This is a genomic window from Dictyobacter alpinus (assembly GCF_003967575.1).
Lineage (GTDB): Bacteria > Chloroflexota > Ktedonobacteria > Ktedonobacterales > Ktedonobacteraceae > Dictyobacter > Dictyobacter alpinus.
The window spans coordinates 2,479,273-2,594,615 of sequence record NZ_BIFT01000002.1 but is presented as its reverse complement, the minus strand read 5'-3'; the positions used below and the strand labels follow the sequence as shown (position 1 = coordinate 2,594,615).

General features: G+C 48.3%; 98 protein-coding genes (2 of these 98 only partly in view). 58 read left to right on the top strand and 40 right to left on the bottom strand.

The window, feature by feature from the left end; translation table 11 throughout:
* A protein-coding gene (locus tag EL633_RS32870; RefSeq protein ID WP_126631433.1) for a VOC family protein crosses the window boundary here: on the top strand, positions 1-86 show its 3' end. Its footprint begins 733 nt before the window's first position; 86 of the gene's 819 nt are visible here — the last part of the coding sequence; its start codon lies off the left edge, out of view; the stop codon is at positions 84-86.
* 18 nt (positions 87-104) lie between these two features.
* Here EL633_RS32870 and EL633_RS32865 read toward each other — a convergent pair whose 3' ends face one another.
* Together EL633_RS32865 and EL633_RS32860 are read right to left on the bottom strand one after the other, a co-directional pair.
* A complete protein-coding gene (locus EL633_RS32865; protein WP_126631432.1) occupies positions 105-680 on the bottom strand; it encodes a hypothetical protein in 576 nt (191 codons plus the stop codon).
* A 308-nt stretch (positions 681-988) separates the two neighbouring features.
* Positions 989-1,951: a nucleotidyltransferase domain-containing protein gene (locus tag EL633_RS32860; protein ID WP_126631431.1), complete on the bottom strand. Its 963-nt coding sequence runs from the start codon at positions 1,949-1,951 to the stop codon at positions 989-991.
* A gap of 210 nt (positions 1,952-2,161) precedes the next feature.
* On the opposite strand from EL633_RS32860, the gene EL633_RS32855 reads away from it, so the two are divergent.
* The gene (locus EL633_RS32855) at positions 2,162-2,683 is read left to right on the top strand and encodes a GNAT family N-acetyltransferase (protein WP_126631430.1); all 522 of its coding nucleotides are present in this window, start codon (positions 2,162-2,164) and stop codon (positions 2,681-2,683) included.
* 101 nt (positions 2,684-2,784) lie between these two features.
* Here the strand turns inward: EL633_RS32855 and EL633_RS32850 are convergent, their stop codons facing one another.
* Positions 2,785-4,281, bottom strand: coding sequence for an MFS transporter (locus tag EL633_RS32850; protein ID WP_126631429.1), 1,497 nt, complete (start codon positions 4,279-4,281; stop codon positions 2,785-2,787).
* Between the two features lie 155 nt (positions 4,282-4,436).
* Between EL633_RS32850 and EL633_RS32845 the strand changes: the two genes are divergently transcribed.
* Positions 4,437-4,640 carry a hypothetical protein gene (locus EL633_RS32845; protein WP_126631428.1) on the top strand — a complete coding sequence of 68 codons (204 nt, stop codon included), beginning with the start codon at positions 4,437-4,439 and terminating at the stop codon, positions 4,638-4,640.
* A 126-nt stretch (positions 4,641-4,766) separates the two neighbouring features.
* Here the strand turns inward: EL633_RS32845 and rho are convergent, their stop codons facing one another.
* A complete protein-coding gene (rho, locus tag EL633_RS32840; RefSeq protein WP_126631427.1) occupies positions 4,767-6,041 on the bottom strand; it encodes a transcription termination factor Rho in 1,275 nt (424 codons plus the stop codon).
* 503 nt (positions 6,042-6,544) lie between these two features.
* On the opposite strand from rho, the gene EL633_RS32835 reads away from it, so the two are divergent.
* The 5 genes from EL633_RS32835 to EL633_RS32815 all read left to right on the top strand — a co-directional run bounded on the left by EL633_RS32835 (position 6,545) and on the right by EL633_RS32815 (position 11,650).
* Positions 6,545-7,966, top strand: coding sequence for a DUF2087 domain-containing protein (locus EL633_RS32835; RefSeq protein WP_126631426.1), 1,422 nt, complete (start codon positions 6,545-6,547; stop codon positions 7,964-7,966).
* 187 nt (positions 7,967-8,153) lie between these two features.
* Complete coding sequence (locus tag EL633_RS32830) at positions 8,154-9,890, top strand: ABC transporter permease family protein (RefSeq protein ID WP_126631425.1); 1,737 nt, start codon at positions 8,154-8,156, stop codon at positions 9,888-9,890.
* Between the two features lie 131 nt (positions 9,891-10,021).
* Positions 10,022-10,375 carry a DUF4288 domain-containing protein gene (locus EL633_RS32825; protein WP_126631424.1) on the top strand — a complete coding sequence of 118 codons (354 nt, stop codon included), beginning with the start codon at positions 10,022-10,024 and terminating at the stop codon, positions 10,373-10,375.
* 125 nt (positions 10,376-10,500) lie between these two features.
* Complete coding sequence (locus EL633_RS32820) at positions 10,501-11,013, top strand: protein-tyrosine phosphatase family protein (protein WP_126631423.1); 513 nt, start codon at positions 10,501-10,503, stop codon at positions 11,011-11,013.
* Between the two features lie 4 nt (positions 11,014-11,017).
* Positions 11,018-11,650 (top strand): P-loop nucleotide/nucleoside kinase family protein, encoded by a 633-nt coding sequence (locus tag EL633_RS32815; protein WP_126631422.1) that lies wholly within the window; start codon positions 11,018-11,020, stop codon positions 11,648-11,650.
* Positions 11,651-11,728: 78 nt separating this feature from the next.
* On the opposite strand, the gene EL633_RS32810 is transcribed toward EL633_RS32815, so the two are convergent.
* Complete coding sequence (locus EL633_RS32810; protein WP_126631421.1) at positions 11,729-12,625, bottom strand: DUF2268 domain-containing putative Zn-dependent protease; 897 nt, start codon at positions 12,623-12,625, stop codon at positions 11,729-11,731.
* A 151-nt stretch (positions 12,626-12,776) separates the two neighbouring features.
* Here EL633_RS32810 and EL633_RS32805 point away from each other — a divergent pair, with 151 nt between their 5' ends.
* Both EL633_RS32805 and EL633_RS32800 read left to right on the top strand, forming a co-directional pair.
* A complete protein-coding gene (locus tag EL633_RS32805) occupies positions 12,777-13,493 on the top strand; it encodes a hypothetical protein (RefSeq protein ID WP_126631420.1) in 717 nt (238 codons plus the stop codon).
* Between the two features lie 170 nt (positions 13,494-13,663).
* Entirely contained in the window at positions 13,664-14,305 is a 642-nt protein-coding gene (locus tag EL633_RS32800; RefSeq protein WP_126631419.1) for a GNAT family N-acetyltransferase, read from the top strand.
* A 14-nt stretch (positions 14,306-14,319) separates the two neighbouring features.
* On the opposite strand, the gene EL633_RS32795 is transcribed toward EL633_RS32800, so the two are convergent.
* The gene (locus EL633_RS32795) at positions 14,320-14,568 is read right to left on the bottom strand and encodes a hypothetical protein (RefSeq protein WP_126631418.1); all 249 of its coding nucleotides are present in this window, start codon (positions 14,566-14,568) and stop codon (positions 14,320-14,322) included.
* Between the two features lie 294 nt (positions 14,569-14,862).
* Between EL633_RS32795 and EL633_RS32790 the strand changes: the two genes are divergently transcribed.
* The 3 genes from EL633_RS32790 (at position 14,863) to EL633_RS32780 (ending at position 20,549) form a co-directional block, all read left to right on the top strand.
* On the top strand, positions 14,863-16,068 hold the full coding sequence (locus tag EL633_RS32790; protein ID WP_126631417.1) for a glycosyltransferase: 1,206 nt from the start codon (positions 14,863-14,865) through the stop codon (positions 16,066-16,068).
* A gap of 421 nt (positions 16,069-16,489) precedes the next feature.
* Entirely contained in the window at positions 16,490-18,817 is a 2,328-nt protein-coding gene (locus tag EL633_RS32785; protein WP_246039310.1) for a S53 family peptidase, read from the top strand.
* Positions 18,818-18,992: 175 nt separating this feature from the next.
* Positions 18,993-20,549: an APC family permease gene (locus tag EL633_RS32780; RefSeq protein ID WP_161982646.1), complete on the top strand. Its 1,557-nt coding sequence runs from the start codon at positions 18,993-18,995 to the stop codon at positions 20,547-20,549.
* A gap of 3 nt (positions 20,550-20,552) precedes the next feature.
* On the opposite strand, the gene EL633_RS32775 is transcribed toward EL633_RS32780, so the two are convergent.
* On the bottom strand, positions 20,553-22,943 hold the full coding sequence (locus EL633_RS32775; RefSeq protein ID WP_246039346.1) for an MBL fold metallo-hydrolase: 2,391 nt from the start codon (positions 22,941-22,943) through the stop codon (positions 20,553-20,555).
* A gap of 549 nt (positions 22,944-23,492) precedes the next feature.
* Between EL633_RS32775 and EL633_RS32770 the strand changes: the two genes are divergently transcribed.
* From EL633_RS32770 to EL633_RS32760, 3 genes are all read left to right on the top strand, one after another.
* Positions 23,493-25,886: a thiamine pyrophosphate-binding protein gene (locus EL633_RS32770; RefSeq protein WP_126631964.1), complete on the top strand. Its 2,394-nt coding sequence runs from the start codon at positions 23,493-23,495 to the stop codon at positions 25,884-25,886.
* A gap of 319 nt (positions 25,887-26,205) precedes the next feature.
* Positions 26,206-27,354 (top strand): YncE family protein, encoded by a 1,149-nt coding sequence (locus tag EL633_RS32765; protein WP_126631414.1) that lies wholly within the window; start codon positions 26,206-26,208, stop codon positions 27,352-27,354.
* Between the two features lie 50 nt (positions 27,355-27,404).
* Positions 27,405-28,505: a WD40/YVTN/BNR-like repeat-containing protein gene (locus EL633_RS32760; RefSeq protein WP_126631413.1), complete on the top strand. Its 1,101-nt coding sequence runs from the start codon at positions 27,405-27,407 to the stop codon at positions 28,503-28,505.
* Between the two features lie 98 nt (positions 28,506-28,603).
* On the opposite strand, the gene EL633_RS32755 is transcribed toward EL633_RS32760, so the two are convergent.
* Positions 28,604-28,849, bottom strand: a complete 246-nt coding sequence (locus tag EL633_RS32755; protein ID WP_126631412.1) for a hypothetical protein — start codon at positions 28,847-28,849, stop codon at positions 28,604-28,606.
* A 113-nt stretch (positions 28,850-28,962) separates the two neighbouring features.
* Positions 28,963-29,418 (bottom strand): SRPBCC family protein, encoded by a 456-nt coding sequence (locus EL633_RS32750; protein ID WP_126631411.1) that lies wholly within the window; start codon positions 29,416-29,418, stop codon positions 28,963-28,965.
* 281 nt (positions 29,419-29,699) lie between these two features.
* Between EL633_RS32750 and EL633_RS32745 the strand changes: the two genes are divergently transcribed.
* Together EL633_RS32745 and EL633_RS32740 are read left to right on the top strand one after the other, a co-directional pair.
* Positions 29,700-31,328, top strand: coding sequence for a peptidoglycan D,D-transpeptidase FtsI family protein (locus EL633_RS32745; protein ID WP_126631410.1), 1,629 nt, complete (start codon positions 29,700-29,702; stop codon positions 31,326-31,328).
* 390 nt (positions 31,329-31,718) lie between these two features.
* Complete coding sequence (locus EL633_RS32740; RefSeq protein WP_126631409.1) at positions 31,719-33,350, top strand: peptidoglycan D,D-transpeptidase FtsI family protein; 1,632 nt, start codon at positions 31,719-31,721, stop codon at positions 33,348-33,350.
* Positions 33,351-33,502: 152 nt separating this feature from the next.
* Here the strand turns inward: EL633_RS32740 and EL633_RS32735 are convergent, their stop codons facing one another.
* Complete coding sequence (locus tag EL633_RS32735) at positions 33,503-34,279, bottom strand: gamma-glutamyl-gamma-aminobutyrate hydrolase family protein (protein ID WP_126631408.1); 777 nt, start codon at positions 34,277-34,279, stop codon at positions 33,503-33,505.
* Between the two features lie 525 nt (positions 34,280-34,804).
* Between EL633_RS32735 and add the strand changes: the two genes are divergently transcribed.
* Entirely contained in the window at positions 34,805-35,851 is a 1,047-nt protein-coding gene (add, locus tag EL633_RS32730) for an adenosine deaminase (RefSeq protein ID WP_126631407.1), read from the top strand.
* Between the two features lie 69 nt (positions 35,852-35,920).
* Here add and EL633_RS32725 read toward each other — a convergent pair whose 3' ends face one another.
* The 8 genes from EL633_RS32725 to EL633_RS32695 form a co-directional block, all read right to left on the bottom strand.
* On the bottom strand, positions 35,921-36,472 hold the full coding sequence (locus tag EL633_RS32725; RefSeq protein ID WP_126631406.1) for a hypothetical protein: 552 nt from the start codon (positions 36,470-36,472) through the stop codon (positions 35,921-35,923).
* A 303-nt stretch (positions 36,473-36,775) separates the two neighbouring features.
* Positions 36,776-36,910, bottom strand: coding sequence for a hypothetical protein (locus EL633_RS37970; RefSeq protein ID WP_281275966.1), 135 nt, complete (start codon positions 36,908-36,910; stop codon positions 36,776-36,778).
* Positions 36,911-37,011: 101 nt separating this feature from the next.
* Entirely contained in the window at positions 37,012-37,338 is a 327-nt protein-coding gene (locus tag EL633_RS32720; RefSeq protein ID WP_126631405.1) for a chaperone modulator CbpM, read from the bottom strand.
* A gap of 22 nt (positions 37,339-37,360) precedes the next feature.
* Positions 37,361-38,362 (bottom strand): DnaJ C-terminal domain-containing protein, encoded by a 1,002-nt coding sequence (locus tag EL633_RS32715; RefSeq protein ID WP_126631404.1) that lies wholly within the window; start codon positions 38,360-38,362, stop codon positions 37,361-37,363.
* A gap of 55 nt (positions 38,363-38,417) precedes the next feature.
* The gene (dnaK, locus tag EL633_RS32710) at positions 38,418-40,310 is read right to left on the bottom strand and encodes a molecular chaperone DnaK (RefSeq protein WP_126631403.1); all 1,893 of its coding nucleotides are present in this window, start codon (positions 40,308-40,310) and stop codon (positions 38,418-38,420) included.
* A 166-nt stretch (positions 40,311-40,476) separates the two neighbouring features.
* Entirely contained in the window at positions 40,477-41,052 is a 576-nt protein-coding gene (locus EL633_RS32705; RefSeq protein ID WP_126631402.1) for a nucleotide exchange factor GrpE, read from the bottom strand.
* A 189-nt stretch (positions 41,053-41,241) separates the two neighbouring features.
* Positions 41,242-42,135, bottom strand: a complete 894-nt coding sequence (locus EL633_RS32700) for a phytanoyl-CoA dioxygenase family protein (protein ID WP_126631963.1) — start codon at positions 42,133-42,135, stop codon at positions 41,242-41,244.
* 164 nt (positions 42,136-42,299) lie between these two features.
* Entirely contained in the window at positions 42,300-46,052 is a 3,753-nt protein-coding gene (locus EL633_RS32695; RefSeq protein WP_126631401.1) for an ATP-binding protein, read from the bottom strand.
* Between the two features lie 243 nt (positions 46,053-46,295).
* On the opposite strand from EL633_RS32695, the gene EL633_RS32690 reads away from it, so the two are divergent.
* On the top strand, positions 46,296-46,565 hold the full coding sequence (locus EL633_RS32690) for a hypothetical protein (RefSeq protein ID WP_126631400.1): 270 nt from the start codon (positions 46,296-46,298) through the stop codon (positions 46,563-46,565).
* 946 nt (positions 46,566-47,511) lie between these two features.
* Here EL633_RS32690 and EL633_RS32685 read toward each other — a convergent pair.
* Positions 47,512-47,877 (bottom strand): plastocyanin/azurin family copper-binding protein, encoded by a 366-nt coding sequence (locus tag EL633_RS32685; protein WP_126631399.1) that lies wholly within the window; start codon positions 47,875-47,877, stop codon positions 47,512-47,514.
* A gap of 215 nt (positions 47,878-48,092) precedes the next feature.
* On the opposite strand from EL633_RS32685, the gene EL633_RS32680 reads away from it, so the two are divergent.
* The 3 genes from EL633_RS32680 to EL633_RS32670 all read left to right on the top strand — a co-directional run bounded on the left by EL633_RS32680 (position 48,093) and on the right by EL633_RS32670 (position 50,699).
* Positions 48,093-48,725, top strand: a complete 633-nt coding sequence (locus tag EL633_RS32680; protein ID WP_126631398.1) for a copper resistance CopC family protein — start codon at positions 48,093-48,095, stop codon at positions 48,723-48,725.
* Between the two features lie 299 nt (positions 48,726-49,024).
* Positions 49,025-50,284 carry a macrolide family glycosyltransferase gene (locus tag EL633_RS32675; protein ID WP_126631397.1) on the top strand — a complete coding sequence of 420 codons (1,260 nt, stop codon included), beginning with the start codon at positions 49,025-49,027 and terminating at the stop codon, positions 50,282-50,284.
* 145 nt (positions 50,285-50,429) lie between these two features.
* Positions 50,430-50,699 carry a ubiquitin carboxyl-terminal hydrolase 14 gene (locus EL633_RS32670; RefSeq protein WP_126631396.1) on the top strand — a complete coding sequence of 90 codons (270 nt, stop codon included), beginning with the start codon at positions 50,430-50,432 and terminating at the stop codon, positions 50,697-50,699.
* Positions 50,700-50,916: 217 nt separating this feature from the next.
* On the opposite strand, the gene EL633_RS32665 is transcribed toward EL633_RS32670, so the two are convergent.
* Entirely contained in the window at positions 50,917-51,204 is a 288-nt protein-coding gene (locus EL633_RS32665; RefSeq protein WP_246039308.1) for a YkgJ family cysteine cluster protein, read from the bottom strand.
* Positions 51,205-51,671: 467 nt separating this feature from the next.
* Between EL633_RS32665 and EL633_RS32660 the strand changes: the two genes are divergently transcribed.
* Positions 51,672-53,828, top strand: coding sequence for a serine/threonine protein kinase (locus EL633_RS32660; protein ID WP_126631395.1), 2,157 nt, complete (start codon positions 51,672-51,674; stop codon positions 53,826-53,828).
* Between the two features lie 13 nt (positions 53,829-53,841).
* Here the strand turns inward: EL633_RS32660 and EL633_RS32655 are convergent, their stop codons facing one another.
* On the bottom strand, positions 53,842-54,705 hold the full coding sequence (locus tag EL633_RS32655; protein WP_126631394.1) for an LLM class F420-dependent oxidoreductase: 864 nt from the start codon (positions 54,703-54,705) through the stop codon (positions 53,842-53,844).
* A gap of 515 nt (positions 54,706-55,220) precedes the next feature.
* Between EL633_RS32655 and EL633_RS32650 the strand changes: the two genes are divergently transcribed.
* The 4 genes from EL633_RS32650 to EL633_RS32635 all read left to right on the top strand — a co-directional run bounded on the left by EL633_RS32650 (position 55,221) and on the right by EL633_RS32635 (position 60,036).
* Positions 55,221-56,204, top strand: a complete 984-nt coding sequence (locus EL633_RS32650; protein ID WP_126631393.1) for a tetratricopeptide repeat protein — start codon at positions 55,221-55,223, stop codon at positions 56,202-56,204.
* Positions 56,205-56,377: 173 nt separating this feature from the next.
* Complete coding sequence (locus tag EL633_RS32645; protein ID WP_161982645.1) at positions 56,378-57,328, top strand: nucleoside hydrolase; 951 nt, start codon at positions 56,378-56,380, stop codon at positions 57,326-57,328.
* Between the two features lie 134 nt (positions 57,329-57,462).
* Positions 57,463-58,905, top strand: coding sequence for a hypothetical protein (locus EL633_RS32640; protein WP_126631391.1), 1,443 nt, complete (start codon positions 57,463-57,465; stop codon positions 58,903-58,905).
* A 156-nt stretch (positions 58,906-59,061) separates the two neighbouring features.
* Positions 59,062-60,036 carry a carbohydrate kinase family protein gene (locus tag EL633_RS32635; protein ID WP_161982644.1) on the top strand — a complete coding sequence of 325 codons (975 nt, stop codon included), beginning with the start codon at positions 59,062-59,064 and terminating at the stop codon, positions 60,034-60,036.
* 55 nt (positions 60,037-60,091) lie between these two features.
* On the opposite strand, the gene EL633_RS32630 is transcribed toward EL633_RS32635, so the two are convergent.
* The 3 genes from EL633_RS32630 to EL633_RS32620 form a co-directional block, all read right to left on the bottom strand.
* Positions 60,092-61,300, bottom strand: a complete 1,209-nt coding sequence (locus EL633_RS32630; RefSeq protein WP_126631389.1) for a threonine synthase — start codon at positions 61,298-61,300, stop codon at positions 60,092-60,094.
* Between the two features lie 35 nt (positions 61,301-61,335).
* Positions 61,336-62,550 (bottom strand): cytochrome P450, encoded by a 1,215-nt coding sequence (locus tag EL633_RS32625; RefSeq protein ID WP_126631388.1) that lies wholly within the window; start codon positions 62,548-62,550, stop codon positions 61,336-61,338.
* Between the two features lie 145 nt (positions 62,551-62,695).
* A complete protein-coding gene (locus EL633_RS32620; protein ID WP_126631387.1) occupies positions 62,696-62,995 on the bottom strand; it encodes a GIY-YIG nuclease family protein in 300 nt (99 codons plus the stop codon).
* A 282-nt stretch (positions 62,996-63,277) separates the two neighbouring features.
* Between EL633_RS32620 and EL633_RS32615 the strand changes: the two genes are divergently transcribed.
* From EL633_RS32615 to EL633_RS32555, 13 genes are all read left to right on the top strand, one after another.
* The gene (locus tag EL633_RS32615; RefSeq protein ID WP_126631386.1) at positions 63,278-64,330 is read left to right on the top strand and encodes a class I SAM-dependent methyltransferase; all 1,053 of its coding nucleotides are present in this window, start codon (positions 63,278-63,280) and stop codon (positions 64,328-64,330) included.
* 1,235 nt (positions 64,331-65,565) lie between these two features.
* A complete protein-coding gene (locus EL633_RS32610) occupies positions 65,566-66,411 on the top strand; it encodes an MBL fold metallo-hydrolase (protein WP_126631385.1) in 846 nt (281 codons plus the stop codon).
* Between the two features lie 265 nt (positions 66,412-66,676).
* Positions 66,677-67,672: a small ribosomal subunit Rsm22 family protein gene (locus EL633_RS32605; RefSeq protein ID WP_126631384.1), complete on the top strand. Its 996-nt coding sequence runs from the start codon at positions 66,677-66,679 to the stop codon at positions 67,670-67,672.
* Positions 67,673-68,045: 373 nt separating this feature from the next.
* Entirely contained in the window at positions 68,046-68,726 is a 681-nt protein-coding gene (locus tag EL633_RS32600) for a dienelactone hydrolase family protein (protein ID WP_126631383.1), read from the top strand.
* Positions 68,727-68,927: 201 nt separating this feature from the next.
* Positions 68,928-69,563, top strand: a complete 636-nt coding sequence (locus EL633_RS32595) for an NADPH-dependent F420 reductase (protein ID WP_126631382.1) — start codon at positions 68,928-68,930, stop codon at positions 69,561-69,563.
* Between the two features lie 262 nt (positions 69,564-69,825).
* Positions 69,826-70,806, top strand: a complete 981-nt coding sequence (locus EL633_RS32590) for a hypothetical protein (protein ID WP_126631381.1) — start codon at positions 69,826-69,828, stop codon at positions 70,804-70,806.
* Positions 70,807-71,254: 448 nt separating this feature from the next.
* A complete protein-coding gene (locus EL633_RS32585; protein ID WP_161982643.1) occupies positions 71,255-72,265 on the top strand; it encodes an SIR2 family protein in 1,011 nt (336 codons plus the stop codon).
* 31 nt (positions 72,266-72,296) lie between these two features.
* Positions 72,297-73,625: an NB-ARC domain-containing protein gene (locus tag EL633_RS32580; RefSeq protein ID WP_126631379.1), complete on the top strand. Its 1,329-nt coding sequence runs from the start codon at positions 72,297-72,299 to the stop codon at positions 73,623-73,625.
* On the top strand, positions 73,618-76,281 hold the full coding sequence (locus EL633_RS32575) for a tetratricopeptide repeat protein (protein WP_126631378.1): 2,664 nt from the start codon (positions 73,618-73,620) through the stop codon (positions 76,279-76,281). The genes EL633_RS32580 and EL633_RS32575 overlap by 8 nt, the downstream gene beginning before the upstream one ends.
* Before the next feature lie 139 nt (positions 76,282-76,420).
* A complete protein-coding gene (locus EL633_RS32570) occupies positions 76,421-77,962 on the top strand; it encodes a radical SAM/SPASM domain-containing protein (protein ID WP_126631377.1) in 1,542 nt (513 codons plus the stop codon).
* A gap of 29 nt (positions 77,963-77,991) precedes the next feature.
* The gene (locus EL633_RS32565) at positions 77,992-79,602 is read left to right on the top strand and encodes a phosphorylase family protein (RefSeq protein WP_126631376.1); all 1,611 of its coding nucleotides are present in this window, start codon (positions 77,992-77,994) and stop codon (positions 79,600-79,602) included.
* A 110-nt stretch (positions 79,603-79,712) separates the two neighbouring features.
* Positions 79,713-83,312, top strand: a complete 3,600-nt coding sequence (locus EL633_RS32560; RefSeq protein ID WP_161982642.1) for a WD40 domain-containing protein — start codon at positions 79,713-79,715, stop codon at positions 83,310-83,312.
* 68 nt (positions 83,313-83,380) lie between these two features.
* On the top strand, positions 83,381-84,094 hold the full coding sequence (locus EL633_RS32555) for an SDR family NAD(P)-dependent oxidoreductase (protein ID WP_126631374.1): 714 nt from the start codon (positions 83,381-83,383) through the stop codon (positions 84,092-84,094).
* 120 nt (positions 84,095-84,214) lie between these two features.
* On the opposite strand, the gene EL633_RS32550 is transcribed toward EL633_RS32555, so the two are convergent.
* Positions 84,215-84,424 (bottom strand): hypothetical protein, encoded by a 210-nt coding sequence (locus EL633_RS32550; RefSeq protein WP_126631373.1) that lies wholly within the window; start codon positions 84,422-84,424, stop codon positions 84,215-84,217.
* 328 nt (positions 84,425-84,752) lie between these two features.
* Between EL633_RS32550 and EL633_RS32545 the strand changes: the two genes are divergently transcribed.
* The gene (locus EL633_RS32545; RefSeq protein WP_126631372.1) at positions 84,753-85,319 is read left to right on the top strand and encodes a DnaJ family domain-containing protein; all 567 of its coding nucleotides are present in this window, start codon (positions 84,753-84,755) and stop codon (positions 85,317-85,319) included.
* Positions 85,320-85,337: 18 nt separating this feature from the next.
* Here EL633_RS32545 and EL633_RS32540 read toward each other — a convergent pair whose 3' ends face one another.
* Positions 85,338-86,360: a phosphotransferase enzyme family protein gene (locus tag EL633_RS32540; RefSeq protein ID WP_161982641.1), complete on the bottom strand. Its 1,023-nt coding sequence runs from the start codon at positions 86,358-86,360 to the stop codon at positions 85,338-85,340.
* Between the two features lie 270 nt (positions 86,361-86,630).
* Between EL633_RS32540 and EL633_RS32535 the strand changes: the two genes are divergently transcribed.
* On the top strand, positions 86,631-87,200 hold the full coding sequence (locus tag EL633_RS32535; protein WP_126631370.1) for a redoxin domain-containing protein: 570 nt from the start codon (positions 86,631-86,633) through the stop codon (positions 87,198-87,200).
* Between the two features lie 215 nt (positions 87,201-87,415).
* Positions 87,416-88,411, top strand: coding sequence for a L,D-transpeptidase family protein (locus tag EL633_RS32530; RefSeq protein ID WP_126631369.1), 996 nt, complete (start codon positions 87,416-87,418; stop codon positions 88,409-88,411).
* A gap of 158 nt (positions 88,412-88,569) precedes the next feature.
* Here the strand turns inward: EL633_RS32530 and EL633_RS32525 are convergent, their stop codons facing one another.
* The 3 genes from EL633_RS32525 to EL633_RS32515 form a co-directional block, all read right to left on the bottom strand.
* On the bottom strand, positions 88,570-89,139 hold the full coding sequence (locus EL633_RS32525) for a phosphotransferase-like protein (RefSeq protein ID WP_126631368.1): 570 nt from the start codon (positions 89,137-89,139) through the stop codon (positions 88,570-88,572).
* Positions 89,140-89,249: 110 nt separating this feature from the next.
* The gene (locus EL633_RS32520) at positions 89,250-91,172 is read right to left on the bottom strand and encodes a glycoside hydrolase family 127 protein (protein ID WP_126631367.1); all 1,923 of its coding nucleotides are present in this window, start codon (positions 91,170-91,172) and stop codon (positions 89,250-89,252) included.
* A gap of 174 nt (positions 91,173-91,346) precedes the next feature.
* On the bottom strand, positions 91,347-92,594 hold the full coding sequence (locus EL633_RS32515; RefSeq protein WP_126631366.1) for a hypothetical protein: 1,248 nt from the start codon (positions 92,592-92,594) through the stop codon (positions 91,347-91,349).
* Between the two features lie 194 nt (positions 92,595-92,788).
* On the opposite strand from EL633_RS32515, the gene EL633_RS32510 reads away from it, so the two are divergent.
* Positions 92,789-93,004, top strand: a complete 216-nt coding sequence (locus tag EL633_RS32510) for a hypothetical protein (RefSeq protein WP_126631365.1) — start codon at positions 92,789-92,791, stop codon at positions 93,002-93,004.
* 142 nt (positions 93,005-93,146) lie between these two features.
* On the opposite strand, the gene EL633_RS32505 is transcribed toward EL633_RS32510, so the two are convergent.
* The gene (locus EL633_RS32505) at positions 93,147-95,057 is read right to left on the bottom strand and encodes a type 1 periplasmic-binding domain-containing protein (protein ID WP_161982640.1); all 1,911 of its coding nucleotides are present in this window, start codon (positions 95,055-95,057) and stop codon (positions 93,147-93,149) included.
* Positions 95,058-95,400: 343 nt separating this feature from the next.
* Between EL633_RS32505 and EL633_RS32500 the strand changes: the two genes are divergently transcribed.
* Complete coding sequence (locus EL633_RS32500) at positions 95,401-95,610, top strand: hypothetical protein (protein ID WP_126631363.1); 210 nt, start codon at positions 95,401-95,403, stop codon at positions 95,608-95,610.
* A 66-nt stretch (positions 95,611-95,676) separates the two neighbouring features.
* Here EL633_RS32500 and EL633_RS32495 read toward each other — a convergent pair whose 3' ends face one another.
* A complete protein-coding gene (locus EL633_RS32495; RefSeq protein ID WP_126631362.1) occupies positions 95,677-96,639 on the bottom strand; it encodes a zinc-dependent alcohol dehydrogenase family protein in 963 nt (320 codons plus the stop codon).
* 204 nt (positions 96,640-96,843) lie between these two features.
* Positions 96,844-97,155 carry a hypothetical protein gene (locus EL633_RS32490; protein ID WP_126631361.1) on the bottom strand — a complete coding sequence of 104 codons (312 nt, stop codon included), beginning with the start codon at positions 97,153-97,155 and terminating at the stop codon, positions 96,844-96,846.
* A gap of 314 nt (positions 97,156-97,469) precedes the next feature.
* Between EL633_RS32490 and EL633_RS32485 the strand changes: the two genes are divergently transcribed.
* The 5 genes from EL633_RS32485 (at position 97,470) to EL633_RS32465 (ending at position 102,494) form a co-directional block, all read left to right on the top strand.
* Complete coding sequence (locus tag EL633_RS32485) at positions 97,470-99,113, top strand: FAD-binding oxidoreductase (RefSeq protein WP_126631360.1); 1,644 nt, start codon at positions 97,470-97,472, stop codon at positions 99,111-99,113.
* Positions 99,114-99,203: 90 nt separating this feature from the next.
* Positions 99,204-100,031, top strand: a complete 828-nt coding sequence (locus EL633_RS32480; RefSeq protein WP_161982639.1) for a MerR family transcriptional regulator — start codon at positions 99,204-99,206, stop codon at positions 100,029-100,031.
* 449 nt (positions 100,032-100,480) lie between these two features.
* Positions 100,481-101,758, top strand: a complete 1,278-nt coding sequence (locus tag EL633_RS32475; RefSeq protein WP_161982638.1) for an MFS transporter — start codon at positions 100,481-100,483, stop codon at positions 101,756-101,758.
* A gap of 107 nt (positions 101,759-101,865) precedes the next feature.
* A complete protein-coding gene (locus tag EL633_RS32470; RefSeq protein WP_126631357.1) occupies positions 101,866-102,273 on the top strand; it encodes a TIGR03667 family PPOX class F420-dependent oxidoreductase in 408 nt (135 codons plus the stop codon).
* 92 nt (positions 102,274-102,365) lie between these two features.
* On the top strand, positions 102,366-102,494 hold the full coding sequence (locus EL633_RS32465; protein WP_126631356.1) for a MerR family DNA-binding transcriptional regulator: 129 nt from the start codon (positions 102,366-102,368) through the stop codon (positions 102,492-102,494).
* 349 nt (positions 102,495-102,843) lie between these two features.
* On the opposite strand, the gene EL633_RS32455 is transcribed toward EL633_RS32465, so the two are convergent.
* The 3 genes from EL633_RS32455 to EL633_RS32445 form a co-directional block, all read right to left on the bottom strand.
* Entirely contained in the window at positions 102,844-103,098 is a 255-nt protein-coding gene (locus tag EL633_RS32455; protein ID WP_126631355.1) for a hypothetical protein, read from the bottom strand.
* 137 nt (positions 103,099-103,235) lie between these two features.
* Entirely contained in the window at positions 103,236-104,525 is a 1,290-nt protein-coding gene (locus tag EL633_RS32450; RefSeq protein ID WP_218027627.1) for a hypothetical protein, read from the bottom strand.
* Positions 104,526-104,713: 188 nt separating this feature from the next.
* Entirely contained in the window at positions 104,714-105,595 is an 882-nt protein-coding gene (locus EL633_RS32445; protein ID WP_126631354.1) for a pentapeptide repeat-containing protein, read from the bottom strand.
* Positions 105,596-105,775: 180 nt separating this feature from the next.
* Between EL633_RS32445 and EL633_RS32440 the strand changes: the two genes are divergently transcribed.
* The 3 genes from EL633_RS32440 to EL633_RS32430 all read left to right on the top strand — a co-directional run bounded on the left by EL633_RS32440 (position 105,776) and on the right by EL633_RS32430 (position 108,021).
* Complete coding sequence (locus tag EL633_RS32440; RefSeq protein WP_126631353.1) at positions 105,776-106,426, top strand: hypothetical protein; 651 nt, start codon at positions 105,776-105,778, stop codon at positions 106,424-106,426.
* Positions 106,427-106,553: 127 nt separating this feature from the next.
* Positions 106,554-107,381 carry an SMP-30/gluconolactonase/LRE family protein gene (locus EL633_RS32435; RefSeq protein ID WP_126631352.1) on the top strand — a complete coding sequence of 276 codons (828 nt, stop codon included), beginning with the start codon at positions 106,554-106,556 and terminating at the stop codon, positions 107,379-107,381.
* A gap of 46 nt (positions 107,382-107,427) precedes the next feature.
* A complete protein-coding gene (locus EL633_RS32430; RefSeq protein ID WP_126631351.1) occupies positions 107,428-108,021 on the top strand; it encodes a dihydrofolate reductase family protein in 594 nt (197 codons plus the stop codon).
* Between the two features lie 64 nt (positions 108,022-108,085).
* On the opposite strand, the gene EL633_RS32425 is transcribed toward EL633_RS32430, so the two are convergent.
* Together EL633_RS32425 and EL633_RS32420 are read right to left on the bottom strand one after the other, a co-directional pair.
* Complete coding sequence (locus EL633_RS32425; RefSeq protein ID WP_126631350.1) at positions 108,086-109,387, bottom strand: L-lactate MFS transporter; 1,302 nt, start codon at positions 109,385-109,387, stop codon at positions 108,086-108,088.
* Positions 109,388-109,619: 232 nt separating this feature from the next.
* Positions 109,620-110,078, bottom strand: a complete 459-nt coding sequence (locus EL633_RS32420; RefSeq protein WP_126631349.1) for a GNAT family N-acetyltransferase — start codon at positions 110,076-110,078, stop codon at positions 109,620-109,622.
* Positions 110,079-110,328: 250 nt separating this feature from the next.
* On the opposite strand from EL633_RS32420, the gene EL633_RS32415 reads away from it, so the two are divergent.
* The gene (locus tag EL633_RS32415) at positions 110,329-110,691 is read left to right on the top strand and encodes an Mth938-like domain-containing protein (protein ID WP_126631348.1); all 363 of its coding nucleotides are present in this window, start codon (positions 110,329-110,331) and stop codon (positions 110,689-110,691) included.
* Between the two features lie 26 nt (positions 110,692-110,717).
* On the opposite strand, the gene EL633_RS32410 is transcribed toward EL633_RS32415, so the two are convergent.
* Together EL633_RS32410 and EL633_RS32405 are read right to left on the bottom strand one after the other, a co-directional pair.
* Complete coding sequence (locus tag EL633_RS32410; protein ID WP_161982637.1) at positions 110,718-111,431, bottom strand: nucleotidyltransferase domain-containing protein; 714 nt, start codon at positions 111,429-111,431, stop codon at positions 110,718-110,720.
* Between the two features lie 30 nt (positions 111,432-111,461).
* Positions 111,462-111,893: a MarR family winged helix-turn-helix transcriptional regulator gene (locus tag EL633_RS32405; RefSeq protein WP_126631346.1), complete on the bottom strand. Its 432-nt coding sequence runs from the start codon at positions 111,891-111,893 to the stop codon at positions 111,462-111,464.
* Between the two features lie 241 nt (positions 111,894-112,134).
* Between EL633_RS32405 and EL633_RS32400 the strand changes: the two genes are divergently transcribed.
* Positions 112,135-112,581, top strand: coding sequence for a cupin domain-containing protein (locus EL633_RS32400; protein ID WP_126631345.1), 447 nt, complete (start codon positions 112,135-112,137; stop codon positions 112,579-112,581).
* 442 nt (positions 112,582-113,023) lie between these two features.
* On the top strand, positions 113,024-113,827 hold the full coding sequence (locus tag EL633_RS32395) for an alpha/beta fold hydrolase (RefSeq protein WP_126631344.1): 804 nt from the start codon (positions 113,024-113,026) through the stop codon (positions 113,825-113,827).
* 130 nt (positions 113,828-113,957) lie between these two features.
* Here EL633_RS32395 and EL633_RS32390 read toward each other — a convergent pair whose 3' ends face one another.
* The gene (locus tag EL633_RS32390) at positions 113,958-114,989 is read right to left on the bottom strand and encodes a hypothetical protein (protein ID WP_126631343.1); all 1,032 of its coding nucleotides are present in this window, start codon (positions 114,987-114,989) and stop codon (positions 113,958-113,960) included.
* Between the two features lie 315 nt (positions 114,990-115,304).
* Between EL633_RS32390 and EL633_RS32385 the strand changes: the two genes are divergently transcribed.
* Positions 115,305-115,343 carry the beginning of a PadR family transcriptional regulator gene (locus EL633_RS32385; RefSeq protein ID WP_126631342.1) on the top strand. Its footprint extends 561 nt past the window's final position, so 39 of the gene's 600 nt are visible here — the first part of the coding sequence; the start codon lies at positions 115,305-115,307; its stop codon lies beyond the right edge, outside the window.

Sequence of the window (115,343 nt, the reverse complement as noted above, 5' to 3'; positions counted from 1 at the left end):
TCGACTTCTACGAAATTAAGCGACCAGGCATGGAACCCGCAACCATCCAGGATCCGGATGGAGTAACGGTAATTATGCTGCCATAGGTGGAACCATGATCATGATCATCTGGTTCGGGCTCGAACATAGTCACGTGGTCGAGGCGAGAAGATTTTTCCAATCAAGGCACCGATCGTGGCAATCAGAGTATTAATACCAATCCAGATAATCATGATCAGCGCATCAATGATAAGAATAGTCGTAATTGGTAGCTGAGGGCCAAGATTGATCTGAATTGATTGGATCGAGATCAATATACCACGTTGCGCTAATTGATCATGTAGCTGTTGCAGTAGTTGTGGGGAAACAATAATGGGTGGATTAAACAAAGAGAAGATATAGACATAGATTCCGAGAAAGAGACCCACAATAAAGCCTGTCCAGACTCCTGCCCCTGAACCAGTATCGACTCGCCCAGATCCAAGTGTGCCAATCAGGCCGGCCAGAAAAGGCGTACCGAAGAGTGCAATGAGGAAGGCCACTGCTGGAATTGCATTATTGGATGGGAAGTTATGAAAATCTGTCCAGAAGCCAATTCCGAAGATGACGAGGCCGGCGATCATAGCCAGGGTCAGGCCGCTGGTTAAAGCGATATTACTTCTACGATGGATGGCTGCAGATTGATAATATGAGTGTTGCATAGAAGTCCCTTTCATAAATGATCTTGTCTATTATGTTTACGTTGAAAGGAAACATATGGGTAGAGAAATATAGCTTGAGTATAGCATATGTTTTTGCTTTGTTGTGTAGGGGTTTCCAGGGCTGACTCCTCGCGCCTGCGGCGCTCGCTTATTATTGTGTGGGGTTGGGCGGCTGCGGCCGCCCAACCCCACACAATAATAAGGGGGAGCTGGCTTTTTATTTTATAGGGAGAGGGCTTCGCTACCCACACAAATAATAAGAGGTGGCTGGCTTTTTGTTTTATGGGGCTGGAGCGCAGAAAAACTACTCAGAGTAGAGATTTTTGTTGTCTCTGCCTGGCTGCCTGCAAGGCTTCTTGTATTTCAATGCCGTTCCAGGGAGCATTTTCTTGCAGCCAGATAGCACGCTCAAGTTGCTTACCTTCCGCTTGCCGGAATTGGGATAGCAGATAGGGGCGATACAGTTGCAGGAAATGGCGCTCAAAATACAGCATACGTTCACAAATAGCACGTAATTTTGCACGCATGGTAGGATCCGCAGGAATAAGATACTGCCATTCGCCGCGGCAGTAGAGATAAATATCTTCTAACAGTGTAGACCACTCATCGCCAATATACTGACGATACAGCCGCTGGCAATCCCGTTTCCGTGCTACATATTGTCCGGCTTGTGAAGCCAACAGAGCGGTTGCCGCCCAGCCAGAGGTACGGATGATATCGCGCGTACAAGGCACTTCAGTACCGTCCGACAACAGTAGTGTGCGCCTGGTATAGCCAAAAAACTCATCGTCCGGATCTGGAAAATTCAATGGAAGCTGGAACGGTATGGGCCGCTGATAAACATTGAGACAGAGCCAGTACGCGGCATGCATGCGATCAGAGGTCCATTCGACCAGCGGCAATAGTGGATAACGCTGACAAATATCCTCCCCATAGATCAAGCGACCTCCAAACTTCATAGCCGGCCACACACCTTCCTGCAAGCTTGTCTCATCAACAAACGTCGGATCAAGCTCAATCTCCTCGGGTAGAGAGAGTTGCTGCCAGAGCTGATCGGCATCTACTGACAAAGAAGAGTCTCCAGCTTGAGTCCGAAAAATAACGACGATATCCACATCACTGGTCTGTACCGCCGTGGCATCCGCATAGCTCCCTTCTACATAATAAGCTGCCACACGGCCAGGAAAAGTATACTCATACAGCTCGACAAAACGCTGCAAGGCAGACTGCACATCTTTATCATGAAAAGCACTGAGAAGATCAATTTTCATAGTATAGTCCATAGGCCTCTCGGTAAATAACAACAATCATCATAAGTAATGATACATTAAAAAATATATTGTATATCAAAATAATAGAGCTAGACATTTGCCAGCGCGTTTGTCACAAACGCGCTGAACACATATAATGAAGAGGTGAAGCGGATAGTGGTGGGACAGGGACGTTTATTTTTAGTGCTAGTGCAAGTTAAGGATAGTGCGATGATTATTTTAGAGACGGAACAGTTGCTTTTCCGGCCATTGACGCTGGACGACCTGGATGATATGACCGCCCTCTACACCGATCCGGAGGTGACTCGCTTTCTGGGCGGCCCTCGCAGTCGAGATGAGGTAAAGCGCGTCTTGAACGGATATATTCGGGAATATCAGATTTATGGACATTCGTTTTTTGCGACGATTCGTAAAAGCGACCAGAGTTTTATTGGCCATTGCGGTCTGCTGAAACAAGAAGTTCAGGGTCAGGAAGAGATTGAGCTGGCCTATGTACTGGCGCGGCCTTACTGGCAGAATAATCTGGCTTTAGAGGGGACTGCCGCACTCAAAGAATATGGTCTGAATCAACTAGGCTTTACGCGCCTGGTCTCTTTGATTCCCCCTGATAATGCCGTTTCTATTCATATCGCTGAACGAATCGGTATGCAATATGAGCGTGACGTGGATCAGTGGGGACAGCACTTCCACCTCTATGCAATCAATAAACCTAAACCAGCTGGAGCGGAATAAAACGACAAGAAGCATGCTGAGACACGGCGATTGCTGGTCTCAGCATGCTTCTTTTTATGGCAAATTTTCAGCGCGAGCATTCCAGATGAGGAGCCGGCAGCTTAAAGCCGCACATCGTCTTCTTCAGGAATGCGTGTAGGAATATTTGTTGCCGACTCGCTAGCCTCTGGTTGAGAAACTAGCACCTCTGGTTGACGTTTCTCACGCACAACAAAGATGGCGAGACACAGTCCAATAGTCACAAAAATCAGGCAGACCCAGATGGCCGAACGAAAACCCAGGGCCAGCGCATCAGCACTCTTACTGCCATGCGCCTGGAGAAAAGCAGTCTGGCCGGTAGCGATAGCGGTAACAACCGCTAATACCAGGCTGGAGCCAACCTGCTCACTGGTATTAAGCAATCCAGAAGCCAGACCTTGTTCTTCGTTGTGTATCCCCGTCGTCGCAGCAATCGTAACCGCAGTAAAGACAAATCCCATGCCAAGCCCAACAACAAGCATTCCTGGCAATAAAGCGCTCACATAGCTACTAGTAGCCGAAAGCACCAGGAAGAGCGCCTCTCCGCAAGCGGTGACACTGATACTGGCGATCAAAATCGGGCGCACCCCAATCCGTGAAACCAGGCTCGATGCGACATTAGAGAGTAAAAACAGAATAAAGGCCATCGGCAAAAAAGCCAGGCCCGTCATGATCGCATCATAATGCAGGACGCGCTGCATAAAGAGCGTCAGAACGAAAATGATTGCCCCGAAAGTACCAGGCAACAGAAAGGCAATGAGATTCGCACCAGTCAATGTGCGCATACGGAAAATATCCAGCCGCACCAGGGGATCCCGCGTATGCGCTTCGATAAACACAAAGGAGACTAGCAAAATCACTCCCAGCGCTAAAAATCCCAGGATCTGCCAGGAGAGCCAGCCGATCTCGTTGCCACGTGCAAGCGCATAGACAAGCAAGACGATGCCTGCGGTCACCGTTACTGCGCCCAATATATCCAGGCTCTTGCGCGACTCTTGCGTCTGGCTGTTAGGAATCAGAAATGGTGTCAGAATACAAGCGAGCAGGCCTACAGGTACATTGACGAACATAACCCAGCGCCAGCCAGGACCGGCAGTAAGCAGGCCGCCCAGGATAGCTCCTGCCGCGAAGGCTGTCGATGCGACCGCCCCCATGACACCCAGCGCCCGGTTACGTTCTGGTCCTTCAGCAAACAGCGAGGTAACCAGCGCCAGAGATGTCGGAGCCACGACCGCTGCGCCCAACCCCTGGATAGCCCGCGCAATAATCAACCATTCGCCTGTTCTGGCCAATCCACCAGCCAGTGAAGCCAGTGAAAAAACCACCAGACTGGCGAGAAAGAGCCGTCGCCGCCCAAATAGATCGGCCGCACGGCCACCCAGCAATAAGAAACCGCCGAAGGTCAACGAATATGCACTCACAATCCACTGTAGATTCTGCGTAGTCATTCCCAGATCGTTCTGCATTGAAGGCAAAGCCACATTGACAATTGAGAAATCCAACACGACCATAAATTGTGCCATACATAACAAAGCTAAGACAAAGCTGCGCTGAGCTATCTTTTTACCCGAATGCAACATACCATTCCTTAAACTACTTGTACGCTATAGACAATGCGAACTTCCATTATAGACGTATACATTCTGAAATTGGTAGCAAAAATGTGTAACGATTTGGTACCAAAGACAGATATATATAATGAGAGACTTTTTAGACAGACAAGGGGAAAATTATCATGCCAGTAAGAAAAAAGACCTTCATTAACAACAACGTAACAAACACCAGAAAGAATATCAATCAGGCAGTACAGGATACGCAGGAAATCGAGCGCCTGACCAACCTGCTACCGATTGATGATGAGAAAGCCACGGCATTATTAAGCATGCTGATGGTTGAAAATCATAAGATTCTACGCCTCTCATTACTCGAAAGCTTTTGAGAAACGCGAGAAACACAGCAGGTCATCAGAGGGTAAACCTGAAAAGTAGAATGATTTTCAGCTATAGAAAAGCCTGGCACGATTATTGTTATAAATCATTGCGGCCAGGCTTTGTTCGTTATATGATCACATACTACGCTTGCTTAACGTTGCTAAAAACTCACGATTATTTTTTGACTTTGCCAGTTGCTGGATAAAAGCTTCCATAGCATCTGCCCCCTGTTGATCAGAGAGTTGGGAAAACATACGGCGCATCGTGACAACAGCCTGATAGGTGGGCTGATCATAGAGCAACTCTTCGCGACGCGTACCTGAAAGGGCGATATCAATGGCAGGAAAGAGGCGGCGCTCAGCCAGTTTACGGCTCAGGACCAGCTCCATATTGCCAGTTCCTTTGAGTTCCTCATAGATCACATCATCCATACGGCTTCCAGTCTCAATCAAAGCGGTCGCAATCACGGTCAGGCTGCCACCCTCTTCGATTTTACGGGCCGCGCCAAAGAAGCGCTTGGGCATCGTCATCGCACTAGGATCCAGGCCGCCTGATAGGCTACGTCCACTGGCCTCAACCGTTAGATTATAGGCTCGCGATAAACGCGTCAGACTATCCAGCAACACCACAACATCTTTGCCCTCTTCAACCAGGCGCTTGGCTCGCTCCAGGACCATCTCGGCCAGATGGGTGTGCGCGTAAGCAGGTTCGTCAAAGGTAGAGCTAATAACCTCGCCATTGATGGCCCGCTTGAGGTCAGTGACCTCTTCTGGACGCTCGCCAATCAAGGTCATCAAAAGATAGACATCCGGATAATTGATGGAAATGGCGTTGGCGATTGCCTTTAGCAGTAGCGTCTTACCGGCTTTAGGAGGAGCCACAATCAGGCCGCGCTGACCGCGTCCCATTGGAGAAACCAGATTCATCAAGCGGCCAGAAATGTTATTGGGATCACTTTCCAGATCAAACATCTCGTGCGGAAAAACAGGGGTAAGGGTATCAAAGCGCGGGCGTGGATGCGTTAATTCAGCACTACGTCCATTCACCTGCTCCACGCGTAGCAAGCCACCATACTGCTCACGATCCTTGGGGGGCCGCACCTGACCGGCCACAAAATCGCCCTGGCGCAAACCAAAGCGGCGAATCTGCGAATGTGAAACATAGATATCCTGAGGGCTGGGGAGGTAGCGCTCCGAACGCAGAAAACCATAACCGTCTTCAACAATATCCAGCACACCAGAACCCGGCACGGCTAACTCCTGGTCCGAGAGGGGGGCCGAAGGTCGCGCAGGTGCTGACGCTGACTGGTTCTTCATCTGATCAAAGGTGCCTGTATTTGCATGCACAAATGATTGAAGCGCATGCCGTCCATCTTCATGCCCTGGCAAGGCACTGCTTGTATTATTCATAGTTGAGTAAGTATCTTTCATAAGGTCAAATGGTAGCGATCCCAGGAGATGGGCCGTACCTTTCTCCTTTCAGTGAAACGTGTCTCTTATAGAGGGAAATGAGGGAGCACTATGGGTACATTTCATATCATTACATGAGAATTCCCACCATGCTAACGAAACACTAATGGAGTAACAAAGAATAGCATCAAAAACAGATCCGCAACATCGACAATGTGTGTTTGAACCCGGTGGATAATGAAGGGATGATGGCTACATTAGTATAAACACTGAGAGGATTGGTCATATTCCCGTTTTCACCACCAGTATATCTGTCAAAGAAACCAGGTGTTCATTGTGTACTTCATATGACCATTGATCGTCAGGATCGACTATTCCATACAGAGAATTTCTCTACTGCTAGACGTAAACAACTCTTGACTTTCAAACTTTTTCTGGCTATAATAATTATGCGTATATGCGCATAATCGCAAATTATATGTGGTATAGAAAAGGATAAAGAAATGGAATTCGAAAATAAGGGACCAACAAGCGAAATAACGATTCAGGTCGTCTTTGATCCTGTCAGTAACGCCCTGAACAGCTTTGCATTACTGAGCGAAAAGGATGTCGAACAGCGCACCGATCTGAGTCCATGGGTAGTACAGACCGCAACCAGTATGACTCCTGAGCAGAGGGAAACGAATCGGTTGGTGTTTGCTGGCTTGCAAGATACGTTGACACCTCAGCGTGACGAACCAAACTTCCCATCTTATCTACATAATTTGCAAGAGCTGAATGCGTATGTGTTACGCAAACGTGTGCTGGAGCCACTACGGCGGCGTTTCTCCCACCAGACCGGGGCCGCGCCACCACACACAAAATACCTGATTACAGATCTGGCAACATATCTGGATACCGTCAGGCAGACGCAAGATGAACTAACATTTGATGCAGAACTGCAAACGCAGGTTCATACACTGTTACAGCATCCAGAAGAGCTGAAGCAAAGCATTGTATCCCATCTGGAATCGATGTGGGGAAGCTACTTCGCTCATGAATGGAGGCGCATCGAGAGACGATTACACTGGCAATCCGATATGTTTGCGAATAGCCTGCGACCTGATGCATCATTAGCGGAAACATTCCAGGAATTTACTGGCCGCCAGCTTGCCAGTGAGATTATACAAAAGATCGGAGACTGTACCCAAATCCTCTTGCTACCATCCTGGCATACAGGACGGCATGTCTCTGTCTGGAAGGCAGCGGACTGGAATGGTGAGGAATGGGGTGGTCAGGAGGTGGCACGAATCTTTTTCAGTGAGCCACCTACATACGATGTAGCGCAGCTGCGTTCAACACCTATCAAGCAAGCTGAACTCCAGGCCCGTCTGGGAGCCCTGGCCGATGAGACACGCCTGAGAATCATCGAGCTACTCACCCGGCATAGCGAGTTACAGTCCCAGGAAATCATTGCGGCCCTGGATCTAAGCCAGTCCAGTATCTCACGCCACCTGAAGCAGCTAGTTTCCATGGGATATCTTTACGAGCGTCGCGGTGAAGGAGCCAACAAAACCTATCGGCTTAGCTCCTACCACTTTGCGCGCACCGCTCAAGCAGTACAGAAACTGGCGCAAGACGATCCAGCAACGCAGACAGAGCAAGAAAGCACAGGTAGTTACAACCAGGGTCTCAAGCGTTTCATGAATCAGGAAGGTCGGCTGACCATGTGGCCGCCATCCAAACAAGGAGACAAGCTACTGATCCTGGAACATCTGGCCAGCTTCTTCCAGACCGGTAAGATGTATAGCGAGAAAGAGGTCAATGATCTCCTGCTCAAGCATACAACCTTCAAAGATCCGGCCGCCCTACGGCGTGGTTTATATGAATACCGCTTTATGAGCCGCAAACCCGATGGTTCGCAATACTGGTTAATTGAAGCCTGATCAAAGAAAACCGTGGTAGGATCTACCACGGTTTTTTATATACTTTTTAGCTGCATTACTTGAAGCGCATTGAGCTCACCATGCGTACACTATATGGATCAAATATTCATAGAAGTTTATTTAACTTCACCTACAATTTTCTGTCACTATTACTTTACTCTATGTTTTTTTTCGCAGGAGAGCTTATATGCAAAATGCTACCAAACGCGTTGATCCAATCTGGCGACACGTCTGGACGAATCGCATCTGGAAATTTTTATGGCTCATCTATACCATCGGCTACCTGATTTTCCTGGTCGTTACCCATGTATGGGAAAAACAAGGACTGTCTAGCATGCTATTGGCAGCCTTTAATCTATTGGTCGCTGTTGGCATTATAGTCAATGAATTCAAACAAGAAGCCTACTGGAAGCGCCTGGGAACACGTCGTAGCGAGGCGCTGCAAGATCCAACCTCCTTTCGCGCTCGCAATCAACCAATAGGACCTGAACTGGCACTACAACTCCCCGTCACCATTCGGCTCCACTTCAACCAAACATTCACCATAGTCGCAACCGGTATGATCCTGACACTATTTGTGGTATCGGCAGGACTGGGCGTGTATCTTGCCAGTGGAAGCCTGACGGACTGGTTTCCGGCATTGATCGTCCTGGCAATATTTATCGGTATGTTGTTGATCGCATTTCTGTTCATATACTTCTTCTGGTTACGCTATCAAACGCAGAGCATTGAACTAAATGAAGAAGGTATCACAACACGCTACCAGAGCCAGAAGCGCAGTATACGCTGGGAGGATGCGCAGATCTTTGCACAATATGAGCAAGGAGGCTTCAATCGAAAAGTCAACGGAACCACCTTTGAACTGGCTAATCAGGAGACAGTAGTACGCTGGTCCCAGCAACGCTTTAATGCCACTTATCTAAAAGTTAATAGCAATCAAGCACGCAATGATGACTTCAACTGGCTGCTCAGTCAAGTCAAAGCCTATGTCGCACAGCGTACCAGGCTGCCACTACTGGACTTCAACGATACTCAGTCAGCCGGTCGGGGGAGTCAGACTGACCAGAATGATCCGCTCGCACCACATTTAAGCTTAAACAAGCAACAACTCTGGACATTTAGCATCGCAGGGATATTTGGCATCGGGCTTATTCTTATGGCTTTGTTCGGAAATACTTTTCCAGGGACACAAAGTGGATTTAAAAGTGCTGGAAATGTTTTAAATGCCATGTGGCTTTTGGGGGGAGGAATGATGGTCCTGGGAATAGGAACGACACTGGTCACATATCGGATCGCCCGACGCTACTGGTTGCGCCAGCAAAAACAACGTGAATTAAGTAAACAAACGCCAGAGCGCTTCCGGGCTAGTATACAGCCACAGCCAGTGAGTACGCCACCGCAGCCCGGAAAATTAGATGTAAAAATCAGCCCACTTTACCTGTTTAGCGTAACCTTTATTAGCCTGCTCGTCATTTCTTTTCTTCTCGTCGAAGTCATCTTTCGCCAGACAGGTCTTTACCTGCTATACATACTTCTCGGCTGCATGCTACTCTCGCTCTTCTCAGCCATCACGACAGTAGCACTATCAGGAAAAAGATATCAGCGCCGCATAGAAGTCTGGCCCAACGGCATCACCTCTCGCATCAGCATCATGGAAAGCCAGATAAACTGGCAAGACGTCACTAGCTTCATCAGATACCGTGGCCTGCGCATCATCCCTGGACAATCAAAAATCCAGATCTACGAACTCACTGGTGACAATACAGTTGTCCGCTGGCAATGGCCACACAACCAACTCCGTTTCCAGAAAACTGATCCAACCATGACACCCAAGGAACATGATCGCTGGATGGAACACCTATCCGGCTACATTGTCGAACGCACAGGTCTACCACTGCTCGACCTCGACGAAGAACAACACTAAGTATCGTTATATACAGACATGCAGGGATCGGCTATAATTGCAATTATAGCCGATCCCTGCATGTCTGACCGCCTGCTTGTATACAGAGAAGTATCTTGATATATTTAATTGAGTTACAAAAAGGATTTGTGATGAATATTGAACAAGGATCTACCGACCAATCCTACTATATAGCGATAGTCCTGTATGAAGCCGCTTCCGATGCTCCAAACTATACTCCATTATATCAAGAGAGCTTTTTACTCTTGCAGGCATCATCACAAGCGGAAGCCAACGAAAAAGCCCTGTTACATGCCAAAAGCGCCACGACAAGTTATCAAAACGAGTATGGTGAAACTATTACCTGGACCTTAAAAACGATCGTAGATGTCAACACCGCACTTACAAATACACTAGAAGATGGTGCCGAACTCTATGCCCGCCACTTCCATAACTATCAAGCTTATGAAGCATTTGAACCTTTACTCTCTAAAGAAGAACTATAAAAGCTCCCCCGACCAACCACTAGTATGATATTTTCCCAAAAAAATGTTAGCTACGTCTAAACTAATGTACAGCGTACATATCAATGCCTGTATAAAATTTATATGACACAGGGGAGGATTACGGAATGCGCGTAACGTTATATTCAATTCAAGATTGCAAACCAGGGCGGATCAGTATTATGGCGCGGCCACGAGGCGGTGATTGGCTGCTTGATGAGGTAAAAGATCTAGCCGAGGCTGGGATTAAGGTTATAGCTTCATTGTTGACTGAAGATGAAATCAACGAGCTGGACCTGAGTGAGGAAGCCAGTTTTTGTGAGCAACAGGGCATTATTTATCGCTCTCTTCCAATTATTGATCGTAGTATTCCTCCATCTAATCAGGCTACCTTTACGTTTATAGAGCAGCTGCATGCACAACTTGTAGACGGCAAACATGTAGTGGTACATTGTCGGCAAGGATTGGGCCGGGCTGTACTGGTGGCCGCTAGCATACTGGTACTCAATGGCTTTCCACCAGAGCAAGCATTCGAGCAATTAAGCCAGATCAGAGGCTATACAGTGCCTGAGACACAAGAGCAACGCGATTGGGTAGTAGCTTTTGCTGCACACCATCAAGGTACACAATGGAAAGGATAACAAGATGCCCAGGGTTTGCCCTCAATGTGGAGAATGGTGTGTTGAGGAACCAATTGATAAAACGATTCCGGCCGTACTTTGTCCTTTTTGTAGCTATGCGGAACCATTTGTGAGCCTGCCGCTATTTATTGTTACAGGAGCTAGCGGGGCCGGTAAAACAGTGCTAAGTCAGCATCTACCAGCATATATGCCGGAATGTGTGACACTAGATACTGATATTCTTTGGGGGGTGATACCGGCAACTGAGGAGAAAAATTATAGCGATTATCAGAACAATTTGTTACTCCTCGCCAAACATATTGCTCAGAATGGACGACCAGTCGTTCTGTGTGGCAGCACCACACCTGAGCGCATCTCTATGTGTCTTCAACGCCAGTATTTCTCAGCCATCCACATCCTGGCCCTGGTCTGCGACGACGAAGTCCTGCTAGAACGATTAAAACAGCGACCAGCCTGGCGGGGCTGTGATAACAAAGACACGCAGAAAAACATGCTTGACTTTAATCGCTGGTTTAAAGATCAAGCCCAACATACAGAGCCACCTATGACCCTCTATGATACCAGTAAAGCAAGCGTCGAACAGACCTTACAAGATACACGTCAATGGATACAGGAAAGATTATCATTAAGCCATTAAAGATAACTACTTAATGATCTGTCCTCTACCATTGGTCCATAGAGAACCCTGGTTTGTTCTCTATGGACCATGAACTATTTACGCAAAAAACTTTGATTCTTCTATAATCTCTTTGTAAGGAACGAATGTGGCCTCTGTGGCAGTTTTGCCGCTGCGTTGCATGCAAGCCTGCACTATCTGATAGCCGATGGTATAACCGGCAGCGTGAGGAAGCCCCAAACCGGGTGCCCCCCACTGCTTCAGGAGCTCGTCACCAAAGATGTAAGCACGAAGCTTATCAAAACCGCTTACATCAAGGGCCTGTCCAATAATGGTTTTGGAGCGTGCGACCTCTTCAGCATTCAGGCTGGTCACCCAGGGACCTGCATATTCATAGCCGTAGAGTTCGGTGGCGAACGATTCAGCTAATCCTTCCAGTACAATATACTGACCAACGGTCGTCTCAGCGGTCCAGGGCTCGTGGGTGAGGCGCACACGATGGTTGAACTCGTGAACGAGTGCCGAAGGGATACGTGGCAGATTGTAGTCGGTCGGCCAGATCGGCAGGATCACATAGCCCGGAGTCTGGCCGCCTGCGTAGCCACGATTCAATTCCATAAAGACACGTTCATGTGGATTGCCCAGCACTAGAATTCCAGTAATATGCTCCTCACTGCATGAGCGACCGGTAGCCTCAAAGGTACGCGCAGCCAGATGCAAGGCCGCATCAGCCTTCTTCCAGGCATCAAACAGTTCCAGACGATCCAGGGCCTGCCCATACTCGGAGAGGTCAGCGTCCAGGTCAACGTCCCACAGAACTTTCATCGCCATTGTCTCATCATTAACCATTTGTGGCGCGAAGCGACTGATAATTGTAGACCAGTGGTCACGCAATGGTTCGATCAGTAATTCGCGATAGAGCGCACGCCGCTCAGGAACAGGTGCGGCAATGATGGAACGCATAGCAGAGAGTGTATCGTAAATCGTAATATCCATCTCATTTTTCCCTTTTACACACTAAAAACTTATGCAACATTGCAAGCTTAAAGCATGACGTAACGTCATATGCAAGGGTTAAAAAATAAATTAATAGGGCATAAGCCTGAAAGGCTACCTGACACGTATACTCTACAGAGGAGGAAGAAGCATGCTACAAGAGCCATACCCCGAAAAACAGGGGCAGCAACAACTTATACAGAATCTAACAACCCTTTCGGCGCGTGAGCAGATCGGGCTGCTACTACGAGCATCCCGTAGCTTATCCCATCGCGATCGGGCCGAGGTGCTCGGTAGAGCAGGACTAAACTTTTTCAAGGATCGCTTTTTTTCTATTTTTGTGCATTTTTTTTTGAAACGTGTAATTACAGGAGCTATCTGGTGGGTCCTGGTTATTGTCGTCCTTGTTCTGCTCTTGATTCTACTGATCGTGGTACAACAGATTAATTCAAATGCTGTGACTCCTGTCATAGTCGCGATTAGTAGCTATCTGGCAGGCATTTTCATCTCCTCAATCTTTGACTTTTTTCAGTCACTCGCCCAGTTTATAGGTAAATCTCGTTCAAAAGCCGAACATGCGCGCTTACTTGATAGTATCAACGCATGCGGATACCCTGAGAAAATGGTGGTCCTGCACACCTTAAGCAGAGCCATCGCCAACAAGCTCCCAGGCGAATCCCTTAGAGCATCAATTATCACCAGTGGCTTGCTACTGGTGGCAGGAATTGTACTTATTGGCGTGCTCATCCTGCTGAGTAATGTCCTCCCTCTGCTCGGTAGCCTGCCCTGGGTCTGGTTACTTGCCGGATGCACATTTGCGATAGGCTTTCTTCTGCCCGGACGCATTCAAAAGCGTTTCCAGTACTAGTGGAAGCTTGCCGGTAACACATTGGTAATAGGCGATAGCATGATTTTGGTTACACATAGAAACATCATGATATACTGTGGCATACCATTACGCTACCGAAAAGCAATCATGAACGCTACTCATACCATTGAACGGCATACCTGGTCAGAAAGAGAGAGCAACAAGTATACATGCATATACGCATCCCTGGTTTACAGATTTATTTACGCGATTGGCAGTTAGCAGATCTAGAACAGTACCGTGCCTGGATGGTGCCTGGACAACGCTGGAAAGAGTTTGAAGGACCTTATTATCCACTTCCTACGGCCGATGTAATCGCAACCAATCTGGCTTACATTCGCAGTCAGATTGAACAGGATACCTTTCCTACGATCCGTTCAGTATTGGTGATCAGTGATAAAACCACAGATAGATTGCTTGGTATCGTTACCTGGAACTGGGAAAGCCAGGAGACGCACTGGCCGTCAGTAGGCATCGTGATCTTTGATCCAGCTTACTGGGAACAGGGACGCGGCTTTGAAGCCCTGGGACTCTGGAGCGAGTATCTCTTTTTTTCGCTGCCAACGATTGCCCGTCTCGATCTGCGTACCTGGTCAGGTAATAAAGGTATGGTCGCGCTCGCTGGCAAACTTGGTTATCTTCAAGAAGCCTGCTTTCGCAAAGCGCGTACCGTTCATGGTGCTTATTATGATAGCCTGGGCTATGGCATCCTGCGCAAAGAATGGGAAGCCCGCTATCCCCAGGGATTTGGGGCCTACTTACAGGAATATAGCAATCAACAAAGCTATACCAATTCAGCCATAACGAGATAATAATCGTGTCAATCCTACATGCGGGGGGGCGAGTTTTTAGGAAACAGCCGCTGGCGTAATGTATGTGTCAACGGGCTGGTCAGGAGCAGAATGAAGAGTAGGATCTCGATTTTTTCCATCATCAAAGCAAAATCACCGGCACAACCAATGATAGGTATGGGTGATTGCTGACACAAGACCAGCAGAAGAATCGCACTGGCAATCAGAGCATGCCAGATCCAGTAGAGAATTTTACGCTGCCAGGGATTTTGTATATTCAGCATGGTAACCTCCCCCTTACACTTGTCCCGTCACTTTTTACTAGTGCCTACCGTTCTAATCATATGTAGATAATTATAGCATAAGCACGAATAAATGTATGATTACAAACCATAAAGTACTTCAAATCAGGCAAAATAAGCCCGGGCGAAACCAATGAATGAGTTTGGTTTAAACTGATAGCCCGTTTTATAATGTCTATGCCATACTCAAGCAAGCCCACATGATAGACATAGTCCTTCTCAAGGAGAACAAAAGCCAGTCTCTTAACAGAAACGAATGGAAAGTGAGCAGACACTATGCGCATAATGATCGTTACCGATCAATATCCTCCTATGGTAGGCGGGGTTCCTAACGTGACCCATGGCCTAGCAGTAGATTTTGTGGCTCGGGGACATCAAGTGTGGGTAGTTGCACCAAGCTATAGCACCCGTGATATTCAACGTCTAGAGGATGGTGTGCATGTGTCTCGCTTTTCCTCATTTGAGTGGCCGACCTATAAAGACCTGCGCATTCCACTGCTACCATTTGCCCCCATCCATAAATTGTTGAGGCAGAGTGATCCAGACATTATCCATGTTCATTCCCCCATCGTTTTAGGAAATATCGCCCAGATTCTTGCTCCTGCCCTACGTAAGCCAGTCATATGCACGAATCATTATCTTCCCAGTAACATGCTAAGCCGCGCCCTGTTAACCGATCCGATACTTGGAAAGACACTAAGCTCAATCACCTACTCATATCTGGTCTACTTCTACAATCGCTGCGACTATGTTACTTCTCCCACGCAGACCGCCTTAAACCTGCTAACCGCGCATGGCCTGCATGTACCATCCGGAGTCATCTCAAATGGTATCGACCTGCGTTACTATGCCCCCGGACCACCTGACCCCGAGGTTGTGCGTCGTCTGGGACTACCCACGGATCGCCCTCTGATTATCCATGTCAATCGTTTAAGTCCTGAGAAACGTATTGATGTTCTATTGGATGCCATGGCTAGCATGCAAACGCCTGCGCACCTGGCACTACTCAGTTCAGGACCGGCCGAAGCCGCCTTACGAGAACAGGTTGAACGACTCCAACTGCAGGATCGTGTGAGTTTCCTGGGTTTTATACGCGATAGTGACCTGTTGCCATTACGGCGTTCGGCACAACTCTTTGTCATACCTTCAGAGGCTGACCTGCAAAGCCTGGCCATGATGGAAGCAATGGCTTGTGGACTCCCGATAGTAGCCGCCAATTCCTATGCACTACCTGAATTGGTCCATCACCATCGCAATGGCTTTCTTTTCCAGCCGGGTAACAGCGCTGAGATGGCTTCCCAGATGGATCTCATTTTACAGGACCCGAACCTGCAAGCGCGTATGGGAGCCGAGAGCCTGCATATAGTTGCCACCCATAATCGCATCAATGTCCTGGATCAATGGGAAGATCTCTATATGCGCCTGGCCAGAGAATTCACCGAACTACACAAACTTCGACATGCATACACGGCCCATTCATAACATCCGGCACACCTGATCCATTCATCCCCTCATAAGTGTGGGGCGCATAACTCAAACAGTCATGTCGCCCACATGCACCATCGTTCAAGCTCCAGTTAAGAAAAACACACAAAAATCAATAATAACAACACAATACATAAATAAACATAACTTTTCGTGTTAAAAAATCTACATGGCTATTATTGAAGTTAAAGATTTCTAAGTCGATGTACAATTAAATTAGGGATAAGCTCGCTATAAAACTGTAGTAATATTTTTATTATAGAAAAGTAGCGAGAATTAAAAAAACGCAATTGTGCTTACAAAGCCAAGGACAATCAAAAGATAATAAAATCATCTTCGCCTACAGGGACGTACCAGGGATGCAAGCGCTACTGCGTTGTCATTTACTTAGAATCCATTGATTCTCCTGGAGGTACCTTTGAAGAACACACAATATCAGAAATGGAGCCTCAACTTCGCGCTAACCGCTACTGTGATCATTCTCGCATTTATGACATCTGGCGTAGTGAGCAGAACAACTCCCTCTTTCGCAACCAGCAAAAGCGCATCTATCAACCACGTTATTCCAGGGCATGTAATTCCAGCATTGAATAATGCTGCGCCTGACTCACAAACCGATCCAAACAATGTACTCCATCTTTCAATTGGCCTCACACTTCGTGATCGCGATGGTCTAGCAACATTATTGGAACGCCAAAACGATCCAAAATCACCATATTATCAAAAATATATGACTCCCCAGCAATTCACCGCGCGCTTCAGTCCCACACAAAGTTCAGTGGATATGGTGACGAACTACCTGCGTAGTAAGGCGCTCACGGTTAATTCGGTTGCTCCTAATCGATTATTCATTGACGCCACGGGTACGGTTAAACAAGTAGAGGATACATTTGCTGTTATAATCAGCAATTATACGTACAATAATCGCCCCGTTTACGCCCCCAGGAACGAGCCGTCCGTACCCGCGGTAATCGCGCCCTTGATCCAGACGATTGGTGGACTATCCAATCTGCCAATTTATCCTCATCATCACGTGAATAAAAATGTCAAACCGCTGATAGGCCCTGGTGGCGGCTTTACACCAAGCGAGCTGCGCACAGCCTATGGCGTGAATCAATTAATCAGCGCAGGTTACTCGGGTAGCGGTCAAACCGTCGCCATTTTTGAATTAGACGGCTATAAGTCATCTGATGTCGATACCTACCTTAGCAATTACAATCTCGGAGCAGGAAAGTACTCAAATGTACTGGTTGATGGGGCCACAAACACCCCTGGTAGCGGCGCCATCGAGGTTGTATTAGATATGGAGGTGGTATCAGCCCTCGCGCCAAACGCGACTCAGAAAATTTATATTGGTCCGAATTCAACCATGGGGGTCAATGACACTTATAATAAAATCGTCAATGACAACCTCGCCAAAGTCACCTCAATCAGTTGGGGGCAATGCGAACAATCTTCAGGAAACTCAGAATTGGCGGCCCTCAATAACATCTTCATGCAAGGTGCGGCCCAGGGACAGGCCTTTTTTGCCGCGACCGGCGACTCAGGCGCTTATGACTGTACCAACGGGAACTCTATACTGGCCGTCGATTCTCCATCTGGTGATCCAAACATCGTTGGCACTGGCGGAACCCATCTGACCACGGGGTCAGGCGGCACCTATTCTAACGAATCAGCCTGGGGAAATAGCAGTGATGGATCAGGTGGTGGTGGTGGTGTCAGTACATACTTCAAACGACCAAGCTATCAGACAGGTACCAATCTCACCAATGCGAATCGGATGGTACCCGATATCTCGGCTGATGCTGATCCAGCCAGTGGTTATTCCATCTATTGTACGGCCTCTGCCTCCAACTGTTCGGGATGGTTATCGGTCGGCGGAACCAGCGCGTCTGCCCCCCTCTGGGCAGGTCTTGCAACCAACATCAATCAATACTTGATAGCTCAGGGCAAACCAGTGCTGGGCAACGCGCACATTCCATTGTATAATCTCTACAATAATACTCAAGCGTATCCCCCATTCCACGACGTCACCACAGGTAATAACCTGTATTATCAAGCTGGTCCAAATTATGACCTGGCTACAGGACTCGGGTCGCCGAATGCCTGGAATATTGCTCAGGACCTGGCTGCTGGGACGGGTGGAACCCCAACACCTATTCCAACATCAACGTCTACTCCGAGTCCCACTCCGCCAACGACTATTACTCCAACCAGGACCCCTACGCCAATTCCACCAACGGGTACACCATCACCTGGTCCCGGACAACTGCTTACCAATGGTGGCTTTGAACAAGGGAATGTAGGTTGGACAGAATATTCAAAATCGGGGTTTGAAATCGTAGATGGCACCTATCCATACAGCGGTCGGCTGAGTGCGTTTCTCTGTGGCTATAATAACTGCCTCGATTCAATTAGCCAGACCGTAACGTTGCCCAACGACGACTCAAAAATTGTGCTAAGTTACTGGCTGGCGATCTTTACCAGTGAACGTAATAACGGACGGTGCTATGACAACTTCGCAGTCACAATTCGCACAAGCAATGGCACCATTATCAGGACCGTATCAAGCAAATGTAATCGCGATGCACGCAACTGGACACAGTTCAGTTTTGATCTCACAAATACCCTGGCTAACTATCGAGGACAGCAGGTTCAGCTCACTTTTTCAGCAACGACCAACCAATACCTGCCAACCTCATTTTTTGTTGATAATGTAGTATTAGGCAATCCAACTAGTGCTTGATCACTAGCCTTATCAGGTAGCGACAGGAGGTCTCCTGTCGCTACTTTTTTTGTTCAGAGTCGGTAGCAGCCTCAGGAATATTCTATGCTCTCTTGCTGTTAAACTAAAAGTAGAAACCTGTGCCATGGACAGCACTTATTATCACTATACCTACGAAAGAGAGCTCTACTTACTCATGAATGATTCGACATCATTCGCAGCCCAAAAAGCCCGAAAGCCAATACGTTCTCGTTTGAATGTACGAGACTTAATCTTTTATACCATCGCAGGTGCATTAGGATTAGATACCCTGGGTGCAGCCGCCTCCTATGGAGGACAGGCATTATTCTGGATTCTCCTGGTTGGCCTGACTTTTTTTATTCCTTACCAATTATTGATGGCAGAACTCGGAAGCGCTTTTCCCCGCGCCGGTGGCGTTTATGAATGGGGAAAAATGAGCGCGGGCCGCTTCTACGCTGCGATTGCGGCTATGCTATATTGGATCGCTAATCCGCTCTGGATTGGTGGGACGATGTTTGTGACCATTATCACCTCGATTAAAGTTCTCTGGTTTGGACATACAGACTATCTATTTGGCGGCAACAAAACCGCTGATGTATGGATCACCATCGCGATTGCAGCCGTGTTCATCTGGAGTATCATGGGAGCGGCCTTGCTCCCCATCTCACTCAGTAAACGTATCTCCACAACTGGAGCCGCCGCCAAACTGCTATTGATTGGACTCTTCGTCGTTCTGGCACTTATCTTTTTTGCGACTGGTCATGCTGGCGGGACCCATATGAGTTTGCGCGACCTGTTACCATCCAGTTCGCTGGGCATTATTGTCAGCGCGATTATCCCGGTCATGATTTTTAAATGGCAAGGTTTCGAGGTCCAGGTCAATGTAGGAGACGAGGTCGAAGATCCTCAGCGCACAGTACCGCGCTCGATGTTCCTGACTGGTGGACTGGCCTTTTTAGCTTATGTTATTCCAATTATCGTCACCATATTCGCCCTCAACAAATCCCAGGTCAGCGGTAGTAGTAGCCTGCTGGAAGCCATCGCCAACGTCACAATTATTCTCCCAGCATCAGTAGCGCTCATCCTGAAGTGGCTCCTCGTTCCGCTATTGATTATCGCGCTGGGTGCCAGCGGCTCAACCTGGATGGTCAGTGCTAACCGGGCCTATGCCGTTGCGGCAAAAGACCATGTAGCGCCACAGGGCCTGGCTCGCTTCAATCCACGTACCAATACACCGACGACCGCTATCATCGTAAGTGGCATCATCGCCACCTTTGCCATGATCCTCGCGGTCCTGATCAACAGCTTTGGAGCTGGAACCTTACAATCGCTATTCACGCTGGTACTCGGCTTCACCGTCTCGGTCAATACCATGGCCTACTTATTCATCTTCCCGAACCTCTTGTTCTTGCGTTACAAACGCCCCGAGACACCAAGACCTTATCGCGTGCCCGGAGGCATGGTTGGTGCCTGGATCGTGAGTATACTTGCGATGTTTTATACGTTCATCGTCAGCTACTTCCTCCTCTTCCCAACCGATGACGCCATCAAAAGTTCAGGGGTCTCTCGCCTGATCTATGAAGTCACGCAGTTGAGTGCTCTGGGAGCGATTATCCTGCTTACTATCATTTTTTATCTGTGGGGTCGGGCTGAGCGACGGAAAGAAACCTTCGCCTTCTCGCCTGAAAAGCAAGCGCTTGAAGCTCAATCCCAGCAGACGAATACTGATTAACAATTAATCGATCAAGTGGATCGACGATGCTCGGATCTGTGCTGGTTGCGCGGTCGCAGTCTCTAGTTCATGCCAGCGTACTTCAAAAAGACGCCAGTTACTGCGACCTGTCAGCCAGCCCGACCGATTATTTACCAGCACCGCGCTATCCTTACCGGCATCAAGCAGGCGTAGATGCTGGGCAAAACCCGCATCGCGATACACACGCTCCTCAGCCAGGGGTAGCCAGGTCTCGCCATCACGGCGGAAAAGTAACGAGCCATGTAACAGTAGTTCCAGTCCCCAGGCCAGACGTTCATCTTCCAGGCACAAATTCAGATCCTGGCACAGGGAGGCAAAAGAAAACGACTGAGCATGGCAACGCCGCCACCAGCTAAACAGATCAACCCATACCTGATTTAATGCCTGCCGCCATTGCTTCAAACGCACCTGTATCGTCTCATCAGGCAGCCCCAGCCACTCATAACGCTGAACATCCGGTAACAATTGCAGCAGAGATAACGACCGTGGAGCCGCCTTCCAGCTATCCGTCACCATGTGAATACGACTGTTATAAGTTGAAGATAGGATCAGCGCCAGATACGGCACAGAGTTCTTCTGTCCCTGCACGATAGCAACCGCGCCGGCACAAGGATTGGTAGCTGATGGACCTGGTGGGGACAGTGGGGCCGCAAGCTGGATAGCCAGTATCTCTTCATCACTGATCAAGGAACGCCCCATAACGGTCTCACAGGGCTGATAAATGGATTGTGATCCAATGCGACTACGCTTGAAGTAAGCAGAGGTATCATACTTGAAAAGCTGCTCAATGACAGGACGTAGTGAAGGGCGGTAGGCCACGCCATAGTAAGCCTGTCCCAGTTCTACGACACTCCAGAAACGTAGTGGGCCCAACTTTTTGGCAAGCATCCACAGTGATATAATGGCTGGTGCGCTTGTTTGTGCAGTGAGTACTGGCATGTCTAAACTGCTAGCATCATCTGCTGATGGGACAACCGCCTGTTCCTGGGGTGAGGGGGAAAAGTGGCGGGAGGATGGCTGGACGAATGTTAACTTGCTACCTACCACAGGAATCTCTACCCGCAGATCACGGAAACGCTGTTCTAAAGCAGCCAGAGCATCAGGAGCCCCATGAACAAGAATGAGTACATGAGGAGCCACCTTTGTCACCACCTGGCTGATCTGCTTACTATCAGCGTGACCCGCTAGATTATATTTCTCAACCTTACACGCTAGTTGTACGGTCTGGGAACCAATCTGCACTGGGTGACCTCGACGCGCATGGAGCAGGGCCGCACCAGGACTCTCTTCATCCTGATAACCAGTCAACAGGAGCGCATCCTGCTCACGCTTCGCAATAGTTGCCGCATAGAGCGGAGAAGCTCCTCCCGAAAGCATACCTGAGCTGCTGATAATAATAGCTGGTTGCTTACTGGCAATCAAGGCGGCCCGTTCCTGGCTCCGTACAGCAAAGATATGCAGATCAGGATCCACAAAGAGCGGTCGTCGTGCATTTTTTATATAGCGCTGCACATTTGGATGAAGGTCATGTATCTGATGCTGATATGCCAGACAGACCGAGCGCACCATACCATCCAGGTAGATCGGGACTGGCGGGATAAGGCCACTGGACCGGTACGATTTCAGGATCAGGACAATCTCCTGCGCACGCCCTACGGCAAAAGCGGGACATAAGACCCGGCCATTACGCATCAATGTCTGCTGAACTGCCTCAGCAAACGTACGTTCTTCTTTCCGCCGGTTGCTATGGTTGCGATTGCCATAGGTGCCTTCGCATATCATGATATCAGCATGTGGTAGAGACGAGAGATCCAATCCCTGTATTGAGCGTTGATCCGTGACAGAGATATCGCCGGTATGCAAAAGAGACCCTTCAGGTGTGTCGAAGTAGAGGATGCCCGCGCCTAAAATGTGGCCGGCTGGCAGATAATGGACACGGATCTCTGGTGCTGATGCAATAGGGGTAAAGGATTGTCGAAAACCAATTGGACGCATACGGCTCAATAGGGCATCCACTTGATCCTTATTATAGAGAGGGGTCTCGCCATCGGGATGCAAGCCCTCTTGCTTCATAATGCGCACCGCATCGCGCAACAAAATTTCAGTGAGAACTCTGGTGCTCTCAGTGACATAAATTGGAATATGCGGATAAATCGAAGCGATCAGCGGTAAAGCGCCCGTATGATCAATATGCGCATGCGTAATCAGCAAAGCTTCGGGTGGAGTTGCCGCAAGTAGTGAGAGCTCAGGGATACGGGATTGGCCGTCCCTGGCAGCCGGGCGCATGCCCCCATCGATTAATAGATAGCGACCCGCCACTTTTAGTAATGTGCTGGACCCTCCAACCTCCGATGCACCACCCAAAAATGTCATTTCCACCGTAGCAACTCCCCCTGCCCTATTCCCATCATCATATCCTCATCAGATCCAGATACCATTTGAACAGCAGCAAGGGCGTTATTCGCCTGACAAGCTACTGTTTTCATTTCGGTCTACACAGTATAACACGAAACAAATATGTAATTGCACACATCTATCCCAAATTAGTACTAATTGCCGATACAACTCCTATGACCGCACCTGAATATAACAGTCAGAAAAAGCTTATGCATCTCCATTTCTTTACACAAACCTCCCCGAATCCTCACAACGTCAAGCGGCAAATTTGTTATAATCAATGTGTTAAATAAAGTTCTCGTCAAAAGTGGCATGAGTCGGGAAAGTCGGGGTGGCGGAATGGCGATAAGATGCTTGCGAGATGGTAAACTGTACTATGTACGTATATTATTCGTATCGATGTTCTTTTTACAAATTCACATAAGGATGGCTTATATGCAGAGAGAGTTCTCTAACGCTGCAATGAATAGCAGTATGCCCCAGAAACATAAGCCGCTAGCCCCAAAAGTTGCAATTCCTGCTGCAATGGAGCAACAGCGAGCAATCCTCCAAGCTGATGAATATCATGCGCTGGATGCCATTCAGCACCGTGTGCTCTGGCTCTCAACCTGGATGATTCATCATGCTAACGCGCTTCGTCCTAATCCAGATGATTTGAAAGTTGGTGGGCATCAAGCGTCATCGGCGTCAATGGTTACCATTCTGACGGCCCTCTACTTTCATTTCTTGAATGCGGAGGATCGGGTCAGTGTTAAACCACACGCTTCGCCAGCTTATCATGCGATCCAGTACTTACTTGGGAACCTGGAACCGGGCTATCTACCGACCTTACGCGCTTTCAAAGGCCTACAAGCCTATCCAAGCCGTACTAAAGATCCAGATCCAGTCGACTTCAGTACGGGTTCGGTCGGCCTGGGAGCGGTTGCGCCAGCCTTTGCGGCGGTAGCTCAGGACTATGCAAAAAAGCACTTCAAACATGTCACCTCGCAACGCTTTGTAGCCGTAATTGGTGATGCAGAGCTAGACGAGGGTAGCGTATGGGAAGCCATCATTGATGAAACCTTACAGGACATGGGAAATGTGTTGCTGATTGTAGATCTGAATCGTCAAAGCCTGGATCGCATTGTACCGGGTACGCATACCCCACAACTCAAACAACTCTTTGCGGCCGCTGGCTGGCAAATTCTAGAAGCAAAATATGGCCGGCAACTACAGAAGGCGTTTACCCAACCAGGTGGAAGCGCCCTGCGCCAGCGCATTGATGAAATGAGTAATGAAGAGTATCAAAGCTTGCTACGCCGTTCGGGAGCCGATATTCGTGTCCGCCTTACGCATCCCACCGGACTCAAGGGTCCGGAAAACGCTGAGATTGCGCTGGCACTCAGTGATACACCAGATGAAAACTTGCGTGACTTGCTGGCTAATCTAGGGGGTCACGATCTAAATACACTGCTCCAGGCCTTTGAGCAGGCAGACCAATGTCATGATGCACCAACCGTGCTTTTTGCCTACACTATTAAAGGCTGGGGTCTACCCTTTGCCGGTGATGTGATGAACCACTCAATGCACCTGAGTGGCGAACAGGTACGACAGTTCCAAGAAGAACTGGGAATTGCACCGGGAAAAGAGTGGGATACGTTTGCTCCCCATACATCAGAAGCCAGATGGTGCCGACGCAGAGCCGCGCTATTACGGCGCGAACATTTACAGGCGGCACCCCTGATCGCAGCGGTTGCAATCCCATCCAGTCTGGATCTCTCCTATCCAGGCAAGACTTCAAGCCAGGAAGCCCTGGGACGCATCCTGACGCAACTGGCTGGATTAGCGGAGGTAGGCAAGCGGATCGTGACTGTCGCTCCTGATGTGGCGGTCTCAACCCACCTGAGCGGCTGGGTCAACAAAACCGGAGTTTTCTCACCAACGACTCATCCCGACTACCATGAAGATATGCAACGTGCATTGCGCTGGCAACCCGGTCCAACGGGACAGCATATTGAGCTAGGCATTTCGGAGATGAACCTGTTTATGTTGCTGGGACAGCTTGGTCTAAGCTATGAACATTCGGGTCAGCTACTCTTCCCCATCGGGACGGTCTATGATCCTTTTGTGTGCCGTGGCCTGGATGCACTGATCTATGGGCTCTACAACCACACAAAGATGATCTTCGCCGGCACCCCATCGGGCGTGAGTCTTAGTAGTGAGGGAGGAGCCCATCAATCTACCGTTACGGCCTCGCTGGGCATCGAGTTACCAGAGTTAAATTATTATGAACCAACCTTCGCCTGTGAAGTGGAATGGCTTCTGCTGGCCGCCTTGCGCGAGTGCTGTGATCGTACGGAGGGACGCTCGACGTACTTACGCCTCTCCACCAAGAAAATTGAACAAAAGCTGCTCGATCCCGCTATAGCCAGACTGGGCCGCGAGACACTGCGCCAGCAAGTACTGAATGGAGGATACCGCTTACACGAAGGACGTGACCTGGTACCAGACGCACAGGCAGATGAAATAGTGCAGATTGTCACCACAGGAGCTATGGTGCCCGAAGCCCTGCTGGCCGCGCAGCGACTGGCCCGCGAAGGCATTGCCGCCAATGTCCTGCACCTGACAAGTCCTAAACGTATTTTCTCCATGCTTACCACCATGCGTAGTGCTCAACGCCAGGGACAGCCAGCACCCGCCGAAACGGACCAGCTGCGCAGCCTGTTTCCCAAAGCTGAACGCCATGTGCCCCTCGTTACCATCCAGGATGCCTCGGCCCATAGTCTGGCCTTCCTCAGTAGCATTTATGGAGCACCCTGTATATCACTTGGCGTGGATGAATTCGGACAATCAGGTAGTCTGAATGATCTCTATCAACAAGTCGGCATCAGTGTCGAGGACATCATAGCCGCCAGCTATGCCGCCCTTGAACTAGACTAGTAGTCTGATCAGTCAGCTACCAGGATACTTGTTTTATCATAAGTATACTGGTAGCACGCTCTCAATCAACTCATTACTGACGCTAAAGGCCATTGGGACTCGGCCTATACTAAATAAAAGTGTATTTTTATACGCATTTTAGTTGACGCTGTATGAAGATTCTTCCTGCCACATTGCGCCTGTGAAGCACGACTATCTTTGTGAGGCACGAGGAATCCACTCAGCGCGTCTACAAGTATAGTAAAGAGATGGCCTGATGAAAGCACTATATAAGAGAGAATTCCGGTCCTGGCAATATGAAACGAAGAGGAACAAGGGTGTGGCATTTTGGGGTGGGTATGTGATACTTTTCACGCTGCTAGTATTCTCACTATATAAAACGACGCATGCCGATGGAGGCGCTCCAAATCTGGCCTATGTCGCGGGTTCCGCTGGCGGGATCAGTGTCATTGATGTCTTTCAAAAGGCGGTCAGCAAAACTATCATGGTCACAGGGGATCCACACGCGGTCCTGCTGAGTCCCGATGGCCGTTATCTCTATGTCACGCGACCACTACAGGGACAGGTCACGATACTGGCAGCCAGCACCGGCAATACGATCTGTACCCTCTATCTGCCAGGCAGGCCAGAATTTCTGGCCCTGGATATCAATGCCGCAACCCTGTATACCGCAGGCAATACAACAAATCAGATTACCGCATTGGATACATCCAATTGCAAAATCAAGCATATATTTCAGGCGCTAGCACCAATCAATGGTCTGGCCCTGGCCTTTGCACAGACGAATCTGGCCGATGGACAGGATACACAGCTCTGGGCAACAACGTCTAAGGGAATCATGGTCCTTAATACCCGTACAGGGCAAACCAAACAAGTGATCACTCTCGTATCCGACGAGGCACGAACCATTGCCATCCCACCAGGCAAGACCGCCTATGTGACAACCAGAGCGGGAGCCATCAAGGCTATTGATCTTACTACCTACCAGACCGCGCACCTGCTATCCGGCGGCACATATGGTCCGATGGATTTTGATGAAGCCACAGGCGAAATATATGTGCCCGATGCCAGACATAAACAGTTAACGGTGCTCGCACCGGTAGCTGTGGGATATTCACGGATCCATGAACCACAGCGTGTCTTGCATTTCGAGGCCGCCCCCAACTCGGTCGCCATCACCAACGATGGACAACTTGGCTTTGTAGCCCTGGATGGCGGTCAAATCGTGATGCTGGATATTCCTGGCAGACAGCAAGTAACCAGCATCCGCGTTGGAGGCAATCCACACTTTATTATTACAGGTCTCTATCCACCACTGGCACCAAACAAGCTACAGGAGGCCACATTTTCTGGTATACTCGCAACTATAATCGCCTATGGACTGCTCGCGATCATGATCATAGTTCCAACAAGCTATTTTCTGTATCGACACTTTAAACGCCAAAAAAACCTTCCACAGAGCGAATAAGCACTGGACAGGACTGTGGAAAACCGCATGCACAGGAGGCTGCTGGCATTATGAATACATTATCTTATCCCGCGAATACCGTTCTCCTCCTGGTCGGCACCAGCCAGGGGCTATTCAGGCTCACGTCGCGCAATCGTGAGCGCTGGACCCTGGAAGCCACCAGCTTGCAGGCACCAAATGCCAACATATTCTATGCGGTATGCGATCCACGCAACCATCATCGCCTCTTTGCCGCCGACAACCGGACTGGCCAGCACGCTTTTCTACGCTATAGTGACGACCTTGGTGCAACATGGCAGGAACCAGCATATGGTCCACAATTCTCGTCCACCAGCGAGGCTGCACTCAACGAGATCTGGTATATCGAACCTGGCCGCTCCAACGATCCCCAAACACTCGATGTAGGGACAGGACCAGCCAATCTCTGGACCAGCCATGATCGGGGGAAAAGCTGGGAGCTAAACACTCATCTATGGCAACAATCGCAACAAGACCATTGGGAAAATGGGCCGATCGGCACCTGCGTCCATAGCATAGTTGCCGATCCCACACGGCCCGAACGCATGTGGTTGGGTATATCGGGCGCCGGCAGTGTTCGCAGCGAGGATCACGGCAAATCCTGGCAGACGATCAATCAGCTAGCCCAACCAGATCCCGCCGGCTGGACGGAGGTATGCAGCAGCACACACCGCCTATTGCAACATACCCAACAACCGGAAACGCTCTATCAGCAGAGCCGCTGTGGCCTCTTTCGCAGTAGAGATGCTGGCAACACCTGGGATGGTATCAATAATGGGCTACCCACAACATTTGGCTTTCCTCTAGCCATGGATGCCAATCATCCTGACACCCTTTTCACCCTCGTAGTCAATCCCGAGGACCGTTATCCCAGCGGCGAACAATTCAGCGTCTATCGTAGCCAGAACGCAGGCGACAGCTGGCAAGCCTGCGCCGATGGCCTACCCGGCGGTCGTGCCGCCCGCTTGAAAGTTCTGCGCCATGGTATGTGTACAGACAACACAGATCCCTGTGGTGTCTACGTCGGCACCATGAGTGGCCAGCTCTTTGCTTCACCCGATAATGGCACACACTGGCAACTGATCGCCAACCACCTGCCAACCATCTACTCAGTCACAGCCACCATACTCTAGATCATAGATAACAAAAGTCAGGCCTTGTGTCCAACATAGAGCAGATGGTTGGCCATTCCCAGAATAGAAGGGTCACCAGACCATAGACGAGATAAGAGCTACAATTGTCCATATCTATCTTCATAAGAGCGATCGGAATTCAGCGATGTAGGGAGCAATGGATACGAGATTTTTTGCGCTTCGACTTTCAGCCGGGCAAGCTCTATCTCTTTATGGGCAATTTCACGGACAATAAAAAAGGTGGAGATCGCCCAGGCTACCGAGCCAATAGCGGCTGCCACCGGAACGGTAATTGCTAACAATTGGCCCGTAGATAGCTCTGATGAAGATCTGTTTTGAGTCATTTGCTTTTCACTTTCAAAATTATTATTAAATTATTACCCTCAATTTCAGGGACACAAAACTTGATGTCAACGCATAAACAGTACTTATTCTACACGTTGTAAAGACAGCATTCTTATATTGGTGATGCGGCCAGCTGCTGTAATCGTGACAAGAAATGCAGCCATCCAGCCAGATGATGTTCAATACGCAATTCTTGATCCTCAGGAGTATCCCGATAGAATGCATGGGTAAGATGTAGCAGTGTTCCAGTGGTTGCTGATGGCATAAGGACAAGCCTGACTTCTCGTTCGTCGGCCTCCGGCTCATCATGGTCCCATTTCCAGGTAAAGCCAAGCTGCTTGCCAGGCTCAAAAGAGGTATAGTGTCCGCGTAGATGCCAGTTCATCTGAGGCCAGCTTAAGTGGTAGCGCCCCCCGATTTTTCCTACAAGCTCAGCCTTTTGTGGCCACCACTGCTCCAATAACGACGGCTGCGTCCAATAGTCAAAGAGCATACGCGGAGAGGCAGTGGGGAAATCAGCCTCAATTAGAAGTATCGTTTGTTCAGACGGCAAATGAGTTACAGCCATGTGCGCTCCTTCATTTCTTGCTCTTTGTAATGCCAGGATACTCTTCAGTTTAACATATGCAATGAGCCAGATAAAGAGGCTTATCTACCAGGATTTGCCACGTCTTAAGTCGATCTATAGCCAGAAAATCAGGATTAAGAACATGTAGCATATTTTTAAACATGATAGGAAAAACGGGTGCAAATTTGGTTTATTGCTTGTCCAAAATAGTCTAAGGGTGGTACACTAGAAAAACAGTCTATTGATATGTACTGTAGGTATCGGGATAAAAGGTGCCGCCAATGAATATTAGTAGTAGCATACGAAAATTGACCTACATTTTTGTGGTATTATTCGTGGCTTTAAGTGGTGGATTGGTATATTGGCAAGTAATCAAAGCGGATAATGTCGTAGCCACCGTACACAATCCTCGCCGCTGCTTACGCGAAAACTCACCCGTACGTGGACGCATCTTTGATCGCAACGGAGTCCTGCTCGCAGAATCTATCCCGGATAACAACGCCTGCGGAGGATTTATCCGCCACTATACCGATCCATCGCTAGCCTCAGTGATTGGCTACTACGCGCCCGGCTCGTTTATTCCGGGGGTTGAGGGAGAGTACAACGATGTCCTCACGGGCAACAGTGGCCGCACCGCCCTGGATAATCAGGTCAATAAGACGCTGCACAAATCGCCGGTCGGTAATGATATCTATCTGACCATTGACGAACGCATCCAGAAAATCGCGGTCGAAAAATTCAACGATTATCATCCTGAGACTGACCCCCTCTTCCAACAACCCTACTCATTCGATCAAGCTGCCCCCTCGGATAAAGGCTCGGTCATTATCTCAGATCCACATACCGGGGAGCTGCTGGCCATGATCAGTTCGCCGGGCTATGATCCCAATAAATTGGTACAGACACTGGGCGATGGGAATTATGATTACTTCAACCAGCTCGATAAAGATATTGAAAAGCCGCTGCTGGACCGGCCATTAAAAGCACGCTATTCACCAGGATCAACCTTTAAAACTATGACCTTAATGGCAGCTTTAGACTCAGGTACTACAACCCTGAATACTCCATGGGACAAAAAAGGCGCCGCAGGACCACTCTTTTATGATGGTCACGAAATTGTTGGGAATAATTTAGGAATTGAACAGGGCTTTGTTAAACACTTCCCTATCGATACCGAGTTTGCCTATGCCAATTCCGACAATATCGTGTTTGCCCAATTGGGTGTCAAAACAGGTCTGGACAAATGGCTCGAATACGCCAAAAAGCTCTATATCGGTCAGGATGATCGCTTCGACCTCCCTACGGTCAAAAGTAGTGTAGAGAACAGTAATGGTAAACCACTCACAACGCTCCAACTGGCTACTAATGCCTTTGGACAGGGTGTGGTTGATATGACCCCACTGCAAATGTCGATGATTGATAATACGGTCGCCAATAATGGCGTGCTGATGCGCCCGATGGTGGTTTCCAAAATCACTGACACGAATAAAAATCCGTTGCAAACCATGGCCCCGGAAGAGTTGAATACCGTGGTCAGTAAGGATACGGCTTATCAGGTACGACAGGGAATGGCAGCGGTTACCACCTGTGGGAGTGGCTGGCATCTCAGTCAAAATCTGGGCTATCAATCCGTCATTGCAGGCAAGACGGGAACCGCCGAGGTTGGTGGTGGCTCGCGCCCTCACGGCTGGATGATTACCCAGGCTCCCTTTACGCTGCATAACGCCGATCAAATGCCTGCATTGACCATTGTGGCGATGCGTGAGAAAGGTGGTGAAGGTGCCTACGCGGTTGGTCCTAATATCTGGAAGATGTATAACGAAATCTTCGCTAAAGGCTATATCAAAACCACGATGCCAAGCCCACTCATTTCGGAAAACTACTGCCCGCCAAATAAATTGTGGCAATAGTACGCAAGTAGCGCATGCATAGAAAGTCGTGGATAATTTCTCTTGAAAGTCCACGGCTTTTTGAGTACAAAGGATAGCCAAAGAGTCCGGTACACATAGATAAAAACAACTTCCAGCAAATGCCAGGCGTAATTCTTTTTGTAGAGAACAGTAATATCCTAAATTTCAGCATCGCTCGCGTTTCATTTATAGCAAGAGTTATTTGGTCCATGGACGGGTACTATTCAACACGAATGGACGAGATTGAGACGCGCCAGGGGTAAGCCTGACATAGGAAAACTGGGCGACCATTCGGCGCAATGCTTGCAGCAACCGCATGCGGATGGTAAACTGACAGAGATCGCCTCTAATTACACGTACTGCAGGTATCAGGATAAAAGGGTGCCTTTGATGAATATTAGTAATAGCATACGAAAACTAACTTATATCTTTGTGATATTATTCGTGGCTTTAAGTGGTGGATTGGTATATTGGCAAGTAGTAAAAGCGGACAATGTCGTAGCCACCGTACACAATCCACGCAAATGTTTGCGTGAAAACTCGCCCATGCGTGGGCGTATCTTTGATCGCAACGGAGTCCTGCTCGCGGAGTCCGTGCCGGATAACAACGCCTGCGGAGGATATATCCGCCGTTATACTGATCCATCGCTAGCAGCTGTGATTGGCTACTACGCGCCCGGGTCGTTTATTCCAGGCATTGAAGGCCAGTATAACGATGTCCTCACAGGAAACAGCGGTCGCACTGCCCTGGATAACCAGGTCAATAAGGCGCTCCACAAATCGCCGGTCGGCAATGATATCTATCTAACCATCGATGAGCGCATCCAGAAAATCGCGGTCGAGAAGTTCAATGAGTATAATCCCGACACCGATCCATTCTATCACCTGCCCTATGCAGCTGGACAGGCTGTAGCCTCAAACAAAGGCTCGGTCGTGATCACGGATCCGCATACCGGGGGACTGCTGGCTATGGTCAGTTCGCCGGGCTATGATCCCAATAAATTGGTACAGACGCTAGGTGCCGGAGATTATAACTATTACAACCAGCTCGCCAAAGATCCTGAACAGCCGCTGCTGGATCGGCCATTAAAAGCACGCTACTCACCAGGATCAACCTTTAAAACCATGACCTTAATGGCCGCCCTGGATTCTGGTACGACGACCCTGGACCATCCATGGGACAAGAAAGGCGCGATGGGGCCTCTGGTCTATGATGGTCGCCAAATTTTTGGCGACAACCTGGGTTTTGGAGAGTTTGTTTTCCATTTCCCCATCACGACCGAATTTGCCTATGCCAACTCTGATAATATCGTGTTTGCTCAGCTTGGTGTCAAAACTGGTCTGGATAAATGGCTAGAGTATGCCAAAAAGCTCTATATTGGCCAGGATGATCGTTTTGACCTCCCCACCACCAAAAGTAGTGTAGAGAATAGCAATGGCAACCCACTCACGACGCTCCAACTGGCCTCCAATGCCTATGGACAGGGGGTGGTCGATATGACCCCCCTGCAAATGTCAATGATTGATAATACGGTCGCCAATAATGGCGTGCTGATGCGTCCAATGGTGGTCTCCAAAATTACCGACACCAATAAAAATCCGTTGCAAACTATGGCTCCCGAAGAGTTAAATACAGTCGTCAGCAAGGATACGGCTTATCAGGTGCGACAAGCCATGGCCGCGGTTACCACCTGTGGGAGTGGCTGGCATCTCAGCCAAAATCTGGGCTATCAATCCGTGGTTGTAGGCAAAACGGGAACCGCCGAAGTTGGCGGCGGCTTACCGGCTCACGGCTGGATGATTACCCAGGCTCCCTTTACTCTGCATAACGCCGATCAGATGCCTGCATTGACGATTGTGGCGATGCGTGAGAACGGCGGTGAAGGCGCCTACGCGGCTGGTCCTAGCATCTGGAAGATGTACAACGAAATCTTCGCCAAGGGCTATGTCAAAACCAATACGCCGGCACCAATCTATTCAGAAACCTATTGTAATAATACGCAACTATGGCAGCATAAATAAGCCACTAGTACAAAGAAAGAGGCCAGCAACATTTCCAATGAGAAATGTTGCTGGCCTCTTTCTTACACAGAAAATCTCAATAAGAAAAGCTCTCCTTGCGCTACCGGAAAAGTAGGAAAGGAGAGCTTTTCTCGTCATATTATTGAGATTTCTTAAGCACTGGCTCGCATGACGCTTGCTAGCGTGTCCATTTGCCGGCCCATCTTATCGCTGGAAGCATCCACAAATGCCTGGAACAAGCGGGACCAGACAGGATTATCAGAGTAAAGCTCTTCTGGATGGCATTGAGCCGCCAGCATAAAGCTGCGCTCGGGGATCTCTAGTAATTCGACGATACCATCTTCAGCCAGGCCACTGGCAACAATACCTTTGCCCAGATTCTTGACAGCCTGATGGTGTAAGCTATTCACAAGGATTTTATCCACGCCCAGCACTTCTCGCATACGGCTGCCTGGAGTAATACTCACACTATGCACAGTCTCGTTGCGTGGTAGTTGCCAGTTTGCATGCTTGAGGAGATCACCCTCATAACCAGTAGCTAAATCCTGATACAGGCTGCCACCAAGTGAGACATTCATCAGTTGCATGCCACGGCAAATTCCCAAAGTGGGTATATCTTCCTGCCAGGCCCAATGAGCCAGAGATAATTCTAGCTTATCCAGCTCTGCATCAGTCTCGCTTAAATCAATAGTTGCTTCTTCTTTATAGGTATTGGGGTGTACATCAATGCCACCTGACAGCAGTAAGCCATCCAAGCGGAAAAGTAAAGAACGGAGACTCTCATAATCATTCATGATCGGAATAATAACGGGTACGCCACCAGCACTCTCAACCGCATGTATATAGGATTTGTTACTGTAGTAGACAGGCTTCTCAGCATTTTCTCCCCTCACCCCAGTTCGACTCGGAACACCAATTAACGGTCGCATTCTCACCACTCCTATCTATCTATATTTTCTATAACATATGAATACGTTTGATTATTCCCTTTTTAAGCACTTTTAGCGCGGTAATGAGCTTCTTTCCTATAAAATCAGATAAAAACCCTTTTTGCCACCGCCATCCGCAACCAAAAGTCAGTACGAATATAACTTTCCATGGCTATCCACGTTCGGAAGATTGAATATGAGACATTTGAAAAGCTATTTTACACGCAGCTAGCGCTGCTCGTGCAATTGTGTTGCATGATTTCCCAAAAATTGAGTTTATCTCTAAACTCAGAAATCATGAGTAAAAAGAATTGAGGTCGTCAGTGACTTGTTCAGAAATCGTACTGAGGAAATTGCTCTTACTAATGTTTTACATTTACTTAATAATATCTGTCAAGCAACCAGGACCATTTAGTATATTTTGATTAATGGGTATTCAGGACCTTTTCTGCGACCTCACGTTACAATTTAAATTCTCTTGCTGCTATACTAAGAACAAACTATTTCTAGGAGTAGACAAACACTATGCCCATTGATAAATACCTATTGGCCGCGCCCAAGGCAGAATTACACGTCCATTTGGAAGGTGCGATTCGACCGGAGACACTGTTGAAGCTGGCCGAGAGAAATAATAGAGAACTTCCAGTCAAAACTGTAGCTGAGGCGCAAAAATGGTTTGCATTCAGGGACTTTCCACACTTTGTTGAAGTCTATGTTTCGATTTCGCGCTGTCTGCAGACCAGTGAAGATTATGAATTGGTGGTCTACGAATTTGCCGAAACGATGGCACAACAGCATGTGCGCTATGCTGAAGTTACCTTCTCGGCCTGCTTCCACGGTATAATCAAAGGTATAACATTCGATACCTATTTTGGTGGTCTGACACGAGGCCGTGAGCGCGCCCGGAGGGATTTTGGGGTTGAGATCAACTGGATCTTCGATATTGTACGCGATGCGGCTAAAGGCTATGGCGACTCCAAACGTGCTGATTACACCGTCAAAGTCGCGGTCGAGGGAATGCAAAATGGAGTCATTGGAATTGGCTTAGGTGGCTACGAAACTGGCTTTCCACCGCAATGGTTTAAACCCTGGTTTGAACAAGCCAGAGCCGCCGGCCTGCACAGCGTCCCACACGCCGGAGAAGTAAGTGGTCCTGAGAGCGTCTGGGGAGCGATACGCGAACTGGGAGCCGAACGCATCGGCCATGGTGTACGCTCAATTGAAGATCCAGCCCTCATCGACTATCTCGCTGAAAACCAGATTCCGCTGGAAGTCTCTCCCACCAGCAACATCCGTCTGGGCATTTATCCCGATTACAAGCATCATCCCCTGCCACAACTACTGGCAGCTGGCATTCCCCTGACCATCAATAGCGATGATCCCCCCCTCTTCAATACCACATTAAATACAGAGATCGGTCTACTCCATAGCGCCTTCCAGTTAGATGTAGCAAGCATCAACCAACTACTGCTCAACGGCATTCGCCACAGCTTTCTAACACCAGAGCGTAAGCAAGTACTATTAGCCGAATTCGAATCTGAGTTTGATCGTCTAAAAGAAACACTCAGCTAAAAGTAATGATGGGATCATGTAAGCAAGCATGATTCCCATAGCTTATATTAATTTGGATTGATGTAACGCCTACCGTCGATAAAACGAGCGCTGGATCCACAGAGCTGACCAATTCAACACGACAGCAATCGCGATAGTAATTACGATAAACGGCAATCGAGATTCTAGCACGCGGGTATACGTTATTATTTGCAGAATTGTAATGCCCGCTAATAATAGTGACAGCAGTCCCAGGGTAATGCGTTGAGCCAGAGGGACAGGTGGGTTAATAGAAATTTTGCCAGAGCGCGTATTTTTGGATTTACGATCCATGCGTGTATTCCATCCATGGAGAAGACTGGCAAACATACCTGCAAGACTCAAGGGCAGAAGCAAGAGCAAAATGGAAGCGTCTCCCCCATGTCCAATTGTGGCGAGGTCAAAAATGAGAAAGCTCAAAACGATGCTGATGATAGCAGGAATCATAAGAATAATGATGGAGTTGAGCGCTACGAGAAAACGAAAATCAATAAAAATACTTGGCTTATCGGCAATATGTACTGGCTCATGGGTATCAGAAGTATAAGTATGAGGAGAGTCAATTCCTGCGTAAAATCGCTCATGTTCTTGCTGCTGTGACATATATTTCCTTCCCTTTATAATACATAATTGAAAAGATGACTTATATTGATATTTTAACGAAGGGTGAATAAAGATGATATAAGTATATACAAGTATGCAAAAATTGCAGTGAAAAAATACCATTTTGGAAGGGATATAACATGGAAATCAAGCAATCCGATGGCGATCATGAGAAATGGCGCATCCATTGTGTCATCGGCAAAAAATAAGAGTCAGGTTACTACATATGCTCTATCAATTGTTTTATGATCTGTTCTCTTAAATTATAAGATGTTCTAACATTGAATTCATAACTAGAGCATATTACCATTGAATCAAGCCAATCAATAGAATAGACTGATCAATAATCGTTGTCGGGATCAATGGTACGCGGTCCTTGTGGCTAATACATCTCACGTAGTGATATTTCAGACCCACCATGGTCATGCTCAGGGACATTGACGTCTCCTCGCTACACGGTTCGGTCGCTTAAATATGATCCAGTCCATCTATTCCAGGCGAAAATCCTACGTGAGATGTATTGAACTCAAAAGCTGCGGCTATGATTCGGGACGCTGGGATAGGGTGCGTTGTAGCTCTTCGATACGGGCAAGCAGGCGCAGGATGACTTCGATACCTTCCAGGTTGATATCCAGATCGCGCTGCAGGCGTTGGGCACGGCGCAACAGCAGTAGATCGCTTTCACTATAATGGTGTTCCTGGCTAGCACTATCATGGCTGCCAATCAAGCCACATTCAAAGAGATACAGCACAAATGGTTGTTCCAGATGACTGTATTCCAGGATCTCTTGTTCAGTATAGGTATAAGATTCTTGCTGGCTGCGTACAACAATTTTTGTGAGGCGGGTTGAAATTGGTTCAGACATAGGGCAATTCTCCCTCTACTATTTAACCAGCCGCATCCAGCGATTTGGCAAAGTCTTCAAAACGGCTACGCTGATCTTCGGTGAGGTGGGTCGGCAGGCTTACATGGATCTCGGCATAGAGATCGCCACGTGTCTCTGGATGGCCTGTTTGTGGCATGCCCTGGCCACGCAGGCGCAACGCACGACCATCATCAGTGCCAGCAGGTATACGCAACATCAGCCGGCGTCCATCGGGCAAAGGTACAGGGATCTCACCACCGAGCATAACGGTGGTCAACGGAGCATGGACCGTCGTGCGCAAAGTAGTACCATCGCGGGTAAACTGAGGGTCGGGAAGCACGTGTACTCGCAGGTACAGATTGCCACGTGGATTACCCTCCGTACCCTGTCCTGAAACACGGATACGAGCGCCATCATCTACACCAGGGGGAATCTTCACCTCAAGACGGCGCGTCCCCCCATTTTGCTCGGCCAGCTCAAGGACACGCTGACTCCCTTGATAGGCCTCACGCAAAGAGACCTCCACATCAGCCTCAATATCCTGTCCAGCCATACTACGGGCCGAGGGACGAGGACCACCCCGTGCATATGAACGGCGCCTACCCCCACCAGGGCCAGCGGAATGAAAATATGTCTCAAAGAAATCTGAAAACGGCGAGGCCCCACCAAATAGATCCTCAAGGTCCTCCTCGTTCATAGTCTGATACTGATAATTACCACCAGCAAAACCGCCCGCGCCCCGTCCTGCAGTGCCCGCGCCAGCTGGTTGACCGGCACCCGGCCAGACACCATAACGCTGATAGTAATCACTCATCTCATTATACTTTTTACGCTTCTCAGGATCAGAAAGGACTTCATTGGCCTCGTTAATTTCCTTAAACTTGCTTTCCGCCTCTTTATTGTCCGGATTCACATCAGGATGATATTGGCGGGCCAGACGACGAAAAGCACGTTGGATCTCCTTCTGGGTAGCATCCTTGCTAACCCCTAAGATCTTATAATAATCCTTATAATCTACAGCCATTTTACAATCGCTTTCTTTCTACACTACGCAAAAAGAAGTACAAAACAGCACAGAACTAGACTTCACGAAACTCTCCCTCGATAGTCCCTGAATCGTCTTCAGGACGGGAAGATGGATTGGCAGTGGCAGAACCATCAGAGGCTCCAGTCTGGCTATAGACTTCCTGGCCAACCCGTTGTAAACTCTGCTCTAGCTCCTCTGAACTCGTGCGGATGCGCCCCTGATCATTGCTGGCAAGGGCATCGCGTACAGTTTTCACTTTATCCTCAATCTCGGTACGCAAGGTAGCCGAGATCTTATCAGCTGCATCTTTTAACGTACGCTCAGCCTGATAAGCAATAGTATCAGCCCGGTTGCGTAGATCAATCTCTTCTTTACGGCGCTGATCTTCCTGCGCATGCTCTTGAGCCTCACGTACCATACGCTCGACATCGCTCTTGGAGAGACCACTAGATGCTGTAATGGTGATTTTTTGCTCTTTACCCGTGGCTTTATCGCGAGCCGTAACATTGAGGATACCGTTGGCGTCAATGTCGAAGACCACCTCAATCTGCGGTACCCCACGTGGCGCAGGCGCGATACCTTCAAGCTTGAAATGGCCCAGGCTCTTATTATCGTGGGCCAACTTACGTTCGCCTTGCAGAACATGGATTTCGACGGCTGACTGGTTATCATCAGCCGTACTGAACATCTCACTCTTACGAGCAGGAATTGTGGTGTTACGCTCGATCAAAGGCGTCATCATACCGCCCAACGTCTCAACGCCCAGCGACAACGGCGTCACATCCAGCAACAAAACATCTTTCACATCTCCCTGCAACACACCGGCCTGGATCGCCGCGCCGATCGCCACCACCTCATCTGGATTGACACCCTTATGAGGTTCCTTGTTGAAGATGCTCTTCACCATCTCCACCACAGCCGGCATACGGGTCTGACCACCAACCAGCACCACTTCATCAATCTGTTTGGCATCAATACCCGCATCTTTTAAGGCCTTCATAACCGGCTCACGTGTTTTCTCGATCAGATCACCGACCAGTTGTTCCAACTTTGGACGGGTCAGGGTAATCACAAGGTGTTTAGGACCGCTACTATCGGCGGTAATAAAGGGGAGATTGATCTCAGTCTGCTGCACCGTGGAAAGCTCGATCTTGGCTCGCTCGGCCGCCTCTTTCAAGCGTTGGAGAGCCATACGATCGTTGCGTAGATCAATACCTTGCTCGCGCTTAAATTCGTCGGCCAACCAGTTGATGATATGTTGATCAAAATCATCACCACCCAGATGGGTATCACCATTGGTAGCCTTCACCTCAAAAACACCTTCACCCAATTGCAGGATGGAGATATCAAAGGTACCGCCGCCCAGATCATAGACCGCGATCGTCTCGTCCTTCTTCTTGTCCAATCCATAGGCCAGAGAAGCGGCGGTCGGCTCATTGATAATACGCAACACCTCCAGGCCAGCAATCGTGCCAGCATCTTTAGTTGCCTGACGCTGCGTATCATTAAAGTAAGCCGGTACCGTAATTACCGCCTGAGTAATCTTCTCACCCAGCTTCGTCTCAGCATCCGTGCGCAACTTCTGCAAGATCATGGCTGAAATTTCTGGCGGACTATACTCACGGCCAGCCAGCACAATGCGCACATCACCATTGGCGGCCCGCGTAATCTTATAAGGCATCTCCTTCAGAGAACGCTGCACCTCTGGATCATCAAATTTACGGCCCATCAAACGCTTTACAGAGAACACCGTATTTTCAGGATTCGTCACAGCCTGTCTTTTGGCAACCTGACCAACCAGACGCTCCCCGTTTTTTGTAATCGCCACAACCGAAGGGGTCAGGCGCGAGCCCTCGCTATTCTCTAGCATCGTGGGCTCGCCGCCCTCAATCACTGCCGCCGCCGAATTGGTGGTTCCTAAATCAATACCAATCACCTTGGCCATATCATCTTGCTCCCTTCACACACATACATGCATAGATACTGTAACCACATATGTGGTACGCTTCTACAAATGATCACCACCCTACAAACAACGCACAAGAAGATTTCTCCGCTAATGATAGAGCTTATGCCTCATTATACACACCAATATAGGACACGCATTAGGATTATGCTTGATCGACTGGACCACTGGAAACGAAAACCTGGGCCGGACGCAGAATGCGTTCACCCATGCTATAGCCAGGACGTACAACCTGAACAATTGTGTCCTCTGGATACTCAGTACTTGGCGCGCGCAACAATGCCTCATGTTTATAAGGATCAAATGGCTCACCGGGCACGCCTAGCTCTTTCAATCCCAGTTGTTCCAAGGTATTGCTGAGCTGGCGGGAAGCCAGCATCACGCCCTGCGCCCAGGAATGATCAGCCAGTTCTGGGGGGGCAGAAGCCATGACACGTCCCAGATCATCCAGTACAGGCAACAAGCGCTCAATCAAGGCCGCCTGAGCATTAGTGCGGGTATCGGCCATTTCCTGACGCGTCCGACGCTTAAAGTTGGCAAAATCAGCCTGCGTGCGCTGCAAGAGATCCAGGTATTCCGCCGACTTTTGTTGTTCAGCAGCCAGTTGCTCTGAAACCGCATCCGGAGCCGCGTTTATCTCCTCCTCCCCTGCTGTCTCCTCGGTCAGCTTCTCATCCTGCACATCGGTTTCTTTGGGCTGCTCGGCATCACTATTCTGCATACTTACTCATCCTTTCTATTTCGACCATGCACGAGAGGATACATGGTATTTCTACATTGATGGGATTTTGATTTCAATCTGGTGCTGTACCAGACACGATTTAGGGAGAAATAGTGTATACAGACAGCTAGCTTTAACCCATCTGTAAAAGCAAGCTGCCTGCAATTTTCTTATGGAACGCATAGATGGTTATAACATATCCCCAGGAAAATAATGATTCTTCCAGCGCATATCTATAGCATCATCACTACGCTGATAGCGAATATCGGTCGACAAACGTATCCTGTTGAGAGCATCATAATTGACGGTGGCCGCATGGATCATATAAGGGCTATGGACCACCATATCTCCAGCCTCATAGTCCGCGATCAGCCAGCGGCTCTGGATGCGCTCAGCCAGTTCAGGCAGATCGCTTGTCAGCCAACCTTCACGCATGTTTTTATTAAAAGCACTGATCCGCTCCTCGGGAGGCAGATCAGCGTTTTTGAGCGAAAATTCAGCCTCCATTTTGCGACCCAGCGCATCCGATCCCTCCAGATAGACCAATCCACCAACCTCAACCGGGATATCGCCCAAAGGAATCCAGCTACTACATAAACGATCCGTCCCACCGCGTAGATAGACCAGATCATAATGGGCACCCGTGGTTTTAGCATCTCCTGGCACATTGTAACGGATAAGTTTGCGCTTATGCAAATAGACCGGGCCATCCAGAAATGCCTGATAAAATTTGATTATTTCAGGCGAGGTACAGAATGCCTCGTATGCGGGACTGCGATGAAACTCCATAAACAGTTGATGGGCCAGCTCTTTCTGCTCGATTTGGCCTGAATACAACCCTTCAACGGGGTCTGTAGCAGGCGCAAGCATACCGCTAACCTGGAGCAACTCAAAGAAGCGGCGGCGAAAGGCCAGGACCCGATCACGATCGAGGATGCCTTTCAGCCAGAGATAGCCATGGGCACGATACTTCTCGCGTAACTGCTCCAGCGGCGAAGCCGGATCAGTTGGTTCCAACCATCCCAGGCGTTGGGGGGATTGCGAAAGGGTATAGCCGTTGCTCACCAACGATAGTGAACGCATCTGAGTACTCACAGAGATTCCCTCCTTTGCAAAGTCCAATCGATATAAATACATGATGAGAAAGCTAGCATGCCTTTTCCATATAAAAGTAAGTATACTTATATTATGGAGAAATGTCCTGGAGGAAAGATCATCACGCGCAAAAAGTCTGGCAGGAGATTGGTTTAAAACTGATCAATGGGCCGCAGGTCTGGCTGCACATGACTGGGCCAGGCAATGTTTTGGAGGCTTGCCTGAAAATCTTTTTTCAGGACAGGATCATGGACACGCGTCACCAATTCTTGCTGGATACGCCAGGCTTGATCCAGCGACAATTGCGCTGCGTCTGGTTGCTGCATATATGTATATAATTCAGACTGCAAAATATGCAATGGCCAGGCTTCACCGGGAAGATTCAACTCTTCTGCCAGTTGTAAAGCCTCATGCACATAGGTAAGTGCCAGGGTCGACTTCCCTTCATAATGGGACAGGATGGCCAGACAATGGAGATAACAGAGGCGATAACGACGATTATCATTAATACGGCAACCAAATTCAATAGCGTCATCCCGGGCCACCGCATAATCATGATGCTGGAGTAAGGCCAGCGTCTCAAACCAACGCGTCAGGCCCACAACAGACGTTGAATCATCACGCACACGCAACGCCTGACGAGCATAGCTATAAGCGTCGGCCAGATCACCTTTGAGCATACTCACCTCGCACAGCTTACGGGCCAAAAATTCCGTATACGGCTGGTTAGTAAAATGCTCATTCAGCGCGCAGGCTTCCATAAAATTCTTAAACGCTTCATCCGGACGTAGCAGCGCTAGATTGATAGCTCCCATGACAGCCAGGCAACCAAAGATTAACGGCGAAATGTCCAGGCCACGTGCCACAGGCAAAGCTTCCTGACAGCTCTGCAGGGCCTCTTCATAATAGCCACATTCCTGCAACGCCCAGCCCAGGCGACACGAACTCAAGGCATGGCCCCAGCAATCATGCTCCTGCACACTTAAAGCATGGGCCCGACGTAATAGCTCAATGGCTTCACCGGCACGTCCAGCATGGATACGCGACTCAGCCAGCATGCACAAACAATCAGCCTCGACCACACGATTACCCAGCATAGCATAGAGAGTGGCGGCCTCCTCGGCATAAAAGGCAGCCTCATCCGGAGAAACAATGATACGCTCATCCTCCCAATCACGTGTACGCGCATTAGTATTCATGATACCACCGATACTGCGCATAATAATTTCAGGACGCTTAAGCTGACGCGCCACATACAGAGCCTGCTCACCCGAAATACCTTCAGCCGCCAGATCTCGACTATAACCACTTAATTGAGCCAGATTCCAGGCCGACTCAGCCTGTCCAATCTGATCATGGTGTTCCCGGGCTATCTGCCACGCCTCAAGCAGCAGTTGCTTGACAGCTTGAAGATCAAAGCGCTCACGCGTAGCCAGAACGGCCAGACAGTTCAGGGCCGCGCATTCAATGGTAGCTTGTTTCGTTGCGCGAGCATAAGTAAGCATTTCTTCATGGATTTGCTGAGCTCGATCCAGCTCATTTCTGATCTGATAGCAACAACCCAGATAGGTATACAATTCCTGTACCCGGTTACTCTTAAACGATACAGAACAGCGCTCATCAGTACATGCATTCAGAAGGCGTCGGGCCTGCTCAAAGTAACCAATCGCATCTTGCAATGCATATAACTCGCAGGCCTCAGTACCTGCGATGACCGCATACTCAAACGATTGTTCATGGTAACCAGCCTCTAATGAGTGATAGGCCAGGCAGGCCGCCGAAGCCTGCTCGACAACAAGGATATGCAAGATTTGTCGATGTAACAACTGGCGACGCGCATCACTCAAGCTACTATATACCGCCTGGCGAATAATTTCATGCCGAAAAGTATACAAAAAGTGTCCTTGAACACTACCAGTCACCCACAGCATTCCGCAGTTCAACACTTCATCCAGGGCCTGTAAAGCATCTTTATCTGCGAGCGCAGCAACCTGGCACAACTGCTCAAACGTACAGCCTCGTCCAAATACAGCTACCGCCACCAGTAATTCTTTCCCGGTGCTCGACAGCTTCCTGATCCGGCTCTCCAGCAGCACCCGTACGCTCGAAGGCACGATATGGCAGAGATGATCAGAATGCTGGCAAGCATCCGACACATCCAACCGCCAGCCACCACCATCCGTCAACGGACGCTTCAGGATCTCCAGATCTGCCAGCGCATTTAACGTCTCCAAGAGATAGAAAGGTTGACCGCTTGTATAGCCAAATAGCCATGAGGCGACCTTTTCAAGCTTGCCATCAGTCTCTCCGGCAAATTGAGACGATGGAGCAGGCTGATAGTGTACTAGCTGGCGCAAGAGATCCCGTACATCCTCTTTCGTCAGCGCCTGAAGTGAAAATCGAGCCAGAGGAGAGAAACGCTCAACCTCCTCAAACCAATCCTGCCGCTCCGACAACAGATAAGATTCATCATTGCGCTGTGTCAAAATCAGGCAGACCGCTGTCTGCTGCTCCTGCCAGAAACGCAACATATAATGCAACAGATCAAAGCTGGAAGTATCAGCCCATTGTAGATCATCGATAAAAAGAACAAGCGGGGAGCGTTGCGCCCAGGCCTGTAGCAAGCGAGCAATAGCTTCAAAAAGATGGGCCTGCGCGACAGTCACATCCTCAACTGGAGGTGCAAGATCAGGGTACCGCTCGCGTAATTCGGGAAGCAAACGACTAACCTCAGCCAGCCAGAGATCGGGCAAGAGATCCTCAGGCGCATTTTCCTCTTCCATATGCCGCCGCAACAGTTCAATAATAGGTTGATAAGGAAGATGTCCACCAGTTTTATAAGCACGGCCAATCAACACGCTAGCCTTCTGCGTCTGCACCCAATGCAACCATTCCAGGACCAGACGCGTCTTACCGATACCGGCATCCCCTTCAATCAATACTACCTGTGGACGGCCTTCAGAGGCCAGTTGATAAAATTCAATCAAACGATTAAATTCCTGTGTTCGTCCAAGTAACGGTCCTTCAAGGCGCATCGATGCAGGCGGGGTAACCTGATGAGAAGATGATAGGCCTGGCATATTGACCGGGGTATGCTGAGCAAGCGTAGAGGTAGCTAAGCGGATACTTTCCGCCAGTGAAATCATGCTAGCCGTTGGATGTACCTGCTGCTCCTGCCAGAGGAGCTCGCGATAATCCTCATAAGCGCGCAAAGCCGCCACACGTCGGCCTGCAGCCATGTGTGCTTGCATCAAACGGCTATTGGCAGCTTCATGCAAAGGATCCAGGGAGCGCCAGGTCAAAAGCGTTTCCAGGTTCCGCTCAATCAGGCCTGACGCCGCATACAAGACTGAAAGTTGCTCAAAAACCTGATGCATATGAGCATGATACTGCTCACGCTGATATCTAAGCCAGGTATCGAAGTCAGGCGCATCGGACAACGTAAATCCAGCCAGGATATCGCCGCGATACAGTCTGGCCGCCTGCTGCAATTGTGCAAGCAGATCAGCCTGTACTTCATCATGATTACGCGTAATAATGGAGGACTGCGAAATAGTAGTAGCTAGCGAGCAGGCTGAACGAAAAGCATAAAGATCTACTTCAATATCCGACTGTATATCGATGCCAAGCGCCGTGCGGTCACCCAAAAGATGCGACTGTCCAGTTGAATTATCAGTGCCCAGCACACTACGTAGATCACGAATAATCGCACGCAACGACATATGTGCATGATGGGCATCACTATCAGGCCAAAAGAGTTCAGAGAGCTGCGTACGAGAATGCGATCCCCCCTCAATAGTTAAATAGGCCAGAAGTGCCAGAGCTTTGCGAGTTGCAAACGAGAGCAGTATATCTCCATGATAGATTTTCGGTTGACCCAGAACAGAAATATATAACCTACTCATCAAGCATACAGCTCCCTTCAGCAAACTTGCAGCAGACCTCCAATGACGCCTAATAGTATATCTACTCTCACCGGAAAATAACAAGCACAAGTAAGCCTGACAAAGTTGAGCAGAAATAAAAAGTGGTTACATTATCACGCTAGCATCACGCAATTTTTCACGTTTCATCATTATGCTCTGAATAGACTACTATCGTTGTAGCCACTCAGTCAGTCAGTCAGTTTTCAAGAAAGGACATTTTATATGAAATTCCAGATAAAACCCAGACCAGTGTTTGTCCCCATCGACGAACAGAAGCAAGCAACTGAAACTTCCCTTGCAGCCATTGAATTGACTGAAGAAGAGTTGGAAGCCGTCCAGGGTGGCCACGGCGGTTGTGGAGATAGTGGTTGTACAGATAGTAGTAGTACGAGTAGTACGAGTAGTGATTGTGGGAGCGGGGGCCACAGTCATCACCACTATCGCCACTACCGCTATCATCACTATCATCACTACCATCACAGCTACTACTAATAGTCACAGTAGAACAGCAGAAAAGGCACTAGCCTTTTGAACTCCTGATAGATAGGGTCCACTCACTGAAAAGATCTCATCCGAAATAGAGATACAAATAAGGAGTGGGCCCTATTTATGCGCCCCATCCACACACGCTCAGATCCCGTGATTACCTCTTCCCTTGAAGGGAACTTACTTGTAGCAATTGAGCGTACCGTTAGTGCATACAAGGCACAGGTCACAGCAATCAAGCATCATGTGAGTGGTAGGAAATTGTTGGGCGGTCACGCTCAACAATTTCCTACCACTCACATAAAAGCCAGCGCCGCAGGCACGAGGCCTCAGAGCAAACACACATATCCTACATTTAAAAGGTAGATCTTTGCCTGCCCGTATTAAAAGAATAAAATTGGTAGATACTTTTTATTCAATACGCATAGCAAACAACAAAATTTCCTATAAAAACAGCTAAACTTCCCCAACACTTATGGCGATGTATAGTAGTGTAAGAGTTAGTAAAGCAAACGTCACACAAGCTCCTCTATACTCTTACCTGCTACTAGAGTGGTTGCTAGTAGGAGCGTCAATATCGCTATAGTCTTAAACCAATGCTGTAACCCTTATGTTTTTACACTTCTACTCTATAATAATTGGCGAAAGGAAGCGCCAGCTTAAAACAAATCTTTTCTTACAAGTAGCTTTTTTGGTTCAGCAGTGGGATCAGCCACATATCAGCTAGCGCAGATGACCACATGATCCATTCTCCTCTCTTCAAAAGAAGGCCACAGCGGGAGGTCAGTCGAAGCCAATACGAGCTTCGGCTGACCTTTTTTTATCCTACGCTAAGTATGATCGTTTTTCTGATACTTTTCGCTAATGGAAACGCATAGAGCTCAACAGCATAAAAGGAAAAATGCATGCGGTATACCAGCCAAATTATGCGCGTGATTAGCAATCATAAATATTATTGGACAATGACAGTCAGGTTCATGTCTGGATGGACAGTACAGTATAAGTGGAAAGTTCCGGCCGTATTGAAGGGTCCAATATCCTGACTGACATTGCCATTGACGGTTGCATCGAGCTGGGGTGACCCTTTCTCATCTTTGGGAATCTGCATGCCATCAACCCAGCTACCATTGGTGATGATATGGATGGCCGGACTATCATTGATCAGCGTTACACTTTCTCCTTTATGGATCGTAATCGATTTTTGGGTAAAGTTGGTCTCACTCATATGTACTTGATTCTGACTTGCGTCGCCACAACCTGTCAGCATAGCTAACATAGCTATACAGCCCAGCAAGATAAATAAAATACCTTTTTTCATTCTTCACATCTCGCGTCAAAATATTATTATTCCTTCAGTATATTATAAGGGGAAGGGATACCTTAGGGGTATGTATAGGGACTTGGCCCTATGGACAAAAAAGCACGGAAGTTTTATGCTCACAGTAGATAATTAGTAACGTCAAGGAAGCAGCGCTTAAAGCTTCTATTTCTTAGCCATTTTATTTATACTGAAGAAAGGCCTGAAAAGGTATCATGCGTTTACATCTTTCACGGATTCACCTGATTTGTGCATCCATGCTCAGTCTTGGATTATTTCTGACACTGGTCGGCACCTCATTTGCGGCACCGTTTCACGCGAAAGTAACCTCATCAGATCCAAAGGCAAACTCGACGATCAAGCAGGCACCAACGAAAATCACGGTCACAACGGCCGAAAATATGAAACCGGGAGCCGCCAATAGCAATCTGCTGGTGTATGGACCCAGTGGAGAGTTGATCAACGATGGGGACGCCAAAGTAGATTTGAATAAGCCCGATCAGATGTCGGTCAATATCAAACCAGAAAAGGATGGCGTGTATGTTGTACGCTGGACCACAGTATCGGCCGGCGACGAGGATCCTGATCAAGGAGCCTTTGTTTTTACCGTTGGAACTGCCGCCGGCGAAACAACAGCCCAGGCCCAACCTACGGCTGTCTCAACGTCCAATACCGCGCCAGCCAAATCTACAACCGATAACAGCGGTGCTATCTGGATCCCCATTGTTACAGGATTAATTGCTCTGATCGTTGGATTGGGAGTAGGCGTTGGTATTGGCCGAGGTAGTAAACCTGCTGCAGCAACCACCACGACCGAGACCCCCAAAACACCCATTAACCAGAGCTAATGTATTACAGCAATCAGGCAGGGAGTCGACTGGCTCCCTGCTTTTTTTATGTAAACGCCCAACGCTGCCAGGGGCAGAAATATGGCAGCCTGTCAGGCGACTGCGCTCATACGCTTGAACGGCAAGCTATAATTGAGATGATTAGTCACATTGACAGCGCTAAAATAATGTGCTATTCCTCTAAGTAAGATAAAGAAAGCAAGCAGTGAAAATTGAACACAGGATGTGTTGAAATACTCCTTGTATGACCATGTAGCAAAGTTAGCAAGCGAGCGGATCAGAGCGAAGGAGTCCTTTCGATGTCAACATATCTCTGTTTTAACATCCCACAGCATGGGAATGTCAATCCAACACTGGCAATCGTCCAGGGACTCATCACACGTGGCGAACAGGCCACCTATTATTTGACCCCGGAATTTCGGGATCCAATCGAGGCAACGGGGGCACTATTCAGGAGCTATACTTCCAGCCTGGATTTCAACGCCATGATCGCGGCAATGGGCTCACAAAGCAGTACCGAGCGCTATCTCACATTAAGTGAAAACATTCTCCAGGAGTGCCGCGCCCTCCTTCCTCACATCCTCAATGATCTCCAGGGACTCCGACCAGATGGCATCATTTATGGACAGGCGGCGCTCTGGGGCCGTCTGCTGGCGCAAATCATGCATGTACCTGCGATCAGTGTGCGCAGCAGTTATGCAATCAATCAGTATTTTCAATTGTTCGCTCCATCGCCACCGACGCTTGAGCCAGAGAAGGCTGAACAAAACCGGCAACGCAGAGATAGTATCAACGATCAATTAAACTCGTTATGTCGGGAATATCACATTACGCCGTTCGATTTCACCGATATATTCTCCTATGCTGAGCCGTTGACACTCGTAACCATGCCACGTACCTTCCAGTATGCAGGCAACAGTTTTGATAATCGCTTCAAATTTGTTGGCCCCTGTATCCTTCCGCGCAAGGATAACACCCATTTTCCACTTGAGCATCTGGGCAATCATCCCCTACTCTACATATCATTGGGCACTTCATTCAATAATCGGCCCAAATTCTATCAAGTATGTCTCAATGCCTTCGCCAATACCCCATGGCAGGTTGTTATGGCGACTGGAACACAAGTAACACGCGCCGAACTGGGGCCGATACCAGAGAATTTTATTGTCCAACCCTATGTGCCACAGCTAGAGATACTGGCTCGGACCAGCATTTTTATCAATCATGGGGGCATGAACAGTACAATGGAGGCCCTCTCATTTGGCGTACCCCTGATTAGTGTCCCACAGATACAGGAACATGAGCTAACGGCCAGAAGAGTGGTTGAGTTGGGATTGGGAATGGAACTGGGGCCTGAACTGGTGACGGCGGAAAGCTTACAGATGGCTGTGGCGAACATTGCCCATCAACCGGAGATCCGCATGCGTACACGCCAGATGCAACACATTATCGCGGAAACCGGAGGGGTACACGCGGCCGTGGACGCCATCCTACAATATCTACATACACGGCAAGCGTATAGGCACGTAACTTCTTTCGCCCCGAAAAGTGGTTTTTAGCAGCAGGGTCGCAATCAACTCTTCTTCCATTAACTTTCGCTACGTGTTATAGTGAGGTTGACGATTGTTATTGGATACAGCCCTTGATTGTTTTATCTATGTTTGCGTACCAGGATGAGCACTCAAGGTTTGAAAAGAGGGAAAAATGGCCATAGAATGCACGCATCTTGATCTCATTCAAGAAGTTACGCCTAGTGCACAGGGATGCGAGGATTGCTTAAAGATAGGTAGTAGCTGGGTTCATCTACGTATCTGCCTGATATGTGGACATGTTGGCTGCTGCGATTCCTCGCCGAATAAGCATGCGACCAAGCATTTTCATAGTACCAATCATCCAATCATTGCGTCCTTTGAGAAGGGGGAAGATTGGGGTTGGTGTTATATCGATCAAGTTGAACTTGATTTTAGTGAATAGTATCTCATCCATAGTTTATTGCATGATAGTTATAGAGCAGTCACTTTATGAGTTTTCATACAAGTGACTGCTTTTTTTTGCTGCCGGGGCCTCGCGCCTGCGGCGCGAGGCATTTTTTATATGTGGTGCTCAGGGCGGCTGCAGCCGCCCTGAGCACCACATATAAAAAATGGGGGATGTTAGATTGCAGTTCATAATAGAGTTGATGGAGTGTGTTTTATTTGGGGTTGGTGGCGCGTTCGAGGAGGGTGATGAGTTGGAGGGCTTCGTGGGTGGAATGTCCACAGATGTCTGGGTCTGGTTGGAAGGATGAGCAGACGGCGGGTCGTTCGGGTTTGCCGAAGATCTGGCAGCGGTTGTCGTTGCTTAAATTGACACAACGAACTCCTGCGGGTTTGCCGTCGGGCATGCCGGGCAGTGGACTTGAAATTGATGGCGCGATACAGCAGGCTCCGCAACCAATACGACAGGCCATGATAGGGTGATCGGGTGCAGCCTGATGCATGGGTATTCTACTCCTCATTCATGTCCTTCAATCTTTCTTATTCAAGCATGCAACATATATTGGAAAGTTAGATACTACTCTATCAAACTTCATGGAAAAAGCAAGAGGGTATGGGATTCTCGCAGGGCTTTTTAATATTTGCCCAGAGATCGCAGGGAGATCATGAGCAAGCGATCAGATGTATATTATTTCAGGTGTGGAGTGTGTGTGGTGCGCGGCCGCGGCCGCGCACCACACACACTCCACCCCCCCAACCCGGCGCCGCAGGCGCCAAAAAGGAACATTAACAGCGAAAAATGAGTTGGGCGTGCGTCTATATTGTGTGATAGTAATTGGCATTGGATGTGATAAAAGGCATATTTTGACACCGAGATAACAAGCATGTACTATACTATATAGTATACTTTAAAGTGCCATATTGTAAAGGTACAGTCTCTTTTTTCACTTCTCCACTCGCAGGAAGAGGTATGATGAATAGAAATCCAGGTTGTTTTGGAAAATATGAACTGCTGGAGCCGATTGGTTCGGGAGGTATGGCCCAGGTCTGGAAGGCGCTGCATCCAGATCTACGGCGCTTCGTGGCCATCAAAATTCTCCATGCCGATCTCAAGTATATGTCGCCAGCAATGATGACACGCTTTATCACTGAAGGGCAGGCGGTCGCGCAACTCGATCATCCGAATATTGTCAACATCTATGATCTACACATTCCTGATGCAAAGGAAGAGGGTTGTGAGCCTTTCCTGGTGATGAAGTATGTCGATGGTCCAACTCTGAGCAAGTATATTCAGAATACTTCACGCGCCAGTCACTTTCCAGGCGCAGAGGAGATTGTAGAACTATTTGCTTCGATCAGCCTGGCACTGGATTATGCGCACAAAAGAGGCATTATCCATCGCGATATCAAACCATCCAATATTTTGCTGGATACGACCAATACAGAAAATAACGCCATGGGCGAACCTATTTTAAGTGATTTTGGCCTGGTCAAGATCATTGGCGCCCAGGGTCCCACCGAAATAGGAGCGTTAATGGGGACGCCGCTCTATATTTCGCCAGAACAGGTACAGGGTAGAGAGGTAAGCCATAAGAGCGATCTCTACTCGCTTGGCATTATCCTTTATGAAATCTGCACCGGCACACCTCCTTTTCGGGGTGATAATGCGTACGCGATTATGCGGCAACACCTTCAGGATGAGCCACCGCTACCCAGCCTGATCAATCCTAATCTCCCTGCCGATGTTGATGAGGTCATCAAACACGCGATCGCCAAAGATCCTGACCAACGTTTCAATAGCGCCACATCAATGACCATCGCACTTGCCCATGCATTCCAGGTGCCAGTTCCTGAGCGCATTCGCATGCATTCCAGCAAGGAACTGATGATTACCAGGACACCAACCAGGGCCGTAGAGATGGAGATCATGACCACGCTTTCACCGGCTCCAATCGCGAAAACGAATCGTATCTGGAAAAACATCTGGCCCATTTTTATTGCCGCCCTGATCTTTGTCATTCTTGGCGCCACCCTGCTCAACAAAATCATCACCATCTTCCCATCGGGGGCCGCCAGTCCCAAAGATACAGTGGTTGGACAGCTCACATTTTATAATACTGGTAACGCCCTGGATGTTAATCATTCAACCATCAACGATGGTATCAAGCTCCATCTGACCAGCCTCGTCCCACCAGCAAGCGGCAATAGCTATACAGCGTGGCTTTATAATCAGCACTCTGAAGATGCTCCATTGTTACTGGGAACGTTGAAAGTACAACATGGAGAAGGCACGTTAACGTATCAGGATCCAGCACATCAGAATTTATTAGCGGCAATGAGTGATTTTGTGCTGGTTGAAAAGCCTACTAATAATAATGATGTTAATCCTTTGCTCGACACCAAACAATGGCGCTACGTTGGGAGCGTGCCACGCCAACCAAATCCAGATGATCCGGATAAATTCAGTCAGTTGGACCATCTACGGCACCTGCTGGCCAATGATCAAACACTGGATGTACGCGGACTCCATAACGGCATCGACTTCTGGTTGCAGCACGATATAGAGCAGATACAACAAGAGTCCCAGGACATTAAGAATCAGAAAAATCCCGACGTGATGCGCCAGAAACTAACCGATATGCTGTACTATATGGATGGTCCCTGCGCCGCCATTGAGGCCCAAAGCAGCGGACATCTGCCCGCAGCGCCAGAGGCAAATATTGCTAATGAGGCAAAAATAGGATTATTGCAGTGTGCGCAACTTAACAATATCAATGGACATATCAAGCATGTCGGACTGCACCTGACAGGCATCGTACGCGCGCCGGGTGCAATCCAGCAGCAGATTACCGATGCGAATAGCATCAATAACCATCTTAGCAAGCTTAATACCTTGATCAAGCAGATGCATACGCTGTCTATTCAGCTCAGCAAACTGACGAGAAGCCACTTACTGGCAGCCAGCGATCAACGCAATCAACTTGCTCAACTAGGAGCTTTTAGCGTCTCCACCACAGGCTGGACCGATCCCGCTACCCATAGCACAGAGCCAGGCATCGCCCAACTGTGTAATCAGATCGCGGGACTCGCCACCATTCAGGTCCATACCTATCTGGTGAAACATTAAAACCATTGGCAGGCTAGCGGTCAAAGGAGACTGCTTCCCTATAGCGGCGAAGCGCCTCAAGATGCTCCACTGGAGTCCCAAATTTGGCATTCATCGTATTGAGAGAGATATGGGTAGCACCCAGGGAACGCCAAATTTCGGTTTGTCGTACCTGCTCATCTAACGTCTCGCTGGCATTGACACGAGCCTCAATACCCAACGAACTGCGCTCGCGGCCCGCCTCCTGAAGATAAGTAAACAGGCGCTCAAGGGTCGCACGCATCTGATCATCTGGATCACCAAGGGGGAACCAGCCATCAGCCAGGCGAGCAGTCCGGCGTAACAAAACATCTGAACTACCACCAGTCCAGATGGGAATCGAACGCTTGACGGGCAAAGGATTCAAACCGGCCTCAGTAACAGTATGATACTTGCCTTTATAGGTCACCACCTCCTGCTTCCACAGTTCCCGCAACACCTCAATCTGCTCCTCAACCATCTTGCCACGCGCATGGAAATCTATCCCCAGCCCCTCATATTCCACAGCATTCCAGCCCACACCGATACCCAGTCTAAATTTGCCGCCGGTAAGTACATCCACCTCTGCCGCTTGCTTTGCGACCAGTACCGTCTGGCGCTGAGGCAAGATAATCACGCCGGTCACCAGTCCAAGTTGAGTCAAGGCAGCCAGATAGCCAAAGAGCACAAACGGTTCATGGAACAGACTGTTCTGGGTATAACCGGTCCAGCCTGGACGATTGGTTGGATCGGCTCCAAGCACATGATCATATGCCAGAATATGTTGGTAGCCCATACCTTCAACAGCTTGAGCATAATCACGAATCACCGCTGGATCAGCACCAATCTCATTTTGTGGAAAAGTAACACCTATTTGCATATGCACCTCCCAGACGTATCTATAGCTTTCAACAGCATTTATTCAATAACACTGTGCTTATACTAATCGATAACAGCAATACGTTACGTATTATTTCACGTAGAGCAATGCAAAAAGGTTTATCCAACAATTATTTCTTTACCTTTGCAAATCATCATCGAAAAATGTGTAGCAATATGTAACAGAATGTACATATTTTTGCCAGAGACACTTTTATACAAGCTGGCCCGTACTATCTCTATCACGACAACAATTTGTTGAGAACGTGTCTGACTCCCACTCTCTTGAAGAAGCATACAGCCAGCCGCACTCGGGCCCTAAAGGACCCATGTTTTTTTTACGTGTGGTGTCAAAAAGTGTTCGGATAACACTTTTTGACACCACACGTAAAACCTTTGGAGCGCCAAAGGCGCGAAAAAACGCTTAGCGGTCCATAGATTTCATGGGAGTAAGACACACTCTCTTAGAGTGTCTGAAGATAAACAGAAAGATTATAGAGATGAGGATACGATGGCATGCCCAATCAGAAACAATCCCTGGAGATAATTACAGAGCAATATACTTCCCTGCTACAAAATATCTGCGATATTGCCACGATGTATTATTTTTTGGGCCATTTCCAGCAAGCCCGACAACTACTAGATACAGGTATGCAACTTGTAGAGGATAAAGGAGTAGTACCTGAAGCCGGAGGAAATCTACTTTTACAATCAGGCATCTTGCAGACCAGAAGCATTATTTATCTAGGCCACGAGGCTGGTCCTGCTCTGGCTACATTTTTACAGGTGCGTTCCATTGCGGAAACAACTGATAATCAACAATTACTGGCCAGTGTTATCGATTGGACTGGACAGGCCCTCTATTACCAGGCGCTCAATGCCAGTGAACTAGAAGCGGATTTTTCTACACCATTGATGTATTTTGAAGATGCATTGGAAAAGCGCAGGCAACTCCAGGATGAGCGTGGAAGCTGCGAAACGACGTTTAATATTGGCCGTGTCTATCAAAATATGGGACAGGATGATTCAGCCCACACATATTTTGTTAAGGCGCTGACACTGGCTGAGCAGCACAATTACCAGATACAAATGGCTGAAATATTGTTGCATCTGGGATCTTATGCACAGACGCAAGGGGATTTAGAAGCGGCCATGAAATCGATGACGCTGGGTATGACGATGCGAGAGGAGCTTAATTTACGCGTTGATCTCCCCTTCACATATCTGACCATTGGCAACCTTGTACAAAAGCGAGCGGACATGGATCAGGCTGCTTTATATTATCAGAAAGCCGCCCTGCTGGCACAAGAGATGGATTTGCCGCAGCCCTATGTCTTTGCGCTGCTTAATATCAGCTATCTCCATCTAGCGCAAGATCAACCAGCTAAGGCGCTCACCGTTATTGAAGAGGCCCTGACACTCGCGCAGGACAACCATTTACAATTTGCTCGCACTGCCCTGCTAGCCATCCAGCAAGAGATACAACAACAATCTCAGTAGTCGTTATGTTATCAATAGCTCAATGTACGTAGGATTATTTATACAGGCAACCAGATATGCTATAGTAGCAGTTAACGCTCCTGGTAGAGTTAGGAGCGCTATTTCATCCAGCACAAAAATAGATGAGTAGCTATCCAGCAATACACATCTATAGTTATAGAAAGGGAGCCTGTATGCTTCGCTTATTGATTGATACTGATCCAGGCATTGATGATGCCCTGGCACTATTTTTAGCCATAGCTTCACCAGAAGTACAAATTGAGGGCATAACAACAGTAAGTGGTAATGTATCAATTTCGATGACTACCCATAATGCCCTGGCCTTGCTTGAACTGGCAGGAGCAACACAGACAACGGTCGCCAGTGGTAGTGCCCGTCCACTGATTCGCCAGGCAGTCTTCGCGGATCATGTACATGGAGAGAATGGTATTGGCGGGGTCCAATTGCCCGCTCCACAGCAGGAGCCGCTCCACAATAAGGCCGTCGAAACCATTATCCAAACAATCTTGCAGGCACCCGGAGAAATCACCCTTGTAGCATTAGGGCCACTCACCAATCTCGCCCTGGCCGTTCGCTGTGAGCCAAAGATTGCAGAAATGGTACGCGAGGTAGTGATTATGGGTGGAGCCTTCCAGGTTCCTGGTAATGTCACGCCAGCCGCAGAATTCAATATTTACGCGGATCCACATGCCGCCCATATCGTCATGCACGCTGGCTGGCCCCTGCGCCTCGTCTCACTCGATGTCACCAACCATACTTTAATGGATCAAGAGCAATTTGCGCGCCTCGCAGCAAACAATCATCCAGTCACCCGCAGCATGCAGGCCATGGCCACATCCTATATTGAGGGCATGGGCAAAAAACGCGGCGTCAGCGGCATAGCCATGCACGATCCCCTCTGCCTGGCAGCAGCCATTCAGCCCGAGCTGATTACCTGGCGAAACGCCTATGTAGACATCGAGCTAAACGGGACATATACCCAGGGTCAAACCATTACCTATTTTGATCAGGATCCAGCTCGCCCTACCACCAACCAGCCAAACGTACTCGCCTCGATCAACGTAGATAAAGAACGCTTCATAGCTCTGTATATGGACACGATCGCAGCCTATTATAGATCCTAGCGAAAGCCAGACAGAGAGCCGTTTTTCCAGCATGTTTTCAGATACACACGATTATGTTATGCTCATGATGTATCCTATATAAGATAGAATAACTTTATCTACCAGCAGAGTTACTAATGATGAGGGGCGGCAACATGATGAATAGACTCGATATCTCGGTTTTTGCGTTAGAGCCACCGGCCAAAATTGGGGTTGGCTTCCACAATGTTGGCAGTGGAGTGTTGCGCGCCTCGCATTCATCAATAATTCACAAGATAGAGGCGCATTATGGAGAGCGCTGTGGGCACATTCCATTAAATGCAGAAAAGCTACGCATCCTGGTGACAGAACATAATCAAGATATCACCACCCAGACTGCTTATCTCAGCGCTCTCTTCAAGAAAGAACTCAAGGCCATCACGGCCGAGGAACTGCGTCAGGAGCAACAAGCCGATACTTCAACGCTCGTGGTTCCGTATATCAACACACCAGAGTCACAAAAATTTATTCAGAACGAGCAGGCTGCTAATTCCTGGGGAATTCCCGCTGCGATGGTCAATCTGTTGAAAAATAAAGCAGACTTTTATAGCTGGCTGGATACATTTGAGCTGCAAAATTTCCAGACTCCCGACTATCAGATCGCACAAATAGAGCAGTTGCCACAACAGGCATTGGCATTCCTGAAAACTATTGAAGCAATCATCACTACAGCTGGACTACCATCGTATCCTCCAGGCTTGATGCTACGCGCCGCGGAATCCGATGGGAATTATGGCTGCTGCTTGCTATATACAATCGGAAAGCGCATTATTCTAGTTCCCAATGGTGAACAAACGGCGGCCATGTTCTACACAGACTGGTCGCAAGCGCTGGAGGATGCACAAAAAATCCTACTGGACACTATGGATGTCGAGAAAGAATCCAGGATCGTCATGAGCCGCTATCTAGATTTAAGCGACTCACCTGGCATGTCGGTAGTTATCATCGATGGACAGATCGAAAGTCTACGCTGGAATGGACAGCTGCAGGCTGAGGGCAGCAAAGCCTGCATCGGGACCAGCAGCTATCAGCCTAAAAATGCCACGATCGCACGCATGCAAGCAGAATATGAAAGTCAGACGCTGGCTTGCTTTGAGCAGGTCCTCAAACGTACGGCCCAACACTTCAACATCGATTTCCAGAGTATCCGTGGCGTCGCCAATATCGACATCATGCTGCCGAGTTCACTAGAAGAAGAATTACAGAAGCGACGTGGACAACAAGCGTCCCTCTATATCGCCGAATGTAATCCACGCTGGACAAATTATACTGATGCTATTTTAAGCGTTATCGGGGCCAATCAGCAAACAGCCAGTATCCAGAACATGCGCAACACAATCCAGCAGCGCATCCAGGCCATCGACAAATACTATTTTCCACCCCACATCCATCAGGCTACATTAAGAGAGCGGATCGCCGAAAAAGACGAGCAATTAAAGGCCAGCGGCACCCGTATCATTTGTCGCATGGCCAAGCATCCCATGGGCATTATCTTCGCTGGCAACATCGAACAGGCCCAGCAGGAACTCACAACCATTATAGAGAAGCTCGCGGAATAATCCAGCAAATCCGTCCTTTTGCGCGCCTTCCTCAGTACGTATCCATTTCAATTATGATAGTGTTATAGTAGTAAGGGAAGTGAATGCTCCACAAGAACAGGATGCCACTTATCTTATTTCAAGCGCAAAGACGCTAGCTCTAAGAGGATGTTATCAATGAGAACACTGATTACCTGTATGGGAGAATGCTTGATTGATTTTCTTCCTAGCAAAAAAGCGGGCCAGAGCAATGAATTTCGCATGTATCCAGCGGGCTCGATCCTGAATGTTGCCGTTGGCGTTTCTCGCCTGGGCCAGCCTACCGCCTTTGCCTGCAAGTTAGCCAGAGATTATTTTGGTCGTACTTTGCATAATTATATAGAACAAAATGGTATTGATACACGTTATCTAAGCACGACTGAAGGACATAGCACCCTTGCCTTTGTGGCCATGGAGAACGGACAGGCCTCGTTTGATTTTTATGGGGATGGAACAGCTGACACCCTGATGACAATGGAGGATGTGCCAGCCAACCTGTTTAATGAGACCAAAATGCTCCATATTGGCTCGATCAGCCTGTTAAGGGGAACTACGCCCGAGACCATCAAAAAAACCTTTCAACGCCTCAGAGGCCATGCCCTCCTCTCGCTCGATCCCAACCTGCGTCCACATCTGGTCAAAGACGAAGCAAAGTACCGCGCACTCTTGCAGGAACTGGTGAGTCAAACCGATCTCTTAAAACTCAGCGACGCCGATCTGGATTGGTTGCATCCTGGCGAATCCATCACAGATGCGCTACGACAGTTGGCCCAGCAGGGTCCTGCCCTGGTGGTTATCACGCGTGGCGACAAAGGGGCGATCGCGTTGAGGAAAGGCGGGGAGAGACCGGTACATATACCTGGATTCAGCGTTGATATCGTAGATACCATTGGAGCAGGTGATACCTTCTGCGCCGGACTCCTCACCTATCTAGCGGATCAGCAGATCCTGACACATGCGGATCTGGCCGCTATCAGCGACGACAAAGTTACCGCGATGCTACGCTTCGCCGCCGCCTCAGCCGCCCTCAATTGTCAGCGCGAAGGAGCTGACCCGCCAAAGCGGTCAGAGGTCGAGGCATTTCTGAAAGCCAAAGATACTCAGCACGCATAGCAAACAGCCAGACTCGTAACGGTATCCCTGCTGGTTGCCGTTACGAGAAAGCGGATTACGCAGGAAGATCATCCTGGGGTTGAAGTAGCGGGACAGAAACCTGCACAGTATCAGGATATTTGATGCCACTACCAGTGTTGAGCAATACGACCCGTTCAGAGGGTTTGATCCAGCCACTGGCGCGCAACTGACGGGCAGCAACCAGAGTGGCCGCACCCTCAGGACACACAAAGAGGCCTTCCTGACTGGCAAGATCAGCCTGAGCCTGCAACAGGTCATTATCATCTACGGCCAGGGCATAGCCATCAGTGCTGCGAACAGCATCCAGGACCAGGAAATCGCCGAGCGCTTTAGGGACATTAATACCAAAGGCGATCGTGCTAGAATCTTTCCAGAATTCAGAAACGGCCTGTCCTTCCTGCCAGGCCTTCACGATCGGGGCGCAGCCTGTGGATTGGACAGCAACCAGGCGGGGTAAACGCTCCCCAATCCAGCCAAGCTGTTGCAGTTCTTGTAGAGCCTTATAGATGCCGATGATGCCTACGCCGCCACCAGTCGGATAAATAATCACATCCGGCACCTCCCACTGAAACTGCTCCGCGATCTCATAGCCCATCGTCTTTTTCCCTTCAATACGATAGGGCTCCTTCAAGGTCGAGGCATCATACCAGCCATGGGACTTCACAGCCCGCCCAACAATTGCGCCGGCATCGCTAATCAAACCATTCACCAGATAAAGATGCGCCCCACTAATCGCGCACTCATTGCGGGTAATCAAGGGTGCACCCTCAGGCATGACCACAAACGCATCCAGGCCAGCGCGTGCCGCATAGGTAGCCCAGGCGCCACCGGCATTGCCATTAGTTGGCATAGCCAGCACCTCAACCCCCAACTCTTTCGCCCGCGAGACTCCCACCGCAGCACCACGCGCCTTAAAAGATCCAGTAGGAATTACCCCTTCATCCTTAACATAGAGATCCAACTGCAGCGACGGCCCCAGACGCTGCAGCGGGAGTAGAGGCGTCATACCCTCTCCCAGGGTCACCACATGTTCAGGAGAGCGCACCGGTAACAGCTCATGATAGCGCCAGAGCGATGGCTCCCGACGCTGTAGCATCTCTTTATTCAAGTATTGCTTGACGGCCGCCAGATCATAGCGCACCAGAAGCGGCGAGCCGCACGAGCATAAGTGTGCCTGCTCATCTGCATTATAGATAGCATGGCAACGAGGACATTCTAGATGTTGAAGAAAACTAAAAGCCAATGGACGCACCTTATCTAGATAGATGGATAGAAAAACTATTTGTGACTACGATCAAACTGGATTGGTAAACTTTTCACACCAAAGACAACATGATTTTTCAGTTGTTGCAAAGTATCTTGATCCTGATGCCGCCAATCTGGCACCAATCGCACCATCGTCTCCAAAGCAATCTTTGCCTCCAGGCGGGCCAGAGGCGCACCCAGACAAAAGTGGATACCATGTCCAAAGGAGAGATGACGATTAGGCGTACGCTGGATATCAAAGCGCAAAGGATCTGGGAACTGCGACTCATCAAAGTTAGCAGAGATCGTCGTGACCTGCACAATATCCCCCTGCTGGATCTGTTGATCCCCCAACAATACATCTTTAGTCGCTATTCGTCCACCAATAATAACACGATTCCCACCTGTACCACGATTGGGTGGCAGATAACGCAGAACCTCCTCAAGGGCCGTGGAAATCAACGTAGGATCCTGTCGCAGCTGCTGCCAGGCTTCAGGATAACGCTCAAAACACAGAAAGGCATTACCGATTAATTGTGTTGTCGTAATATTGCCTGCCACTAGAAGTGTAACAAAAAAGCCATATAAATCCTCATCACTTAACTGTTCACCATCCACCTCGGCCGCTAGCAACAGGCTCAAAATATCTTCGCGCGGAGAGCGACGACGCTCATTGATGGTGCGCGCCATAGTTTCATACATGCTTATATAAAATTCAGGAGATACCGCATCCTGACCCTCATCACTCAGCGAGGGATCAGTGACCAACGAGTCAGACCATTTTTTGACCGCAGCCCAATTGTGGCGTGGAAATCCCAGCATATCAGCGATAACCAGAATCGGCAAAGGTACAGCCAGGTCAGTCACCACATCCATCTCTCCACGTGCCAGGTGGGACTGGACCAGGCCTGAGGCCAGCTGTTCAATGCGGGGCGCTAGCTGAGCAATCGTGCGGGCAGAGAAGGCCTGTGTGACCAATGAGCGCAACTGGCGATGGCGCGGCGGATCCATAGCAAGAATGCTGTTCGCCGCCTCCTGGCTCTCCTGTGGACCTGGAGCTGAGGAGAAGGTAGCATAATCATTCTGGACGCGAATATGATCCTCATAGCGAAAAATGCGCCACTGCTTATGCTGGTCATCATAGCTAACTGGCTCGGTCGCCCGCATCGTACTACACCAATCACGCATTTGATCGTGCCATACTAGAGGTGGCAAAGTGAAATCATCCACGAAAGACGGAATTTGCATGCGTCGAACCTTTCTGTATGCAGATAGATAGCGAATATAGTATTTTATTTATCTACTTCTTAATATAGCACATCCACGCGCTATACTACATATCCTTTTAAGCAGCTTTAACTTTTATCTGCACCTTTAAATGAGTATACAGAGGCTATTCTAACGTGCAGTCGGTGACGGACATAGCTTGAGTGAGTAAATCAGGTGATGCAAGCAAGCGCAATTTTTGCGAGCGTGGATAGCGCTTCAAAGCATATTCAGTGCGAAGAGCATCGCCCTTAGAAGCAAACTGCCAGCTCATCATGAGTACCACGGGCAAACGTGCGCGTGTATAGCGAGCGCCTTTGCCAGCATTATGCATGGCGACACGCCGCTCAACATTCGTTGTGTAGCCCGTATACAGGGTATCATCTTTACAGCGCACTATATACACATAATGTAACGTATCAATCATCAAGTAGATGCCATTTCTGGATGATCAAACAAAAAGTATATGGTTGTATTGTATCATTTTTGTATTTTGTGTTTATAAAGATTTCCCAAAAAAGGTGGTACTTGACAATACATTAATAGGCAAGCATACTTCGAATTAAGGGAATATCTTTAGTTATTTCGGGAGTGCATGTTTTTGCCTGCCACCTTTTTACCGCAACATACAAAATAATGGCTCTCATTGGATGCGTGATTGGCACCGTTGCCCACGCGAAGAACCAACCATTCTTGAAGGGATCGAACAATGGACGTTTATCAGCAAACGAGCGAGAAGCAAGCATCCCATCCATATACGGAACAGGATATTGGCACGACCAGTCTACTTCCAACCTACCGTATGGATCTTCGACCAACCCATAGTAAAGATGTTTTCTATCAGGCTAATCCTGTTTCAGATTGGAAAGAGTTATCCTGGGACAAAATTGGACGCCCATACCGTGTTGAGCGCTGGTCAAAGGAGAAGTTGCGCTGGGAAAAAGAGCATGACCAGCAATTGCCTCCTCAGACTTCATGGGAAATGTTTAATCGCTCATTCCAAAATCTTTTCGATGCAGATGCCCTGGCTACCCGCCAGGCTGCGCTGGGCACACTGGGCACGAGCCTGGGCACACTTAAACTTCACGAAGCATTTGAAGCGGTAGAAGATATAGTACAGGCGACCGTCTGGAATAAGATTCACCGCGTCGAAGATGCCGTCTGGGATCCTCGTGGTAAGCGCGCCCTCTTTGAAGGTCTGGATGTTAAAAAGCCTGAAGTTCTCTTCCTCGGAGCGGCCGACGGCTATGAAGCCATGCAACTGATGGCCATGTATCCTGGCGGACACGCAGTGCTGGTAGATTATGATGACTATTGCCGCACCAACCGCTTCGGCGAATTTCCTGAGGCCTATCCCTTCCTTGGCGAAAATCCGGCCACCGGCGCACCTAAGGTCTGGTACCGTGATGAGATGAATATCGACTTCGAAGTTGTAGACATTCGGGATTTGAAATACGGCAAAGAATTCGATATCGTGGTCAGTATCGGGCTCATCGAACATTTTCCCGATGAATATAAGCCATTGGCATTGGATATGCATCGCCGTTTTCTCAAACCTGGCGGTTACGCCATCATGACCACGCCACGCGCACAGCTACAGTCTAAAATCTTCTACACCCTGTTCGCCGATATCATGAATTTTGCCTATCGAGAATTGATGGATGTAAAGCATCTTGGGCTGTATGCATACGAAAACGGCTTCGAAATCCTGCGGCATGGACGCATTAAAGCCCATAACGGCATTATTGCCCGCACACGCTAACAATCCAGTCCCCGTGTATTGGTGAATACAAGCGATAAATTCAGCAGAAAAATCCCACCGAGCATAAACTTCAGATCCACCCTCGGTAAGAGCGCCCACTTCAGGGCGCTCTATTTCTTTGCCATAAAAGCTAGCATCTAATAATGATTATGCATGTATAATATTTTTATTTATAATTTGCCCAATACATATAATGAATAAAGATGAAACATCTTGTTCATCTGAAATATACAGCTGATTTGAAAGGTCTGGATTGTATGAGAGTCAAGAAAAGTCCACAAAGGATGCAAGTATTCCTCGTTGTGTGCATGTTAGTCCTTTGCGCAGCAGGAGCCTTGTCCTGGAGTCTCTTCACAAACGGAGAACCAGTCTCTGCTGCTGGTCGTTATGCATCATGTGGAAAAATCACGGTGCGTCTGGGTAGCCATACACCGGGATCTTATGCTACGCAGGTAGAAGATTGCTTCACAAAAGGCTATAAGCTCTGTAAAAACGTAGCCCTCACCTACCAGCAGACAGGCATAGACTCAGGCACAACCCGCCTGTTTGAGGTAGTTCGCCTGGGCAGTCGTTGTCAAATTGTCGAAACTGTCACCAACTATGTCATCCCCATGCATAACCCACATGTAACTTACAATTACTGCTCTGGAATATATCAAATATATTCTGGTCTGCGCATACTCAATTGTGGAACTGATGGAGATATCTTTATCCAATCATCAGCACCCACTCCCGGCCCTTCTGGACACTGTGTACCAGGGCCAGCTGTAGATTGTCTGCCCATGGTAACGCCAGCGCTACCTACAAGTTCTGTGCAGTGTCCGACGCCAACGCCTGTTTATACACGCTGCCCGTCAGTCACACCTACGCCCATTGTGAAACATCCTAGAGTCACACCTACACCTGTTACATATTGCTATCCAACACCGATTGTGAAACATCCTAGAGTCACACCTACACCAATTGTGAAACATCCTAGAGTTACACCTACACCTATCGAGACAACACCATGTAGCGATGATAGTTGCTCATGTGGGTGTGATGCTCCCTAAGGAACAGATAAAATGATGTAAAAATTTTTACATCATTTTAAGTTTCGGGAACCTGTAGCAGTTTTGCTGCTACAGGTTCTTGCTATCAATCTACTCTGACTATGCCAAGATACACAATACAAGCTATGGTATGATAAAAAATAGTTTTTTTACGCAGAATGATTGTAGAAAAGGATGTGATGAATGGTCGTAATACAGTCGATTGATACCGCAAGACAGATTCAAGAGAGCACCCAGATTCCATCCGAGGCGGTGGCAATCTGGTGGTTAGGACAAGCTAGTTTTGTTCTCAAGACAACATCCACCACTATCTTGATTGATCCTTTTTTAAATCCAATGGAAGGTCGTGTCATCCCGCCTCCATTCACAGCCGAGCAGTGCCCGCCAATTGATCTAATACTTTATACCCATGAACATATCGATCATCTAGACATACCCACACTGGAGACGTTAGCACGTCACAGATCCCAACCACGCGTTATTGCTCCCAGTCCAATCATGGACCAGCTCCTTAAAGCTGGCGTCCAACCTGAGCAATTACAAGGGGTCCAACCTGATGAAGAGATTATCACTGGCACCAACAAAATCTTGCCCGTCCCCGCCCTGCATGGACTGAGCTTTCCTCCGGTCACCTATAGTTTTGGCCAGGAGATCAGCGATGGCCAATATCGCTACCTTGGCTATATCGTCGAAATGAACGGAATACGCATCTATCATCCAGGAGACACACTGGTCTTTGCAGGATTAGTAGAAAAACTGCAACCACTCAATATTGATCTTGCTCTCCTTCCGATCAATGGTCGGAGCTATTTCAGGGAACAGCAAAATCTTGTGGGCAATATGGATGAGCGCGAAGCCGCCGATCTAGCCGCCGCAGCTGGATTTAAAGCAGTCATTCCCACCCATTACGAGATGTTTGCCGGCAATACTGGCCGTCCAGGTTTCTTTGTCGACTATATCCGCGCTCATCATCCCGAACTCACCTGCTACCTGCCATCTCACGGCCGCCGCCTGATCTATATGAAATAGGAGAGCAGATTTAAATAGAGCCAGACAAACTTTCCGCTTTTTTGGAGCAAAAAAGAATAGATAAAGTAATCCATACCCACAACTGAACGACTATTCATGTTTGTCGTGTGGAGAGCAGAGAGGTGTCCTGACCTTTAGCAAGATTGGGCATCTCTCTTTTTCATGTTTTACAGGTAAAATGCCAGGAAGTTGCGCGGCATACAGCTGATCTGGTAAAGTAACAGCATCCAAATAAGAATTATGATGATGACAGGAGAATCACTGCATGCTATCCTTGCCCGATCAATTAGAGACCGCGATTGAAGCTGCTTTGCAGCATGTGCCAGCCTCAAAATGGAAGAGCACAGCAAAGGCAGTGAGTGAGCGCTATCGCACAGTGCGCACAGGAGAGGAACAATCATTGGCGCGTGGCGCAGGCGATGTATTAGGATATGCAGCCATCATTTTTCCTGCCGCCTATGCCCAGCTCAGTGGCGCCATGGCAGCCGTTCAAGAGAGAATACCAGACTGGCAGCCAAAGTCGCTACTGGATATTGGTAGTGGACCCGGCACAGCACTCTGGGCGGCCTGTGAGCAATGGTCATCACTGCAATCACTGACCGCCTGGGAAAGAGAGCCGGCCTTTATTAATCTTGGACGCCAGCTGGCGCAGCAAAGTGAAAATCCTGTCCTCAAACATACCAACTGGCAGCGAGCAACTATTGGCGGCAAGCTCCCTGCATTTACCCAGAAATATGACGTGATTGTGTTTGGACATGTGCTGAATGAGTTACCAGAGGCACTGCGTAAAGAGATCGTGACATTGGCCTGGCAACATTGTTCAGGCATCCTATTAATTGTAGAACCAGGGACATCAGCCGCATTTCCAATCGTCAAAGCACTACGAGAATATCTACTCAGCCTGGAAGCCCATACAATCGCGCCCTGCGCCCACGATCAGGCATGTCCACTGGTCAATGATTGGTGTCACTTTCCGCAACGCCTGGAACGGCCAGCCTTCCAACGGCGCGCTAAAGAGGGAACAGCGAACTGGGAAGAAAGTAAATTCTCCTATGCCGCCATGGCCCGCTTCAGCCCCGGCACGCCCATCTGGGGTCGCCTGATTCATCAGCCCCACAAAACCAAAAGAGATGTTACCCTGAATGTTTCCAGTATCAATGGGATCGTCAATGTACAAATACTCAAGAGCCAGCGCGAAGCATTTAAGCAGGCCACCAACTATAAATGGGGAGAAATACTCACAAACGAAGAGAAAGTATAAGGTAGCGCATTAACAGCTCAAATACTCTTAATGCTCGCTATGCAAAAATATATGATAGTGCTTGCTCGCTGATCGTTTTTTCGCGCCTTTGGCGCTCTAAGGGTTTTACGTGTGGTGTCAAATGTTGCGCGATGCGCAACATTTGACACCACACGTAAAAGAAGGGTGGGCCCTTCAGGGCCCGCGTGCGGCTAGCTGCATGCTCCACGATGAGAGTGGGAATCCAACACTATCAAACAAAAATGACCCAGCTCATCAAGCTGAGATCATCAAGATAGAGAGATCAAAGAGTCGCAGCTTGCTGGTCTCGTTTGTGATATGGTAAAGCATAACGAATAAAAAACGTAACTCCCACTATTTAGAGGAGGTTTAAGTGTACACAGAAGAAATAATCGGGCTAACGGTAGGACAAGAAAAACTCTCTGGCTATTCAGCATATCCAGATGGAGATGGACCATTTCCAGGTGTCGTCATCATCCATGAAATCTTTGGATTGAATGAGAACATCAAGGATATCGCGCATCGCTTCGCGGAAGCCGGTTATGCCGCCTTCGCCATCGACCTGTTCGCCGGTCGCAACCGCGCCATCTGCATGTCCCGCTTCATGGCTCAAATGCTCACCAGTCCGTTAAATAATAGCAGCATTCGCACATTGAAGCAGGCCCTCACCTACCTTGGTGAGCAGCCACGCGTTGATGCCAATCGTATTGGAGCCATTGGCTTCTGCATGGGAGGCGGTTTCGCCATTGCCTGGGCCACCAGTGATAACCGGCTCAAAACCATCGCCCCATTCTATGGTGCGAATCCCAGACCCCTGGAAGCCGTGTCCCGTAGTTGTCCTGTTGTCGGCTCCTATCCTGCCGCAGACTTCACCGCCAAACAAGCCACCAAATTAGATGAAGCCTTGACCACATATAATATCGAGCACGACATCAAAATCTATCCCGGGGCTAAACATTCCTTTTTCAATGACCAGGGAAAAAGCTATGATGCCGCCGCCTCTAAAGACGCCTGGGAACGTGTTTTGGCCTACTTTCAAAAACATCTTGGATAAAACATACGTTGACTGGCAAATGCTATTTCTTCAATGGTAGGGCATGTTAGGATAAAGAAGGTAGCATGAAAGTCAAAAAGAACAAGCTACATAATGAGACAACTTGGATTGATAAGTAACGAATAGAGCAATCCAAACGTGAGAAAGACAGACGAAAAAAATTTACAGTCGATCTTTAACACCAAGAGGAGAATGTATTCCATGAATATTGGTATTATTGGAGCAGGCAACATTGGAGCGAATGCTGCAATATTATTTGCTAAAGCCGGCCACAAGGTCGCGATTAGTAATTCAAAAGGACCCGAATCCTTATTTGATCTGGTCTCCAAGATTGGTCCTAATGCCAGCGCGGCCAGCATCGAAGAGGCGGTCCGCTTCGGCGAAGTTATCCTGCTAGCCTTACCATGGTCACAGCGCAACAAATTACCAGCCGCCCAGGTGTTTGAAAATAAAATCGTAATGGATGCCACAAATCCTTATAAAGTTGATCAAGCTGGTAACTACACAATCGAGAATCTCGGTCAAAGTACATCCAGCGAAGAGATTCTCAAGCTAATGCCAGGTGCACGCTTAGTCAAGGCATTCAACACCATGTATTTTGAAACCTTGAGAGATAGTGGCACAAAAGATCCGAACAAACAGCTTGTGCTCTTTATTGCCAGCGATGATAGCGAAGCCAAAGAAGTAGTTGCACGCTTGATTGAGGATATCGGCTTCGCTGCAGTAGACACCGGCTTCTTAAAAGAAGGCGGACGTCTCCAGCAGCCTGACTCGGCAATCTATAACGTTCCTATGACCGTCGAGGAAGCAAAAAAGAAACTGACAGATTTAAAATAAAATTCCCCCCCGATAAGTATGGCGTCAATTCGTGTGTTAAAGAAAATGATGTACCGAACTGACGCCACACACGCTACATTGCACTGAAAACAAAGATATTGCGCCGCTACCTTAAAAAGCGTATAGGCGCACCCGGCATGATAAATTTAATCCAAAGATAGAAATGCTCACTTATTTTGTGATACACTCCTGGTATGATTCTTTTTAAGAAAAGAAACCTTTGCTAGCTTTACACGTGCAAATGGAGAGTGAGAAACCAGATATGCAGGAGTATACTTTTACACAGAAATTCACATCTGATGAGCTTGGCCTGGGTGGAGTTGCACTGGCAAGTTATCTGGATCAACTGTATATAGCCTGGACAGGGAGCGATCACGCTATTAATCTTATTGTTTCTCGTGATGATGGACAATCCTTCGACTATAGCACTAAAATCATACTTGATGAGGAAAGTTATAATCGCCCAGCCCTGGCCGTCTATCAGAATCGGCTCTATATCGCCTGGATCAATACCAGGGGCTTGATTTGCCTGATGTACTCCACTGATAATGGAAACTCCTTCAATCCCGATACGAAAAGCATCTCAGATCAAAGCACCTTTGCGTCAGGTTTCCTGGCCGGGACATCCCATGCTGAAGGATATGATGGACCAGCTCTAACTGTCTGCCAAAATCGATTGCACGTCGCATGGGCAGGACAGGATCAGCATCTCAACTTTATGTATTCTACTGATGGTGGGAAGAGCTTTGATACAGGCACCCAGTTTATCTCACCAGAAAAAAGCTATTTCCATATCACCCGCTCTCAGCGAGCCACAAATCCTCCTGCCATGTATATTACCGACAAAAACTATCCGGGGCCGGCACTCGGCGTCCATAATGGTCAATTATATTGCGCATGGACAGGACAGGATAGCTCCATCAACATCATGTCCTCAATAGATAGTGGACAAACATTTGACTCATCCACAAAGATAATCTCAGAGCAAACCAGTCACTCTGCGCCCGCTATTGGCAGCCATCGCGGACAGGGAGTTCTCTGCTGGCAAGGTACCGGCAACTGGAATCCAACACTCAATCTGCAACTGTTTGCCGGCGGAAACTTCTATGACAGTAGTACAGCACAACATATCACCTTCACAGACAGCACTGACAGAGCCCCAGCCATCCTTAGCCATCATGGTCGCCTGATCGTTGCATGGTGCGGCACCAACAACCGCCAGATTAACCTTGCTACATATTAAAACAGCTCATACCAATTCTGACAGCTTAGAACATAGACACGCACGACCAATCCACCACACACAAAGCAAGGATGCAAGCTCCTGCCACACACAAAGCAAGGATGCAAAGGGCTCGCCCGCTACGCGGACCCAGGCCAGACACAAAGCGGGGATGCAAGGGGCGGCGAGCCCTTTGACTGGGGGCTCGGGGGCTGTGCCCCCGCAACCTCCCTCCCTCCGCCCGCCCGCGTAGCGGGCGAGCGCCAGACACAATACTAAAGAGTCCACTTTTATACGAGATTGTATGCTAATGATTGCAAAATACAATCTTTCCTATTATAATAAGCATAAACAACGCGCTATATGCGCATATTTAATTTCTATTCGCATGTAAATAAATAAAAGTACTTATCCAGTGTGGTATGTGTTCACAACTATTTATCACAATACCGTCTGAAAAATGAGCACAATGCCACAGACTTATTACACGATACTCAATATTAGCGGAAAGCAACTTGTAGCAATGCGTGATCCCCAGCAGATTGATAGCAAAGAAATGGCAAAGTGGTTAGACATCAGAAAGAATAATGGCAATCCAACCACGCTACTCTTAGGATCCAGGGCAGGGGCACTTTTTCGTAGTGATCACTTCTACACCAGCATGCAAAGCATGGACCATCCTATTTTTAATCAACTTTCAATGCTTAAGAAGTTCAGCCAATGCTATAACCTGCTCAAAAAACTTCCATTTAGCGAAACTGACATCTATAGTATTTTTCAAACTTCGCTTAAAGATATGAGCGTAACTCAAGCAGATGCCTGTCTGGCTTCACTAATAATGCGAGGATATTTCGCAGAGATTATTACGACGAATATTGATGACATACTTGAGCAGGCACTTACTCAGGTCGATATAAAAGAGACACGTGACTTTGAGGTACTGATTCCAGGACGTGGCAAGCTAGTGCCCGAGCAAAAAAATTTTCAGTATCGGATTACAAAAGCCTATGGGGATTTTTCAGCACGTGAGTATTATGTAATCACAGGGCACTCAGCGCTGAACCAGGAGAAATTTGAAGAATTAAAGAGATTCCTCCAAAACATACTGGCAAAAGATATTCTCATAATCGGGATAGATCCTTATTGGGATGAATATATTCTGCGTATGTTCCCGCAGGCCAATGATGCAACCATCTGGTTTGTCAATGAGGAAGACCTGATTGAGGATCGACAGGTAGCGCCTATATTTGAAAAACGTAAAGCAGGGTATATTACAGGTCATACAGGTGCTTATGATCGTTTTATGACCATATTGCATAACGACCTGTGTGGAACGTTCGTACCGATGCACGCCGAATTTGCTAAAGATATCATTAGTCGTTTAGAGGATTTATCAAGTAGCCAACAAAATATTTTAGAGGAAATCAAAAAGTTACAAGAAGAACTCGATAAATTATCGCCACGCAGACGCAAACGATAAAACTCCGTTATCGAGTTCAGGCGGAGGTGAAATGGAACTTTTTGTAAATAGAGAAACAGAGCTACAAGTTATAGATAATGCCTTCCAGACCCTGTTAGATAAAACGCGTTTGTTAAGAACACCAATTATCGAATTTTCAGGTGTCGGTGGCATTGGCAAGACCTCGCTCTTAAAACAGGTCGAGGAGCGCTGTAATGAGAAAAAGCTCCAATATCTCTGGGTAGACGTCGGACGCGATCCTGCCCGTGTTGATGATGAAATTATTACACAAACCAGAAAATATATTCCAGTCCATGAAGATGAGGAAAAGCAGTCACCCATCCTTGCAACAAGAGCCTTATTGCAACAAGGGCCAGTTGTTTTATTACTAGATTCCGTAGACACGGCAAATAAAGAACAACAGGAAAAGCTTGTTAGCTTATTGCGCAACTTAATCGATCATGAAAAATTCTTTGTTATTTTAACCAGTCAGAAACTTCTGCCATTTGATCAAGAGCGCTCAGTCGCTCGTAAGCTCAGTACATTCTCCCTCAAGTCATTTAACCGCAAGCATTGTGAATCCTATCTTATCAAGCAAAATATCCCCATTGACACAGAGTTACGCGATCTCGTCTTTGAATGGACTCGCGGTTACCCTTTAGCAATGAACATCATGACCCAGGCCCTCAACGATGGCATTGATCCCAGAACCGATGAGGGACGAGATGAGATGCTGAACCTATTGATGGATAAAGTCATTGATCAGGGAGTGCTCGCTAACACACAAGCAGACGAGCGGGACAATTATCGCGCCCTACTCCAACTTCTGGCTATACCCCGCCGTTTTAATCTTCCCATTATGCAGGATCTTATTGAAAAATTCATTCCACATTTACGCCGAGAACGTTCAATGGCCTATTTTGGGCTGCCCGGAGAACTCAACGCCACCACAAATGTTGTGAACTGGAATTTTGCCCGCGCAGGATACTGTGTCGATGAACCGATCCGTTCCTTATTTCTCCTCCTCCTCAAAATGCAGCATCTGGATAACTATCTGGCCATTCATAGCTTTCTAGCTCAGCTTAATCAGCGACTGGCGGGAGAACAACCAGGCTTCGACCGAGTACGTTATACACGCGAATGTCTCTACCATATCGCTTGTAGCGCGCAGGAGACTGATATTGCCCAACAACTAGAAGAAGGCATGCAGCTCATGCTACAAGAGTCCCTGGAAAATTTTCAACAATTTACAGAGGAATTTGCCCAGGACCAGGAACTCAAAGAAGCATTAGGAGATTATCTGATCAAGGTCCAGTCGATTATTGCTGCACATATTGAAAGCCTGAATAACGACGATCACAAGGATAGTCGTTATGCATAAAGCACAAGAAACGAATAGCTTTATCGGGAGAAGCACCGAGCTAGAAGCGCTAATACACTGGCTCGAAGATCCAGCTTCCAGGCGTATACTCTATGTGCACGACGCCGCCAAAGAAGCTGAAAAAAAAGGCGGCCTGGGCAAGACCTATCTCCTCAGGCGCTTCGCCCAACTTGTCCAGCAGAAGCATCCAGAGATCGCCGTCGTCATGATCGATTTCTTTAACGTAGGAGATCGAGATCGCCTCTTTCTAGCAGAAAAGATCATTGCCGGACTACAAGTGCTCTATCCAGACTGGTCACCAGACGCTTTCGAGGCAGCGATCCAACGCTATCGCAACGAGAGCTCTCAGAATCCAGCCAGGACCTATATAGAGGGAAGCGGCACCAAAATTCGCGATGCCACCTACGCCGCCCTACAGCAGGACCTCCAGCAGCTCAATCAAGATCTAGCGCAAGTTAAAAAGACCCTGCTGATCCTGTTTGATACTTTTGAGACCATTGAGCAGAGTCCAGATGTAGCGGTACTTGGTCGTAGCCAGGTTTTTCCAGATACCTACCGACTAAGCCAGATACGCAACTTGATCGCCGGGCGCAATAGCCTGGACTGGTCATCCCCCAACTGGATTGGGCGAGAGAAAGAAGTCCAAATACTTGAACTGGACCCGTTCAACCAGAAAGAAATGATTGAATATCTTGATGAAAAATCAATTTATACTCTCGTAGAGAATAGTGATCAGGCTAACGCATTATACGAACGTACTGAAGGTCGACCGATTATCATTGGACTGACCATTGATGTCTTAAACCACCGGATTCTCACCCTGGACGAATTGCTCGCCATCTCCAGAACCGATTTTGAAAAATCGCTGGTTCCACAAATAAACAAACTTGAAGAGCCCATCAACTGGGTCATTTTGTTTATGGCACATGTCTATCACCGTTTTAACATATCGGTGTTAGATTGGATCCTGCATAATGTGCCACAGGATGAGCCACTCAAAATTATTGGACACGACGAATTAAACGCAGCCCTTCCTGGCTTATCCTTTGTACGCAAACCCGGCTCAGGAGATGACTTTGTGCTGCACGACGAGATGCGCCGGCTCGTCAACAAATACTGCTGGGAGCAACTCGATCCTGACCAACGCTATCGCAAAGAGATCAGCGCCAGCATGATTAGCTATTATGATAGCCAAATCAAACAACCACAAAGCGAACAGCAGCGGCAAAGTTACATTATTGAACGCCTTTACCATCTCCTATTCATAGACCAGGAACGAGGATTACATTATTTTCTGGAACAATTTGAAGAAGCCATGGAGATCTTCAAGCCAGCTTTTATGCACCTCATGCTACAAGAGATTGAAAAATTCCAGCCGCATTTTTCACTGGCCCAGAAAAACACCATCCAATTAAGGAATATTCGCCTGCTACGTGGTGAAGAAAATCCAACGCCAGCGCTCAAAATACTACAACAACTCAGGGAGGATGTAGATCCTGAATGGTATGAAGAGAACAAATTTGTAGTAGTAAGAGAAGAAGGACGCTGCTACTTACAGCAAAGTCGCTTAAAAGAGGCACAAGAATGCTATCAATTATGTCTGGAGATTGAAAGAACACAAGACGGAGATCCATCCCGACTAGCAGGCATACTTACCAATCTAGGATTGATAGCACGCCGTCGAGGTCAATTCGCAGAAGCGCTAGAATTCTATGAACAGAGCATTGAGATCTATAAAAAATTGGGTCTGCGCGACAATTACGCGACAATTCTCAATAATATGGCCGTGGTTTATCGACGCCAGGGAAAACTTGAAGAAGCGTTAAGGCGTTGCAAAATAGCCTGGCGTATCCGGGTAGAACTGGCTGAAACTCAGCAGATCAGCGAGACAGACGTAGCGCTTAGCCTGCATAACATGGGGCAAATATACCTGGATGCGGGCAAAACGATTGAGGCGGAGAAGTCTTTCTACATGGCATCTGACATTATGGAGCGTAATAACGATAAAAGTAAGTTAGCGCTCATCTACAATCGCTTTGGTCAGGTACAGCTCAATAAAGGCGATACGGAAGGAGCTAAGCTATGGTTTACCAGAGGGAAGGCCTCAGCACGAGAAGTTGACACGGAACAATATATCAATAGTTTAAACAAACTGGGTCGTATCTCTCTACAAAAAGGTCATCTGTCAGAAGCACGTGCTTCCTTTGAGGAAGCCATTGAACTGGCAAGAAAGGTTCCTGACTACTTCCAACAAACAGAAAGTCTGATTGATATCTCTGAAACATTAGAGCAAATGCAGTTACCAGACATGGCTGAGGAATACTTGCGACAAGCTCAAGAGATTGCTACCCATCAGGATTATGTCGATATGCTGGGCGTAATTGAACAAAAGTATGGGTTAAAATATTACGAATTGGGGAAATATGCGCAAGCATTCCAGCATCTCATAAAGTATTGTGATAATGCCTCACAATACAATACCAGTCTATTCAACACCGCAATTCAACAAATCGTTGATGTGATATTAGAGCTTCCAAAGGATAAGGTCTTACCTATTATCACGGACATGATCAGTTACTGGATAGCAAACAAGCGCGACCAGGAATATCCTGAATTGATTTTAGCGCTTGAAGAAATAAAAGAAGAGCTAATATGACAATGCATTCGTACCGGGCACAATGAGGTTGTCCGCAAAGAATATCTAAAAGTAGTCATTATTTACAAATAATGACTACCACCTATTAATCAGGCAGTATTCGGTGTAGAGCGATGCCTATTCTCATGGGGAATTCTAAATGAATATTTGGCTTGACGTAACAACTCTTTCTGAACATGGCAACAGCATGAGTGAAAATGTATGTGCACAGGATTGCAAGACGGACGGTAAGGACGGACCAGATGCAGGTATCAGGCCAACCCCTACTAGCTCAAACATTCTCGCTGTATTGACAAAAACTAAAAGTGACATCCAGCAGCGATTTCAGCATACATTTGTCAGGAGCAAAACACTCTCTATCCAGTCGTATGCTGAAGGATTATGGCTGGTATGCTATCCATTGGGCTCGGGCAAGCTAGCTGTATTGGATGATGAGGCATTTGGGCTGCTGGAGAGGTTTGAGGGAGCCACACAACTCGAAACCGTGCTGGATGGCTATGGTTCTGGCAAGTCAAAGGTGGCTGAGGTGGTATCGTTATTGCTACAGCTAGGATTTGTAGAGGATCTGGATCAGCCCACAGCTATACGCGAAACTGGTCGGGATCAGATGCTTGCATCCTGGCTCCATGTGACCAATGCGTGTAACCTGGGTTGCCACTATTGCTATGTAAGCAAGACGGCCGAACATATGACTGAGGATACAAGCAGGCAGGCGGTGGATGCGATTATTCGTTCAGCGGTGAAAAATGGTTATAGCAGCGTGCACATTACTTATGCAGGCGGCGAGGCATCACTTCAACTGCCACAGGTGATTAAAATCCATGATTACGCCCTGCTCCAGGCGCAGGAACACGACTTGCAACTATTCGCGGGCATGATCAGCAATGGTGTGGCCATGCCAGTACGCTTTATTGAGCAATTGAAGCAGCGCAAGATCGGGCTGGCGATCTCCCTGGATGGAGTGGGGGCAGATCATGACCAGCAACGACCACTGGTCAATGGCGCAGGCTCCTTTACATTTGTGGATCGCACGATTACACGCTTGCTGGCTCACGGCTTAATTCCAAATATCAATGTCACCGTCTCCCAACGAAATCTGGCCTCCCTACCACGGTTACTAGCATACATTCTAGAAAAAGACTTACCATTCGGCTTGAGCTATTATCGAGATAACGAATGTTCAACACAATACAACGATCTACAATTCAGCGACGCGGAGATGATCAGTGGTATGCGCAACGCTTTCGCGTATATCGAAGCCCATCTACCAAACAGAACATTACTTGGAGCGCTGGTAGATAAAACCAGAATGTATGGTTCAAGGCAGCATGGCTGTGGCGTTGGCCGTAGTTACATGGCCATCAATCAACGCGGTGGCATCGCCAGTTGTCAGGTCGATATTGCTAATCCAGTCACATCAATCCATGCAGATAATCCACTACAAGTCATACGGGACAATCGCCTGGGTGTGCAGGGAGTGTCAGTGGATGAAAAGGAAGGCTGTAAAAGCTGCCAATGGCGCTACTGGTGTACAGGAGGCTGTGCCATGCTCACCTATCGGCTCACCGGCCGCAGTGACATCAAATCCCCAAATTGCGCTATCTACAAGGCACTTTTTCCCGATGCGCTACGTTTGGAAGCGGCGCGTCTACTTAAATATACAGCTCCGATTACGTTCTAATAGATAGAAGTACAAATAAGGAGCAATGGATGGAACCAGCACAGATCTTAACGCATCTGGCGCGTATCTTAAGTTTACGCCGGCAAGAACAGCCCAATCAGCCATATCACCTGCTACTCACCTCTACCCTATCGTTGACCCCTCAGGTACAACGACAGATAAGTAGTAGTGAGCGCTGGAACGATTTCCGCCACTATATGCACCAATTTGGACGGATGGATCGGATGCTGACTCTCAAAATACTCGAGCAATCCAACCAGCATACCAGCGGCTATCAGTCTCTAGCCCGCCTGATCCTTCAAGGCTACTTCTCAACCATACTGACAACTAATATTGATTCACATCTAGAGCAGGCACTAATTCAGGAAGGCTTATCCACACATAATTTACAACTCCTTATACCCGATAGAGATAAAGATGATTATATTGTGCAAGAACTTGAGAGACGGGATAAAGGCATTCAGATTGTAAAGCTTCATGGCAGTCTGCATGATCAGGCGGTACCGGAAAGCTTTCCAGATTTCTTTGAGATCCGGCAGACGTTGCGCGAGAGTATTGCGCGCTATCTGCAGCAAGATATTATTATTGTGGGTTCGCTTGAACAGGATATGGATATCCTACGAGCTTTAAGTATGTATACGCGTCAGAACAGTACGTATTATGTATTGGATCATCCACCAGCAGGCGATGATCAACTGGTGGCGCTCCTTGAAGCGCGTGGCAAAAATCCTGACACATACACTATTGCTGGAGAAGCAATCACCTTTGACAGCTTTTTTAACACATTGGAAGATTTGCTAGCCAATCAAGATGCCAACCCTCGCACCGAAACGGTCAGTACGACCTATAAAATCAAACGTCCAGCCCCGATTAAAGCGAGCAGTGAAGATCGTCTAAAGGCTGACATCCTGCTGGTAACGGTAACCGAAACAGAGACACTGGCAGTCCTGGTAGCAGTAAAAGAGCAGGTGGGGACTGTTTACCAGAGAAAATTTCGCAATAATCAGACCTATTACGATCTGGGGCTGATCAACGGTGCGCAGGTATTTCTGGTCCGTTCAACGATGGGATCGGGAGGTCCAGATGGTTCGACATTGACGATCAATGAGGCCATCGGTGCCCTGCAACCTTCGGCCGTAATTATGGTTGGCATCGCCTTTGGTTTACAAGAACGTAAGCAACAGATCGGCGATATCCTGGTTTCGCAGAAGTTGCGTGGCTATGAAATGCAGCGCTATGGCACCAGTAAAGATGGTCTGCAGACGCCTGTAATCATACCACGAGGTGATCTGGTACCAGCATCGCCAATGCTGCTAGATAGAGTCGAGAGTGGCAAACTAGATTGGCCTGGCGCGCCCGTACACTCTGGCGTGATCCTGTCAGGCGAGAAGTTGGTAGATAATAAAAGCTTGCGCGATCAACTATTACAACTTGAGCCTGAGGCCATCGGCGGTGAAATGGAGGGTGAGGGCCTTTACGCAGTAGCTTATCGTAACCGTATCCACTGGCTACTGGTAAAAGCCATCTGTGACTGGGCTGATGGTAATAAGGCTCGTGGCAAAGATAAAAAGCAAAAACTAGCTGCGAAAAACGCAGCTGATTTTATACTCCATATCTTACAAAAAACGCGCCTGATCTGATCATTGCACCCAGATAACGTTGGAATTAGAAAGAAATCAATCCAATGTCAACTTCTCAACAGCAGCCACAATCGAACCAGACCATAAAACCGCACAAAAGAAGGAGCAGGTTGGTTTGGATTATTGGTAGTCTATGTGCACTGGCAGTAATCGCAATTACACTGATAGCCTTTCTAGTTATCCGTCAACAAGGCCTTAATACAGGTGCAAGCACGTTGACCGTGATATCATTAGTAGTTGGCATGGTAGTTAGCATCATGACGCTGCTCATCAACTATTTCCAACTATCCTCCGCAAATAATCAACCAGCATCCAATAACGAAACCTCTATGCAGATAGAGACGACAGGGGTGAACTCCCAATCGCCAACCGCTTCATTCCAGGTCTCAATTACACCAACGACCCCCCTGACATTATCCAGCAAAACTACATTACCATTACCTGAGGTCGACCAGGAAAATGGATCTTATATAGACTGGGGAGAAGCACCAACGGCCGAGTATTTCTATGGGCGTACCCACGAGATAGTCATGTTGAAAAACTGGATATTACAGGATAATTGCCGGCTGATTATCCTACAGGGTCAGGGTGGAGTTGGAAAAACCTCGCTGGCCACGATACTCGCGCACCAGATCAGTGCGCAGTTTGAAGTAGTCTTCTGGCGCAGCCTGCAAAATCCCCCACATTTTCGCGATGTACTCACACAATTTATGCAATTACTCCCGCAACTGGCGTATAAACCGCTCCCCCCACAACTTGATGCCCAGATCCTCATGTTTCTAGCGTATCTGCGCCAGTATCGTTGTCTGGTCGTCTTCGATAACTTTGAGTCCATTATTCAGAGTGGAGACAGTTCAGGAGCATATAAAGAGGGTTACCAGGAATTTGGACGCCTGCTAGAAGTGGTGGGAACAGCCCAACACCAGAGTTGCCTCCTCTTAACAAGCCGTGAGAAGCCACGTGAGACAGTGCGATTAGAAGGCAGATCTTCGCCAGTACGCGCGCTGGAGCTGCACGGAATCGAAGAGAGCGCCGCTCAGAATATGCTGCGAGACGTAGACCTGCACGGCGATCCGGCTACCTGGCAACGCTTTATCGCCCTCTATTCAGGTAATCCTCTGGCCTTAAAAATGGTCGCCGAACCAATACGGGAACTGTTTTCCGGTGATATCAAGGCATTTTTAGACCAGGAAGAGATTATCACTGGAGATATACACGAACTACTGGATCAACAATTCCTACGTCTCTCAGCCTTTGAACAAGAAATTTTATACTGGCTGGCAATCGAACGCGAACCAGTATCCCTGGAGACGTTACGCAGCGATAGTATTCGTATCCAATCAAAAGGAGAATTACTGACCGCACTGAGAGCCCTGCGCCGCAGATCATTAGTAGAAAGCCCTCAAAGCGCTGTCTTCTCACTACAACCAGTGATTATGGAATATGTCAGCAATCAATTACTGCAACAAATCCAACAGGAATTCAGGCAACAGGAGCCGGTGTTATTAATCAGTCATGCCCTACTCAAAGCAGGCACCAGAGACTACATTCGCCGCAATCAAGTCACACAATTACTGGCTCCCCTGGCAACATATGCACACACCAGCCTGGGACTGAAGGAAAGCGAGCAGCGCTGTAAAAATCTGCTCCAGCACTGGCGTAGCAATACAGCACAAGCCAGCAGCTATGGTCCTGGCAATATCCTCAATCTACTCATTCAACTAGGAGTATCGCTACAGGGATACGATTTCTCGGGATTAACTATCAGACAGGCATATCTACAAAATGTCCATCTGACCAATGCGAATTTCAGTAACGCTGAAATGCTCGATTGCATTTTTACTGAAGCCTTTGATAATATCCTCTGCCTTGCCAGCAGGCCCGGACAGGCAGAATTTGCCGCCGGAACCGCCAACGGACATATCGAGATCTGGAGCCTCCCCGCTGGTGTCCCCCAGGCAACCTTAAAAGGTCATAGCGACTGGATTCGCGCCATCGCCTTCAGTCCCGATGCACGTTATCTGGCCAGTAGTAGTGACGACCAGAGCATACGCCTATGGGATCTCCAGACAAACACCTGCCTCAAAGTTTTTGGTGGCACAAGCGGAAAAATCTACAGCGTCATCTTCAGTCCCGATGGCACACAACTCATCAGTGGCGGCGATGATAAACAGATACAATTCTGGGATATCGCCAGTGGAGCAAACAGTCAAACGTTCAGCGGACATCAGGGGATCATCCGTTCGCTTGCGTTGAGCCCTGATGGGCAAACCTTGATCAGCGGCAGCGAAGACGGTAGCATACGTCTTTGGAGCCTGGCTGGTGGTAAACAATTCATGGTACTTCATGGGCATACAGGACGCGTCTATACCGTCGCCATCAGCCCGGATGGCCGGACCATCGCCAGCGGCAGCGACGATCAGACATTACGACTCTGGGACATGAATACAGGAAAATGCAACCATGTCCTTACCGAGCATACAGGTCTGGTTCAGGCGGTCGCCTTTCAGCCTGATGGACGGCTCCTGGCCAGCGCTAGCGAAGACCAGACAGTGCGCCTATGGGATATGACAACCATGCGCTGTACAAGCGTCCTACAAGGCCACAGCAAACGTATACGCGCCGTCATCTTCAATCAAGATGGTAGTCAGGTCATCAGTGGAGGAGAAGATCAAGCGATCCGCATCTGGGATACGAACAGTCGCCAGTGCCTAAAAATCCTTAAAGGCCATAGCAACTGGATCTACGCCACCGCCTTTAGTCCTGATGGCAGTCTGCTGGCCAGCAATGGAGAAGAGCTGAACATCCAACTACGTGCAACCAGCAGCGGCCAGATTATCAGAACCCTGCAGGACCATACAAGCTGGATCTACGCAATCACCTTTAGTCCTGATGGCAGTCTACTGGCCAGTGGGAGCGATGATCATAGCATCAAATTATGGGATAGCCAGACAGGAAGCAACCTGCAAACCCTCAATGGGCATCAAGGCCGCGTGCGCACGGTCGCCTTCAGTCCTGATGGTAGCCTGCTTGCCAGCGGCGGTGACGATCAGCAGATACAGATATGGGATCGCCAGACGGGAAAAATCCACAGGACCCTGACCGGTCTCGACAAAGCTATGCGCCGTATCAGGTCAGTAATTTTCATTGACAATAACACGCTCGCCAGTGGGAGCGATGACGGCCATATCCGTCTCTGGAACATCGCCCACCAGACCTGTCAGCAAACTTTCCAGCAACCCGCTGGACGCGTCTGGCTGATCGCATTTGATCCAATCCATCAGCGTCTGGCCAGTGGCGGTGATGACCGCCTCGTCTATCTCTGGGACCTCGCCAGCGGCAAACAGCTAGCCACCATGCCTGGACATACAGATCGCATCTACACGCTGGCCTTTAATCCCGATGGTACCCAACTGGCCAGCGGGAGCGAAGACAACACCATACGCCTCTGGGAGCTCGCCAGCCAAAGTTGTCTGCACATACTTCAAGGCCATACACAACGTATCCGCTCGCTTGCCTTCCATCCTCAGCAACCACTGCTGGCTAGCGGCAGCCACGATGGCACATTAAAAATCTGGGATAGCCAGAACGGCACTTGTCTACACAGCTGGCGTAGCGATCGGCCATACGAACGCATGAAGATCAGCGCTATTCGCGGACTCACCCCGGCCCAGAAGAGTATGCTCCTCACCCTTGGCGCCATTGAATAAGAAAGGATATGATAACAGCAGGTAAGTTACTACAATAGAAAAAAAAGATAGGTAGAGGAACATTCTCGATGGAAATAACAGGAAAAGTCATTATTGTTACTGGCGCCTCCAGCGGTATCGGGCTCTCGACAGCTCGTTTGCTTACCCAGCATGGGGCTAAAGTCGCGCTGGTCGCCCGCTCGGTTGAGAAACTTGAGCAACTCGCGCAAGAGCTACCAGATTCACTGGTCGTCCCCGCAGATATGCGTAACGAACAGGCGGTCCAACAGATGATCACACAAGTACAACAGCACTATGGCCGTGTAGATGTACTGGTCAATAACGCAGGTCAGGGCATGCATATCTCGATAGAGCAGGCCAGCATCCAGGATTACCGTGATATCATCGAGCTCAACCTGATCGGCGTCATCAGTGCCATGCAAGCGGTCATCCCGATCATGCGCGCACAAGGGAAAGGCGTCATCATCAACATTAGCTCAGGCACCTCCAAGATGGTCATTCCAGGCGTTGGACCCTATGCCTCAACCAAATATGCCCTCAACGCCATCTCACTCACTGCCCGCAAAGAGCTAGCCCAGGATAATATCAGCGTCGGACTCGTCTATCCCGGCCTGACTGAAACCAATTTCCATCAGAATGCCATTAGCATGCAGCAGAGCACTGAACGCCGCCAGGGCATAATGCCCATGGAAACACCCGAGCAGGTCGCCGAAAAGATCCTCGAAGCCATCCAGACCGAAGCCGCTGAGGTCTATGCAGACAGCCTCAAAGGCTTCGCATAAGATATGTGATGAGTTGGTAATGAACGCCGTCTCTCCTTTTTCATTACCAACTCTATTCCGTGGGCATCCACACCTCTACGCTCACCTGCGCTTGCAATGATATTCTTGTTTTTGTATATTCTATGGTATAAAAGAAATAAAGTTAATACGCAACTGTGGTTTGCCAATCTCTTTGTCCTTGCCAGACGCTTTATGGGTCAATGGATGTCTGGACAGATTATGGTTCAAAACAATAAGTAGTTCATTCACCTGACAAGCCAATTGGCAAAGCAGAGGTAAATGGTACCACTCGACGCCAAAGGCATCCAGTTGAGCAAGATCCCGACTCATACACTGGTTTTTATCAATTTTGAAGCATATCCTGTCCAGTTTGAACCATTTCTTGTCCTGGTAGTCCATGCAAAAGCGAGCAAAGACGCAAACTTTTGCGCGAATGGACCAATGGACAATAAATCTGTCAAAAGTTGTGCCACAGTCGCGGATATGCGTCAAAAGCAGAGCAATACTGCTTTCAGTTGCAGTTCTCCATCAGCTTCTCAGGCTGGCTGCTGGACAGGATATGCTTCACCAGCGAGGACATTTCGATTGTCAAATCACAGCAACAAATAAGCATATAGCTCAGTATAAAGCGATAGTATAAATAGACAGGGAGCTAAAAATGGATTTTGTGGATTGGCGCAAGTTAACACCCGCCGAGCGAGCAAGGGCTCAACGTACACAGGATGAGGAAGAAGAGCAAAAGAATGCAGCCATTCGTTTCCATGGAATCGCCGATTACTTGATCCAGAAAGCCCAGAACGCAGGCCAGTTTGATAATCTACCGGGAGCAGGCAAACCTTTTCAGCGCGAGGCATTGGAAACGAATGGATTTGATGCATTAGCCAGCAATATCCTTAAATCAATCGGTGCAGAGCCAGTAGAGATCTCGCTGCAAAAAGAGATACAGAGAAAGACAGCCCAGATCGAAAAACATCTTGCATATCTACAACATAGGCTCAACTATATACAAACCCTGTCTAAAGCAAAATATCGGGGACGTATCAGAGCTTATCAACGTGAAGTGCATGTATACGAGAAGCACTATACTAAATTGCTCAAAGAGATTAATAGCCGCACCCTATCCCTGAATATTATGGCACCAACGCTAATGCATATACACCCCCTACCAATTGAGCAGTTATTAAAAGAGTATCGAGAACAATTTTACGTGTTTGATGAAGAATAACAACATGAGCAGCAATCTTCACGAGGATATTCTTTGCCAGCCAAGGGCGTGTTCGATCAGGGTATGTTGCTGGTTGGCAAGCCAGGTGAAGCGCCATTGCGCAAATTCGAGAACTTCCTGGATAGTCTCAACTTGCTCAAGGCCAGAGAGGTAGCGACCAATGCGATGTTGTAGGGAGGCAAACTGGCGCATGCGCATCATGGCCGGAATAGCGGCTAATTCTGTTTCAGTTAAAGGAAAAATTGAAATATAGGCCTGACCCAATGGATCAATGATCTCCCATTCTGTTCCTGTTCCCATACGGCTAACGGGCCACCAGCTCAGGGATACGCTTAGATCCAGTACACGAATATCGGTGGCCGCAAACTCAAAATCCAGTATGGCGGTAACGCCATGCTCATCGATTAAAAGATTACTGGGATCGAGATCTCGATGCAGTAATTGTTGAGGCAAGGTCGCATAGAGCTCATCAATCCCGGCAAGATGCTGAATGAGTGTGGTCTGTAATTGCTGGATCAACTCATGACCAACAGGCAATTGCTCAAGAGCCGCCACCAGATCCGGCAGCAGAGGATTCCGCTCAGCCAGATAGCCAAAAGGCAGTAGCGTCCGAGCATCCGCTGGCGGTGAAGCTACAGAGAGTGAAACAAGGGCACGATCTAACAGAGCAAGGGCAGCGCCAGCTTCATGGGCGCGTTCTGGCGTACTAAGCTCCGAGCGCGCTCCTGGCAGAAACGCTGCCAGTGTAGCCATCGGACCAGATGCATCTCCTGCTATAACAGGGACCAGTATATCCCCATTCAAGGCTGGAATAGGGACTGGCAACAGGAACGGTAGATCTGTCAAAGAAAGCGCCTGCAGGACTGACGCCTCATAACGCATTCTGGGGATATGCGTGGCATTGGGAGCCACGCGCAAGGTATAGGACTGGCCATCCGCCGCATCCATGCGCCAGACATGATTGTTGGTGCCGCCCGTAAGAGGTGTCAGGGAACAAGGACCCTGCACAGGCCAGGCCATCCAGATCTTTGAAACATCCATCTTGAACAATGACCACCTTCCTTCTGACATTCAATATGAACGAAAAACTCAATATAGTATGCCAGGAAATCTTTTCCCTGACAAGTATTATTGTATATACAAATACGAAAAGGTATTTTTTTAATCATAAAGAAGAGGAATAGAAAAACACATGGCCCCTGTTCTTATTTAAAGAAGCGGAAACAAGGTATATTCTATCTTTAGTACAACAAAGAAGCGTTTCTTTAGTAGAGTCAGCAGAAAACTACTTACGAAAAAGGAAGGTCTGATATGCGTGCAGATATCGTTCCAGGAGCTACATTTCCTGATTATGAGCTCACTGATCATACCAGAACGCGCCGCCGCCTTAGCGAGCTACAGGGTATTGATCCGATGATCTTGATCTTATCGCGTGGGCATTATTGTCCAAAGGATCATCAACAACACCTGGCCCTGGCTGCATTCTATCCACAGATAGCGGTGGCATACACAAAAATTGTAACCATCTCAACCGACAATATTTTGGAGACAAATGAGTTCCGGGATGCCGTGGGGGCTCAATGGCCATTTCTCTCGGATTCTGGTCGTAAGATTCAAAAGGATCTGGATATCCAGGAGTATACCGATCCCCACCATGATCCAATGATTCCACATACATTGGTATTGGAACCTGGATTAAAAATTTATAAAATCTATAATGGCTATTGGTTCTGGGGGCGTCCATCCACGGAAGATTTGCGCCAGGATCTGCGTGTGGTCACGCAGAAAATTCGACCAGACTGGGATCTTGCGACTCCAGGTTTACGTGCAAATTGGGATAATGAGAAGAGTCAGCATTATCCTTATAAGGAATCTCATTGAGCTTATAGGAGCGAGAGCCTTCAGCGCTCGCTTGATATATTTGAAGATGCAATAAGGAGGTGGCTGCAGCCACCTCCTTATTGCATCTTCAAATATATCCGGGATTGTAGGAGAGATTACGGCAAAATTGTGAAGTAGGTCATTTATTTCATCCATAAAGTTGGCTATACTACTACTAAGCAATAATAAACGTGATCAGACAGTGGGGGTACAATATGAAAAGTTATTTAAAAACTTTCTTTCTATCTTTTATAGTTATTATGGTCCTGATTGGGACAGCAATGTTTGTTATATTCAATCCTTTTGCAGCACGGGCAACACCTGGCACGAGTAATCAGCCGGTGAAAACGACGCCGATCTCTTCGCCTTATGCTGATGGCCAAAAAGCAAAACCAACACATACAAGTACTGTGAAGCCACAAGCGACGCCCACAAAGACGGTTAAGCCTACACCAATACCTACCAAGGCTGTTGAGCCTACACCGACGCCGGTACCTGTGGTGGCGTTAGTCAATTGGGATAATGCGACGTCGGTCAAATATACTATAAATGCGGTCAATGTACGTAGCACCCCCTATACAGATGGAGCAATTGTCTCGACCTTGGAGGCTGGCGCTGAAGTAACCATTTATGGATCAATTAATGGAGAGGCAGTCTCAAATAGTCCGATCTGGTATCGCATCTCCGATCAAAATAGTAATCCCGAATACATTTATAGTGGTTTATTGACCACAGAGAAACCGGCACCCGCACCCGCTCCGGCCAATAGCAATGCGAACTGTACAGGTACTGAGGGACAAATGGTGGATGTTAATCTGAGTGCGCAGTGGGCCACGTTCTGTAATAATGGTAAAGTGGACAATAGTTTCGCGATCACTAGCGGACAACCTGATCTGCCCACACCAACTGGCATCTACCATGTCTTTAACAAGCAGAGCCCAACCACATTCTATTCACCATGGCCGGTTGGTTCACCTTACTACTACGAGCCAACCCATATCAACTATGCCCTGGAGTTTAAAGAAGGCGGCTTCTTCCTCCACGATGCCTGGTGGAGAAGCACCTATGGTCCAGGCACCAACGTTCCCCACACTGATCCACAGTTTGGAGAGATGACCGGCACCCATGGCTGTGTTGTCATGAGTACCGACCAGGCCGGCTGGCTCTATGGTTGGGCTCCGATGGGCACGACAGTCAATATCCACTATTAAATGATAGCCTGACTGACACCCCGACTAAACAAGATCCACCTGCCTGCTCTTTGATAGCAGGCAGGCGCTCTATTTTTTATACATAAGCCATAGAAGCCGATGGATAACCTGCCGAAACTGTCTTCAGGTCATCCTTTCTCCACCTAATATTTGTCCTATCATAAGAGGGGCCAGAGATGATGGAGAATCTGCTTCACTGTTTCTTCTGGCGTCTGCTCAGAGGTGTCAATCCAGAGTCCTAATCCCTTCATCGTCCTATGGAGATCATTGTCAAGATATTCTGCCCATGCGCGGCCCTGAGGCGGCTTCGCTCGGTGCAGATCTCGTTGCCGGGTCACCACCTCCACACGTGGAGCAAGCACTACCAGGGAGAATGGAACCCCCTGGAGTTCCTCCTGCAAGTACTGCCAACTGGACCCGCTAATAATATCATCGAGGACGACGGTGAAGCCCGCTGCCAGGAACGACTTGCCAAGCAGACACATATGCTTGATACGCAAGCGAAGTTGCTGAGCCGCCTCTCCAGATGGTTCTTCCGGTTCTTTCACCCACACAGCGCCTGATACAATCATATGGTGCAGCTTATCGGCCTCCACATGCACGCCACAAGCGAAGCATTGGGCGAGGAGATGGGCAATGGTGGACTTTCCAGCCGCCATAATACCGGTCACTACGATGAGAGCAGGCTGATGCTCTCCTCCTGGTTGGTCGTCCTGATGCATTGTCATTTCTCTCCTTCGAGCTGCGATGAGGTAGCGTGATTCCTTATCCTGGTTGATGATTTGTTGGTTGACCCATAAATTGAGCCAGACCCCTTTTATGTGTCAATTAACAGTTGTTACTGCGTTTCATGGATCCAGACATGCATAGCACCTGGCTGGCGGTTATCCCAGGCGAAGTAGGGGATCGCGGTCAGTGCAGTCTCTAGCATTGGTGGTTTGCCCGCACGATAGAGATGATTTTCCCAGGCTGCCAGATCTGGTGCCAGGGCTGATCCATGCAGTGTAACCACACCATCAAGGAGTTCCTGTTGAAATTCAGGCTGGAGCTGCTGGTTAGCTGGCAGTTGTAACTGTTGTAATGGAACAGAGTTATCCACGGCCTCCAGGCAGTAGATAATAGGTCCACGTTGGAGGGCGACACAGCCTGCATCAGCCTCTACAGAGGGATGGGCATGGATACGGGTCACAGCCATTGGTAGATCCAGTTCAACGCTATCACCAGCCTGCCAGGTACGCTCAATACGCGCATAGCCACGCTCAAGAGAGTCTGTGATATCGACTGTGGTTCCATTGACACGCAGAACCGGATCGGTACACCAATCCGGAATACGCAACTTCAAGGTGAAGCTGGCGGGCCTTGCCAGCTCAAGGTCCAGGCGTACCGCGCCATCCCAGGGATATTGCGTCTGCTGGCGCATGGTCAGGGCATGCTCACCTACCTGTAGCTGGGCCTCGCTACTGGCATAGAGATGAACCACGACCTCGGCATCTCCCTGAGAATACATATATTGTCCCAGAGAACTCAGCAGACGAGCGATGTTGGGAGGACAACAAGCACAGCCAAACCACTCCTGACGATGGGCATGGCCAGAGCTCGCCAAAGGATTCACATAGAAAAACTTCTTACCGTCCAGAGATATACCGCTCAGCACACCATTATAGAGGGTCCGCTCTAGCACATCAGCGTAGCGGCTATCGCAATCCAGATGCAGCATGCGCTGAGCCCAGAAGACCAATCCAACAGACGCGCAAGTCTCCGCATAGGCCGTTTCGTTGGGGAGATCATAGTCCGTGGTAAAGCCTTCATTGGCACTTGAGGGCCCGATGCCGCCAGTCAGATACATGCGCTTGGTGGTTAGATGTTGCCATAAGCGCTCACAGGCCTGGACTAGCAAGGGATCATCCAGTTCTAGCGCGAGATCGGCCATAGCACAATAAAGATACATCGCCCGTACCGCGTGGCCCACCACCTGGCTCTGTTCACGAACCGGTTGATGAGATTGATTATACTGCCGAAACGCTACTAGCTGCGCATCACGTTCAGGAAAAGCGCCACCAAAGAAACCCGGCGTACCACGCTCCCGGGCCTCCTGCTCAAAATAAAACGGCTGCTGGCCACGCTCATCAATAAAATACTGACTCAAGCGCAGATACTTCTCATCACCCGTTGTCCGGTACAGCTTTACCAGCGCCAGCTCAATCTCTTCGTGACCGCAGTAACCCCGCTTCTGACCAGGTTCACGACCAAAGATCGTCGAGATATAATCCGCATAGCGCTGCACAATCTCCAGCAACGTACGTTTCCCGGTTGACGCAAAATGGGCCACGCCCGCCTCGATTAAATGACCTGCACAATACAACTCATGGGCATCACGTAGATCAGTCCAGCGCTGAACAGGATCAACAACGGTAAAATAGACATTTAAATAACCGTCCGGCTGCTGGGCGCCAGCAAGCAAAGCAATCACCTGATCCAGTAAAGCATCCAGCGCGGAATCAGGATGGAGGGCCAGACTATAACTTGCGGCCTCAATCCACTTCGCAACATCTGACTCCCAGAAAATATGCGGTCTGGGCTCCTGTCCCGGTTTCCAATCCAAACGGAGCGCATCAATGCGGCCCGTCTCTTTACACTGCAGATATTCAAATGGAATCGTCTGCTCACGCACCAGCTCAATACGTGGCTGCCAGAAGGTATCCTTAAACTGGACAGCATGAAATGCGATCGGTTGTAGCCTGCGTTGGTTCTGATCAATCATAGCAACCTCCATGGTAATGATAAATACAATGTTACCATATGTATACCATTCACGCACTTTATACGTAACCGGACCGCATCCAACTCAAGCATAACAAAAAACGTTATACACCAATAGACTGGTTTAATAATTGTTTAAACCAGTCTATTGGTGTGTGGGCGCAATGTAGAGAGATTATAGACCGAGCTCTTTACGCAGGCTCACCACCTCAATGGATTTTGCGTAAGGAGTCTGACTTAAATCGGTAACAATCTCTTTAATGAAGGAAATGTTCACATCTGACTTAATCGATCGACAATTCTTCAACGCCTCACGAAGTGTGTAGGAGGCAAAAATATAATCCTTCTGATCTACTGCAGCTTTAGCTTTAAGTATCTCAATATAGGTACGTCGTCGCGTCAGATCAGGGCTTGTATGCTGTTCAGCATACTCTAGTTCTTGCAGGGCGCTCTCAGGCTGCTTAAGCGCAATTAAAGCCTCAGCCCGAAATTGATGATAGCGGCCAGCATTGACCTTGATATAGCTATCATCAATTTGCTTGCCATTACTTTTCTTGAGCACAGAATTAGCTTCATCAAAGAGTGTCAGGGTGAATTTTTTCTCACTCGCCGTCTGTGCCGTATAAGCATGGGCCAGACCAGCTTCCAGATAGATCCCACCACGCAACTGGAGGCTTTGAAGCTGGGGAGCGTACTGCATTGCCTTGCTCAACTCGGTGCGCGCCTGCGCAAATTTATTGTTCTCCAGCAGCATACGACCATGCCAGAAATGAGTGGACGCAATCAAATCTGGGTCATTCAACTGATTGGCAATCTTCTTGCTACTGAGCAAAAAAGAAGTAGCCCGCAGCTGATCATTCTGGTCCGATGCCACGCGTGCCGCTAAAAAGTAAAAACGGCACTGAAGCGCCAGCAGCAGCGTTTTTTGCTGCGAAGTTACCTGTGGAACGATATTTCTTAAATGCCCGATTTTGTTGGCCAGATTCTCAGGGAGATTGGGAGCTGCCCCGGTATAATATAATTCCCAGGAATCACCCAGCGACGACTGGTACCAGCGGATAGTACTCATGTCCAATTGTCGCGTTGTAGCCCCCAGATTGGTCGCCTTCTCCACATCTGGTATCATGCTCAATCCCAGCAGCACTGGTGGAATACCCAACAGTTCAATCAAAAGCCGACGGCGCGCCACAGAATTCAAACCATCCCCAGTATTCTCCATTGCTCTCACCCTACTTTCCGTAATACCCAATGCACCTGCAATATCTTTCTGTCTACATCTACCTATCTTGCCATCCGAACGTTTCCACTGCTTCTGTGTGCGATAGTATTTGATGACCTGCCCGGGATGAGGATATCCCGCATCATCATCACTTCCTGCCGAGAATGGATAATATCCCTCCCGCACCCACCAATCCTGCTCCATACCCAAACATCCCCCTCCTACAATAAAGCACCTTATGTTGCATAGTATAGCATTTATATTCCTGATTTTATCAGCTTTTCAGCAAAAACCGCTTAAAAAATAAACTCCGCCAGCCCGAGAAGACAGAATTCGAGGCAGGAACATGGTACGTTTCTTATGCTACAGATATGCACCTTTAGTGATAGGAGTGAGGAATGGGAGAACTATCAAAACTAATGGAGAATATCGCCAGAGAATGTGAGGCGGCCGAAAACGCACTGTATGCTCCCCGTGTAACTGGACGTCATGATTTTATCAACAAGCACTATGCCAATATGGAGTATTCGTGGCTGCGACTGGCAGAATTATATGGACCTGAAGAGGCGTGTACCATTCTTACAGATATCCATGACATGATTATCCGTAAGTAGTATTGCGATAAAAACAAGCGTGAACATTGCTCATATGATCGACTAACATACCACTAAATTTGTAGTAAGAGCATAGTGCTTACTCGGATGCTTTAGCACTCAAGTAAGCACTATACTCTTGATGCAGGGGATCAAACACTGATCAAGACAAACATTGTAGAGCATCTTTCAAAAAATAATGCTCTGATTGATCAGGTCCGTAGCTGGCAGCGGTATGGGTATGATGATTTTGATCTACGCACATCACATAGGCTCCTTTATTCAGGGGATCACTACGCTGAAAAGAATTCGCGTTGCCCCCTTCAAAAGAGATCAACCCACTGATACCTTCAAAGGTCACATTCTGGAGTGCACTATTAAAATCGCTTACCGATGGCAAATTACTATTATTATTTATCGACAAACTTTTATCCAATGCATGAAGAAAAGTATTCGTCGCATCGTATGATAGAATCGCATGTGGCGCCAGCAAGGCATATGGTTGACCACTGGGTACATCCGCAGTCTGACCAAACACCTGATCAAATTCCTTTTTAAAAGGACTATTCGGATCGATCGGTGAAGCATAGACGGTTGCAAACACAGTCTCATACTCATTATCCATATAGCCATTCATCTCATATAAACCATCTCCACCCAGAATCGGTATCGTCTGCGTAATGCCTTTTCTTATCTTCAACTCATGCAATGCATTCTCAAGTGGCTTAAGATCAGCTTGATAGCCTGAAAAGTAAATCATACCTGCACCCTGGTCCAGAGCATCCTGCAAACCTTGAGTAATAGTATCGATTCTACCCACTACATATTGCTCCAGAATAGGATGGAGATTGGGAACCTGAACCTGAGCCTGCTCAAGAAAATCGCGATTGAGGCTGGTACTATATGGATCGGTACTATCGCTAAATACCGCAATATTCAGTGGAGCATCTGACTTCAGATGCATTTTTGCTTGATAAGCAGGCACCATATGCCTGCCAAAAAATTGGCCCATATATTTACTCTGAACTTTGTCAGATGACACCACACGATAAAAACCAGGGGTATTCGACAACAAATCACTGGTCGCAGAAGGAGAAACAACAGGAATATTCGATTGATGCAAGGCGGCAAGCTGCCCCAGAGCAAGCTGGGTGGAACGACTAAAAGGCGGACCAATCATGCCACGAAATGTTGGATCTTTCCTGGCATACAGAACAACCTGTTTCATGACCTGCTCAACCGTTTGATCAACCGCCAGACGCGTCCCGATATTAACAATGACCAGACGCACTTTTAGCTTATGTTTTGCGTTATAATCTTTTTGCGCGAGGTACGCCCCACTCAAATCCTTCAAACCCACAGAAATCGAAAGCTCACTATCATCCAGCGTACGACTAAGCATCGTCGCTACCATCAAAGTCATATATTGTTTATTGGTAACAACCTGCTTATTTTCCTGAAAGATCAGAGATTCCACCTGTTTCTCTGAAGTATTACCATTGGACTGATCAAAAGGACTGGCATGATTTTCATCAATAATTCCAACAGTAACTTGCTCAGTACCAGCCTGGATCTGCGAGGTCCCTACACCATTTGGGCAAATAGATGCCAGCACGTCAACCTGATGCTCGATACAGAGTTGATTTGGATAAAAGTAAGTAAAGAAAGAACTAAATTCTTTTGGAGTCAGCAGCATAAAAACTAGAGTAATAATTACAAAAGGCGTAGCCAACGTATAGAAGCGGGTCAGCCAATGCCAGATTCTTTGCACAAAGTTAGGAAGATGGCTAAAAAGCCGATAGAGCAAGGGGTCTGTGTACTTGAATATACCATCCCAGACACGCTTAAAGCCTTCAATCGCCAGGAAAGCGGCCACCGAGCTCCAGGTATACTGATACGCTGAAGTGAAGAAAGAGATGATAAAGATGCTAATTGTGATGGCCCAGAGGATGTTTAAGGTCCAGCCATCCCCCGCAAGCTTGTCAGGGACAACATCTTCAGCCCCTGTTTGAATATAAAGTGGATCAGCATTAGCCGGGGCATTCGTATTGGTAGTCGATAACTTCTTGCTCATATAAAACATTCCTTTGGGTAAGAAGATCAGGCATGGTGCCCATAATACAATACGTGTTCCCATATAGCAACGTTGCATAAATAAGGTGAGTACTTGTCGATAAAGCAAAATTGTAAAAAGCAGTGTAAAATAAGTGTTAAAGCTAAACACTCGCCAAATTATCCTGAAATTTAAGCCTGGGGGAAGGCTCTAAATCTGTATGTATGCTACAATTGCTAAACTGACAGAAAGCTTAAATGGGTGGAGAGAAAAATGGATGGGTAACAGTACCACGATGTTATGGACAGAATGCTTGCTGCGTTCTGGAATTAGAGGTAACTTTTGAGAAAGGACACAAAGACCAATGAATTCGTTTGATCAGCTCGCCCAGGAAATATTTCGACAGAAACAGACTATGGAGAGCTTGCAAGCAGAAAATGCGGAATTACATCGCCAGATTGCAGATATACAAGATGGCCGAGGCGTTTTCATCATGGTGGGTGATCAGCGCTACTCCCTCCGCTCAATTCGAGAAGCGATGAATGAGCGCGAGCGCGGACGAAACAGTTTTTAACTAAAACTGCGAACAATGACAAAAATGACGGACACGATTGTGTCCGTCATTTTTAGCAGTATGCGCTTAGTTTTTGACGACCTGAATAACAATCTTACCGGCTACACCTCCCTGCTCAAGTTCGCGCTGAGCCTGGGCCACTTCTTCCAAAGGCATAACTTTAGCGATAACTGGTTTAATCTTGCCACCTTCAAGAAGATTGCGCAGATAATCCAATTTATAACGCTCGCGCTGCAGGAAGAGATAGTGCAAGGTAATGTTCTTCAAAAAGGCAGGATAGGTATTGCCAGCGATATCAACGACACTGACCATACGGCTATACATCTTGGTAGCCGCAATACTATTCGCGATCGTCTCACCGCCAACGGTATCAAAGACAACGTCTACCCCCCGACCATTCGTCTCCTTAGCGATGACATCCACATAATTTTCTGTCTTATAATCGATCACGCGATCAGCACCCAGTTGTTTTGCCAGCTCTGCATTTTTACTACTACAGGTTGTAAAGACATAAGCACCTGTAGCATGAGCGATCTGAACAGCCAGTGAGCCCACTCCACCTGTACCACCATGGATCAAAACTGTCTCAGCGGGTCTTAATTGAGCCCTGGTAATTAAAGCATCCCAGGCAGTACCACCAGCCAGAGGAATACTGGCCGCCTCCAGATGTGACAAATTTTTAGGTTTATGGGCCACAATCGCTTCGCGAGCCACATGATATTCCGCATAACTACCGCCGCGTCCAGGAATATCCGGAGTATAATAGACCTCATCACCTACCTTGAAATCCTTCACGGACGCGCCCACTTCTTCAACCACACCCGAAACATCATAGCCAATAATCGCAGGAGGCTGTACACCTGCCCACGAACCAGCCTGACGAATTTTATAATCAACTGGATTAATAGAGCTAGCATAAACTCGCACTAATACTTCATCCGCCTCAGGCGTAGGCTTTGGCATTTCCCTTGCCTGAAAAACCTCGGGCCCACCAAATCCAGTAATAATCATTGCTTTCATACATTCCACACTTTCCAAAAAAAGAACTGTGTTTCTAATTAAACACAGCAGATTTGTTCTCTATGCCATTACGATATCGACAGTATAGGCATCATTGTCTAACACTATAAATCTTCATCTCTGACACGATAAGACTATTCATAAAGTAGACAAAGAAAGCAGGCAAACTCTTCTATAAAAGTGTTGGACCGCAAGAAAGTCCAGATATTACGCTTAATCTTCCTCATACTGTTGGAGCTGCTGCCAGCGTGTCTGTAGCATAGCGACATCAGCGGAAGTTAAGCCGGCCCGCTGACAGCGTTCAACAAACAACTGCTCATAGCGGCCATCAGGACTGGCATGGGCCAGTTCGATCTCGTGAAAGGACTCCAACAGGACCTCTTCATTCTGGGCAAATGTGGCATAGTTGCCCGCGGCCCCACTGACATTGACCGCAAAACGGCGGCAGGCGGCCAGGACTCGTACGCAACGAGCCTCGTTGTCTCGCAAAGCCGCCAACTGCTCCTGTGAATATTGATCATTCATACTATTTCTCTACTTGATGATTTTATGTGCGCAAGTACACTTCAACGTCGCCCGAAAACTAGGAAAGCTATCATTAGCATAACACAATTCGCCTTCGCTTGATCTTGAAGTGCGAATGTGAAGTGCTTCATAGAACTGCAGGCACAAATCTACTATCATTGCGCTATATTCATACCATGATATGCATGCCAAAAAATCTTTGTGCGGGTCACAGTAAAACCACCACAGTAAAAACGACGTGTTATACCATGGCTTACACATAATAGATACAACAAATACATATTTAGCCTCATACAATCAAGAAGGATCGCAAGATGGCAGAGGAATCGAAGCAACAGCCAACATGGCTAGAGAATATACAGGTAAATCGCAGGAAATTTCTAGCGCTCTGCGCGGTTGGAAGTATGCCTGTTTTACTAGGTGCCTGTCAGACACCCGTCAATGCAAATCCGGGAAATACCCCACCAACGATACCCGCTAAACCAACGCTACAACCAACGCCAACGAAAGCACCTGTACTTACCGAGGCAGACTGGTCAGCGCTGGCGAAAAATATAAAAGGCACCTTGCTGCGTCCAAACAACGCTCAATATGCCACGGCCCATCAATTATTTGATCCACAATTTGACGCGATCAAGCCTGCAGGGGTCGTGTATTGTACTTCGCCAAAAGATGTGCAGACCTGTCTGGCATTTGTTGAACGCTTTAACCTGCCGATCACCGCACGCTCTGGTGGACACTCATATGCAGGCTATTCAACGACCACAGGACTCCTGCTGGACGTTTCGCGCATGAATAGTATCACTCTGGATACTGCCAGTGGAAAGGCCACGATTGGGAGTGGAGCCAAACTCATTGATGTCTATGCTCATCTGGCAGACAATGGTCGTGTCATTCCAGCGGGTTCATGTCCGACCGTAGGAATTTCCGGGCTAACCATGGGCGGTGGCGTTGGTGTGCTTGGGCGGAAGTTTGGTCTGACCTGTGATAATCTGCTCTCAGCCCAGGTTGTAGTGGCCGATGGTCGCCTGGTTACCTGCGATGCCAACCAGAATCCCGACCTCTACTGGGCACTGCGAGGTGGCGGTGGCGGCAACTTCGGGATCGTGACCTCCTTCACCTTCCAGACACATCCAGTGGATACGCTCTCTATCTTCACGCTTGGTTGGGCATGGCAGGATGCGGCCGCCGTCGTTGACGCCTGGCAAAACTGGGGTCCGCAAGCACCTGACGAACTATGGTCCAACTGTCTGTTACTCAATACCACAGACAAAAACGGCGATCCAATTGTACGTATCAATGGCGTATTTGTGGGTGGCGCGGATCCCCTTAATCAGCAACTGCAGACACTCATCAATAAACTAGGCATTGCACCCACAGTGCGCTACGTCTCTAGCGCAGGCCTGCTGGATACCATGCTCTATGAAGCCGGTTGCTCAGATAAAAATCTCAATCAATGCCGATTGCCCAGTCAGGACCCGCAAGGACAAATACAGCGCAACGCCTCGGCCGCTAAATCGGATTACTTTAGCAAAACCATGCCACGGCAGGGTATCAATGCGCTCGTCAACGCCATTGCCCAGCGGCAGAAGTCGTCACTACCAAACACCGGCGGCATCGGCATCGACACATATGGTGGAGCTATCAATCGCGTCGCTCCAGATGCCACCGCGTTTGTACACCGCAACATGCTCTTCTCAATCCAATACAATGCGAACTGGGACACAGATGCGAGCGCAGCGATCATCAGCCAGAACCGCACCTGGCTCAATAATACCTGGCAAGCGATGAAGCCATACGCCTCAGGAGCCGCCTACCAGAATTATATTGATCCAACTCTGGACAACTGGCAACAGGCATATTATGGGAACAATCTGGCACGACTGCAAAAAGTCAAAGCCACCTATGATCCTAAAAATGTCTTCCGCTTCAAGCAAAGCATTCCATTAGCGCACTAAGGGTGGCTAAAGGCTTGACTCTCACCATACATGAGAGTGTATGCTCTTTTCGAAGGCTTTCATAAAAAAGAAGAAATGAGAAAAGAGCATATGCAGCTCAAGATTGGTGAGTTTGCGCGCATCGGTCAGGTATCGATCGTGACCTTGCGCTATTACGATCAATACGGTTTGCTTAAACCATCGGCGCTAGATCCTGAGACGGGCTATCGCTATTATAGGCTGGATCAATTACCACGGCTAAATCGGATTTTAACGCTGAAGGATCTCGGTTTTCCCTTAGAGGAGATTGCCCTGCTACTGGAACACGATCTTTCCCTGGAACAATTACGTACACTATTTGTGCGTAAGCAAGACTATGTTCAGCAAGTAATCCAGACCGAACAGGCACGGTTGAACCGCATTGCCGCACGCTTACGCCAGATTGAGCAGGAGGAGACCATGCCCGATTACGATATACTATTAAAGCAAGTCCCACCTTTGCTGGTGGCATCAATACGCGAACGCATTCCTGCTAGCAGTGAATATGGCATATTAGACCAACAGCTCCTGGCCTATCTTCAGGAAAAAGGCATCCAGATTTCAGGACCCAAATTGTTCCTCTGGCATTCCGCCCACAGATGGAACGAGGAGCGGATGGAGATTGATGCAGAGGTCGCCGTACCTCTGGCACATAGGATAGCTGGAAACGAGCAGATCAACATCCACTACCTACCAGCCAGCCTGGTAGCCAGCACCGTACATATAGGAAATGACCTGTCAATCGGCCGAGCTTACATGTCCCTACGTCGCTGGATAGAAGCCAACCACTACCAGCTCAGTGGTCCGGTACGCCAGATTCGACTCCAATCACCAGAAGCAGCAGATACAGGCAAACCAATTACTGAAATGCAATTTCCAGTTAGTTTACAAGCAAGCTAAATATATAAGAGGAGACTATCGACAAGGCATGTAGAATGAAGTTTGCCATCATTTTAAACAAAAAAGAGGAGTCCTTTTTGGGGGCTCCTCAAACTTACATACTAAGTATACCTGATAATTCTCCAAAAATCAAGGCTTTTTTGCCGCAAAATTTGTTTTGTCCCTTGAAAATTTACCGAGAATATGTTATACTTGTTTATGTCACATCAAGAGAGCCCCCAAATCGGGGCTCTTTTTTATGCCAAAAAACCTCGCATCTTGCGGCGTGAAGAGCAGATTCATCCAGGTACCCATAAACATGCCTTTCAATATAAAAAGAGAGAGGTAGCACACCTCCTCAATTGGACTCGTGAGCTGACAAAAGCGTGATCATGAAAGTAACAGCCTGGCGTGTTAGCAGAGGATCGCAAGGAAGTGGTGATGGTGCATCCAAGAAGAAGGATTATCTTATGCGAACCCGATTTCCGGCTTTACAATCACGCGATTTTCGTCTGCTCTGGGGTGGGCAGTTATTTTCAGGTATTGGCACGCAGATGCAGATTATTGCGATTAACTGGCATGCCTATCAACTGCTACGCGGTCAGGCATTCCATTTCTCGCTCTTCCAATGGCATTTTGCCCTTGATACACAGGCGCTGGGCCTGGGCTTACTGGGTTTGATTCGCGTCGTACCTATTTTTCTCTTTGCTCTGTTTGGTGGCATGCTGGCCGATCGCTACGATCGCCGCTTGTTAGTTCTCTGGGCACAGATCATCTCCGCTATATGTTCTGGTCTGCTGGCACTGCTAACCTTTACGGGCCAGATCACCGTTGTTTTGCTGTATATCCTGACCGCCCTAGGAGTGGCGATTACAGCGTTCGATGAGCCTGCCCAGAACGCGCTCTATCCTGAATTGGTCGCCGATGAGGATCTTCCCAATGCTGCCACGCTCTACTCCCTACTATGGAATATTGGGACCATCGTAGGTCCATTGCTGGCCACGCTACTGCTGGTCGTGACCAATCTGGGTAGTATTTATCTTTGCAATGCGCTCTCATTTCTGGTAGCTCTGGTCACTGTTTTTGCCATGCGTTATCGAGGGAAGTCACAACCCGCACAGATGGAACAGAGCTGGCGCATGATGGGTGAGGGGCTACGTTTTGCTTCACAGACGCGCATGATCTGGAGCAGCATGTTGCTCGACTGTGGCGCAACATTCTTTGCATCGGCCCGCATGATGCTTCCACTCGTCGCTGATCGTGTGTTACATGCAGGCGTTGTAGGCTATGGACTCTTAGGTACAGCCCAACCACTAGGCTCGATCCTGACTGGCTTCACACTTGTGATCCGTAAGCCTATTCAGCACCAGGGACGGGTATTGCTGATAAGCGTGGCACTCTATGGTCTGGCCACCGCCCTATTTGGTCTTTCACCCTTCTTCTGGCTCTCATATGTGCTCTTCGCACTGACCGGGGTTGGTGATACGATCTCTACGGTAGTACGAAGTATGATTCGACTTGAATGGACACCAGAAGCTATGCGCGGCCGTATTAATGCCATTCATATGATGGTAGCCTTTGGTGGACCACAGGTTGGTGAGCTGGAAGCTGGTCTGCTGACCGCCTTGAGTAGTGTCTCCTTCACCTTGATCTCTGGCGGTCTCGTCGCGCTACTCCTCGTCGGTTGGACCGCCTGGCGCTATCCTGATCTGCGTACATACAAGTACGAACCACGCTACAAGGGATAAATACAACATTGCGGCCCTGGCATCATTTCTTTCGCTTGACTCTCACCTTACATGAGAGTGTATGTTCTCTCTGAAGATTGTTTATAGGCAAGAATGAAAGGAATAATATGACAGTTACGCTACAACCACATGTGGAGGAACGGCTCCGCTCTGATAAGATGGTCTGGCTGACCTCTATCCGTCCCGATTGGCGTCCACATAACATACCAGTCTGGTTTCTTTGGGATAATGCAACCATCCTGATTTTTAGTAAGGCAAAAACTCAAAAGGTACGCAATATACGCCAGAACCAGGCCGTCGTACTGGCACTCGATGATACAAAAGATGGTCGTGATGTGGTAATCCTTGAGGGAACCGCTCAATTGCTGGAAAAAGGACAGGGACGTGAGGCATTACCAGCCTATAGTGAGAAATATCGTGAAGGGCTGCGAGGGATTGGTGTGACCGCCGAGCAGTTTACGATGCTGTATTCGCAGCCCATACGTATCACACCGATCCGCCTGATCACTGGCTAATAAGCCAACACATATAGAAACTCTAACCAATTTTCACAAAAGCGCGAATAAACACTTGACCTGGAGCGCTCCAGGTAATAGATAATAGAGCCATGATAGATGATACAGAAACACCAACCTACTTTACTCTTCAGGAAGTGGTTCAGAGTACTGGTCTGAGCGAACATACGTTACCTTACTACGAACAAATTGGCTTGTTGAGTAAGCCAATTCGTTCGTAGTAGCGGCCATTGTAGATATACCGTTGAAGATGTCTGCAACATTGAGACGCTGGCTTGTTTACGCACAACCGGCATATCAATTGAGGATTCTACTTGAAAGGAAATATCATGGCAATAGCAATCATCACTGGCGGAAGCCGTGGACTTGGAAAAGATATGGCGCTGAGTATCGCCGCCAACAAGAATAACTGCCTGTAATATCTAAACGCCGCCCAACCAGTGGGCGGCGTTTAGTGTCTTTGTGGAACATTCAGAGCTTTTTACTCGTATACATCAAATGTGGCAAAATTATGGTCTTTCCAAAGCATAATCATCCCCAGGAGTAGTCAATAATGTTCATATCAAGGCTCTACAGAAAAAAAATACTCGAGTATTTGTTCGGAAAATTCACGTTCTTTTGCCAGTCAGGATGTTTAAACAAAAGTTTTTGTGCTTCGTGTAAATCAATATGATAAACAATACGTAATATTCTCAATGCATCCCCCAACAGTAAACCTTGTGCATGAAGACGAGCGATGGTGGGCTCTACTTCCTTCTCCTTTTCAGATAAACGTTGATAGTTATCCATAAATTGAGATGCTAATGCTGGAGCATTATAATGCATTTCAAGCCCTCTTTGTGTTTTAGAACAGGAATCATAGCTAAAGATTCTTTATCAGTATCATCCAGTTCGCCTCAGGCGAACCACTACCTTTTTACGTCTGACAAAATATTTTACACCTTCATTCATGGTATCCATAATCATCTATATTTGCGCCAGAGGCGTATTCCGACGAGACCACCAGCACTGGTGCAGATGGCAAGTGCCAGTCCCACCCATAAGAATACAGGAGGATTGTCGGCCGCCTTCTCTCTAGCTGGTGCTTGCGAGTGAGTTTGGGTGGTATCTGTTGTGATATTAATACCCGGTCGGCGCCGTAGGGCTAGCGGTGAGGGTGTTTTATTGGCCGTCTGGACTGCCTGTTTGGTTGGCGAGGCACTATGTGTTGGCGTTGCCGGGACTGGCGTGGAAGCGGCAACGGCCCCATGTGCCTGGGCCGAATTGGCGTTTATAACCATACTACTGGTGTCAACAGCTTCAAAGTCGCTACCTTTGATTGAACGTAAGGATGCCAGATCATCGTTGATCCAGCGATCATCGGGCGCTCCACCCACAAACCAGCTACTCCCATTATCAGCAAGGATCATTCCATAGCGCTTCAAAGCCGTCAGGACGATGCGTGTTTGCGGAGGATAGGCAGAAATATCGATGTTTGCTTTAAGACGCATCCGCAATCCCATCGGAGGGAGATTAGGATCGCTATTTGAAGATGCAAAGTGACGAGCAGGCCAGACAAAGGCCTTCTGTGTTGCATTAGCGGTGAAACGTAATGCATGATTAATCGCACCAGACGCAACTTCATCATAACGAGCCAGGCCCGGTAAAATAGGCAGCCCCGCGGCATCCGCGGACGTCCAGCCCTGTGGGCGTAAATCATTTGTGGTCAGATTCCAGACCGCCCCACTGCCAGCATGCCAGCCTGTACCTTGTGGATAGCTGCTAAACATCTCATAAAGCTTACAGGTCCCACTTTGTATCACCAGCACGTGTCGATCACCACTACTCTGTGCACCACCTTCAATAGCAGTTGTCGTCGGCACAGGATAAGGTCCTGGCTCACTTTCCCCAGCGTAATCAAACTGGACCGGCACACCTGGCTGACTGGCCGGCACAACCGCATAAGGAATACCAATTGGAGCACCATTATACAGTCCCGCCCCAAAGTCAGCATGCATAGATTGCGCACCACCCATACTGGCAACATAGTTAGCCGAAAGCGGATGCACCGGAAGCGCCGAAATATCTTGATTCCAGGCATTATCAGCCGGGAAAATTGGACATCCACCAGCGTATGATTGCTGCTGATTTTCAAGCCTGGCAGTAGCCTTAGCCGCCCCTTGAGATGTCAGCGACACCATACTCAATACCATTATTAAGCAGGCAAGGGCATAAATACAGCCTTTACGCCATTGCCGTTTCTGTAAATACATAACTCACCTTACAATATACTGTCCTGATTAGACCAATACAAATCAGCAAATGATACGGTCTGGCTCAAAAAATACTGCAAACACACCTATCAACACAAAAAAGCACAAAACCTGGATCTACTTTACCATACAACGAATACTTCGTCACCAGAGCCATGACTATAACCATCTGGTCGCGGTATTTCCCACTAAGACAGAATAATCGCTTGAGCAGATTTGGCGCGTGCAAGCTGGGCTGAAGAGATAGTGGCTTTCCGCAGGTCGGTTCCCATCACTATTGCGCCTTGCAGATCGGCGATGCTCAGATCCGCTTCCCGTAAATCCGCCGCACTTAAATCTGTCCCTTGTAGGATCGCTGCATGCAAGTTGGCTCCCTGTAAATCAGTTCTACTCATAATGGCGCCCCGCAGGTCGGCCCGGCTCAGAAGCGCCTGCTTCAAATTAGCGAGACGGAAATTAGCCTGGTGAAGATCCGCTTCACGCAAGTCAATGTGACTTAAATCAGCCCCCTGTAAACGAATGATGGGTTTTACCCCTTCGATAAGACCTGCCTCATGTAAAAATCGAATCACGCTTCCTTTACGCACATTGTCTAAACGAGAAAGGACCATCAACGTACGTACCCGTGCGATGTTGCGCACCTCATCTTCTGGTTGGGACACACGCAAATTTTTCTCAATCAAGAGTTCAGCCATTTTATCAATATAAACTTGTAGCAAGGTCTCCTGTTGATTATCAGTGGTGAGTTCACGTTCAAGCGTTGCCTGTTGTTGAGCCGCTTGCCGCTCTCGACTCTGTTGAAGCTGATTGAGCCATACCCCACCAAGAGCCAGAACGACTGGCACAATGAGTAATTGCAGCCAATCCCACAGTGTTTTTCCACGTTGAACATCGCTGCCGTGAAGTGGAGGATTATATGCACCAAGTCCGGCCCAATCCCAGTTGAACCAGTAGCCACAGACAACGATCACGATGAAGGCAATTCCAACACCACCGATGAACAGCGTCCTTGCACGAAATAAGAAATGCCCGCGCATTTTTGTCCACAATGAATAGAACTTCGCTCTCATTGTATATCTCTCTTTATCGTCCAAAATAAAGGTAAAATGGAGGATAATAAATTTACTTGATTATAACAGATGTTGATGGAAAAATACCTCTATAATTGTAATTCGTTACAGACTATGAAGGCATATATATAGATAATACAGCGCAACTTGATGGCAGAGAAATTATATTGGGGAGAAGTCATGACAAATAAATATGTATATAAACTCTTTGAGAGGATATTACTGAATCAACCCACGCAGACCATTCATATTCCACAAAAATCCATCTCTATTTATCGCACACCTGAAGAATGGAGTCAGTATTGGCAAACCAGAGGTTTTTCTTGGAGAACAGAACCAGAAATTGAGAGAGAGCGGCAGGCAAAATTAAGCCAGTGCCGTGCGCTTATCCCGGATATTGAGAGAGGGATTTATCCGTTCAAAGGGATGAAGCTCTCTCGTGCTGATGCAGCTCGCTTCACTTATCAGGGACAGACACTACAGCGGAAAATACGCTGGCATGAGCGCGCATTTGGCAGATGGTTTTTCTCTCTGTTTCTCGCGCTACTCACAGGATATGGTTATCATATGTGGCGCATTATCATGGCCTATCTCCTGATTATCGCGCTCTGTACCGCTGCATATTTCAGCATTGGCATCTATTATCCTCCCCATTTAACCCTGTTGCAGGCGTTCCTCGAAAGCGTTACAGCCTTCCATGGTCGCGTTTTCTATGAGCTATTTACTCCCGATACGCCGCAAATCTGGGTGACCGCCTTGGAGGCCATAGCTGGTCTCGTGCTAGAAAGTGTTTTTATTGCGATGCTCACACAACGCTTCTTTGGCAAGTGACCAATAAAGAGCAAGATCCAAGAAGTTTTTTCTATTCATGGAGAGTATTATATTTCTAGTTACCTCTACAAACAGCAACGTGAGAGCCTGGGTTCTGTGCTCAAGTAAATAAAAAGGAAGCTTCAAAATGCCTGAAGTACAAACATTGTTGGCCGGGCTTGCGTTCGGTGAGTCACCGCGCTGGCACGAGGATCGTCTCTGGTTTTCCAACTGGGGCATGCAGGAGATCGTAGCCGTCAACCTTGCTGGTAAGAGCGAAGTCATGGTCCGTGTTCCAACCACCATTCCATTTTGCATCGACTGGCTACCCGATGGACGTCTGCTTGTTGTCTCAGGACGCGAGGGTCTCCTGCTACGTAGAGAGCCCACTGGAGAACTTGTCACGCATGCCACGCTCTCCAATTTAGGCAGCATCTGGAATGAGATCGTCGTGGATGGTCGCGGCAATATCTATGTAAATGGCGGCGGCTTTGGTGCTCCTGGAATTATCGCTGTGGTTACCAATAATGGACTGGTACGTCAGGTGGCCACTGGACTTGAATTTCCTAATGGCATGGCCATCACACCAGATAACAAGACACTGCTTGTCGCTGATTCCCACACCAGCCAACTCCTGGCCTTCAACATCGATGAAGATGCGAGCCTGTCAAATCAGCGCGTCTGGGCCAGGATTGAAGGCTTCGCCCCTGATGGGATCTGCCTCGATACTGAAGGTGCCGTGTGGTTCGGAGATGTTCCCAACAAATGTTGCGTACGCGTACGCAAAGGTGGTGAGATCTTGCAGAAAATCCAGCTTGATCGCGGCTGCTTTGCGTGTATGCTTGGAGGAATAGACGCACAAATGCTGTTCATGATGGCAGCCGAATGGCATGGCTTTGAGCATATGGACAACGCGCAACGGACCGGCCAGGTCCTCATCACCCATGCGCCCGCACCAGGTATCAGCCAACCATAATTGCAGGCATACAACCTCTTTCAAAGAATAGTAAGGGCATAAGAATATGCGAAAAATCATTGTCTATAACATCATCTCACTGGATGGATATCACACCGGGCTGGACAACGATGTCTCGGTCATGTTTCCCGTGATGGGAGGCAAAGCCTTCAACGGCTATAACGCCGAACTGCTACGTACAGCCGATACGTTTCTGGTGGGCCGCGTTTCCCACGAACTGTTTCACGGCTACTGGCCCAAGGTCGCCGAGAATCCAGATTCTGACGAGTGGACGGACGAACAGAGGGAGATGGTACAGGCTGGCAAGTCCGTCAAAGATATCGTTGTCTCAGATACGCTGGTGGACAACCGGCCCAATATCCGCATCATCAGGCGTGCAGACGTGTACCAGCAGATTGCCGAACTCAAAAACCAAAATACAGGCAAAGATATTTTGATGACAGGCAGCAGAACGCTTTGGAACGATCTGCTGGCACATGATCTGGTAGATGAACTCCATCTGATGATTGGCAACATCGTCTTAGGAGAAGGCGTTCCCGTCTTTGCAGGCAAACCTCCCGCATCACTTCGGCTCATCGGTGTGCGTAGTTGGGAGGACTCTGAAAACATCCTTGTACGTTACGAAGTCCTTCACAAATAGGATAGGGTTCAGCGAGAGTGACAAAAATCAAGATCAAACTACAGCTATGTACTCTGCGTGTGAGTTAGGAATTATCGCCTGCAACGACCTCAATTGAGTCGTTAGGCTGGCGTTGGTTAAGGAAACGCGCAAGCAGTGGCAGGGCACAGGCTACTGCCAGGATGACCACGATAACATAGATGGCGGTATGGTATTCCATATTTGATATCAGAATAGGACCAACAATACCGCCAGCACTCCAGGCAGTCAACATGGCTCCATAGATGATTCCAGAGTATTTAGCGCCGAAAAAGTCAGCGGCAAAGGCTGGCATGGTACCGAAACCACCACCATAACAGAGACCAATCAGCGCACCCGGGATAAGCAATAGAGCGAAGCCGCCAGCCCCAATCTGAGCCAGAAACAGGAAAGCGACAATCTGAACGATAAAAATGGCCAGAAAAGTAAATGGACGGCCAATGGAGTCAGAGAGCCAGGCCCAGAGCAATCGTCCCAGTCCATTGAAGACTGAAATAGTGCTAACAAAGACCGCCGCAGCGATGGCATCCACAACGGTGAATTTTTGCGCCAGTGGGGAGGCTACCGCAATTAAGGCTGCACCAGCAGTTACGTTGAGCGCCAGGATGAGCCAGAGCACATACCAACGTGGTTCCCGTAGCGCCTCACCCAGGGTATAATCCCGGCTGGTTCGTACGGCCTCAGTGGTTGCAGAAGGGGTCCAACCAGCCGGGGCATATCCCTCAGGCGCCCGGCGAAAGAACTGGGCCGCGCCCACTACGACGATGAGATAGACAATCCCAAGATAAGTAAATGTCGATGCAACACCTATCGATGTGGGAGCCAATAGTGGTGGTACAGCTTGTGCGATCACAAGCGCGCCCAGACCAAAACCAGCAACTGCCAGACCGGTGATAAAACCGCGCCGATCAGGGAACCAGCGCAACAGCATTGCCAGCGGCACAATATATGCGAGTCCAATACCGATGCCACCAATAATTCCATACGTCAGATACAACAAATAAACATTGTGGACTGGTAGAGTTAGCCCCGCAAGCACAATGCCCAGACCATAGAGAATACCTCCCACGGTCGCAACGGCTCTAGGACCATAGCGAAGTTGGAGATAGCCGCCAAAGGCGGCAGTAACACCAAGAGCAAGCAACGTGATAGAGAAGGTTAAACTAATCGGTGCAAGTTGCGCGGCAGTCACTTTGCCAGCCGGGATACCATTAAATAGACCAGCAATAGGTTTGGAAAAGACACTCCAGGCGTAAACCGAGCCAAGAGCAAGCTGTAATACAAAAGCGGCGATAGCAATCAGCCAACGATTTGGCTGCGTTGAGGTATTGAGCGCTGAACTACTCATCAATGAGTCCCTCCATGCGGTGTTCACGTTCATAGGCAAAGTAGCTGTGGTTAGACCTTGATTTTGTCCTCTTCGCTGCACCCTATCCTGTCAGATCTGGCCAAAATCAGTGGCACAGCCAGTATACCACATCAACCAGGCCTCCCTTCCCGGCAGCTCGCAAAGACAATACCTCATATATGTTCATTGTTGTGCTGGCAAAAAATTGGCGGACCTTTGTATTTTTAGGATATTATGCATTTTTTGCATGCAAGTTTTTCCATAAGTAAAAGACAGCTTCTCCTGGCGGGCAATTTTCGAGTTTTCCATAGAGAATATATCCCAGGCGTTGATAAAATCCTGGAGCTTGAAAGTCGGAGGTTGTAACACGGGCATAGCGGCAACCACGTTGTTGTGCTTCGCGCTCAGCTTCCATCATCAACCGACGACCCAAGCCATGCTGACGAAGGGCTTCATCGATCCAAACAATGCTGATCTCGAACCACTGAGGAATGGCATGTGTTCTGCCAACAAGCCCGCCCAGTACCATTCCCGTTGGATCGAGAACGGTAATCTGAAGCGGTGAAGGATCAACATGCTCAATTGGAAGTGCAGCACTATGGGTCTGATTATAGGCGAGAAGCTGGTTCGTGAGATATTGCTCTCGTTGGATGCTGATGTTCGGATCGAAGATATATTCCTCGCGCACCATGGCTTCGCTCTCCTTCCATAACAATTGATGCAGCTCTATTGTATCCACTTCTTATAAGATCGACAAGGGCACAAGCGACGATTCATACAAAAAGCGACGGTACAACAGTGCTATATTTCTCGCGCCTATATTTATATGAGGATGAACCATGATCTTCCAAGCATTCACTCTAAACGTTGTATTTGTATATATGCTGCTATTTCTAAGCACATGCAATCAGCAGGCAGGCAGCTAGCAGAGGAGGAGAAAAGTGAAACCTACCATTGAGCAGACCAGCTTTGGTTCTATTACCATTGAAGGAACTACCTTTGACCATGATGTAATCATCCGGCCTGATGGCCAGATAGAGAAGCGCAAGAAAAAATTATCAAAGGCCGTCTATGGGACATCACATATCCTTTCGCTCGCCGAGGCCAAACATGTCTATGAGCCAGCGGCAAAACGGCTGATCATCGGCACCGGCCAGGCTGGAAACGTCCAACTTTCCGAGGAGGCCGCTGACTACTTCAAACACAAACAGTGCCAGGTGGATCTTCTACCAACACCCGAAGCTATTCATGTCTGGAATGAGTCAGCAGGCCCTGCTATGAGCTTGTTCCATGTGACCTGCTAAGGGATGTATCAAGCGCTGAAACCAGATCAGGCAGGCTCATTGTTTCTGCTGGCTGGAAGAGAAGTATTCCCATCATGATTCAGGTGCACCAGAATCCAATCAAGAAACGCTAAAGCAACCTGGATACGCTGTTCCGTCTCACCACAAAAGAAGCGTTCCAGACGAGCTTCTACATCAGGAGGTCCTTGAGATAAATCCTTGAGGTGCACCCAGACTGATCCATTGGGTGGAAGCGGCCGATTATTCGCGGCCCACAACCCCTCAACAATTTGCCAGGAAACTGTGCCGGTTACAAAAGCTGCTTTCACCTGATCGCCTCCGCTCTCGGCAACCTGTATTTTCGCACGTGCGGACTCTAACCAGGAAATGATTCTCTCTCGCTCCTGTTCAGCAAGTTGATACGTCTCAAAACGTCTTTGCGCCTGCTCTCTCAAGTGCTCAAGGACTCCCTGTGGATCAAAGAGGATCCGTCCATCCAGATAGGCATAGACATTCATCGGATTCGTTTCAAGCTCGGACTGCGCTTTTGTCACATCAGCAAAACCCTGCTCAACCAGCACCCCTTGGCGTACCTCTCGCCGAAACTCACGCCTGGTCTCTGGAGTAAGAATGAAACGCAGATCAAGATCAGCCCCTGGCAAAGCATCGCCTCTCGCAACCGAACCTGTCAGCAAGATCCCAATAATCTCATCTTGCCTTGATGCCTCCGCAACTATCTCCTGCAATAAGGCTTCGTACAACCTATTACCACCCTTTCTTACTATTCTCCATTACTCTCCCAGTGGTTCGCTAGAGCCATTCAGCAGGCGCGTAAGCAGATCATACAGGGTATCTTTTTCAGCAGGAGAAAGCGGCGAGAAGGACTGTGAGAGTACCTCATTAACTTCGGTACGACCTTTAATCAGAAGTTCCTCCCCGGTGGACGTGAGGCGATGGCGTAGTGCTCGCCCCGGTCCCGTGACCCGGGTGATCAGACCACGAGCCACCATGCGATTTGCCAGGGCACCAAAAGATTGATCGGTCTGGAATGTCAGTTGCGCCAATCGGTGTGACGACGCATCAGGATGCTGTCCGATCGCGCGCAACGCGTCCCATTGCACCAGCGTGATTCCCAGTGGCACCAGTTTCCCATCAAGCGTGCGATGGTGACGGTACTGCAAGCGTTTAACGGCCTGTCCCAGAGCTTCGATTGTTGCGCCCATGGATGTTCTCTTCCTCCTCATTTTCTGGCTACTCATATAAACACTTTTATATACACTTGCTTATATACACTTGCTTATATAAAGATGTTTATGTTATAATCCTTATACAAGCTTGTTTATATAAGCCTGCTTACATAAGTATACCAGTTCTGAAATGGATACGACAAGTTCCCTCTCAGCGAGAAGTAGGAGCGTTACGCATATCGTCTCTTGGTTCTTACAAGTATGAAAGGATTTTTTCATGAGTGTCATCGTAGTCAAGCCGGAAGACGGACGGACCCTTTCTATCGGTCCTATTAAAATGGTGGTACAAGAGGATGGAACGCAGACGCGGGGAACATTAGGCATCGCCGAATTTGAAGTGCCTCCTCATACTTCCGGACCACCATTACATATTCATCACACACATGAAGAGGGCTTTTACATTCTTGAAGGGGTTCTGGAGTTTCTGACAGGAGAACAAATTGTGCAGGCAGGTCAAGGGACGTTAGTGATGGTGCCCATCGGAACGGCTCATACGTTTCGCAACGCCACCGAAAAACGAGCTCGCTTCCTTAATACGTTTACACCTCCACTCTATGTTCACTATCTTGAGGAGGTGAGCCAGCTCCTTCAGACTGGCGGTACACTCGATTCACAACAAGCGGCTACATTGATGGCACGCTACGACACAGAGGTTGTTTCTTAACACCTGTCAGCCTCGCATAAAATTTCGTGGTTCACCGAATGCTTTCATTCGAACATTTAAACATTCTATTTATTTAAATTAATGAGTCATCCCGAACTTTTGAAAAAGTTCTTAAAACCGGGGTGCAGGGTCCTCCCTGCCGGGGTGCGGGGTGTCCCCGCAACCCCTCCTTTTTCTCTTTTTGCACGCTGCCGTAGGCGGCGCGAGAGGGAGAAAGAACGAGCGGGGACGTCATGCCCCCAGCATGCCTGCCCCGCACCCCGGCAGGAGGGCTAGCCGCCCTCCTGCACCTCCCGCATTGGAAGAGTGGAACCCATTTTCAGATTTTTCAAAAATCTGGGATGACTCATTGTATGGGCGCTTTAGTGCCCGAGTACGGCTGGCTGCACGCTCCCCAATGGGGGTGTGAGTCTGACACTTAAAAGAAAGAAGAAGAAATACTATGAGTAATCTACCTCCACTGACCACTAGAAGAGAAACTTTCGCCGATGACCTGACATTACGCGTTGATGAGGGAGGCAGTGGCCGCCCGGTGCTTCTCTTGCATGGTGGCGGCGGGCCGCAAACCATGCTGGAACTCTCTAAAGTACTCTCCAAACGTATGCATGTGCTCCTGCCAACCCACCCTGGATTTGCGGGCGAGCCACGTCCTGAGTGGTTCGACAGTATTGATGATCTCGCCCTTGCCTATCTTGATCTGCTCAAACGGCTAGATCTGCATGATGTACTGGTGATCGGCTCCTCAATGGGCGGCTGGATCACATCTGCCATGGCTTTGCATGATACCGAGCGGCGGCTGAGCGGCCTGGTTCTCGTAGATGCCGGTGGTATTCAAGTAGAGGGATATCCTATTCCTGATGTGTCGACTCTGACACCTGATGAGTTGGCGGCCCTCAGCTACCACAATCCAGCTGCCTTCCGCATTGATCCAGCGACCATTACTCCTGAGCAGGCCCAGGCTCGTGCAGCCAATGTCCGGGCGCTTTATGTCTATGATCAGGGACAGGGTATGGGTGACCCAAGACTCAGACGTCGCCTCAAACATGTGAGTGTCCCGGTTCTGGTGGTGTGGGGAGCAAGTGACCGTGTCATACGCCCTGAATATGGTCAGGTCTATGCGCAATCTTTCCCTAATGCCCGCTTTGAACTCATTCCGGAAGCCGGTCACCTTCCACAATTTGAGCAACCACAACGCTTGCTCAATCTCGTACTGGAATTTGCGGACAGCATCCGGGCGACAGCGTAGGTCACCAGATCAGTGAGCGCGCAGCGTATTCGCAAGCAAATGCGCTGCGCACCACCAAACAAACATAGCTGAGCGATGTCAGCGGCTTGTGCCCTTTACTATGGGAGCAATGTCCATCAGGCGGAATCCGTTACAGCAGGAAACCTACCATGTACCATGACATATCTTCACCACGGCCCTGAGCGTTGTTTGCCTGTTTGTCCTCCGCATAGGTATATAAAGCATGCCCATCATAGAAGACCTGGGCGCCATTAGCGGTCTGATGGACCGATAATTGTTTAGGCAGGGCCACGGAACTGGATACCGTCATCATGCCCTTGGGTGCCAGGACGGGCGGCCAGTCTTTCGCACAGTCACCGGTACAGGTGGATTGCAGCATAGGATCAGGCTTATAGTAATACAGGGCGAAGTTTTTGTTCGTTAGCAGTACATGGACCTGATTGCCATTAATAGCGGCCTTCCCCGTGTGAATAAAGGCATCCATATTACCGGCAGCATCCGGGGTAACCACGATGCCTTGTTTCATCATGTTCGTGTTCGCCGGAGGGGCAGGAGTGTTTGCAGCAGTATTTATCGGGGCGTCTACCAGATACCAATCCATATCCTCACCATTACCCATCGCTTGCCCCGCCTGCTTATCCTCTGCATAGGTATACAAGGCATGACCATCATAGAAGACCTGGGCTCCATTGGCGGTCTGATGCACCGACAACTGTTTGGGCAGGGCCATGGAACTGGAGACCGTCATCATGCCCTTGGGTGCCAGAACGGGCGGCCAGTCTTTCGCACAGTCACCGGTACAGGTGGATTGCAAGGCAGGATCAGGCTTGTACGTGTAGACGGCAAAGTCTTTATTGTTTAGCAGTACCGGAGCCTGCTTGCCGTTAACCATAGCTATCCCCGTGTGAATAAAGGCATTCATATCACCAGTAGGATTTGCTGTGATGACAATGCCCTGCATGTTATCCATCTGGCCAGTAGCCGTTGGTGTTCCATTGGTAGTATAACCGTTATTTGCGTTGGTCGCAGGTGCCCCATTATTCATATCCTGCTTCGGCGTGGGCGCTGTCGTAGCCTGGTTACCCATACCACTACATGCTGTCAGCAAAATAGCTAGCAGGATCATAAGCACAAACGAACCCAAATGTCGGAATGTTTTCATGTACTGTTATCTCCTTAAAATAATTTCTATACAACTACGGTATTTGCAAACGCATCTATGTAAAAAGGGGCAATCCTTCATGATAGTACCTGCAATATATTTAATCATCAAGATTTTCCCTTGTATTTGCTATGCGCACACCTTATTACTTCTTACCCTAATCACGACCACTTTTTACCAGATTTACCAACAAGTACTTTTTTCATATCGATAGCCAACCGCAGGTTCTAAAAATCCCATTTTGACATGCTACCTCTTGACATTCAAATATCTTCATGATATCTATCTATTAGATATATATCTAGGAGTTATAAAATGGCGAAAGAAAATAAGAGTAAGTATGCGGTGATGGGG

Bases quoted from the DNA above. Each gene is read 5' to 3' on its own strand.
- EL633_RS32865 (WP_126631432.1), bottom strand. From the start codon at position 680: ATGCAACACTCATATTATCAATCTGCAGCCATCCATCGTAGAAGTAAT.
- EL633_RS32860 (WP_126631431.1), bottom strand. From the start codon at position 1,951: ATGAAAATTGATCTTCTCAGTGCTTTTCATGATAAAGATGTGCAGTCT.
- EL633_RS32855 (WP_126631430.1), top strand. From the start codon at position 2,162: ATGATTATTTTAGAGACGGAACAGTTGCTTTTCCGGCCATTGACGCTG.
- EL633_RS32850 (WP_126631429.1), bottom strand. From the start codon at position 4,281: ATGTTGCATTCGGGTAAAAAGATAGCTCAGCGCAGCTTTGTCTTAGCT.
- EL633_RS32845 (WP_126631428.1), top strand. From the start codon at position 4,437: ATGCCAGTAAGAAAAAAGACCTTCATTAACAACAACGTAACAAACACC.
- rho (WP_126631427.1), bottom strand. From the start codon at position 6,041: ATGAATAATACAAGCAGTGCCTTGCCAGGGCATGAAGATGGACGGCAT.
- EL633_RS32835 (WP_126631426.1), top strand. From the start codon at position 6,545: ATGGAATTCGAAAATAAGGGACCAACAAGCGAAATAACGATTCAGGTC.
- EL633_RS32830 (WP_126631425.1), top strand. From the start codon at position 8,154: ATGCAAAATGCTACCAAACGCGTTGATCCAATCTGGCGACACGTCTGG.
- EL633_RS32825 (WP_126631424.1), top strand. From the start codon at position 10,022: ATGAATATTGAACAAGGATCTACCGACCAATCCTACTATATAGCGATA.
- EL633_RS32820 (WP_126631423.1), top strand. From the start codon at position 10,501: ATGCGCGTAACGTTATATTCAATTCAAGATTGCAAACCAGGGCGGATC.
- EL633_RS32815 (WP_126631422.1), top strand. From the start codon at position 11,018: ATGCCCAGGGTTTGCCCTCAATGTGGAGAATGGTGTGTTGAGGAACCA.
- EL633_RS32810 (WP_126631421.1), bottom strand. From the start codon at position 12,625: ATGGATATTACGATTTACGATACACTCTCTGCTATGCGTTCCATCATT.
- EL633_RS32805 (WP_126631420.1), top strand. From the start codon at position 12,777: ATGCTACAAGAGCCATACCCCGAAAAACAGGGGCAGCAACAACTTATA.
- EL633_RS32800 (WP_126631419.1), top strand. From the start codon at position 13,664: ATGCATATACGCATCCCTGGTTTACAGATTTATTTACGCGATTGGCAG.
- EL633_RS32795 (WP_126631418.1), bottom strand. From the start codon at position 14,568: ATGCTGAATATACAAAATCCCTGGCAGCGTAAAATTCTCTACTGGATC.
- EL633_RS32790 (WP_126631417.1), top strand. From the start codon at position 14,863: ATGCGCATAATGATCGTTACCGATCAATATCCTCCTATGGTAGGCGGG.
- EL633_RS32780 (WP_161982646.1), top strand. From the start codon at position 18,993: ATGAATGATTCGACATCATTCGCAGCCCAAAAAGCCCGAAAGCCAATA.
- EL633_RS32775 (WP_246039346.1), bottom strand. From the start codon at position 22,943: ATGACATTTTTGGGTGGTGCATCGGAGGTTGGAGGGTCCAGCACATTA.
- EL633_RS32770 (WP_126631964.1), top strand. From the start codon at position 23,493: ATGGAGCAACAGCGAGCAATCCTCCAAGCTGATGAATATCATGCGCTG.
- EL633_RS32760 (WP_126631413.1), top strand. From the start codon at position 27,405: ATGAATACATTATCTTATCCCGCGAATACCGTTCTCCTCCTGGTCGGC.
- EL633_RS32755 (WP_126631412.1), bottom strand. From the start codon at position 28,849: ATGACTCAAAACAGATCTTCATCAGAGCTATCTACGGGCCAATTGTTA.
- EL633_RS32750 (WP_126631411.1), bottom strand. From the start codon at position 29,418: ATGGCTGTAACTCATTTGCCGTCTGAACAAACGATACTTCTAATTGAG.
- EL633_RS32745 (WP_126631410.1), top strand. From the start codon at position 29,700: ATGAATATTAGTAGTAGCATACGAAAATTGACCTACATTTTTGTGGTA.
- EL633_RS32740 (WP_126631409.1), top strand. From the start codon at position 31,719: ATGAATATTAGTAATAGCATACGAAAACTAACTTATATCTTTGTGATA.
- EL633_RS32735 (WP_126631408.1), bottom strand. From the start codon at position 34,279: ATGCGACCGTTAATTGGTGTTCCGAGTCGAACTGGGGTGAGGGGAGAA.
- add (WP_126631407.1), top strand. From the start codon at position 34,805: ATGCCCATTGATAAATACCTATTGGCCGCGCCCAAGGCAGAATTACAC.
- EL633_RS32725 (WP_126631406.1), bottom strand. From the start codon at position 36,472: ATGTCACAGCAGCAAGAACATGAGCGATTTTACGCAGGAATTGACTCT.
- EL633_RS37970 (WP_281275966.1), bottom strand. From the start codon at position 36,910: ATGTCCCTGAGCATGACCATGGTGGGTCTGAAATATCACTACGTGAGA.
- EL633_RS32720 (WP_126631405.1), bottom strand. From the start codon at position 37,338: ATGTCTGAACCAATTTCAACCCGCCTCACAAAAATTGTTGTACGCAGC.
- EL633_RS32715 (WP_126631404.1), bottom strand. From the start codon at position 38,362: ATGGCTGTAGATTATAAGGATTATTATAAGATCTTAGGGGTTAGCAAG.
- dnaK (WP_126631403.1), bottom strand. From the start codon at position 40,310: ATGGCCAAGGTGATTGGTATTGATTTAGGAACCACCAATTCGGCGGCG.
- EL633_RS32705 (WP_126631402.1), bottom strand. From the start codon at position 41,052: ATGCAGAATAGTGATGCCGAGCAGCCCAAAGAAACCGATGTGCAGGAT.
- EL633_RS32700 (WP_126631963.1), bottom strand. From the start codon at position 42,135: ATGCGTTCACTATCGTTGGTGAGCAACGGCTATACCCTTTCGCAATCC.
- EL633_RS32695 (WP_126631401.1), bottom strand. From the start codon at position 46,052: ATGAGTAGGTTATATATTTCTGTTCTGGGTCAACCGAAAATCTATCAT.
- EL633_RS32690 (WP_126631400.1), top strand. From the start codon at position 46,296: ATGAAATTCCAGATAAAACCCAGACCAGTGTTTGTCCCCATCGACGAA.
- EL633_RS32685 (WP_126631399.1), bottom strand. From the start codon at position 47,877: ATGAAAAAAGGTATTTTATTTATCTTGCTGGGCTGTATAGCTATGTTA.
- EL633_RS32680 (WP_126631398.1), top strand. From the start codon at position 48,093: ATGCGTTTACATCTTTCACGGATTCACCTGATTTGTGCATCCATGCTC.
- EL633_RS32675 (WP_126631397.1), top strand. From the start codon at position 49,025: ATGTCAACATATCTCTGTTTTAACATCCCACAGCATGGGAATGTCAAT.
- EL633_RS32670 (WP_126631396.1), top strand. From the start codon at position 50,430: ATGGCCATAGAATGCACGCATCTTGATCTCATTCAAGAAGTTACGCCT.
- EL633_RS32665 (WP_246039308.1), bottom strand. From the start codon at position 51,204: ATGCATCAGGCTGCACCCGATCACCCTATCATGGCCTGTCGTATTGGT.
- EL633_RS32660 (WP_126631395.1), top strand. From the start codon at position 51,672: ATGATGAATAGAAATCCAGGTTGTTTTGGAAAATATGAACTGCTGGAG.
- EL633_RS32655 (WP_126631394.1), bottom strand. From the start codon at position 54,705: ATGCAAATAGGTGTTACTTTTCCACAAAATGAGATTGGTGCTGATCCA.
- EL633_RS32650 (WP_126631393.1), top strand. From the start codon at position 55,221: ATGCCCAATCAGAAACAATCCCTGGAGATAATTACAGAGCAATATACT.
- EL633_RS32645 (WP_161982645.1), top strand. From the start codon at position 56,378: ATGCTTCGCTTATTGATTGATACTGATCCAGGCATTGATGATGCCCTG.
- EL633_RS32640 (WP_126631391.1), top strand. From the start codon at position 57,463: ATGATGAATAGACTCGATATCTCGGTTTTTGCGTTAGAGCCACCGGCC.
- EL633_RS32635 (WP_161982644.1), top strand. From the start codon at position 59,062: ATGAGAACACTGATTACCTGTATGGGAGAATGCTTGATTGATTTTCTT.
- EL633_RS32625 (WP_126631388.1), bottom strand. From the start codon at position 62,550: ATGCAAATTCCGTCTTTCGTGGATGATTTCACTTTGCCACCTCTAGTA.
- EL633_RS32620 (WP_126631387.1), bottom strand. From the start codon at position 62,995: ATGATTGATACGTTACATTATGTGTATATAGTGCGCTGTAAAGATGAT.
- EL633_RS32615 (WP_126631386.1), top strand. From the start codon at position 63,278: ATGGACGTTTATCAGCAAACGAGCGAGAAGCAAGCATCCCATCCATAT.
- EL633_RS32610 (WP_126631385.1), top strand. From the start codon at position 65,566: ATGGTCGTAATACAGTCGATTGATACCGCAAGACAGATTCAAGAGAGC.
- EL633_RS32605 (WP_126631384.1), top strand. From the start codon at position 66,677: ATGCTATCCTTGCCCGATCAATTAGAGACCGCGATTGAAGCTGCTTTG.
- EL633_RS32595 (WP_126631382.1), top strand. From the start codon at position 68,928: ATGAATATTGGTATTATTGGAGCAGGCAACATTGGAGCGAATGCTGCA.
- EL633_RS32590 (WP_126631381.1), top strand. From the start codon at position 69,826: ATGCAGGAGTATACTTTTACACAGAAATTCACATCTGATGAGCTTGGC.
- EL633_RS32585 (WP_161982643.1), top strand. From the start codon at position 71,255: ATGCCACAGACTTATTACACGATACTCAATATTAGCGGAAAGCAACTT.
- EL633_RS32580 (WP_126631379.1), top strand. From the start codon at position 72,297: ATGGAACTTTTTGTAAATAGAGAAACAGAGCTACAAGTTATAGATAAT.
- EL633_RS32575 (WP_126631378.1), top strand. From the start codon at position 73,618: ATGCATAAAGCACAAGAAACGAATAGCTTTATCGGGAGAAGCACCGAG.
- EL633_RS32570 (WP_126631377.1), top strand. From the start codon at position 76,421: ATGAATATTTGGCTTGACGTAACAACTCTTTCTGAACATGGCAACAGC.
- EL633_RS32565 (WP_126631376.1), top strand. From the start codon at position 77,992: ATGGAACCAGCACAGATCTTAACGCATCTGGCGCGTATCTTAAGTTTA.
- EL633_RS32555 (WP_126631374.1), top strand. From the start codon at position 83,381: ATGGAAATAACAGGAAAAGTCATTATTGTTACTGGCGCCTCCAGCGGT.
- EL633_RS32550 (WP_126631373.1), bottom strand. From the start codon at position 84,424: ATGAGTCGGGATCTTGCTCAACTGGATGCCTTTGGCGTCGAGTGGTAC.
- EL633_RS32545 (WP_126631372.1), top strand. From the start codon at position 84,753: ATGGATTTTGTGGATTGGCGCAAGTTAACACCCGCCGAGCGAGCAAGG.
- EL633_RS32540 (WP_161982641.1), bottom strand. From the start codon at position 86,360: ATGGATGTTTCAAAGATCTGGATGGCCTGGCCTGTGCAGGGTCCTTGT.
- EL633_RS32535 (WP_126631370.1), top strand. From the start codon at position 86,631: ATGCGTGCAGATATCGTTCCAGGAGCTACATTTCCTGATTATGAGCTC.
- EL633_RS32530 (WP_126631369.1), top strand. From the start codon at position 87,416: ATGAAAAGTTATTTAAAAACTTTCTTTCTATCTTTTATAGTTATTATG.
- EL633_RS32525 (WP_126631368.1), bottom strand. From the start codon at position 89,139: ATGACAATGCATCAGGACGACCAACCAGGAGGAGAGCATCAGCCTGCT.
- EL633_RS32520 (WP_126631367.1), bottom strand. From the start codon at position 91,172: ATGATTGATCAGAACCAACGCAGGCTACAACCGATCGCATTTCATGCT.
- EL633_RS32515 (WP_126631366.1), bottom strand. From the start codon at position 92,594: ATGGAGCAGGATTGGTGGGTGCGGGAGGGATATTATCCATTCTCGGCA.
- EL633_RS32510 (WP_126631365.1), top strand. From the start codon at position 92,789: ATGGGAGAACTATCAAAACTAATGGAGAATATCGCCAGAGAATGTGAG.
- EL633_RS32505 (WP_161982640.1), bottom strand. From the start codon at position 95,057: ATGAGCAAGAAGTTATCGACTACCAATACGAATGCCCCGGCTAATGCT.
- EL633_RS32500 (WP_126631363.1), top strand. From the start codon at position 95,401: ATGAATTCGTTTGATCAGCTCGCCCAGGAAATATTTCGACAGAAACAG.
- EL633_RS32490 (WP_126631361.1), bottom strand. From the start codon at position 97,155: ATGAATGATCAATATTCACAGGAGCAGTTGGCGGCTTTGCGAGACAAC.
- EL633_RS32485 (WP_126631360.1), top strand. From the start codon at position 97,470: ATGGCAGAGGAATCGAAGCAACAGCCAACATGGCTAGAGAATATACAG.
- EL633_RS32480 (WP_161982639.1), top strand. From the start codon at position 99,204: ATGCAGCTCAAGATTGGTGAGTTTGCGCGCATCGGTCAGGTATCGATC.
- EL633_RS32475 (WP_161982638.1), top strand. From the start codon at position 100,481: ATGCGAACCCGATTTCCGGCTTTACAATCACGCGATTTTCGTCTGCTC.
- EL633_RS32470 (WP_126631357.1), top strand. From the start codon at position 101,866: ATGACAGTTACGCTACAACCACATGTGGAGGAACGGCTCCGCTCTGAT.
- EL633_RS32465 (WP_126631356.1), top strand. From the start codon at position 102,366: ATGATAGATGATACAGAAACACCAACCTACTTTACTCTTCAGGAAGTG.
- EL633_RS32455 (WP_126631355.1), bottom strand. From the start codon at position 103,098: ATGCATTATAATGCTCCAGCATTAGCATCTCAATTTATGGATAACTAT.
- EL633_RS32450 (WP_218027627.1), bottom strand. From the start codon at position 104,525: ATGTATTTACAGAAACGGCAATGGCGTAAAGGCTGTATTTATGCCCTT.
- EL633_RS32445 (WP_126631354.1), bottom strand. From the start codon at position 105,595: ATGAGAGCGAAGTTCTATTCATTGTGGACAAAAATGCGCGGGCATTTC.
- EL633_RS32440 (WP_126631353.1), top strand. From the start codon at position 105,776: ATGACAAATAAATATGTATATAAACTCTTTGAGAGGATATTACTGAAT.
- EL633_RS32435 (WP_126631352.1), top strand. From the start codon at position 106,554: ATGCCTGAAGTACAAACATTGTTGGCCGGGCTTGCGTTCGGTGAGTCA.
- EL633_RS32430 (WP_126631351.1), top strand. From the start codon at position 107,428: ATGCGAAAAATCATTGTCTATAACATCATCTCACTGGATGGATATCAC.
- EL633_RS32425 (WP_126631350.1), bottom strand. From the start codon at position 109,387: ATGAGTAGTTCAGCGCTCAATACCTCAACGCAGCCAAATCGTTGGCTG.
- EL633_RS32420 (WP_126631349.1), bottom strand. From the start codon at position 110,078: ATGGTGCGCGAGGAATATATCTTCGATCCGAACATCAGCATCCAACGA.
- EL633_RS32405 (WP_126631346.1), bottom strand. From the start codon at position 111,893: ATGGGCGCAACAATCGAAGCTCTGGGACAGGCCGTTAAACGCTTGCAG.
- EL633_RS32400 (WP_126631345.1), top strand. From the start codon at position 112,135: ATGAGTGTCATCGTAGTCAAGCCGGAAGACGGACGGACCCTTTCTATC.
- EL633_RS32395 (WP_126631344.1), top strand. From the start codon at position 113,024: ATGAGTAATCTACCTCCACTGACCACTAGAAGAGAAACTTTCGCCGAT.
- EL633_RS32390 (WP_126631343.1), bottom strand. From the start codon at position 114,989: ATGAAAACATTCCGACATTTGGGTTCGTTTGTGCTTATGATCCTGCTA.